113 protein-coding genes and 1 tRNA gene (2 of these 114 only partly in view) are annotated in these 111791 nt (G+C 70.1%); 47 read left to right on the top strand and 67 right to left on the bottom strand.

The window, feature by feature from the left end:
• The 3 genes in view from IE231_RS06955 to IE231_RS06945 are tightly spaced (each overlapping or abutting the next) and all read left to right on the top strand, a layout consistent with a single transcriptional unit that may run on beyond the window.
• Positions 1-317, top strand: the final stretch of a protein-coding gene (locus tag IE231_RS06955) for a magnesium transporter MgtE N-terminal domain-containing protein (RefSeq protein WP_189693209.1). Its footprint begins 958 nt before the window's first position; the window shows 317 of its 1275 coding nt (coding positions 959-1275); its start codon lies off the left edge, out of view; its stop codon occupies positions 315-317.
• Entirely contained in the window at positions 310-915 is a 606-nt protein-coding gene (locus IE231_RS06950) for a DUF1003 domain-containing protein (protein WP_189693208.1), read from the top strand. The genes IE231_RS06955 and IE231_RS06950 overlap by 8 nt, the downstream gene beginning before the upstream one ends.
• Positions 912-2036: an Mrp/NBP35 family ATP-binding protein gene (locus IE231_RS06945; RefSeq protein ID WP_189693207.1), complete on the top strand. Its 1125-nt coding sequence runs from the start codon at positions 912-914 to the stop codon at positions 2034-2036. The genes IE231_RS06950 and IE231_RS06945 overlap by 4 nt, the downstream gene beginning before the upstream one ends.
• A 21-nt stretch (positions 2037-2057) precedes the next feature.
• Here the strand turns inward: IE231_RS06945 and IE231_RS06940 are convergent, their stop codons facing one another.
• The 3 genes from IE231_RS06940 to sigE are packed head-to-tail and all read right to left on the bottom strand — an operon-like array spanning position 2058 to position 3668.
• Entirely contained in the window at positions 2058-2471 is a 414-nt protein-coding gene (locus IE231_RS06940) for a twin-arginine translocase TatA/TatE family subunit (RefSeq protein WP_189693206.1), read from the bottom strand.
• Between the two features lie 57 nt (positions 2472-2528).
• Positions 2529-3038 carry a hypothetical protein gene (locus IE231_RS06935; RefSeq protein WP_189693205.1) on the bottom strand — a complete coding sequence of 170 codons (510 nt, stop codon included), beginning with the start codon at positions 3036-3038 and terminating at the stop codon, positions 2529-2531.
• Positions 3039-3050: 12 nt separating this feature from the next.
• Positions 3051-3668, bottom strand: coding sequence for an RNA polymerase sigma factor SigE (gene sigE / locus IE231_RS06930; protein ID WP_189693204.1), 618 nt, complete (start codon positions 3666-3668; stop codon positions 3051-3053).
• Positions 3669-3891: 223 nt separating this feature from the next.
• On the opposite strand from sigE, the gene IE231_RS06925 reads away from it, so the two are divergent.
• The gene (locus tag IE231_RS06925; protein ID WP_189693203.1) at positions 3892-4524 is read left to right on the top strand and encodes an O-methyltransferase; all 633 of its coding nucleotides are present in this window, start codon (positions 3892-3894) and stop codon (positions 4522-4524) included.
• A 126-nt stretch (positions 4525-4650) separates the two neighbouring features.
• On the opposite strand, the gene IE231_RS06920 is transcribed toward IE231_RS06925, so the two are convergent.
• The 4 genes from IE231_RS06920 to IE231_RS06905 form a co-directional block, all read right to left on the bottom strand.
• Entirely contained in the window at positions 4651-4818 is a 168-nt protein-coding gene (locus IE231_RS06920; protein WP_189693202.1) for a DUF3117 domain-containing protein, read from the bottom strand.
• A gap of 137 nt (positions 4819-4955) precedes the next feature.
• Positions 4956-6221, bottom strand: coding sequence for a putative hexosyltransferase (locus IE231_RS06915; RefSeq protein WP_229866548.1), 1266 nt, complete (start codon positions 6219-6221; stop codon positions 4956-4958).
• Positions 6214-6675, bottom strand: a complete 462-nt coding sequence (locus IE231_RS06910; RefSeq protein WP_189693201.1) for a DivIVA domain-containing protein — start codon at positions 6673-6675, stop codon at positions 6214-6216. Before IE231_RS06910 ends, IE231_RS06915 begins: the two co-directional genes overlap by 8 nt.
• Complete coding sequence (locus IE231_RS06905) at positions 6672-7568, bottom strand: LOG family protein (RefSeq protein ID WP_189693200.1); 897 nt, start codon at positions 7566-7568, stop codon at positions 6672-6674. The genes IE231_RS06910 and IE231_RS06905 overlap by 4 nt, the downstream gene beginning before the upstream one ends.
• A gap of 91 nt (positions 7569-7659) precedes the next feature.
• Between IE231_RS06905 and IE231_RS06900 the strand changes: the two genes are divergently transcribed.
• From IE231_RS06900 to IE231_RS06885, 4 genes are all read left to right on the top strand, one after another.
• Complete coding sequence (locus IE231_RS06900) at positions 7660-8415, top strand: amino acid ABC transporter ATP-binding protein (protein ID WP_189693199.1); 756 nt, start codon at positions 7660-7662, stop codon at positions 8413-8415.
• Between the two features lie 62 nt (positions 8416-8477).
• The gene (locus IE231_RS06895) at positions 8478-9371 is read left to right on the top strand and encodes a glutamate ABC transporter substrate-binding protein (RefSeq protein WP_189693198.1); all 894 of its coding nucleotides are present in this window, start codon (positions 8478-8480) and stop codon (positions 9369-9371) included.
• A 68-nt stretch (positions 9372-9439) separates the two neighbouring features.
• A complete protein-coding gene (locus IE231_RS06890; protein WP_189693197.1) occupies positions 9440-10087 on the top strand; it encodes an amino acid ABC transporter permease in 648 nt (215 codons plus the stop codon).
• Entirely contained in the window at positions 10084-10956 is an 873-nt protein-coding gene (locus IE231_RS06885; protein WP_189693196.1) for an amino acid ABC transporter permease, read from the top strand. The genes IE231_RS06890 and IE231_RS06885 overlap by 4 nt, the downstream gene beginning before the upstream one ends.
• Positions 10957-11011: 55 nt before the next feature.
• Here IE231_RS06885 and dapE read toward each other — a convergent pair whose 3' ends face one another.
• On the bottom strand, positions 11012-12187 hold the full coding sequence (gene dapE, locus IE231_RS06880; RefSeq protein ID WP_229866547.1) for a succinyl-diaminopimelate desuccinylase: 1176 nt from the start codon (positions 12185-12187) through the stop codon (positions 11012-11014).
• 58 nt (positions 12188-12245) lie between these two features.
• On the opposite strand from dapE, the gene dapD reads away from it, so the two are divergent.
• Positions 12246-13268, top strand: coding sequence for a 2,3,4,5-tetrahydropyridine-2,6-dicarboxylate N-succinyltransferase (gene dapD / locus IE231_RS06875; RefSeq protein ID WP_189693194.1), 1023 nt, complete (start codon positions 12246-12248; stop codon positions 13266-13268).
• Positions 13269-13397: 129 nt separating this feature from the next.
• Complete coding sequence (locus IE231_RS06870; protein WP_189693193.1) at positions 13398-14237, top strand: hypothetical protein; 840 nt, start codon at positions 13398-13400, stop codon at positions 14235-14237.
• 40 nt (positions 14238-14277) lie between these two features.
• Here IE231_RS06870 and IE231_RS06865 read toward each other — a convergent pair whose 3' ends face one another.
• From IE231_RS06865 to IE231_RS06855, 3 genes are read right to left on the bottom strand one after another with little or no spacing between them, the layout of a single operon-like run.
• Positions 14278-15561, bottom strand: coding sequence for a glycosyltransferase (locus IE231_RS06865; protein WP_189693192.1), 1284 nt, complete (start codon positions 15559-15561; stop codon positions 14278-14280).
• Positions 15562-15564: 3 nt separating this feature from the next.
• Positions 15565-16176 carry a hypothetical protein gene (locus tag IE231_RS06860; protein WP_189693191.1) on the bottom strand — a complete coding sequence of 204 codons (612 nt, stop codon included), beginning with the start codon at positions 16174-16176 and terminating at the stop codon, positions 15565-15567.
• 54 nt (positions 16177-16230) lie between these two features.
• A complete protein-coding gene (locus IE231_RS06855) occupies positions 16231-16818 on the bottom strand; it encodes a TetR/AcrR family transcriptional regulator (RefSeq protein WP_236662700.1) in 588 nt (195 codons plus the stop codon).
• A gap of 83 nt (positions 16819-16901) precedes the next feature.
• Here IE231_RS06855 and galE point away from each other — a divergent pair, with 83 nt between their 5' ends.
• On the top strand, positions 16902-17918 hold the full coding sequence (galE, locus tag IE231_RS06850) for a UDP-glucose 4-epimerase GalE (protein WP_189693189.1): 1017 nt from the start codon (positions 16902-16904) through the stop codon (positions 17916-17918).
• Between the two features lie 93 nt (positions 17919-18011).
• Here the strand turns inward: galE and IE231_RS06845 are convergent, their stop codons facing one another.
• The 3 genes from IE231_RS06845 to fdxA all read right to left on the bottom strand — a co-directional run bounded on the left by IE231_RS06845 (position 18012) and on the right by fdxA (position 20909).
• Positions 18012-19295, bottom strand: coding sequence for a citrate synthase (locus IE231_RS06845; RefSeq protein WP_189693188.1), 1284 nt, complete (start codon positions 19293-19295; stop codon positions 18012-18014).
• A 127-nt stretch (positions 19296-19422) separates the two neighbouring features.
• Positions 19423-20580: a succinyldiaminopimelate transaminase gene (gene dapC / locus IE231_RS06840; protein ID WP_255429971.1), complete on the bottom strand. Its 1158-nt coding sequence runs from the start codon at positions 20578-20580 to the stop codon at positions 19423-19425.
• A 2-nt stretch (positions 20581-20582) separates the two neighbouring features.
• The gene (gene fdxA, locus IE231_RS06835; protein ID WP_189693187.1) at positions 20583-20909 is read right to left on the bottom strand and encodes a ferredoxin; all 327 of its coding nucleotides are present in this window, start codon (positions 20907-20909) and stop codon (positions 20583-20585) included.
• A gap of 115 nt (positions 20910-21024) precedes the next feature.
• On the opposite strand from fdxA, the gene IE231_RS06830 reads away from it, so the two are divergent.
• Positions 21025-21273, top strand: coding sequence for a putative acetyltransferase (locus IE231_RS06830; RefSeq protein WP_189693186.1), 249 nt, complete (start codon positions 21025-21027; stop codon positions 21271-21273).
• Here IE231_RS06830 and IE231_RS06825 read toward each other — a convergent pair.
• Genes IE231_RS06825 through IE231_RS06815 form a run of 3 tightly spaced genes read right to left on the bottom strand, consistent with a single transcriptional unit; the run spans position 21270 to position 23103 of the window.
• Positions 21270-22055 (bottom strand): hypothetical protein, encoded by a 786-nt coding sequence (locus IE231_RS06825; protein WP_189693185.1) that lies wholly within the window; start codon positions 22053-22055, stop codon positions 21270-21272. The two genes, IE231_RS06830 and IE231_RS06825, sit on opposite strands and share 4 nt — an antisense overlap.
• A complete protein-coding gene (locus IE231_RS06820; RefSeq protein WP_229866546.1) occupies positions 22052-22477 on the bottom strand; it encodes a DUF6114 domain-containing protein in 426 nt (141 codons plus the stop codon). Before IE231_RS06820 ends, IE231_RS06825 begins: the two co-directional genes overlap by 4 nt.
• Positions 22478-22491: 14 nt before the next feature.
• Positions 22492-23103, bottom strand: a complete 612-nt coding sequence (locus tag IE231_RS06815; RefSeq protein ID WP_189693184.1) for a DUF6230 family protein — start codon at positions 23101-23103, stop codon at positions 22492-22494.
• Positions 23104-23221: 118 nt separating this feature from the next.
• Between IE231_RS06815 and IE231_RS06810 the strand changes: the two genes are divergently transcribed.
• Positions 23222-23821 (top strand): TetR/AcrR family transcriptional regulator, encoded by a 600-nt coding sequence (locus IE231_RS06810; RefSeq protein WP_189693183.1) that lies wholly within the window; start codon positions 23222-23224, stop codon positions 23819-23821.
• 97 nt (positions 23822-23918) lie between these two features.
• On the top strand, positions 23919-24425 hold the full coding sequence (locus IE231_RS06805; RefSeq protein ID WP_189693182.1) for a hypothetical protein: 507 nt from the start codon (positions 23919-23921) through the stop codon (positions 24423-24425).
• A gap of 3 nt (positions 24426-24428) precedes the next feature.
• Here the strand turns inward: IE231_RS06805 and IE231_RS06800 are convergent, their stop codons facing one another.
• Positions 24429-25703, bottom strand: a complete 1275-nt coding sequence (locus tag IE231_RS06800; protein ID WP_189693181.1) for an MFS transporter — start codon at positions 25701-25703, stop codon at positions 24429-24431.
• 59 nt (positions 25704-25762) lie between these two features.
• Here IE231_RS06800 and IE231_RS06795 point away from each other — a divergent pair, with 59 nt between their 5' ends.
• On the top strand, positions 25763-26254 hold the full coding sequence (locus IE231_RS06795; RefSeq protein ID WP_189693180.1) for an ArsR/SmtB family transcription factor: 492 nt from the start codon (positions 25763-25765) through the stop codon (positions 26252-26254).
• Between the two features lie 108 nt (positions 26255-26362).
• On the opposite strand, the gene typA is transcribed toward IE231_RS06795, so the two are convergent.
• Positions 26363-28288, bottom strand: coding sequence for a translational GTPase TypA (gene typA, locus IE231_RS06790; RefSeq protein ID WP_189693179.1), 1926 nt, complete (start codon positions 28286-28288; stop codon positions 26363-26365).
• Between the two features lie 263 nt (positions 28289-28551).
• Positions 28552-30432: an ABC transporter ATP-binding protein gene (locus IE231_RS06785; protein ID WP_189693178.1), complete on the bottom strand. Its 1881-nt coding sequence runs from the start codon at positions 30430-30432 to the stop codon at positions 28552-28554.
• Between the two features lie 94 nt (positions 30433-30526).
• Between IE231_RS06785 and IE231_RS06780 the strand changes: the two genes are divergently transcribed.
• Positions 30527-31153: a PH domain-containing protein gene (locus IE231_RS06780; RefSeq protein ID WP_189693177.1), complete on the top strand. Its 627-nt coding sequence runs from the start codon at positions 30527-30529 to the stop codon at positions 31151-31153.
• Between the two features lie 43 nt (positions 31154-31196).
• On the opposite strand, the gene IE231_RS06775 is transcribed toward IE231_RS06780, so the two are convergent.
• From IE231_RS06775 to IE231_RS06760, 4 genes are all read right to left on the bottom strand, one after another.
• Positions 31197-32408 (bottom strand): ABC transporter permease, encoded by a 1212-nt coding sequence (locus tag IE231_RS06775; RefSeq protein ID WP_189693176.1) that lies wholly within the window; start codon positions 32406-32408, stop codon positions 31197-31199.
• Position 32409: 1 nt separating this feature from the next.
• On the bottom strand, positions 32410-33939 hold the full coding sequence (locus IE231_RS06770) for an ABC transporter permease (protein ID WP_189693175.1): 1530 nt from the start codon (positions 33937-33939) through the stop codon (positions 32410-32412).
• Positions 33940-34128: 189 nt separating this feature from the next.
• Entirely contained in the window at positions 34129-35913 is a 1785-nt protein-coding gene (locus IE231_RS06765) for an ABC transporter family substrate-binding protein (RefSeq protein ID WP_189693174.1), read from the bottom strand.
• Between the two features lie 283 nt (positions 35914-36196).
• A complete protein-coding gene (locus IE231_RS06760) occupies positions 36197-38608 on the bottom strand; it encodes a phosphoketolase family protein (RefSeq protein WP_189693173.1) in 2412 nt (803 codons plus the stop codon).
• A gap of 248 nt (positions 38609-38856) precedes the next feature.
• On the opposite strand from IE231_RS06760, the gene IE231_RS06755 reads away from it, so the two are divergent.
• Entirely contained in the window at positions 38857-39678 is an 822-nt protein-coding gene (locus IE231_RS06755) for a class I SAM-dependent methyltransferase (protein WP_229866545.1), read from the top strand.
• Positions 39679-39731: 53 nt separating this feature from the next.
• On the opposite strand, the gene ychF is transcribed toward IE231_RS06755, so the two are convergent.
• A complete protein-coding gene (gene ychF / locus IE231_RS06750) occupies positions 39732-40817 on the bottom strand; it encodes a redox-regulated ATPase YchF (protein WP_189693172.1) in 1086 nt (361 codons plus the stop codon).
• A gap of 63 nt (positions 40818-40880) precedes the next feature.
• Between ychF and IE231_RS06745 the strand changes: the two genes are divergently transcribed.
• Complete coding sequence (locus IE231_RS06745) at positions 40881-42200, top strand: DNA recombination protein RmuC (protein WP_189693171.1); 1320 nt, start codon at positions 40881-40883, stop codon at positions 42198-42200.
• Positions 42201-42260: 60 nt separating this feature from the next.
• Here the strand turns inward: IE231_RS06745 and IE231_RS06740 are convergent, their stop codons facing one another.
• Together IE231_RS06740 and IE231_RS06735 are read right to left on the bottom strand one after the other, a co-directional pair.
• A complete protein-coding gene (locus IE231_RS06740) occupies positions 42261-43346 on the bottom strand; it encodes a 4-hydroxy-3-methylbut-2-enyl diphosphate reductase (RefSeq protein ID WP_189693170.1) in 1086 nt (361 codons plus the stop codon).
• Between the two features lie 25 nt (positions 43347-43371).
• The gene (locus IE231_RS06735) at positions 43372-44202 is read right to left on the bottom strand and encodes a hypothetical protein (protein ID WP_189693169.1); all 831 of its coding nucleotides are present in this window, start codon (positions 44200-44202) and stop codon (positions 43372-43374) included.
• Positions 44203-44324: 122 nt separating this feature from the next.
• On the opposite strand from IE231_RS06735, the gene xseA reads away from it, so the two are divergent.
• Both xseA and IE231_RS06725 read left to right on the top strand, forming a co-directional pair.
• Complete coding sequence (gene xseA, locus IE231_RS06730) at positions 44325-45635, top strand: exodeoxyribonuclease VII large subunit (RefSeq protein ID WP_189693168.1); 1311 nt, start codon at positions 44325-44327, stop codon at positions 45633-45635.
• Positions 45628-45870, top strand: a complete 243-nt coding sequence (locus IE231_RS06725) for an exodeoxyribonuclease VII small subunit (protein WP_189693167.1) — start codon at positions 45628-45630, stop codon at positions 45868-45870. The genes xseA and IE231_RS06725 overlap by 8 nt, the downstream gene beginning before the upstream one ends.
• Before the next feature lie 7 nt (positions 45871-45877).
• On the opposite strand, the gene IE231_RS06720 is transcribed toward IE231_RS06725, so the two are convergent.
• The 6 genes from IE231_RS06720 to IE231_RS06695 all read right to left on the bottom strand — a co-directional run bounded on the left by IE231_RS06720 (position 45878) and on the right by IE231_RS06695 (position 51540).
• Positions 45878-46741, bottom strand: coding sequence for a PPK2 family polyphosphate kinase (locus IE231_RS06720; RefSeq protein ID WP_189693166.1), 864 nt, complete (start codon positions 46739-46741; stop codon positions 45878-45880).
• Between the two features lie 38 nt (positions 46742-46779).
• Positions 46780-48000, bottom strand: a complete 1221-nt coding sequence (locus IE231_RS06715; RefSeq protein ID WP_189693165.1) for a pyridoxal phosphate-dependent aminotransferase — start codon at positions 47998-48000, stop codon at positions 46780-46782.
• A gap of 84 nt (positions 48001-48084) precedes the next feature.
• Positions 48085-49044, bottom strand: a complete 960-nt coding sequence (locus tag IE231_RS06710; RefSeq protein WP_189693164.1) for an ABC transporter substrate-binding protein — start codon at positions 49042-49044, stop codon at positions 48085-48087.
• Positions 49041-49748: an ABC transporter permease gene (locus tag IE231_RS06705; RefSeq protein WP_189693163.1), complete on the bottom strand. Its 708-nt coding sequence runs from the start codon at positions 49746-49748 to the stop codon at positions 49041-49043. Before IE231_RS06705 ends, IE231_RS06710 begins: the two co-directional genes overlap by 4 nt.
• Positions 49745-50413 carry an ABC transporter permease gene (locus IE231_RS06700; protein WP_189693162.1) on the bottom strand — a complete coding sequence of 223 codons (669 nt, stop codon included), beginning with the start codon at positions 50411-50413 and terminating at the stop codon, positions 49745-49747. Before IE231_RS06700 ends, IE231_RS06705 begins: the two co-directional genes overlap by 4 nt.
• A complete protein-coding gene (locus IE231_RS06695; protein ID WP_304944922.1) occupies positions 50413-51540 on the bottom strand; it encodes an ABC transporter ATP-binding protein in 1128 nt (375 codons plus the stop codon). Before IE231_RS06695 ends, IE231_RS06700 begins: the two co-directional genes overlap by 1 nt.
• A gap of 134 nt (positions 51541-51674) precedes the next feature.
• On the opposite strand from IE231_RS06695, the gene IE231_RS06690 reads away from it, so the two are divergent.
• Positions 51675-52583: a cation diffusion facilitator family transporter gene (locus tag IE231_RS06690; RefSeq protein WP_189693161.1), complete on the top strand. Its 909-nt coding sequence runs from the start codon at positions 51675-51677 to the stop codon at positions 52581-52583.
• Positions 52584-52595: 12 nt separating this feature from the next.
• On the opposite strand, the gene IE231_RS06685 is transcribed toward IE231_RS06690, so the two are convergent.
• Positions 52596-53489 (bottom strand): N-acetylglucosamine kinase, encoded by an 894-nt coding sequence (locus IE231_RS06685; RefSeq protein WP_229866564.1) that lies wholly within the window; start codon positions 53487-53489, stop codon positions 52596-52598.
• A gap of 36 nt (positions 53490-53525) precedes the next feature.
• Between IE231_RS06685 and IE231_RS06680 the strand changes: the two genes are divergently transcribed.
• Positions 53526-54554 (top strand): nitronate monooxygenase, encoded by a 1029-nt coding sequence (locus IE231_RS06680; RefSeq protein WP_189693160.1) that lies wholly within the window; start codon positions 53526-53528, stop codon positions 54552-54554.
• A 69-nt stretch (positions 54555-54623) separates the two neighbouring features.
• A complete protein-coding gene (locus tag IE231_RS06675; protein ID WP_189693159.1) occupies positions 54624-55454 on the top strand; it encodes an aldo/keto reductase in 831 nt (276 codons plus the stop codon).
• Positions 55455-55525: 71 nt separating this feature from the next.
• Here the strand turns inward: IE231_RS06675 and IE231_RS06670 are convergent, their stop codons facing one another.
• Positions 55526-56509, bottom strand: coding sequence for a LysR substrate-binding domain-containing protein (locus IE231_RS06670; RefSeq protein WP_189693158.1), 984 nt, complete (start codon positions 56507-56509; stop codon positions 55526-55528).
• Between the two features lie 80 nt (positions 56510-56589).
• On the opposite strand from IE231_RS06670, the gene IE231_RS06665 reads away from it, so the two are divergent.
• Entirely contained in the window at positions 56590-57846 is a 1257-nt protein-coding gene (locus IE231_RS06665; RefSeq protein ID WP_189693157.1) for an MFS transporter, read from the top strand.
• Positions 57847-57988: 142 nt separating this feature from the next.
• Positions 57989-58507 carry an Lrp/AsnC family transcriptional regulator gene (locus tag IE231_RS06660; RefSeq protein WP_229866544.1) on the top strand — a complete coding sequence of 173 codons (519 nt, stop codon included), beginning with the start codon at positions 57989-57991 and terminating at the stop codon, positions 58505-58507.
• A 67-nt stretch (positions 58508-58574) separates the two neighbouring features.
• Here IE231_RS06660 and IE231_RS06655 read toward each other — a convergent pair whose 3' ends face one another.
• Positions 58575-58775, bottom strand: a complete 201-nt coding sequence (locus tag IE231_RS06655; RefSeq protein ID WP_189693155.1) for a hypothetical protein — start codon at positions 58773-58775, stop codon at positions 58575-58577.
• Positions 58772-59404, bottom strand: a complete 633-nt coding sequence (locus tag IE231_RS18465) for an ArsR/SmtB family transcription factor (protein WP_189693154.1) — start codon at positions 59402-59404, stop codon at positions 58772-58774. Before IE231_RS18465 ends, IE231_RS06655 begins: the two co-directional genes overlap by 4 nt.
• Positions 59405-59566: 162 nt before the next feature.
• Between IE231_RS18465 and corA the strand changes: the two genes are divergently transcribed.
• The 3 genes from corA to IE231_RS06635 all read left to right on the top strand — a co-directional run bounded on the left by corA (position 59567) and on the right by IE231_RS06635 (position 62188).
• On the top strand, positions 59567-60562 hold the full coding sequence (corA, locus tag IE231_RS06645; RefSeq protein WP_229866542.1) for a magnesium/cobalt transporter CorA: 996 nt from the start codon (positions 59567-59569) through the stop codon (positions 60560-60562).
• A gap of 16 nt (positions 60563-60578) precedes the next feature.
• Entirely contained in the window at positions 60579-61568 is a 990-nt protein-coding gene (locus IE231_RS06640) for a malate dehydrogenase (protein ID WP_189693152.1), read from the top strand.
• Positions 61569-61645: 77 nt separating this feature from the next.
• Positions 61646-62188 (top strand): DUF805 domain-containing protein, encoded by a 543-nt coding sequence (locus tag IE231_RS06635; protein WP_189693151.1) that lies wholly within the window; start codon positions 61646-61648, stop codon positions 62186-62188.
• Positions 62189-62290: 102 nt separating this feature from the next.
• Here the strand turns inward: IE231_RS06635 and IE231_RS06630 are convergent.
• The 4 genes from IE231_RS06630 to galU all read right to left on the bottom strand — a co-directional run bounded on the left by IE231_RS06630 (position 62291) and on the right by galU (position 65090).
• Positions 62291-62363, bottom strand: a tRNA-Ala gene (locus IE231_RS06630).
• Between the two features lie 112 nt (positions 62364-62475).
• The gene (locus IE231_RS06625; RefSeq protein WP_189693150.1) at positions 62476-63402 is read right to left on the bottom strand and encodes a hypothetical protein; all 927 of its coding nucleotides are present in this window, start codon (positions 63400-63402) and stop codon (positions 62476-62478) included.
• Between the two features lie 142 nt (positions 63403-63544).
• Entirely contained in the window at positions 63545-64162 is a 618-nt protein-coding gene (locus IE231_RS06620) for a GNAT family N-acetyltransferase (protein ID WP_189693149.1), read from the bottom strand.
• A gap of 7 nt (positions 64163-64169) precedes the next feature.
• Complete coding sequence (gene galU / locus IE231_RS06615; RefSeq protein WP_189693148.1) at positions 64170-65090, bottom strand: UTP--glucose-1-phosphate uridylyltransferase GalU; 921 nt, start codon at positions 65088-65090, stop codon at positions 64170-64172.
• 48 nt (positions 65091-65138) lie between these two features.
• Between galU and IE231_RS06610 the strand changes: the two genes are divergently transcribed.
• The 3 genes from IE231_RS06610 (at position 65139) to IE231_RS06600 (ending at position 67004) form a co-directional block, all read left to right on the top strand.
• A complete protein-coding gene (locus IE231_RS06610; RefSeq protein ID WP_229866541.1) occupies positions 65139-65786 on the top strand; it encodes a 5-formyltetrahydrofolate cyclo-ligase in 648 nt (215 codons plus the stop codon).
• A gap of 95 nt (positions 65787-65881) precedes the next feature.
• Complete coding sequence (locus IE231_RS06605; protein WP_189693147.1) at positions 65882-66160, top strand: FmdB family zinc ribbon protein; 279 nt, start codon at positions 65882-65884, stop codon at positions 66158-66160.
• A 304-nt stretch (positions 66161-66464) separates the two neighbouring features.
• On the top strand, positions 66465-67004 hold the full coding sequence (locus IE231_RS06600; RefSeq protein WP_229866540.1) for an RcpC/CpaB family pilus assembly protein: 540 nt from the start codon (positions 66465-66467) through the stop codon (positions 67002-67004).
• 14 nt (positions 67005-67018) lie between these two features.
• Here the strand turns inward: IE231_RS06600 and IE231_RS06595 are convergent, their stop codons facing one another.
• From IE231_RS06595 to guaB, 8 genes are all read right to left on the bottom strand, one after another.
• A complete protein-coding gene (locus tag IE231_RS06595; RefSeq protein ID WP_189693145.1) occupies positions 67019-71320 on the bottom strand; it encodes a DUF4011 domain-containing protein in 4302 nt (1433 codons plus the stop codon).
• A gap of 123 nt (positions 71321-71443) precedes the next feature.
• The gene (gene guaA, locus IE231_RS06590) at positions 71444-72994 is read right to left on the bottom strand and encodes a glutamine-hydrolyzing GMP synthase (protein WP_189693306.1); all 1551 of its coding nucleotides are present in this window, start codon (positions 72992-72994) and stop codon (positions 71444-71446) included.
• A gap of 97 nt (positions 72995-73091) precedes the next feature.
• Complete coding sequence (locus IE231_RS06585; RefSeq protein WP_189693144.1) at positions 73092-73577, bottom strand: DUF3817 domain-containing protein; 486 nt, start codon at positions 73575-73577, stop codon at positions 73092-73094.
• The gene (locus IE231_RS06580) at positions 73574-74440 is read right to left on the bottom strand and encodes an SURF1 family protein (protein WP_189693143.1); all 867 of its coding nucleotides are present in this window, start codon (positions 74438-74440) and stop codon (positions 73574-73576) included. The genes IE231_RS06585 and IE231_RS06580 overlap by 4 nt, the downstream gene beginning before the upstream one ends.
• A gap of 84 nt (positions 74441-74524) precedes the next feature.
• The gene (locus tag IE231_RS06575; protein ID WP_189693142.1) at positions 74525-75016 is read right to left on the bottom strand and encodes a PTS sugar transporter subunit IIA; all 492 of its coding nucleotides are present in this window, start codon (positions 75014-75016) and stop codon (positions 74525-74527) included.
• A gap of 4 nt (positions 75017-75020) precedes the next feature.
• Positions 75021-76742: a glycerol-3-phosphate dehydrogenase/oxidase gene (locus IE231_RS06570; protein WP_189693141.1), complete on the bottom strand. Its 1722-nt coding sequence runs from the start codon at positions 76740-76742 to the stop codon at positions 75021-75023.
• An 83-nt stretch (positions 76743-76825) separates the two neighbouring features.
• Positions 76826-77959, bottom strand: coding sequence for a GuaB3 family IMP dehydrogenase-related protein (locus tag IE231_RS06565; RefSeq protein WP_189693140.1), 1134 nt, complete (start codon positions 77957-77959; stop codon positions 76826-76828).
• Between the two features lie 118 nt (positions 77960-78077).
• Positions 78078-79613, bottom strand: a complete 1536-nt coding sequence (guaB, locus tag IE231_RS06560; RefSeq protein ID WP_374189420.1) for an IMP dehydrogenase — start codon at positions 79611-79613, stop codon at positions 78078-78080.
• A 282-nt stretch (positions 79614-79895) separates the two neighbouring features.
• Here guaB and IE231_RS06555 point away from each other — a divergent pair, with 282 nt between their 5' ends.
• Positions 79896-80894 carry a DUF389 domain-containing protein gene (locus tag IE231_RS06555; RefSeq protein ID WP_189693139.1) on the top strand — a complete coding sequence of 333 codons (999 nt, stop codon included), beginning with the start codon at positions 79896-79898 and terminating at the stop codon, positions 80892-80894.
• Positions 80895-80941: 47 nt separating this feature from the next.
• Here IE231_RS06555 and groL read toward each other — a convergent pair whose 3' ends face one another.
• From groL to IE231_RS06540, 3 genes are all read right to left on the bottom strand, one after another.
• Positions 80942-82555, bottom strand: a complete 1614-nt coding sequence (groL, locus tag IE231_RS06550) for a chaperonin GroEL (protein WP_189693138.1) — start codon at positions 82553-82555, stop codon at positions 80942-80944.
• A 71-nt stretch (positions 82556-82626) separates the two neighbouring features.
• Positions 82627-82923 carry a co-chaperone GroES gene (gene groES / locus IE231_RS06545; protein ID WP_189693137.1) on the bottom strand — a complete coding sequence of 99 codons (297 nt, stop codon included), beginning with the start codon at positions 82921-82923 and terminating at the stop codon, positions 82627-82629.
• Between the two features lie 208 nt (positions 82924-83131).
• Complete coding sequence (locus tag IE231_RS06540; RefSeq protein WP_189693136.1) at positions 83132-83518, bottom strand: hypothetical protein; 387 nt, start codon at positions 83516-83518, stop codon at positions 83132-83134.
• Between the two features lie 64 nt (positions 83519-83582).
• On the opposite strand from IE231_RS06540, the gene IE231_RS06535 reads away from it, so the two are divergent.
• On the top strand, positions 83583-84806 hold the full coding sequence (locus tag IE231_RS06535; RefSeq protein WP_189693135.1) for a THUMP-like domain-containing protein: 1224 nt from the start codon (positions 83583-83585) through the stop codon (positions 84804-84806).
• Positions 84807-84845: 39 nt separating this feature from the next.
• Here the strand turns inward: IE231_RS06535 and IE231_RS06530 are convergent, their stop codons facing one another.
• Together IE231_RS06530 and ykgO are read right to left on the bottom strand one after the other, a co-directional pair.
• A complete protein-coding gene (locus tag IE231_RS06530; protein WP_255429966.1) occupies positions 84846-85673 on the bottom strand; it encodes a shikimate 5-dehydrogenase in 828 nt (275 codons plus the stop codon).
• A gap of 50 nt (positions 85674-85723) precedes the next feature.
• Positions 85724-85846: a type B 50S ribosomal protein L36 gene (ykgO, locus tag IE231_RS06525; RefSeq protein WP_189693134.1), complete on the bottom strand. Its 123-nt coding sequence runs from the start codon at positions 85844-85846 to the stop codon at positions 85724-85726.
• Positions 85847-85929: 83 nt separating this feature from the next.
• On the opposite strand from ykgO, the gene IE231_RS06520 reads away from it, so the two are divergent.
• The 3 genes from IE231_RS06520 (at position 85930) to IE231_RS06510 (ending at position 88963) form a co-directional block, all read left to right on the top strand.
• On the top strand, positions 85930-87564 hold the full coding sequence (locus IE231_RS06520) for an acyl-CoA dehydrogenase family protein (protein WP_189693133.1): 1635 nt from the start codon (positions 85930-85932) through the stop codon (positions 87562-87564).
• Between the two features lie 65 nt (positions 87565-87629).
• Positions 87630-88784, top strand: a complete 1155-nt coding sequence (locus IE231_RS06515; RefSeq protein WP_189693303.1) for a glutamate--cysteine ligase — start codon at positions 87630-87632, stop codon at positions 88782-88784.
• 38 nt (positions 88785-88822) lie between these two features.
• The gene (locus IE231_RS06510) at positions 88823-88963 is read left to right on the top strand and encodes a hypothetical protein (protein WP_189693132.1); all 141 of its coding nucleotides are present in this window, start codon (positions 88823-88825) and stop codon (positions 88961-88963) included.
• A gap of 27 nt (positions 88964-88990) precedes the next feature.
• Here the strand turns inward: IE231_RS06510 and tsaD are convergent, their stop codons facing one another.
• From tsaD to alr, 5 genes are all read right to left on the bottom strand, one after another.
• Complete coding sequence (tsaD, locus tag IE231_RS06505; RefSeq protein ID WP_189693131.1) at positions 88991-90070, bottom strand: tRNA (adenosine(37)-N6)-threonylcarbamoyltransferase complex transferase subunit TsaD; 1080 nt, start codon at positions 90068-90070, stop codon at positions 88991-88993.
• Positions 90067-90546 (bottom strand): ribosomal protein S18-alanine N-acetyltransferase, encoded by a 480-nt coding sequence (gene rimI, locus IE231_RS06500; RefSeq protein WP_189693302.1) that lies wholly within the window; start codon positions 90544-90546, stop codon positions 90067-90069. Before rimI ends, tsaD begins: the two co-directional genes overlap by 4 nt.
• A gap of 83 nt (positions 90547-90629) precedes the next feature.
• Complete coding sequence (tsaB, locus tag IE231_RS06495; RefSeq protein WP_189693130.1) at positions 90630-91403, bottom strand: tRNA (adenosine(37)-N6)-threonylcarbamoyltransferase complex dimerization subunit type 1 TsaB; 774 nt, start codon at positions 91401-91403, stop codon at positions 90630-90632.
• Positions 91400-92062: a tRNA (adenosine(37)-N6)-threonylcarbamoyltransferase complex ATPase subunit type 1 TsaE gene (gene tsaE / locus IE231_RS06490; RefSeq protein ID WP_189693129.1), complete on the bottom strand. Its 663-nt coding sequence runs from the start codon at positions 92060-92062 to the stop codon at positions 91400-91402. The genes tsaB and tsaE overlap by 4 nt, the downstream gene beginning before the upstream one ends.
• Entirely contained in the window at positions 92059-93237 is a 1179-nt protein-coding gene (alr, locus tag IE231_RS06485; protein ID WP_374189419.1) for an alanine racemase, read from the bottom strand. The genes tsaE and alr overlap by 4 nt, the downstream gene beginning before the upstream one ends.
• A gap of 183 nt (positions 93238-93420) precedes the next feature.
• Between alr and mshA the strand changes: the two genes are divergently transcribed.
• Together mshA and IE231_RS06475 are read left to right on the top strand one after the other, a co-directional pair.
• Positions 93421-94644, top strand: coding sequence for a D-inositol-3-phosphate glycosyltransferase (gene mshA, locus IE231_RS06480; RefSeq protein ID WP_189693300.1), 1224 nt, complete (start codon positions 93421-93423; stop codon positions 94642-94644).
• A 43-nt stretch (positions 94645-94687) separates the two neighbouring features.
• A complete protein-coding gene (locus IE231_RS06475) occupies positions 94688-96403 on the top strand; it encodes a formate--tetrahydrofolate ligase (RefSeq protein WP_189693128.1) in 1716 nt (571 codons plus the stop codon).
• A 78-nt stretch (positions 96404-96481) separates the two neighbouring features.
• Here IE231_RS06475 and IE231_RS06470 read toward each other — a convergent pair whose 3' ends face one another.
• Positions 96482-97567, bottom strand: coding sequence for an inositol-3-phosphate synthase (locus IE231_RS06470; protein WP_189693127.1), 1086 nt, complete (start codon positions 97565-97567; stop codon positions 96482-96484).
• A gap of 118 nt (positions 97568-97685) precedes the next feature.
• On the opposite strand from IE231_RS06470, the gene IE231_RS06465 reads away from it, so the two are divergent.
• On the top strand, positions 97686-98009 hold the full coding sequence (locus IE231_RS06465) for a PLD nuclease N-terminal domain-containing protein (RefSeq protein WP_189693126.1): 324 nt from the start codon (positions 97686-97688) through the stop codon (positions 98007-98009).
• A gap of 166 nt (positions 98010-98175) precedes the next feature.
• Positions 98176-98439 carry a GlsB/YeaQ/YmgE family stress response membrane protein gene (locus tag IE231_RS06460; RefSeq protein ID WP_189693125.1) on the top strand — a complete coding sequence of 88 codons (264 nt, stop codon included), beginning with the start codon at positions 98176-98178 and terminating at the stop codon, positions 98437-98439.
• 104 nt (positions 98440-98543) lie between these two features.
• On the opposite strand, the gene IE231_RS06455 is transcribed toward IE231_RS06460, so the two are convergent.
• The gene (locus tag IE231_RS06455) at positions 98544-98861 is read right to left on the bottom strand and encodes a MerR family transcriptional regulator (RefSeq protein WP_189693124.1); all 318 of its coding nucleotides are present in this window, start codon (positions 98859-98861) and stop codon (positions 98544-98546) included.
• 139 nt (positions 98862-99000) lie between these two features.
• On the opposite strand from IE231_RS06455, the gene IE231_RS06450 reads away from it, so the two are divergent.
• The 4 genes from IE231_RS06450 to IE231_RS06435 all read left to right on the top strand — a co-directional run bounded on the left by IE231_RS06450 (position 99001) and on the right by IE231_RS06435 (position 100488).
• On the top strand, positions 99001-99423 hold the full coding sequence (locus IE231_RS06450; protein WP_189693123.1) for an Hsp20/alpha crystallin family protein: 423 nt from the start codon (positions 99001-99003) through the stop codon (positions 99421-99423).
• Between the two features lie 70 nt (positions 99424-99493).
• Positions 99494-99835: a DnaJ domain-containing protein gene (locus IE231_RS06445; RefSeq protein WP_189693122.1), complete on the top strand. Its 342-nt coding sequence runs from the start codon at positions 99494-99496 to the stop codon at positions 99833-99835.
• A 39-nt stretch (positions 99836-99874) separates the two neighbouring features.
• Entirely contained in the window at positions 99875-100276 is a 402-nt protein-coding gene (locus IE231_RS06440; RefSeq protein WP_189693121.1) for a hypothetical protein, read from the top strand.
• Positions 100277-100293: 17 nt separating this feature from the next.
• Positions 100294-100488, top strand: coding sequence for a hypothetical protein (locus tag IE231_RS06435; RefSeq protein ID WP_189693120.1), 195 nt, complete (start codon positions 100294-100296; stop codon positions 100486-100488).
• 69 nt (positions 100489-100557) lie between these two features.
• On the opposite strand, the gene treZ is transcribed toward IE231_RS06435, so the two are convergent.
• The 4 genes from treZ to IE231_RS06415 form a co-directional block, all read right to left on the bottom strand.
• Entirely contained in the window at positions 100558-102456 is a 1899-nt protein-coding gene (treZ, locus tag IE231_RS06430) for a malto-oligosyltrehalose trehalohydrolase (protein WP_229866539.1), read from the bottom strand.
• Positions 102449-104950: a malto-oligosyltrehalose synthase gene (gene treY, locus IE231_RS06425; RefSeq protein WP_189693119.1), complete on the bottom strand. Its 2502-nt coding sequence runs from the start codon at positions 104948-104950 to the stop codon at positions 102449-102451. The genes treZ and treY overlap by 8 nt, the downstream gene beginning before the upstream one ends.
• Positions 104951-104972: 22 nt before the next feature.
• The gene (gene glgX, locus IE231_RS06420) at positions 104973-107183 is read right to left on the bottom strand and encodes a glycogen debranching protein GlgX (RefSeq protein WP_189693118.1); all 2211 of its coding nucleotides are present in this window, start codon (positions 107181-107183) and stop codon (positions 104973-104975) included.
• A gap of 157 nt (positions 107184-107340) precedes the next feature.
• Positions 107341-107646, bottom strand: coding sequence for a hypothetical protein (locus tag IE231_RS06415; protein WP_189693117.1), 306 nt, complete (start codon positions 107644-107646; stop codon positions 107341-107343).
• Between the two features lie 153 nt (positions 107647-107799).
• On the opposite strand from IE231_RS06415, the gene IE231_RS06410 reads away from it, so the two are divergent.
• Entirely contained in the window at positions 107800-108306 is a 507-nt protein-coding gene (locus tag IE231_RS06410; protein ID WP_189693116.1) for a MarR family winged helix-turn-helix transcriptional regulator, read from the top strand.
• Between the two features lie 58 nt (positions 108307-108364).
• Positions 108365-108766: a VOC family protein gene (locus IE231_RS06405; protein WP_189693115.1), complete on the top strand. Its 402-nt coding sequence runs from the start codon at positions 108365-108367 to the stop codon at positions 108764-108766.
• Positions 108767-108775: 9 nt separating this feature from the next.
• On the opposite strand, the gene IE231_RS06400 is transcribed toward IE231_RS06405, so the two are convergent.
• The gene (locus IE231_RS06400) at positions 108776-109438 is read right to left on the bottom strand and encodes an NADPH-dependent F420 reductase (protein WP_189693114.1); all 663 of its coding nucleotides are present in this window, start codon (positions 109436-109438) and stop codon (positions 108776-108778) included.
• A 240-nt stretch (positions 109439-109678) separates the two neighbouring features.
• On the opposite strand from IE231_RS06400, the gene IE231_RS06395 reads away from it, so the two are divergent.
• Positions 109679-111172, top strand: a complete 1494-nt coding sequence (locus IE231_RS06395; RefSeq protein ID WP_189693113.1) for a protein kinase domain-containing protein — start codon at positions 109679-109681, stop codon at positions 111170-111172.
• Between the two features lie 18 nt (positions 111173-111190).
• Here the strand turns inward: IE231_RS06395 and glgX (IE231_RS06390) are convergent, their stop codons facing one another.
• On the bottom strand, positions 111191-111791 hold the end of the coding sequence (gene glgX / locus IE231_RS06390) for a glycogen debranching protein GlgX (protein ID WP_189693112.1). The gene runs 1526 nt beyond the window's last position; only the last 601 of its 2127 coding nucleotides appear in the window; its start codon lies off the right edge, out of view; its stop codon occupies positions 111191-111193.

Below are 111791 nucleotides of genomic sequence, written 5' to 3'. Positions count from 1 at the left end.
GGCCCCCGCTCGAGACCCCCACGGGGCGCTACCTCGGCACGGTGCACATCCAGCAGCTCCTGCGGAGCGCGCCGCCGGAGCAGCTCGGGTCGATCGTGGACAAGAACCTCGAGCCTGTCCAGGACCTCGCGACGATCAGCGAAGTGGCCCACGCGATGGCGCAGTACAACCTCAATTCCCTGCCCGTGGTCAACGCGGACGGCCGCCTCGTGGGGGCGGTGACCGTTGATGACCTTCTCGACCACCTTCTGCCCGACGACTGGCGCGTGCACGAGGACGGCGAGCCCGTAAAGAAGTTCGGAGGACGCTTTGGCTGAGCCCCGCAAGCTGCTGCCCGGTCTGGATACGCCCCTCGAGCAGCGGAGCCGGCTCTTCCCCCGCCTCAGCCCAGACCCCGACGCCTTCGGGCGGTTCGCCGAGGGCTTCGCCCGGTACATGGGAACCCCCCGCTTCCTGCTCTACATGACGCTGTTCTGCGTCGTGTGGCTGGGATGGAACACGTTCGGGCCCGAGGAGTGGCAGTTCGACCCGAAGTCCCTGAACTACACGCTGCTGACGCTGCTGCTCTCCCTGCAGGCCTCGTACGCCGCACCCCTCATCCTCCTCGCCCAGAACCGTCAGGACGACAGGGACCGGGTACAGATCGAGCAGGACCGATCCCGCAACGAGCGCAGCCTCGCGGACACCGAATACCTCACCCGCGAGCTCGCCTCCCTGCGCCTGGCCCTGCGCGAGGTCGCCACCCGCGACTTCGTGCGGGCCGAGCTGCGCTCGCTCCTCGAGGACCTCGCGACGGAGCAGGAGGAGCCTGTCCCCGAAAGCCGTCCCGAGCCGAAGCCGCGCAAGGACCGCAAACAGCGCGCGGCGAAGACCCAGCAGATCCCGCGCGTGCGGGAAGCAGGAGGAACGGAATGAGCCGGACGCCGGTATCAGAGGACGCAGTCCGGGCCGCCCTCCACGGGGTCATCGACCCCGAACTCCGACGCCCGATCGACGAGCTGGGGATGCTGGATTCACTGACGGTCGACGGCGGTACGGTCACCGTACGCGTCCTGCTGACCATCGCGGGGTGTCCCCTCCGCAGCACCATCGAGTCGGACGTGCGTGAGGCGCTCGGCAGTGTGCCCGGGGTGGAGGAGACCGCCGTCGTGCTCGATGTGATGACTCCCGAGCAGCGCCAGGCGCTGCGTGAGCGGCTCCGCCCTGAGCGTGGCATCCCGTTCAGCCGGCCGGACTCGCTGACCAAGGTCTACGCGGTGGCCAGCGGCAAGGGTGGGGTGGGAAAGTCGTCGGTCACCGTGAACCTCGCGTGCGAGCTGGCGGCCCGCGGGCTGCGCATCGGCATCGTCGACGCGGACGTGCACGGCTTCTCCGTCCCCGGGCTGCTCGGGGCCACGGGCACGCCCACGCAGGTGGACGACATGATCCTTCCGCCGGTGGCGCACGGAGTGAAGGTCATCTCGATCGGCATGTTCGTCCAGGGCAACCAGCCCGTCGCATGGCGCGGCCCGATGCTGCACCGCGCCCTCGAGCAGTTCCTCAGCGACGTGTACTTCGGCGATCTCGACGTCCTCTTCCTCGACCTGCCCCCGGGCACGGGGGATGTGGCCATCTCGGTGTCGCAGCTGCTGCCGCGCGCCGAGCTCCTCGTCGTGACGACGCCGCAGGCCGCGGCAGCGGAGGTCGCGGAGCGCGCCGGCTCTGTCTCTGCCCAGACTGGACAGACGGTGGCCGGCGTCATCGAGAACATGTCCGGCCTGACGCTCCCCGACGGGACGGTCATGGAGGTCTTCGGCTCGGGCGGCGGCCAGCGGGTGGCCGAGCGGCTCACTGAAGGCCTCGGCGCCCGCGTCGAGCTGCTCGGGCAGGTGCCGCTTGACGTCGCCCTGCGCGAGGGCGGCGATGCGGGGGTGCCGATCGTGCTCGGGCACCCCGGCTCTCCGGCTGCCGTAGCCCTGCGGGCCGTTGCCGATCGGCTCGCCGCGCGGCCGCGGGGACTGGCAGGCCTGAAGCTGGGCGTGACGCCGCTGGGCTAGTCGGACGGCGAGCCTGCGGTCCTAGGTCGCCTCGGTGTCGAACGGAGCCCGCTCGCCTGCCTGGAGCCGCTCCACAGTGCGCACGGGGGCGGCGGCGCCAGAGGCCGCCGCGGCGACGGCGCCAGCCGCCAGCGCCGGCGAGGCACCGGCCCCGGAAGCACTCCCACCGGCCGGGGCCGTGTCATCGTCAAGGAGTGCGTCGCGGATGATCCTGCGGGGGTCGTACTGGCGCGGGTCGTACTTCCGCCAGTCCACCTCGTTGAGGTCGACCCCCGTCTCCTCCTTGAGCTGTTCTTTCGCGCCTGCAGCCATGCGCCGCAGTTCCTTGACGATGTTCGTCAGCTTCTGGGTGTATTCGGGCAGGCGCTGAGGACCGATCACGAGGATGCCGATGACCAGCAGGATCAGGAATTCCGGGCCGTTGATTCCGAACACGCGTGCAACACTACCTTCTGCCCGCGAGCGCGGACGACTCAGCCGGAAGGGGACGCATCAGGGCCGACCAGAGGCGCCGAAGACCATGCGGAGACCGCGCCCGAGGCGATCGAGGGGATCCTCGGCATGGGAGACGCTGTGCGCCGAGACGGCAGGATGCCCGCTCTGCGCGGAACCGTTGTTGTCCGTGCGGATGAGGGCGGCCGAGCCGTCACCGCTGGCGGGCTGCTGGCCCTGGGGCTCCCCCGCGACTGCGTAGGCTGTCACGGCGAGCGCCGCCAGACAGGCCGCCGCGCCGGCGAGCGCGGAGAGGCCGGCGCGCGCGAGGCCGCTCCCAGAGCGGCGGCTTCGCTCGGCGTGCTCCTCCTGAGCGGCCAGGTACTGGGTGTGCTCGAGGAGCCGCTCGTGGAGGGAATGGCTTGCGCGGGGAACCTCGGCGTGGCGAAGCGACGCGAGATAGCGCCGTTCGGTCTCGAGCCTGCCGCGGCATTCAGGGCAGGCCTGCACGTGGTCTGCGGAGGCAGGATGCTCGTCGGAGAGGAGGCCCGTCCATTTGGGCAGGTTCATCCCGTGCTCCTCTCAGCGGGTCCCACGGGCCACGCGCGGGAGCGCCAGACGCTTCTTCGCCCCGCGGCGGGGGTCGCGATGCGCGAGCTTCTCCCGCAGGAGGGTGCGGCCACGGTGGATGCGGCTGCGGACGGTGCCGAGCTTCACGCCGAGCGCGTCCGCCACCTCGTCATAGGAGAGCCCTTCGAGGTCGCAGAGGACCACAGCGGCGCGGAAGTCCGGCGGGAGCTCCTCGAGTGCGGCCTGGACGTCGAGGTCGAGGTGGTTCATCTCGAAGCTGCGTTCGGGTCCAGGGTCGCGTCCGGGCAGCCTGGACTCGGCGTCCTCGGCGAGGGCATCGAAGCGGATGCGGCCCTTGCGGCGCGCCTGGTCGAGGAAGAGGTTCGTGGTGATGCGGTGGAGCCAGCCGTCGAGCGTGCCGGGCTTGAAGTTCTCGAGCGAGCGGAACACCCGGACGAAGACCTCCTGCGTGAGGTCCTCGGCGTCGTGCTGGTTGCCCGTCAGTCGATAGGCGAGACGGTAGACCTTGGCGGAGTGCTGGGTGACCACCTCTTCCCACGTCGGTGGAACCCAGGGCTCGCCATCGGCGGTCTGGGCGTCTTGGGTGGCTGCAGCCGATCCAGCTGACACGTCCACGCACCTGCCTTTGCTTCTTCTTCGCTGCGGCCACCCCACTTTCCGTGCCGGATTCGGCACGGGTCGGGGCGCCCGCTCGGATAACCAGTGTGCCAGTTCTGGCTGGGAGTTCGCTCGGGGTTCCGCCCGGAGCGTACAGCCCCGGCACGGCTGCGCACTCTCGCGCGAACGATACGCTTGATCAGCTCCCCTTCCGCTCGCACGATGAAAGCGACCCATGGCCTCCGACAAGTCCACCAGCTGGTCCTACGCCGAGGCGTTCGCGTCCGAGGACGAGGTGCTCGAGCGGGCGCGCGAGCGCTCGTTCGACCTGGGCATCACGCCGGTGAGCCCCGGCGTCGGAGCAATGCTCACGGTGCTTGCGGCCTCCTCGAAGCCGCACGCAGCGGTCGAGATCGGGGCCGGAGCCGGCGTCTCGGGGGTGTGCATCCTGCGCGGTCTGCCCTCCGACGCCGTGTTCACCACCATTGACCGCGACGTCGAGCACCTCAAGGCGGCCCGCGAGGCCTTCGACGAAGCCGGCGTGCCGACGAGCCGGGTCCGGGCGATCCCTGGCCGTGCCGCTGAGGTCCTCCCGCGCCTGGCGGACGCGGCCTACGATCTGGTCTTCGTCGATGCCGACAAGGCGAGCGCTCTCCTCTATGCGGAGCAGGGCATCCGCCTGCTCCGCCCCGGCGGACTGCTCGTGGTCAACGACGCGCTCGACCGGGACCGTGTGTCCAATCCGGCGCACCGGGAACCGCATACCGTGCGGCTGCGCGAGCTCCACCGTGCCCTGCGCACGGACGAACGCTTGGCCGTCGCCCTCCTGCCCACCGGTGACGGCCTTCTTGTCGCCTCACGGCATTGAGGGCGACGCGGTGTTGATGGATGACGAACGGCTGCGGAGACGGCGCAGGCGGCACCGGGATGCGGAAGGGCCGGTCCCCGTGCGGGGATCGGCCCTTGACTGTGCTCGGCGCCGCCGGCGTGCAGCCTAGTCGGTGACGCCGACGAGGCACTCCTTGAGCTCGGCAGCTTCCTCTGCGTTGAGCTCGACGACGAGGCGGCCACCGCCCTCGAGAGGAACGCGCATGATGAGGCTGCGGCCTTCCTTGGTGACCTCCATCGGCCCGTCACCCGTACGCGGTTTCATGGCTGCCATCTGCTCTACCCCTCCAAGTCGGTCGTCCGCACGATGTGCTGTCCACAACATTACCAGCCGGGATACCTGGCCACGGCCACCGAACGGAACGGGCGTGCCGGTACCGGGACGGCCCACGGTGGCCCCCGGAGGGACCGTCACGGCGGCCAGTCGCCGCCCCCCGGCAGCTGCGCCCAGACCCACAGCCACACGACCCAGACGATCTGCAGCAGCACGAAGAGCACGACCGTCGCCCAGCGGTACGCCCGGGAACGGGAGAGTGTCGCGCTGGCGAGCGCAAGCGGGAACAGCGGCAGCATCATGCGGAATGTGCTCGTCTGAGGATGCAGGACGGCGAGGAGGTACGCCACGTAGGCCACGCACCAGAGCAGCATCTCGAGCCCGATCCGCCGCACGTGCCCACTCGTGAAGTACAGCGCCGCAAGTGCGACCAGAACCATGGGCGCGATGGCCCCCAGCACCGGACCGAACAGGTACTGGCCCGTATCGAACCACGGAAGGAACGGTACGAGAGGGCCTCCGCGCCAGACGGTCTCGGTGGCTGTGTAGGCGTCCGGAACGCCGGTGACCGCCCAGGCGATGAGCGGCCACGCGGCCGCGGAGGCGACTCCGACGGCGGTGAGGGCTGCGAGCCGGGCCAGCTCGGCCGCCGTCGCGCGTTCGCTGGGGCGCTGACGGACTGTCTGCATGAGGCGCACCACGAAGAGTCCGCCCAGCATGAGCGCGAGCGGCACTCCGACCGGACGTGTCAGGGCAGCGAGCGCGACCGCGGGCATCGCGGCAAGGTAGCGGCGCTCCACGATCCACAGCAGGGCCCACGCGAGGAACAGCAGCCCGAGGGACTCTGCATAAGGGATCTGCAGGATCGCGGAGACCGGGAACAACGCCACGAAGGCCACGCCCCACAGCGCATCACCGTGGTCTGCGCGGTGCCGGAAGAGCCGGTAGAGCACGACGGCGGCGGCGAACCCGGCGACGAGCGCGACGATTTGGGCCCACGCCTGCCACGGCAGCCCCGGAAGGGCGCCGAGTGCCCTGACGAGCAGCGGGTACACCGGGTAGAAGGCCCAGGCGTTCTGCTGCAGCTCGCCGGTGGCCGAGCGCGGAAGGACCGATGGATAGCCGCCCTCGACGATGCGGCCGTACCACTCGGAGTCCCAGATCTGGACGAAATGCCAGTAGTCGGGCTGTGCGCCGAGCCAAGGATTGCTGCCCTGCTGGAGCGCGGCAGCTGCAAGGATGGCGAAGCTCACGACCCGGCTCGCCGCGTAGACGAGCACAACCTGGACCCACCAGGCTAAGCCCGAGAATCGGGACACCATCGTGAGGACGGAGCCGGCCAGCGCGGCGTGCACGCGGGTGGGCCGCGGGTCAGTCGTGAGACCGGCCCGCGGTTCAGTCATCAGGCCGAGCGTCGGTGTGCCGCGCGTCAGCATGTGCCGCGTCAGCCTGCAGCGGGCGGCCCGGGCGCGCCGCAGCGGGACCGGGGCCGGTCTCGGTCCCGCCGGAGGACAGTGTGTCCGCTTTCGACGCAGCAGCCTTCAGCTGGGCCGTCAGGGCCTCGATGAGGGCGGCCTGGACGCTGATCCGGTCACGCAGCCGCGCCAGAACCTCGTCGACCTCGTCCATGCGGTAGCCGCGGAACGCGAGCGCGAACCGGAGCGCGTCGATGTCCTCGGGATTCGGGTGCTCCGGGAGGAGCACAGGCGGCAGGCCGGTCGGAGGCTCGTCGAGGCCCTCGCCACGCAGGCCCGCGGCACTGCCTGCCCCTCGGGACGCTCCCCGGGCGGCTCCGACCGCGAACCATGCGAGCCCTCCCGCCAGGAGGATTGCGAGGAAGACGAGGAAGAAGCTCACGCGCCCTCCGCAGTGCCGGCCTCGGGCTCCCCGTCGCCGTCCACCATGCCGAAGTCGTCGTCCTCGTCAACGTCCGCGTTGCCGAACATGCCGCCCCGGCGCTCAGTTCCGAGGCCCGCCAGGACCCTGTCCACGGCGTCCTCCGGACTGTCGACGACGCTGATGAGGTCCAGGTCCGAGGCGGAGATCATCCCCTCGCCGACAAGGGTGGCGCGGATCCAGTCGACGAGCGGATTCCAGAACTCCGTGCCGAGCAGCACGATCGGGAACTGGGTGACCTTGCCGGTCTGGACCAGCACCATGGCTTCGAAGAGCTCGTCAAGGGTGCCCAGGCCGCCGGGAAGCACGATGAAGCCGTGGGCGTACTTGACGAACATGGTCTTGCGGGCAAAGAAGTAGCGGAAGTTGACGCCGAGGTCGACCCACGAGTTGAGGCCGGTCTCGAAGGGCAGCTCGATGCCGAGTCCCACGGAAGTCCCTGCGCCCTCGACGGCACCGCGATTGGCCGCTTCCATCGACCCGGGCCCACCACCGGTGATGACGGCGACGCCGGCCTCCGCGAGGAGCCGGCCGATCGCGACGGCAGACTCGTAGTAGAGGGTGCCCGGACGGGTGCGCGCCGATCCGAAGACGCTGACCGCGGGACCGAGCTCCGCGAGCGCACCGAATCCCTCGACGAACTCGCTCTGGATGCGCATGACCCGCCATGGGTCGGTGTGGACAAACCGGCCCGGGCCCTTCGTGTCGAGGAGGTGCTGGTCTGCCGTGCCCTGCTTCGTCTGGCGCCGGCGCAGCTCGATGGGACCCTTGCGGCGCCACGGGACGCTCCCCCCTGCCGCGGGAGTGCGTGGGGTGGACTGCTCGCCGTCGCCCGGGGTGGATTCGGTGCTCATGCACCCAAGGCTAGTCTCGCTTCAATCACGATTCGCGCGCCCCGCGGCCGGAAGCCCAGCCGACGCGCGCGTTCTCCGATACATTTTCCCTATGACTACCGACACATCGGCGAGCCCGCTCGTCTCTGTCAAGGGCGTGAACAAGCATTACGGCCAGCTCCACGTGCTCCAGGACATCAACCTGGACGTCAACAAGGGCGAGGTCGTGGTGATCATCGGCCCGTCAGGGTCGGGCAAGTCCACCCTGTGCCGTGCCATCAACCGTCTCGAGACGATCGAGAGCGGCGAGATCACCATCGACGGCAAGAAGCTGCCCGAGGAGGGGAAGGAGCTCGCCAAGCTCCGGGCCGACGTCGGGATGGTCTTCCAGTCGTTCAACCTCTTCGCCCACAAGACGATCCTCGAGAACGTCACCCTCGGGCCGATCAAGGTCAAGGGCGTGGACAAGGGCACGGCGGAGAGGGAGGCGATGGCACTCCTCGAGCGGGTGGGTGTGGCCCACCAGGCGCCCAAGCTTCCCGCCCAGCTCTCCGGCGGCCAGCAGCAGCGCGTAGCCATCGCGCGCGCGTTGGCGATGAAGCCGAAGGTCATGCTGTTCGACGAGCCCACCTCCGCCCTCGACCCCGAGATGATCAACGAGGTCCTCGACGTCATGGTGCAGCTGGCCAAGGAAGGCATGACCATGATCGTCGTGACCCACGAGATGGGGTTCGCCCGCAAGGCCGCGGACCGGGTGGTGTTCATGGCCGACGGGCAGATCGTCGAGCAGGCGAAGCCCGAGGAGTTCTTCACCAACCCGCAGTCGAGCCGCGCCAAGGACTTCCTGTCCAAGCTGCTCACGCACTGACCCCACATCCTCTACTTCCGCGCACCCGGGCCGATCGGCCCTGAAGAAAGGAAAGCCCTCACATGGCACTCTTCCGCACCAAGAAGGCCGTGCTGGCTGCCGCGACGGCGGCCCTCGCACTGGCCCTGTCCGCCTGTGGCGGCTCCGGCGGCTCGGGCGGCGGGGGCGAGTCCTCCGCACCGTACCCCGTCGCGAGCAACGTCTCGCTCACTGGCAGCCCGACCTTCGACAAGATCAAGTCGGCGGGAAGGGTCACCATCGGGGTCAAGCAGGATCAGCCCGGCCTCGGCTTCATGGACGCCGCCACGGGCCAGTACAGCGGCTTCGACATCGAGATCGCCAAGTGGATGGCGGCCTCGCTCGGCTACGCGCCGGACAAGATCGACTTCAAGCCGATCCCCTCCGCGAACCGCGAGTCCGCGATCCAGAATGGGGACGTCAACTTCTACATCGGCACGTACTCGATCACTGACAAGCGCAAGCAGCAGGTCGACTTCGCCGGGCCGTACTTCATCACCGGCCAGGGACTGCTCGTGAAGAAGAGCAACACGACGATCAACAGCGAGAAGGACCTCGCCGGCAAGACGGTGTGCTCGGCGACCGGCTCCACGCCGATCCAGAACATCAAGGCGAACTTCCCCCAGACCCAGACCCGGGAATTCGACACGTACTCGCAGTGCGTCGAGGCGCTGAAGAACGGCCAGGTGGACGCCGTCACGACTGACCAGGCCATCCTCCTCGGCTACGCAGCGCAGGAGCCCGACACGCTCAAGGTCGTCGGCCAGCCGTTCACCACTGAGAAGTACGGCATCGGTCTTCCCAAGGGGGACACCGCCCTGCGCAAGTTCTTCAACGACACGCTGACCAACGGCAAGGACACGTGGCAGAAGATCTACGACTCGACGCTCGGCAAGTCGGGCACGAAGGTCCAGCAGCCCGCCGTCGACAACTACTGACAGGCACTGGTGGGCGGGGCGCGAGGCGTCCCGCCCACCGCTGTTTCCGCTAGAAAGCGAAGGCTGCCGTGAACACGCTCCTCGACAATCTCGACCTCTTCACCACCGGCTTCAAGAACACCATCATCCTGTTCGTCGTCTCCGGGATCCTCTCCCTCATCCTGGGCACGATCGTCGGTGCCATGCGGGTCTCCCCCGTCCCAGCCCTGCGCGCCTTCGGCACGCTGTACGTCAACGTCGTCCGCAACACCCCGCTGACGCTCGTCCTGTTCTTCTTCGCCCTCGGCTACCCGAAGCTCGGCCTCCCGGAGATCGACTTCATGACGGCGGCGATCATCGGACTCACGCTCTATACGGCCACTTATGTGGCCGAGGTCCTGCGCTCGGGCATCAACACGGTGCCGGTGGGCCAGGCCGAGGCCGCCCGTGCGATCGGACTGCCCTTCACGCAGACCCTCACGCTCGTGGTGCTCCCCCAGGCCTTCCGGTCCGTGCTCCCGCCGCTGTTCAGCGTGCTGATCGCGCTGCTGAAGAACACGACCGTGGCCGCGGGTTTCTCCGTGGCTGAGGCAGGTGCCATCCGCGCCAATCTCTCGGAGCGCGGCTACCCGGCTATGGAAGGCCTCCTCTGGGTGGCGCTGTTCTTCGTGATCCTCGTCCTGATCCTCGCCCAGATCCAGCGCTACTTCGAGCAGAAGTGGAAGGTGGCCCGATGAGTTCCGTCCTCTACGATGCCCCCGGCCGCAAGGCCCGCTCCCGGCACCTCCTGCTCGGGATCGTCGGCACCCTCGTGATCGTCGCGATCCTCGCGTTCATCGTGTGGCGCTTCGCCGAGTCCGGCCAGTTCAGCGCCGCGAAGTGGCAGATCTTCACCTTCCCCCGCGTCCAGCAGACGATCCTGCAGGCCGTCGGGGCGACACTCTCTGCCTTCGCAGTGGCTGCCGTCGGCAGCCTCGTCCTCGGGCTCGTCCTGGCCGTGGGCCGCCTCTCCGACCGGCCGTGGGTCTCGCGCCCGTTCCATTGGTTCACCGAGCTCTTCCGCGCGATCCCCGTGCTGATCCTCATGATGATGATCTACTACGGGCTCCCGCCGCTCTTCCAGGTCTCGTGGCCGCCCTTCGTGGCCGTTGTCGTGGCGCTCATCCTCTACAACGGCTCGGTCCTCGCCGAGGTCTTCCGCGCAGGCATCGAAGCGCTGCCGAAGGGCCAGCGGGAGGCAGGGTTCGCGATCGGACTGCGCAAGTCGCAGGTCATGCAGACCATCCTGCTGCCGCAGGCAGTCCGTTCGATGCTGCCGGTGATCATCTCCCAGCTCGTCGTGACGCTGAAGGACACCGCACTGGGCTTCATCGTCACGTACAACGAGATCCTGTTCCAGGCGAAGTACTTCGGCTCCCAGGCGCAGTATGGCTCGCCGATCGTGCCCGCCGCGATGGTCGCCGGCGTGCTGTATGTGGGCATGTGCCTCATCCTGTCCGGCATCGCGAAGTACGCCGAGAGCAGGCTCCGCAAGAGCCAGCGCGTGTCCGGGAGGAAGACCGGCGGAGCGATGGCGGCGGCAGCTGAGGCCGCCACCAAGGTCTAGCAGTATGGCCGTTCCCGGCACTGCCGGGAACGGCCGCAAAGGCCAGTCCGGCGCTTCACGGCTGGGCCCGGAGCCACGCCTCGAGCGAGGCCAGGCAGGCACGGATATCGGCCCCGGCTACGCGCTCATCGTCCTTGTGGGCGAGGAGCGCGTCGCCGGGGCCGTAGTTCACCGCCGGCACGCCGAGATCCGAGAACCGCGCGACGTCGGTCCACCCGTACTTCGGCTGCGCATCGCGGCCCACGACGGCGACGAAAGCGGCCGCCGCCGGGTGGGTGAGGCCGGGACGGGCCCCCGATGCGCCATCCGTACGGACCACGTCAAACCCGTCGAGCAGCGACCGGACGTGCTGCTCTGCCTCGTCGAGGGTCTTGTCCGGGGCGAAGCGGTAGTTGATGGTCACCGTGCAGCGGTCCGGGATGACATTGCCCGCGGTGCCGCCCGCGATCCCCACGGCGTTGAGGCTCTCCCGGTAGTCGAGCCCCTCCACGGTCACCGTGGCCGGCTCGTACGCCGCAAGCCGCTCGAGGATCGGCGCGGCCGCGTGGATGGCGTTCCGTCCCATCCAGGCCCGCGCGGAGTGCGCGGCCTCCCCCACCGTCGTGGCCTCGACCCGAAGCGTCCCATTGCAGCCGCCCTCAACCGCGCCGTTGGTTGGCTCGAGCAGAATGGCGAAGTCACCGGCCAGCAGTTCCGGGTGGTGCGCGGCCAGGCGCCCAAGCCCGCTCTTGGAGGCCTCCACCTCCTCGTGGTCATAGAAGACGAAGGTGACGTCCCGTCCAGGAGTCCCCGTAGCGGCAGGGGCGCTGGCAGCGGCACTCTCGGCACCGGCGTCATCCGCGGGGAAGAGCCGGGCCGCGAGCGCAAGCTGCACCGCAACACCGCCCTTCATGTCGGTTGCGCCGCGGCCCCAGAGGATGCCGTCGCCCGGCTCGCCGTCCCAGGACGACGGCACGGTGCCACGCGCCCCGTCCGCCGTCGGCAGGGGCACCGTGTCGAGATGGCCCGCGAGGATGACGCGCTCCGGTCGGCCCAGCGCCGAGCGAGCGACAATGGCATCGCCGTCGCGTGTCACCTCGAGGGACGTCTGGGCGCACAGCGCGCCCTCGAGCAGGTCCGCCAGCGCCGCCTCGCCCCCTGACACGCTCTCGACGTCGATGAGCGCCGCGGTGAGCAGCGCGACGTCCTGGGTGATGTCGAGGGGGGCGGCGGGGCTGGTGGCGGGAGTCACCCGCCCAGCATAGTTGGGCGCGGACCGGGGCAGCCGCGGCCGCCGATAGACTGGCGGCATGACTGAAACCCCTGCCGCATCCCGCGCTGCCCACGGCTTCGGGCTCGCCACGATCCACGTCGCGACCGGGTCCGACGGCTCCGCCGGCGAGGCCACGGTCCTCGACGTCTGGTTCCCCGAGCCCGCCCTCGGCGAGGCTGCCGAGCACCTCTCCGACGACGCCGTCGTCGACTCCGCTCCCGCAGAGCTCCAGGCCGCCGCCGAGCACGGCGACGACGCCGATCGCGGCACGCAGACCAAGGTCGTGTTCGTCCAGATCGACCTCGACCAGGCGCCGGCGGACACCGCGGACGCGTACCTGCGGCTCCACCTGCTCTCGCACCGGCTCGTGCAGCCCAACACCATCAACCTCGACGGCCTGTTCGGCAAGCTCCCCAACGTGGTCTGGACCAACTTCGGCCCGTGCCACCCCGCGGGCTTCGAGTCCACCCGCGCGAGGCTGCGCCGGCGTGGGGCCGTGACGGTGTACGGCGTCGACAAGTTCCCCCGAATGGTGGACTACGTGGTACCCACGGGCGTGCGCATCGCGGACGCCGACCGCGTGCGCTTGGGCGCCCACCTTGCCGAGGGCACCACCGTGATGCACGAGGGCTTCGTGAACTTCAATGCCGGCACCCTCGGGACCTCGATGGTCGAGGGCCGCATCTCTGCTGGCGTCGTCGTCGGGGACGGCAGCGACGTCGGCGGCGGAGCATCGATCATGGGCACCCTCTCGGGGGGCGGCAAGGAGCGCATCTCGCTCGGCGAGCGCGTTCTCCTCGGTGCGAACTCCGGCGTGGGCATCTCGATCGGCGACGACTCCGTGGTCGAGGCCGGGCTCTACGTCACGGCCGGGACGCGGGTGCGGATCAGCGGGTTCAAGGACGCCTTCGGGGAGAACGCGGAGAAGGTCGTCAAGGCGGCCGATCTCTCGGGCCAGCCCAACCTCCTCTTCCGCCGCAATTCCACCAACGGCCAGGTCGAGGCACTCCCCCGCGCCGGCCAGACGGTCGAGCTCAACGAGGCACTGCACGCCAACTGACGCCGTGCGCTGAAGCACCCGATGCCCGACGGCGGGCGCGCGCCCAGACGCGCGCCCGCCGTAGGGCGTCACGTCACCTCTGGTCCGAAGACCCCGCCCGCAAGCCCAGCCAAGCCAAGGAGCTCCCGGATGGCCCTCGCCCGCAGAGCGCGGCGCGCCCTCACCGTCCTCGTGGCGCTCGCCCTCGCCTCCGTGGGCGTCTACATCGCCGCGCTTGTGCTCAACCGCAGCGACAAGCCGATCGTGGAGGGCTGCACCGCACCGCTCGGCAGCGCGACGCAGCAGCTCGCCACCGACCAGGCCGCGAACGCCTCACTCATCACGGCGATTGCCGTGCGCCGCGGCCTGCCGCCGCGGGCGGCGACGATCGCGCTGGCCACCGCCATGCAGGAATCCAAGCTCCGCAACATCAGCTACGGCCACGCCGACTCCCTCGGCCTCTTCCAGCAGCGGCCTTCCCAGGGATGGGGCACTCAGGCGCAGATCATGGACCCCGTCTTTGCGACGAACGCGTTCTACGACGGGCTCGTCAAGATCCCGGGCTATGAATCGCTGCCGATCACGGATGCGGCCCAAGAGGTCCAGCGCTCGGGCTACCCGCAGGCCTACGCGCAGCACGAGGACATGGGCCGGGCCTTCGCCTCAGCGCTGACGGGGCAGTCGCAGGCCGCGTTGACCTGCACGCTGCGCCCTCCTGACGCCGCCGGGGACCCCGAGGAGGTCAGGTCCGAGCTGACGCGCGCGTACGGGGCGATGCAGGCCACCGCCGCAGGGAAGACGCTCGCGGTCCCTGCCAGCGGCGCCACCGGATGGTCCATTGCACAGTGGGCCGTCGCGAACGCCAAGCAGCTCGCGATCACGAAGGTCGACTTCTCCGGCCACACCTGGCTGCGCGACGGAAACAAGGGCTGGACCGACTCCGCCGCCCCCGACGGCACGGTGACCATCACCGTCGCCCCAACACCGTAGGACAGGAAGCTCCCGGGAGCCCTGGCCTCGAGATCGTCCGTCAGGCACCCAGGAGGCGAGTCTCGATGAGGTCCACAGAACGAGCCGTACCTCCAGCTGCCCGCATGGACACGCCGAGCTCGCGTGCACGACGCCGGTAGGCCGGGTCCCCGAGGACCCTGGCGACGGCATCGCGCACCTGGGAGGGCGTGGGCCGCCCAGTCCCGAGGTCTATCCCAGCGCCGGCCCAGGCCACACGACGGGCGATGTCCGGCTTGTCGATCGCGCTGCCGGCGATGACGAGGGGCACGCCGGCGCCGAGCGCGGCGAGCACCGTCCCGTATCCGCCATTGCTCACGACGGCGTCCAGGTCCTCGAGGATCCGCGCGTAGGGGAGGAAGTCGGTCGCGAACGCACCGGCGGGCATGTCCCCGAGTCCCACGCCGCCGCCCGTCGCGAGCACGACGACGGGCCGTCGCCCATGGCTGCCTCCGCGCCGCGAGTGAGCCCTGCCAGAGCGGGGAGCAGAAGCTCGGTGGGATCCACGTTGAGCGTTCCCTGGGTCACGTGGACCAGCGGCGCCCCCCGCGGGCCACCGGCCCCACCATGCCGGCAGCGGGCCAGCAGACGGAGGCACGAGCTGGCCGATGAGCTCGACGCCGGGGACCGGCTCCGGCCGCGGATACTCGAGCTCTGGGATCCCCTGGGCGATCGTCAGCCGCTCCGAGTACGCCGAGTCGAGACCGGGCCGGCGGGTCGGCCCCAGCCCGAGGGCGGAGCGCTGCCGGTTCACCAGGCCCCGCACCGCTTCCCCCGGACCAGCGGACATCGCCGCCGCCAGGACCCGGTTGCGCAAGGCCGCGGGTCGGCTGCGCGCCGGCAGGAACGGCGATCCCGCTGGCGGCCCCCACGGGTTGTGGGCGCTGAGGGGGACGAGGGAGACGCCGGCCCAGGGCACGCCCTCGCGCTCGGCCCAGAGGCCCGGGCCGAGGCACAGGCAGTCGGCCACCACCGCGTCGGGCCGGACATCGGAAGCCAGCCGCGCGACGTCGTGCGCTTGGGCCGCAGCGGTGCCGATGAACAGCTCGCGCATGTTGGCCACGATGGCCCGGAGGCCGCGCCCGCGGCCGATGGCGGGAAACGTCTCGCCGATCGCAAGGTCGTCGAAGTCCGGGGCTTCGCTCCACAGCCAGACGCGCGCGCCGGCCTCCTCGAACCGCTGCGCGTACTTCCTCCCGGTGTAGGCCACGACGTCGTGTCCGCGCCCCACGAGTGCGGCGGAGAGGGCGGCTAACGGGTTGACGTGGCCGGCGAACGGCATGGCGGCCACGAGGACGGTTGCCATGCGTCAGATGAGCAGCTCGACGACTGGCTTGAGGTAGCTCCGGAACGCTTCCTTGTCCGCCAGGAGGCTCTGGCTCATGATCACCTTGTCGGCGTTCACGAGCCAGGCGCGGTCCTCGCACAGCGGGAGCTCGATGATCGTGAGGGTGAAGTCCCGGGCCGATGAGCCGACCTCGAGCTGGCGCTCCTCGACGATCTCCCGCAGGAGGTCCGTGGCACCTGAGGCCTCCCGCTCCTTCTCGAGGCGCTCATACTCCGCGCGGCGTTCGCGCGCCCAGGTGAGGGCGGCGCCGAAGTGGGCCTGGAGCGAGCGCTGGAGCGCCGGGGCCTGGCCGAAGGCCGGGAAGGACGGCGGCTCCACGGCAGGGCTCATCTCGGGATGGTTCTCGATGAGGTGCTGCCACCACGCCTCCCACTCCCGCCGCAGTGCGGGAACACCGCCCACGTGCTGGGTGATCTGGTGGTGGTCCGCCTCACGGACCCTTGGGTTCGCGGGAGTGACCGGCGGCATGCCCGCACCGTTGAGCCCCGCGTGATCCTTCAGGTAGAGCGCCAGGAGCATGGGGCCGGACGTGTCCATGGTGACTCGCCAGCCGGGCCCGCCAATGTGGTGCATCAGTCGATTCGCTTCCTTGCCGGTCTTCTCCCAGTGTATTCCCCCAGCTGCATTTCAGATCCCGGCCTTCCCTGCGCCCCGGACCTGGGCGGCGAGCACCTCGCGGCAGAGCTGGGCGTCGAGCCAGCGCCCCTGCAGCATGGCATGGAGGCCGAGCCCCTCCACAGTGGCGAGGAGGCGCTCCGCCTCGATGACGAGGTCCGCCGCACCGAGCGCCGGCCTCAGCGCGGAGAGCATCTGCCCGACCGCGGCCGCGACGGCTCGGTGGCTGCGCTCCGCAGTGGGCTCGAGCTCGGGCCGGGTGCGGGCGGCGAGCTTGAACTCTGTCCACACGCAGAGGTCGACGGCGCGCTCCTCGTCGAGCGGCAGGAGCTGGCTCAGCTGTGCCACAACGCCGTCATGGGTGCCTGGTGCCGCCGTTCCTGCCGCCGCGCGGAGCCGCTCCAGCACGGCGTCGACCACCGACTCGAACGCGAACACGAGCAGCTCCGTGGAGGAGGCGAAGTAGTGCCGGACTGAGCCGACGACGAGCCCGGCCTCCGCAGCCACCTCCCGCAGCGAGACCCGCTCGAGGCCGTCCGCGACGACGATCCGCTTGACCGAGTCCACAACCTCCTGGCGGCGCTGGGCCGCGTCCACCATTCTGGGCACACCCCCTCTCTAGCACACCTGTGCTGGTAGTCCTAAAGCGCCGGGCGGCCGGAGCGGTCGATAGGATGAAGGCCATGCGAATCCTCGTCACCGGCGGCACCGGCTACATCGGTTCCCACACGGTCCTGACCCTCCTGAGCGCCGGCCATGACGTCGTCGCCGTCGACAACCTCTCCAATTCCAGCCCCGAGTCGCTGCGGCGCGTGGGCGAGCTCGCGGGACGCGAGGCGACCTTCGTCAAGGCAGACATCACGGACGAGGCCGCCCTCGACGCGGTCTTCTCCGATCACTCGCCGGAAGCCGTCATCCACTTCGCCGGGCTCAAAGCCGTCGGTGAGTCCGCACGCATCCCGCTGGACTACTACTTCAACAACGTCACCGGCACCATCGCGCTCCTGCGTGTCATGGAGCGCCACGCCGTCCGCACCATCGTCTTCTCCTCCTCCGCCACCGTGTACGGCGACCACAATCCCGCCCCCTACATCGAGAAGATGGAGATCGGGGCCATGAACCCGTATGGGCGCACCAAGGAGCAGATCGAGGACATCCTCAGCGACCTCGGCGCCTCTGACCCGTCCTGGCGCATAGCACTGCTGCGCTACTTCAACCCCGTCGGTGCCCACCCGTCCGGCCGCATCGGAGAGGACCCGCAGGGCATCCCCAACAACCTCGTCCCCTTCATCGCCCAGGTCGCGGTGGGCCGACGCGAGAAGCTCATGGTCTTCGGCGGGGACTACCCCACGCCCGACGGAACCTGCCAGCGGGACTTCATCCACGTCGTCGACCTGGCCGAGGGCCACGCCGCGGCGCTGGAGTACCTTCAGGGCCACGAGGGCGTCTACCGGTGGAACCTGGGCTCCGGCACAGGCACGAGCGTCCTCGAGATGCTTCACGCCTTCGAGAAGGCCGTGGGCTCGCCGATCCCCTACGAGATCGCCCCTCGCCGCCCCGGCGACCTCCCCGCCTTCTGGGCGGGCCCCTCCAAGGCCCTCGCAGACCTCGGCTGGTCCACCACCAGGAGCGTGGACCAGATGTGCGAGGACCACTGGCGCTGGCAGAAGAACAACCCGATGGGCTACCAGGACGCCTGAGCGGGAGTGCGCCCGGATCAGTCCGGGGACGACGACGGCCGGTGCCTTCCGCAGCGGAAGGCACCGGCCGTCGTCGTCCTCACAGGAGGAGGGTCAGCGCGCGGGGTAGTCCCGCTTCTCCTCGCCGACGTAGAGCTGGCGGGGCCGCCCGATCTTGGTCTGCGGGTCCTTGATCATCTCGCGCCACTGGGCGATCCAGCCCGGGAGCCGCCCGATCGCGAAGAGGACCGTGAACATCTTCTCGGGGAAGCCCATCGCCTTGTAGATGAGGCCCGTGTAGAAGTCGACGTTCGGGTACAGCTTGCGCTGGATGAAGTACTCGTCCGCGAGGGCCTTCTCCTCGAGGCGCATGGCGATCTCGAGCAGCTCGTCGTTGCCGCCGAGCTTGCCGAGGATCTCGTGCGCCGTGGCCTTGATGATCTTGGCCCGCGGGTCGTAGTTCTTGTAGACGCGGTGCCCGAACCCCATGAGCCGGACGCCGTCTTCCTTGTTCTTGACCTTCTCCATGAAGTCCTCAGGCTTGATGCCGTCGGCCTGGATGCGGCGGAGCATGTTCAGCACGGCCTCGTTGGCCCCGCCGTGCAGCGGACCGAAGAGGGCATTGATGCCCGCCGAGACGGACGCGAACATGTTCGCATTGGCCGAGCCGACGAGGCGCACCGTCGAGGTCGAGCAGTTCTGCTCGTGGTCGGCATGCAGGATCAGGAGCGTGTCGAGCGCCTTCACCACGAGCGGGTCGAGCTCGTAGGGCTCGGCCGGGAGGCCGAAGGAGAGGCGCAGGAAGTTCTCCACGAGGTTCATGGAGTTGTCCGGATAGAGGAGGGCCTGCCCAATCGACTTCTTGTGCGCGTAGGCGGCGATGACCGGGAGCTTGGCCATGAGGCGGATGGTGGAGAGCTCCACCTGCTCCTCGTTGAAGGGGTCGAGCGAGTCCTGGTAGAACGTGGACAGCGCCGACACTGCCGAGGACAGGACGGGCATCGGGTGTGCGTCCCGCGGGAACCCGGCGAAGAAGCTCTTGAGCTCCTCGTGCAGGAGGGTGTGGCGCCGGATCTTCTGATCGAACGCCTCGAGCTCGGCGCCCGTGGGCAGGTTCCCGTAGATGAGGAGGTAGGAGACCTCGAGGAAGCTCGAGTGCTGCGCCAGCTGCTCGATGGGGTAGCCGCGGTACCGCAGGATGCCCTCATCGCCGTCGATGAAGGTGATCGCCGACGTGGTGGCGGCGGTGTTCATGAAGCCGGGGTCGAAGGTGACGGCACCGGTCTCCTTCAGCAGCTTCGAAACGTCATAGCCGTCGTTCCCCTCGACAGCCGCGATGCGGGGAAGCTGGAGCTCTCCCCCTTCGTGACGCAGGACAGCGCCGTTCGTCTCAGACATGGTTCCCCTTCAATGGGTAGCTCGCAACGCTCATACGCTACTCCGAGTTCGCGTGCGTGACTAAATCGATACCGGACGTCCCGAGTCGCCTCGGGGGACCTCCGGAGAGCCGGCCGGGATGGCCCGGCTATCGGGCCGTGAGCCGCTCCACAGCGGCGTCGATCCGTTCGTCGGTGCCGGTGAGGGCCACACGCACGTATCCCTGGCCCGCCTCGCCGTAGAACACTCCGGGGCCGACGACGATGCCCAGCTCGGCGAGCCGGCCCACTGTGGTCCAGGTGTCCTCTCCCGCCGTGCACCACAGGTACAGCCCCGCCTCGGAGTGCGAGAGAGTGAGCCCGAAGGCCTCGAGGGCCGGCAGGAGCCGCTCCCTGCGGGCACGGTAGAGGTCCTTCTGGGCGAGCACATGTGCCTCGTCGCCGAGCGCAGCCCGCATGGCCTCCTGCACTGGGTAGGGCATGATCATGCCCGCGTGCTTGCGGCTGTTGACGAGGTTCGGCATGAGCTCGGGCGCACCGGCGACGAACGCCGCCCGGTATCCGGCGACGTTCGACTGCTTGCTCAGCGAGTAGACGCTCAGCAGGCCGGTGAAGTCGCGGCCGCTCACGCGGGGATCCAGCACCGAGGGCACCGTCTCGCCACCCCGCTGCGCATCCCACGCACCCCAGCCGAGTTCGGCATAGCACTCGTCGGAGGCAACAACCGCACCGAGGGAACGTGCGCGGTCGACGACGGCGCGCAGCTGCTCCGCGTCGCTCACCGCCCCCGTCGGGTTCCCGGGAGAGTTGACCCACACGAGGCGCACCCGGGCGAGGGTGTCGTCGTCGAGTTCGTCGAGGCTGTCGGCACCGACGGCCGTCGCACCGGCGAGGCGCGCGCCCATGTCGTAGGTGGGGTACGCGACGCTGGGACGGACCACGACGTCGCCCTGGCGCAGGCCAAGGAGGAACGGCAGCCACGCCACGAGCTCCTTGGAGCCGACCGTGGGCATGACCGACTGCTCGTCGAGGCCGGTCACGCCGCGCCGGCGCGCGTACCATTCGACGACGGCCTCGCGGAGCGCCGAAGTGCCGTGCACCGTGGGGTAGCCATGGGCATCCGCCGCGGCGCGCAGTGCCTCCTGGACCACCTCGGGGGTGGGATCCACCGGGGTGCCGATGGAGAGGTTGACAACCCCTCCGGGGTGTCGCGCGGCCGCGGCCGCGTACGGCGCCATGGCTTCCCACGGGTAGTCGGGAAGGTCGAGGCCGAACCCCCGGGCCGTGGCGTGCTGGGACCCTTCCACGCTCAGCTGGCCGGAACCTGCGGGGGCAGCGCGGCGACGAGTGGGTGGTCCTTGTGGGTGTTGCCCAGCTTGGCGGCACCTCCCGGGGAGCCGAGGTCGTCGAAGAACTCGACGTTGGCCTTGTAGTAGTCGCTCCACTCCTCAGGCACGTCGTCCTCGTAGTAGATCGCCTCGACCGGGCACACGGGCTCGCAGGCGCCGCAGTCGACGCACTCGTCCGGGTGGATGTACAGCGACCGCTCGCCCTCGTAGATGCAGTCGACGGGGCATTCCTCGACGCAGGCCTTGTCCTTCACATCCACGCACGGCTGTGCGATCACGTATGTCACGGTGCCACTCCCTCTTCCACGTTCCTGCGGGCCGATTGAGCCTATTATCCCCCCGGCTCCGCGCGCCACTCCAACGTCACACGCGGCCGCGGAGAGGGCAGGCCTACCATGGAGCGTGCCTTCCTCGCCGGCCCACCTCCTGAGCTCCCTGCCGCTCGGCACGCGCGTCGTCGTCCGGAGCCGGATCGACGGCGGCTTCACCGACGCCCTCGGCGATCTCGTGGCACGCGACGCCGGGACGGTCACCGTGCGCACGAGGCGCGGCGACGCCATCGTGCGCCTCGAGACGGTGGTGGCGGCGAAGCCGGTTCCTCCCCCGCCGGCGGCGCGGGCACCGCGGGGGCGGCGACAGCCGGAGGGCTAGGGCTGCACCATCCGCTGGTTGGTGTTGACGTAGGTGATGGAGTCCGCGGTGGAGCCCACGAGGCCCATCGTGACGTTCGCGAGGCCCGGTGCGACCGTGTCCAGTGGCGGGGGCGTGTCGGTTCCGATGCTGAGGCTCTGGCCCCCGATGGTCGTGGCGGTGATCGAGCCCACGTAGACGTTCACGTGTCCCCGGAGGGTCATCGTGTCCGCGGACGTCACCAGGCCCGGTCCGTTGGGCTGGCGCACCGTGAGCGAGAATCCCGTGACCGTGACAGAGTCCGCGGTCATCTTCAGCACCCGGATCCCGCTTCCGTCGACGGTCGGCAGGGTGACAACAGTGATCGTCACCAGCCCAGTGAATGACAGGGCCTTGGAGCCCATGGACGCCGGGGTCTTCGTGTAGTAGGTCGTGCCGCTGTCCCGAGGCGCGGGCACGGGTGTGCTCGACGTGGGATCCGGGGTCGCACTCGGCGACGGGATGGCCGTCGACGGATCCCCGGGCAGCGCCGGCACGCTGGGGGTGGCACCGAGCCCGGGCAGCAGTGAGCCTGGCAGCGTGGGAACGGGTGCCGGGTCGGCGGGGAGCCCCACGCCCGGGGTGCCCGCACCCGGGACGGAGGGCGTGGGCGTGGGGCTCGGCGCCGGGCAGGCCGTGATCAGCGGGACACAGAGGTCGGCGGGGACGCTCGCCGGTGCCCGCGCCGCCCCGAGGGTGAAGGGCACGGTGAGCAGCGCACCGGCCGCGACGGCCGCCATCCTGCGCGCGCGGCGTGGACTCACGCCGCCCTCTTTCGCCGTGCCGTGTCCCGCGGACCCATCCATGCCACCACGAGAACACCACCCGTGCAGGCGAGGAGCATGCCGATGAGGAATCCGCCCAGATTCACCCCCACGAGGGAGTAGACACCCACCGCGAGGGTCAGCACGCCATAGAACACGCGCTGGGCCGGCGACGCGATCGCCAGGACGCCCAAGAGCACCAGCAGGATGGGGATCAGGGTCGACTGCAGCCCTTCGATGCCCAGCTGGACGTGGATGTTGCCGATGTCGAGCTGCCCGGAGAAGAACATCTCCACTCCGCCCGCGGCACTCAGGATCCCGCCGACGAACGGCCTCTGCCGCCGCCAGTGCGTGAATCCTGCGGCTCGCCTGTTCTCCCGTGGGCCCGGCGACGGCGCCAGAACCGGGTTCTGGGCCGTCACCGCCGTTTCACTGCTCAGAAGCATTCCGTGCCGTTCGTCAGTTCCAGCTTCATGCCGGAGAGGTTGAATACCGAGGCCTGCGTGCTCCACGCCGTCTGCTTCAGACCGCCGATCGTCACTGTGTCGGCATCCTGGGCGAAGTCACCCGCCGCGCCCTTTGCCGCCGTGTTGACGGTCGAGGCATCGACGCCGATGCGGATATTGGAGAAGGACGCGTCACCCTGGAGCCCCGTCATGCCGATCTGCAGGTCCGACGCCGTGGCAGGGCTGTTGCCGCCGCCGGCGTGGATCAGCAGGCCTACCGTCCCCATGGGGGTCTGCGTAACCACGGACTGGCACAGGTTCGCAAGGCTCGCGCTCTTGATGTTCGCGATCGCGACCGGGTTGGCAGAACCCGAGGCATCCTTGGCCACTCCGGCGTACTGCGAGAATCCGGAGCCGTCGAGTTTGTCGGCGCTGATCTTGAACTGGCTGCCGGAGACGGCGAACGAGACCGGAACGGCTCCCTCGGCGACGCCGCCCATCAGGACCGCCGCCGCGACGGCGGTCGGCACAGCAGCGAGAGTGATGCGGCCTGCCCGGGACGTGCTCATGGCCCGGACGCGCTGTGAGACGGGGAACTTCATTGATCCTCCTGACTGGGGAGCCGCCTGGGGCGGCGGCAACACCGTCGAGACTATTGAACTGTTGACTGCCAGTCAATAGTCTGAGGGAGGACACCCTGCCGATCAGTAGACTTCTCATGTGTCCGGACTCCAGCGCGCCCGCCTCAGCCCTCAGGACCGGAGGGCGCAGCTCGTCGCGGCCGGGGTGAACTTCCTGACCGACCACAGACTGGACGATCTGACGATGGACGAGCTCGCCCGCCTGGCCGGTGTCTCGCGTGCCCTCGTGTTCCACTACTTCGACACTCGTCAGGGCATGCAGCAGGCAGTGGTCACACGAGCGCGCGACAGCCTCCTCGACGCGACCGCACCCCGGCAGGAGCTGGCTCCACGGGAGCGGATCCGGGACACGCTGCTCAGGACCACGCAGTTCGTGCAGCAGCATCAGGGCACCTTCTACTCCCTCGTGCGGGGCACGGCGAGCGGGGACCCGGCAGTGCGCACGATCATCGACGAGTCCCGCGAGCTGAACGCGCAGCGCCTGCGCGAGGCTCTCGTCGAACTGGGCATGGCGGACGCGCTGCTGCTCCGGGTGGCGCTGCGGGCCTGGGTCGCCTTTGCCGAGGAGACGCTCATCAGCCTCGCGATCGAGCGGGACGCTGAGGCGGAGGACGTCACACGCTTCCTCGAGGCGTCACTCCACGCGGTGGTCGGCTCCATTGGAGGCCAGAGGCTCTGAGTGCGCGCTCCTTGCGCCCTGAAGCTGTCGGTCCTACGATTATATAAATCGATTGGATTTAAGGCTGGGCTGGGGTGGCCGCCGAAGGAGGCTTGCCATGTCATTGAAGTCCCTGCTGGGCGCGTTGGCGCAGACGCCCCTGTCCCCGCTGGTCCTGGAGGAGCCGCGCTTCGAGAGCGTTGCGGTCCGTACCGCTCAGGACTGTCTGCAGGTCGAGGTCGTCCTGGCCTCGCTCGGATTCGTGGCGCTGGGGGCCGTGCGCGCCAGCGCGCGCTTCACCGCACTGCTCGAGCGGACCGACGCCGACGGCGTTCGCCACCGGCGCGAAGTGGCCACCATCGAGGCGGCCGTGGCGGATTTCCGCAGGGCAGGCGTAGGGCGTGCCCGCGCGGAGCTCGAGGTGCTCGGAGCGCCCCTCGAGCGGCTGTCCCCCCGCGCCGGGGCCGCACGCTCCGAAGAGGTCTCGGTGGTCCACGCCGCCTTCTCCGACCTCGTCATCACCGATCCCACCCACCGTCTCCTCTCACGCGTGCGCGGGCACTGGGCCCTCACCGGGGCACCCCTTGCAGCGGGAACCGCGGCTGCCGGTGCCGTCTCCCTCTGAGCCTCACTCAGCTTCCGCGTCGGGCAGCATGCGCATCCGGAAGAACGGACCAATCGCCACAGGCACCACGCCGAGCAGCGTCCCCACCACCGAGATCCACAGCGCGGGCGCAACGCCGAGCTGCTCGCCGAGCACTCCGCCCAGCAGCGACCCGATCGGCATGACGCCCCACACGACGCAGCGGATCGAGGCGTTCATGCGTCCGAGGAGCCGGGGCGGGCAGACCCGCTGCCGCATGCTCACCTGCATGACGTTGTAGACGAGCACTCCGAAGCTCACGCCGAACTCGCCGATGCTCAGCAGGACGAGCGCGAGCGGGCCCCCGCCGACGGCGAGCGCCGCGGGGAAGAGCAGCATTCCAGCTCCCGCGAGCAGGAGCCCGAGCGGCAGGAGGGGCCCCTCCCCCACGAACCGCGCCAGCCGCGGCCCGGCGGGGGCGCCGAGGAGTCCGCCGATCGCCCCAATCGACATCATCACTCCCAGCCCCACCGGGCCGAGCGCCAGTTCGCGGAGGATCACGAGCGGCATGAGCACCCACAGCACCGAGGAGAACAGGTTGCTGAGCGCGGTGCAGGCAACCACACGGCGGATGAGGGGATGGCGTGCCACGAAGACTGCGCCCTCCCGGATCTCGGCCCACAGGCTGCTCCCTGCAGTTCGCTCGGGCCTCTTCTCGGAGTCACGGACCCTGCCGAGACAGAGCGCAGAGGCCAAGTACCCTCCCGCCTCCGCCGCGAACAGTACGGGGGCGCTGACCAGGGTGAGCAGGAACCCGCCCAGCGCGGGACCGCCCATCCGGGCGACCTGCGCTGTGGCCTCGAGCTTGCCGTTGGCATCAGCCACTTGGGCGCGCTGCACGAGCAACGGGATATAGCTCTGGTACGCCACGTCGAAGAATACGGTTGCGACACCCACGACGGCGGCGACGACGTAGAGGTGCCACATCTGCAGGGCCCCGGCCCACCACAGCAGCGGCACGGCCGACATCGCTGTCATCCGGACGAGGTCGGCGCGGATCATGGTGCCGCGCTTGAGCCATCGGTCCACCCAGGCGCCCGCCGGCAGCCCCACGATGAGGAACGCCGCCATCGAGGCGGCGTTAAGCACGCCGAGGTCCATCTCCCCCGCCCCGAGCAGGCTCACGGCGAGCACCGGCAGGGCGAGCTGCCCCAGTTGGACGCCGAGCTGGCTGATGCCCTGCCCCGTCCAGAAGGCGACGAACGAGCGGGTCCGGACCAGCGGCCGGACCGAGACCTCGGAGGCACGCGGAGTGGTCATGCCGCCAGTGTGCGGCCAGTGATTGGGAAGTGTCAATCACTCGGCGGTAGAGTGAGGGCATGAGCGAGTCCGACGAGGCCGCGAAGGGCCGCGCACTCAGTTCCCCGCTGCGTCTGAGGATCCTGCGCATGTGCCTGCACCACTCGCGGACCAACAAGGAGATCGCCGACCTGCTCGGCATCAATCCCGCCACATGCCTGCACCACGTCCGCACCCTCGTGGCCACCGGATTCCTCGAGCCCCAGCCCGAACGCCGAGGAGCACGGGGAGCCAAGGAAGTGCCGTACCTGGCCACACGGAAGTCGTGGAGCCAGCACGTCGAGGACGTCTCCCCCATCCTCATCGAGACCTTCGTGCAGGAGACAGCGGCGCTGCCGCCCGAGGACATCACGGTGTGGCGGCTCGGCCTCAAGCTCAACGAGCAGCACCGGGACGAGCTCATGGACAAGCTCCGCGCGGTGGTCGACGAGTACGTGGCCATGCCTACGGACCCCGACGGCCAGGCGACCTCGCTCATGATCGCCCACCACCGGGATCCCACGGCGGACTAGCCCCGCGCACCCGTTCCAGGGCGTCGGCGCGCTTTCCCGCGGCGAGTACGACGGCGGCCGGCGCCTTCCGCGGGGAAGGCGCCGGCCGCCGTCGTACTCCAGCAGTGACTAGCTCCGGGAGCGGTTGCGCGCCGCCTTGAGGCGCTCGTTCGCGTCGAGGATCACCTTGCGGATGCGGATGTCCTCGGGCGTGATCTCCACGCACTCGTCCTCGCGGGCGAACTCGAGCGACTCCTCGAGGGTGAGCGTCCTCGGAGGGGTGAGGCCCTCGAAGTTGTCCGCCGTGGAGGAGCGCATGTTCGTGAGCTTCTTCTCCTTGGTGATGTTCACGTCCATGTCGTCGGCGCGGGAGTTCTCGCCCACGATCATGCCCTCGTACACCTCGGCCGTCGGCTGGATGAAGAAGGTGCCGCGCTCCTGCAGGTTGATCATGGCGAACGGCGTCGCTACCCCTGCGCGGTCCGCGATGAGCGAGCCGTTGGTGCGGTACTCGATCTCGCCGTGCCACGGCTCGTAGCCCTCGGAGATCGAGGCCGCGATGCCGGCGCCGCGGGTGTCCGTGAGGAACTTGGTGCGGAAGCCGATGAGGCCGCGGGAGGGAACCATGAACTCCATCCGGACCCAACCGGTGCCGTGGTTGGCCATGTTGGTCATGCGGCCCTTGCGGGCGGCAAGGAGCTGCGTGACGGCACCGAGGTACTCCTCGGGCACATCGATCGTCATGCGCTCCATCGGCTCGAGCACCTGGCCGTCGACCTTCTTGGTCACGACCTGCGGCTTGCCGACGGTGAGCTCGAAGCCTTCGCGGCGCATCTGCTCGACGAGGATCGCCAGGGCGAGCTCTCCACGGCCCTGTACCTCCCACGCATCCGGGCGTTCCGTGGGCAGGACCCGGATGGAGACGTTGCCGATGAGCTCCTTGTCGAGGCGGTCCTTGACCTGGCGCGCCGTGACCTTGGCGCCCTTGACCCGGCCCGCGAGCGGCGAGGTGTTGATGCCCACAGTCATGGAGATCGCGGGATCGTCCACGGTGATGAGGGGAAGCGGCTGGGGGTTGTCCACATCGGTGAGCGTCTCGCCGATCGTGATGTCCTCGATGCCGGCCACGGCGACGATCTCGCCCGGCCCCGCCGACTCCGCGGGGACCCGGTCGAGGGCCTTGGTGGCCAGGAGCTCGGTGATCTTGACCGTCTTGAGCGAGCCGTCGTGGCGGGCCCACGCGACCTGCTGGCCCTTGCGGAGGGTGCCGTTGTAGATGCGCAGGAGGGCGAGGCGGCCCAGGAACGGGGACGCGTCGAGGTTGGTCACGTGGGCCTGGAGAACGCCCTCGGGATCATAGGTCGGCGCCGGGATGTGCTTGAGGATGGTCTCGAAGAGGGGTTCGAGGTTCTCATTCGACGGCGCCGAGCCGTCAGCGGGCTGCTCGAGGGAGGCCGCGCCGACCCTGGCGGCCGCGTACACGACGGGGACGTCGAGGACCTTGTCCAGGTCGAGGTCTGGAACCTCGTCCGCCAGGTCCGAGGCAAGGCCGAGGAGGAGGTCCATGGACTCGGCCACGACCTCGTCGATGCGCGCATCGGGGCGATCGGTCTTGTTCACCACGAGGATGACCGGCTTGTGCGCGGCCAGCGCCTTGCGGAGCACGAATCGGGTCTGCGGGAGGGGTCCCTCCGAGGCGTCGACGAGCAGCACGACGCCGTCCACCATGGACAGGCCGCGCTCCACCTCGCCGCCGAAGTCGGCGTGGCCCGGGGTGTCGATCACGTTGATCGTGATGCCCTCGGGCTCCCCGACCTCCGCGGCCGCCGGGCCCGCGTAGCGCACCGTGGTGTTCTTCGCGAGGATGGTGATGCCCTTCTCGCGTTCGAGGTCGCCCGAGTCCATCACGCGGTCCTCGACCTCGCCGTGCGCGGCGAAGGAGTTCGTCTGGCGCAGCATGGCGTCGACCAGCGTGGTCTTGCCGTGGTCGACGTGGGCGACGATGGCGACGTTGCGGAGGTCGGTACGGGAAGCGGTGGACACAGTTTCAGTCATACGCGTGAGGCTCAATTCGGGTGGGTTCGCGACTTGTCCGCCCTACCCGCGCGGTCCCCTCGGGGGAGGGCAGTAGGCACAACGGAACAGACCCTGTCGAGGGCCAGCATCACGATTTTACTCTCTCCCGGGCGCGGCCGCTGCGTGGGGCCCATCACAGTCCCGGTTCTCGCGAGTCCCCAGCGGGGGCGGGGGGCTGGGGAGCACGACGACGAGGGGGAACCCGGGCGCCCGGGTTCCCCCTCGTCGTCGTGCTCCGCGGACTAGTCGATTCCGCTCGCGAGCAGCAGCTCGCGCAGCTCGCGGCGCTCGCGCTGCTTCTCGGGATCGGGCAGCGGCACTGCAGCGAGCAGCCGCTGCGTGTAGGCCTCCTGCGGGTTCCGGAGGATCGCGTCTCGGCTGCCCTGCTCGACGATCCTGCCGCGCTGCATCACGCAGATGTAGTCCGCGAGGACGTCGATCACGGCGAGGTCGTGGGTGACGAACAGGCACGCGAAGCCGAGCTCCTGCTGGAGAGCCTGGAACAGCTCGAGGACCTTGGCCTGGACGGACACGTCCAGCGCGGAGGTCGGCTCGTCCGCGACCATGAGCTTGGGCTTGAGCGAGAGCGCGCGCGCGATGCCGACGCGCTGCTTCTGGCCTCCCGAGAGCTCGTGCGGGTAGCGGTTGCGGTATGAGCGCGGCAGCTCGACCTGGTCCAGGAGCGTCTCGACCCGCTTCTGCAGCTCGGCTCCCTTCGCGACCCCGGCCAGGAGCATCGGCTCCCCGATCGACTCGCCGATCGGCAGGCGGGGATTCAGCGAGGAGGACGGATCCTGGAAGACCATGCCCACTGAGCGGCGGATCCCGTGGAGCTCCTTGGAGTTCTTCTTCAGCTTCGAGATCTCGCGGCCGGTGACCTTGAGCGAGCCCTCCGCGACGGGCAGGAGCCCGACGGCGGCGCGGCCGATCGTCGTCTTGCCCGAACCTGACTCCCCCACGAGGCCGACCACCTGGCCGGGGTACACCGTGAGGTTGGCGCCCTCCACGGCGCGGAAGGCGGCGACCCGGCCCTGCTTGGGATACTCGATCGCGACGTCCTTGAGGGTCAGGACGGGGTCGCCCCGGTGCGAGGCGGCGGCTTCGGCCTGGGCGAGCGCGAGCTCGTTCTCCCGCTCGCGCTCCCGCAGCTCCGAGGTGTCGACCGCTTCGAGCTCGGCACCTGTTGCCGCCGCCAGTGCGGCGGTGATGTCGACGTCGTTCTCGGTGCCCTCGCCGCCCTGGCCGAGGTGCGGGACCGCCGCGAGGAGCGCCTGCGTGTAGGGGTGCTGGGGGCGGTGGAAGATCTCCTCCGCGGTGCCCGTCTCCACGATCACGCCCCGGCGCATGACGGCGATGCGGTCGGCGAGGTCCGCCACGACGCCCATGTCGTGGGTGATGAGGATGACGGCCGAGTTGAGCTTGTCCTTGAGGTGTCGCATGAGGTCGAGGATCTCGGCCTGGACCGTCACGTCGAGCGCCGTGGTCGGCTCGTCCGCGATGAGCAGCTTCGGGTCGCACGAGAGGGACTGCGCGATCATGGCGCGCTGGCGCTGGCCGCCCGAGAGCTGGTGGGGGTAGGACTTGAAAGCCTTCTCCGGATCCGGCAGCTCGACGAGCTCGAGCATCGTGATGGCGCGGGCCTTCGCCTCGTCCGGGGAGATCGGGTTGTGGAGGCGGATGGTCTCCACGATCTGGTTTCCGATCGTGTAGACGGGGTTCAGCGCGGTCATCGGCTCCTGGAAGATGACGGCGACGTCGTCACCGCGCACACTGCGGGTCGCGGTCGCGCTGTCCTTGCCCATGAGCTCCCGGCCCATGAGCCTGACGCTGCCGGAGACGCGGCTGTTGGACGGGAGCAGGCCCAGCAGGGCCATCGAGCTGGCGGATTTGCCCGACCCCGACTCCCCCACGATCGCCAGCACTTCGCCGGCCTTCACCTCGTAGTTGAGGCCGATCGCCGCCGGGACCCATTCCTTCTCGACGCCGAAGTCGACGCTGAGGTCCTTCACCTCGAGGACCGTCTGGCCCTTGACCAGGTCCGCGCCGAGCCCGTTGGCCCTCTTGGCCTCCCGGCCTTTCGCCTGGCGGCGGGGCTGCCCCGCCGTGCCGAGGTTCTCAGCCATCCTTGTGCTTCCTTCCATGCGCCGCCCCGGCCGAGCGGGTCTGCTCGGGGGACGGAATCCTTGTTTGCATACGACGTCCTGCATCATGGGGGGCATGAGCGCTCTGCAGCATGCCGGCCCCACCGTTGTCTTCAAGGCCCGCAGCAACAGGCTGCTGGCGGTCGCACTCTGGGTGCTCGCCGGTCTGGGCCTCGTGGTGACTCTCGTCCAGGCCGGCGTGCCGGGCCTGCGGTTCGTGTCCCCGCTCGCCCTCATGGCGTGGGTCGCCTGGGCGTTGTTCTGGCGCCCCGCCGTGGTGGTGAGCGATGCCGGCGTCGAACTCGTGAACCCGGTGCGCCGCATCGGCGTGCCGTGGGAGGCGCTCGCGTTCGTCGACACGAAGTACGCGCTGACGCTGGGCACCGGCGCGGGCCGGTTCACCGCCTGGGCGGCGCCCGGACCGGGCGCCATGGGCGCGCGGCGTGCCCGGCCTGAGCACCTGACCGGGCTCCCGGAATCCAGCTACGGCCCCGAGCGGACTGTCCGTCCCGGAGACCTCGGCAGCACCGTCTCCGGCCAGGCAGCCATCCTCGTGCGACGCCGGTGGGCTGAGCAGGTTGACCACGGCACCTTGGAGACGGGCAGGGTGGAGGAGACCCCCGTGGCCCGCACCGTCTCGTGGGGCATCCTGGCGCTCGGCCTCGTGCTCGCGGCCGCCACGGTCGTCACCTTCGCGGCCTGAGCTGGCTCCGGCACCGGGCCGGAGACTCGGGTTCGGCTGCACGTCAGGGGTTCCTGCCGCTGGTGTCCTCGGCGCGGCCAGGCGCCCCGCCGAACGCCTCGCTGTCCGGGACGTAGCCGGACACGGGGCTCACCGAGCCGTCGACATCGAGGGACGGCTCGGCCTCCGCTCCGTCCGCCATCACGGCGGGGTTGGCCGCTGGGGCACGCCGCGACTTGGCCCGCTTCGCGTTGAACTTCTTCTGCCGCGGATCGAACGCGTCGCGGAGGCCGTCGCCGATGAAGTTGATGCAGAGGCAGATCAGCACGATGAACAGGCCGGGCCACCAGAAGAGCCACGGCCGCGTCGAGAAGGCCTCCTGATTCTGGGAGATGAGGAGGCCCAGCGACGTGTCGGGCGCCTTCACGCCGACTCCGAGGTAGGACAGGGCGGTCTCGAGCAGGATCGCGGAGGACATCAGCAGCGTGCCGTTGACGATCACGACGCCGACCGCGTTCGGGAGGATGTGCTTGAAGATGATCCGCGCGTTGGAGGCACCCGAGATCCGTGCCGCATCCACGAACTCGCGTTCGCGCAGGGACAGGAACTCGCCGCGCACGAGGCGTGCAAGGCCCACCCACGCGACGAGGCCGAGGAAGATGCCGAGCACGACCACGCCGTTGCTCGCGGCGAATTGCGCGAACCACGTGCCGGCGTCGCGGCGGCCGGCGGTCTGGGACATGACCGCGGCCAGGAGCAGCACGGGGATGATGATGATGATGTCGGTCAGGCGCATGAGGACCGCCTCGACCCAGCCGCGGAAGTAGCCGGCGAGCGCACCGACCACGACGCCGATGATCCCGGCGACGAGCCCGATGATGACCATGATGATGATCGACTGCTGCGCGCCGCGCATCGTCATCGCGAACAGGTCGCGGCCGATCCGGTCCTGCCCGAACGGGTGGTCGCCGAAGCTGAAGGGGAGCGTCCAGGTCGGGACGCCTTCGTTGACGAGGGGGGTCACCTGGTCGTGCTGGTACTTCCACCATCCCGGAATGGGCCCCCAGCCCTCGGACGAGAAGGCGAGGAGGAAGATGACGGCGAAGACGATGAGGCCCGCCATGGCGCCGGCGTGGCCGAAGAAGCGCTTGCGGACGATCTGCCCGAGGCTCAGGCCCTTGGCCTCGATGACCGGTTCGATGCCGGCGGCCGGCTCTGTCCCCGCCGCGGTTCCGGTGGCTGCCACGGCCTCTTGCTGCTGAGACTGCTGGCTCATGTCACTTCACCCTTACGCGAGGATCGAGCGCGGAGTAGATGAGGTCCGCGATGAGATTGAAGGCCAGTGCGGTGATGGCGACGCATACGAAGACGCCCATGACCGGGTTCGGGTCGACGTGGGAGATGCCGTCCAGGAACATGAAGCCCATGCCCCGAACGGAGAAGACGGTCTCCGTGATGACGGCGCCGCCGATGAGCTGCCCGATGTCCAGCGCGACCACCGTCGCGATGGGGATGAGCGCGTTGCGGAAGGCATGGCGCATGACGACGCTCCGCTCGCTCACGCCCTTGGCGCGGGCCGTGCGGATGTAGTCCATGTTCATGACCTCGAGCATCGAGGAGCGGGTATAGCGCGTGTAGCTCGCGAGGGAGATGAGGATGAGCGCCGCCGTCGGCAGGACGAGGTGCGTGAAGGAGTCGAGCCCGGACAGCCAGAAGTCACCCTGCAGGTTGGGGGTTGCGGCGCCGATCGTCGCGATCGGCCTTCCCCTGATGTGGCTGTCGTCGAAGTAGGCGGGCCACGCCTGCATGAAGCGGTCGAGCATGATCATGAAGGCCACGACGAACGCGGTGATCCCACCGACGCGCATGCCCTGGCCCCGATCGTAGCCGCCCCAGAAGTAGCCTGCGGCGACACCGACCGCCACGGCGATGAGCGCGAGGATCAGGATCATCAGCGGCGTCGCGAGGTCAAGCAGCGGCTGGATCGGGAAGTAGACGACGGCGCCGATCAGCACCGTGGTGAGGCCCGCATACAGCGCGCGCCGATTCTGCAGCCCAGCCGTGAGGACCGTGATCGCGAAGGCGATGCCGACTCCGGCGATGAGGATGACGCCCAGACCGAGGCCTGGATAGCGGAACCACTGGGTGAGGCCCGCGACGACGAGGACCAGCGTGACGAACGCGAACACGACGGCGCCCACGATGAGCCTTCGACGCAGCCCGCCTCCGGTCACGACACCCGCGATGATGCCGAAGACGAGCCCTACGCCGAGGGACACGCTCAGCGGGATGTCGGGATGAGCGAGGAAATTGTTGAAGCCAATGGCGCCGTATTCCTTGAGGAGGACGGCCACCCAGAAGATCGGGAGGGAGAAGAAGAGGAACGCCATGAAGGTGACGCCGTAGTCGAGCGCACTGTACTGCCGCAGCGCCGTGACAATGCCGAGGGCAACACCGATGAGGATCGCGAGGATCGTTGCCGTCGTCACGAGTGACAGTGTCTGGAGCAGTGCCTGGCCGAGCGCTTGAGTCACCGGCTGGCCCACGAGGGTCTTGCCCAGATCGCAGTTGCCGACAAGGCAGCCTGCGGCTCCACCGAGCCATTTGAAGTAGCGGATCGGCGCGGGGGTATCCAGATCCAGGAGCTGGGAGCGCGCTTGCATGAGCTGAGCGGCATTGGGGAGATTGCTGGCGCGGAACTCTTCGAGCGGATCCCCGGACAGCGCGGTGAGGTTGTACACCAGGAAGGACGCGCCGAGGAGGATCAGTGCTGCAGTGATGAGGCGCCGGACGACGTAAGTCACCATGGTTCGTTGTACCTCTAATGTGGACCGCCCCGAAAGGTTGTGGGGCGACGCGGACAGGGCCGGGGGTGTCCCACGCGGTCGGCGCGGGTCCCGACGGAGATGGGGCGGGGTATGCCGGGGCGCTACGAAGCGCCGGGACCCAGATGCTCGGTCCCGGCGCTTCGTCAGCGCGTCAGAACTCTGGATTGGCTACTTCGTGGCCCACTCCCAGTAGTTCCACCAGATGCCGCTGCTGTTGGGCATGTACTTCACACCCGTCACCTTGTCGCTGTAGGCGTCCACGCCCACCGACTGGAAGAGCGGAACACCGTACGAGGAAGCCCAGATCTTCTGGTCGATCTGCTTCTCGAGGTCGACCTGCTTGCTCGTGTCCGTGGTCTGGATCAGCTGGTCCATGAGCTTGTCTGCCTCGGGATCGGAGAACTTGTTGAAGTTCGAGCCGTTGCCGGTCTTGAAGATCTGCGGGACGCCCGAGACTCCGACACCCGGGTTGATCCAGCCGAAGATCGTGGCATCGTAGCCGCCCTTGCCGAGCGCCTTGCCCCAGTCCGACTTGCCCAGACCGCCGTCGACGATCTTGAATCCGGCCTTCGATGCGCTTGCTGCGATGAGGGTGTACGCGTCGACGCGGTTCGGGTTGTCCTTGTTGTACATGATCCGGACTTCCGGAGTCTTGCCTGCAAGGAGCTGCTTGGCCTTGTCGATGTTGACCTGGTCGAAGGCGGACGAGCCGTTGTTCTTCACCGAGTCGGCGTACGCCGCCTGCTGCGGGACGAAGATCTGCGAGTCGAGCGGCTTCGCATTCGGGTCCATCTGCTTGATGATCTTGTCGAGGATGTCCTGACGCGGCACCGTGAGCATGAACGCCGTGCGGACGTCCTTGTCGGCGAAGGGTCCGGAGTAGTTCAGGTCGATGTGGTCGTAGGAGAGCTGGTTGCCCTGATCGACCGTGACACCCGGGATCGCCTTGAGCTGCTGGATGGTGTCAGACGAGGCCTGCGGGGCGATGATGTCTGCCTCGCCGTTCTTGAGTGCCTGAATCTGCGCCGGAGCGGAGCCAATGTAGCGGATGACGATGGAGTCGACGTTGGGGGTCGGGCCCCAGTTGTAGTCCTTGTTCCGCACAAGGGTCATGGACTGGTCGGCCACCATGTCCTTCACGACGAAGGGGCCGTTCGAGAGGAAGAGGCCCGTGTCGCCCGGAAGGGTCTTCGTGTCGAAGCCCGTGTTGTAGAAGTCTGCTGCCTTCTTGAGCGTCTCATTGGCTGGCTGCGGGTTCTTCGGATCGCCCTTCTTCATGCCCTTCATGAGGTCGTAGAGGGCCTTGGCATCCGCCAGTCCAGCGTGCTTGGCAACAACATGAGCGGGGATGTCGATGGTCCCGTTGTTGCCGCCGATTGCAAGCTCCCAGTCAGCGAAAGGCTGCGTGTACTTCAGCGTCATCGACTTGCCGTCGGAGGAGACCTCCGGGAACTCGGTGTTGTTCAGGCCGGTGGTGTCACCCGCAGTCGAGAAGTAAGCGGTTCCGGTCTTGGCCTTCGGATTCTCGTCGTCGTACCAGCCGGAGCCGGCCGCCCAGTTGAGCGCGACGTCGTACGCGGTGACGGGGGTGCCGTCAGACCACTTGACGCCGTCATTGATGGTGTACTTGACCGTCAGCGGGTTGTCCGAGGTCTTCTCGTACTTGCCGAACTTGTCGTTGTGGACGACGTTCAGCTTGTTGTCCACGTAGTAGAAGCCCATGTGGGTCGCGTAGCTGATCTTCGAGTTGATGTCCGTGTTGCCGTCAGCGGTGTTGGAGTTGAACGTGTTGAACGCGTTCACCTCGACCGCCGTCACGGTGCCGCCCTGCTTGGCGCTGGCCGACGCGGCGTTCGAGCTCGAACCGCCGCCGCCTTGGGTCGCGCAGGCACTGAGCGCGATCGCCGCCGCCGCGGCAAAGCTCACCGCCTTTGAAATACGCCCGAAACGCATTCCGCCTCCTCTGATGCAAATGTAGACGTGTGCCGGTTTCTCCCGGAGCAGGCGCCCCGCCCTCACCAGCGGACGACGTGGCACGCCTCACATGTCCGACAGACTAGTCCCGGCGCGGGCCAGCTGGCTACGAAAGTTCCGTTTCAGATCAGCGTCGTTATGAAGATGCAACATATCTTTCAGGTTCTGGTGGCAGAGGTCTCGATTCAGCTCATGCGATTGGGTTATCCCAATCGGTCCGGACCACGCTTCTCTGGCGTTGCCCGCCGTTAGATGCGTTTCGTCAATCACTCGCAGGGGATCGGGTTTCCAGCTGCCAGTCCCGGATCTCGGCAGGATCCTCGCCGAACTCGCGGGTGTGGGCACGTGCACGGGCCAGGTCATCCACGTACCTCTGCCGCAGGTCAGCATGGCGCGGAGCGAGGCCGGGAACTCGGTCGAGGACATCGATGGCGAGGTGGAAGCGGTCGATCCTGTTCAGCATGGCCATGTCGAACGGCGTCGTCGTAGTGCCTTCCTCCACATAGCCTCGGACATGGAGATTGCCGTGGTTGGTGCGCCGGTAGGTAAGGCGATGGATCAGCCACGGGTAACCGTGGTAGGCGAAGATCACCGGCTTGTCCCTCGTGAAGAGCGCGTCGAACTCGCGGTCAGGCAGGCCGTGCGGGTGCTCCCTCTCGTCCTGGAGCCGCATCAGGTCAACCGCATTGACCACGCGGACCTTGAGGTCCGGCAGGTCGCGGCAGAGCATCTGTGCAGCCTCGATGGCCTCCGCCGTGGGGACGTCGCCCGCACACCCGAGGACCACGTCGGGCTCCTCCCCCGGCACTTCCCGGCCCGCGAAGTCCAGGATCCCGATGCCGCGCTCGCAGTGCAGCTGCGCTTCCGCCGGGCCGAACCACTGGAGCGCCGGCGCCTTCCCCGCAACCACCACGTTGACGTAGTCGCGGCTGCGCAGGCAGTGGTCCATGGTCGAGACCAGGGTGTTGGCGTCCACCGGCAGGTATACCCGTACAACCTCTGCCTTCTTGTTCACCACGTGGTCGATGAAGCCGGGATCCTGATGCGAGAACCCGTTGTGGTCCTGCTGCCACACGTGGCTCGAGAGCAGGTAGGTGAGGGATGCAACCGGCATGCGCCACGGCAGCTCACGGTGGACCTTGAGCCACTTCGCGTGCTGGTTGAACATCGAGTCGACGATGTGGATGAACGCCTCGTAGGACGTGAAGACCCCGTGCCGGCCCGTCAGCAGGTACCCCTCGAGCCAGCCCTCGCACAGATGCTCGCTCAGGACCTCCATCACCCTGCCGGCCCGGCCGAGATGCTCGTCGACCTCCTCGATCCGCTCCTGCCACACCTTGTCCGTAGCCTCGTACACGTCCATGAGCCGGTTGGACGCGGTCTCATCGGGTCCGAAGAGCCGGAAGTTCTCGGGATTGGCGCGGATCACCTCACGCAGCCACCCGCCCAGGTTGTTCATCGCCCCGGCGCGCACGACGCCGGGTGCCTCCACCGGGATCATGTGCGCGGCCGGGTCCGGCAGGCGGAGGTCGCGAAGGAGCCGGCCGCCGTTGGCGTACGGGGTCGCGCTCATGCGGAGATCACCGCGCGGGGCGAGGTGGGAGAGCTCCGGCGAGCGGGCGCCGTCGTGCGTGAAGAGCTCCTCCGGCCGGTAGGAGCGCAGCCACTCCTCGAGCTGCGCGAGGTGCTCCGGGTTCTCGTGGACCTCGTTGAGCGGGACCTGGTGCGCGCGCCACGTGCCCTCGACCGGCTTGCCGTCGACGACCTTCGGACCCGTCCAGCCCTTCGGGGAGCGGAAGACGATGAGCGGCCACGGATCGGGGACGGAGTCGGCAGGCCGATCATCCGCTCCCTCCCGAGCCCTCGACTGGATAGCGTCGATCGCGTCGAGGCACTCGTCCAGTGCTGCCGCGAAATCACGGTGCGCCTGGGCCTGCTCGTCGGGGTCGTCGACCGTCACGAAGCGCGGCGCCCACCCCATTCCTTCGAAGTACGCGCGGAGCTGATCCTCGGGACGCCGGGCGAGAATCGTGGGATTGGCGATCTTGTAGCCGTTGAGCTGCAGGATCGGCAGGACAGCACCGTCGCGTGCGGCATCGAGGAAGGCGGTCGACTGCCAGCTGGTGGCGAGCGGGCCGGTCTCCGCCTCGCCGTCCCCGACCACGCAGGCGACGAGCAGGTTGGGATTGTCGAAGGCCGCACCGAACGCGTGGGCCAGCGAGTAGCCGAGCTCGCCGCCCTCGCTGATCGAGCCAGGGGTCTCGGGAGCGGCGTGGCTCGGGATGCCGCCGGGGTAGGAGAACTGCTTGAAGAGCTCCCGGAGGGAGTCCTCGTCGTCCCCGAAACGGGTGTAGATCTCTGCGTAGGTGCCCTCGAGGTAGGCGTTCGCCACATTCGCGGGGCCGCCGTGGCCCGGCCCGGTGACGAACAGCATCTCTTGGCCGCGCTCGATGATGGCGCGGTTGAGGTGCGCGTAGATGAAGTTCAGTCCGGTGGTGGTCCCCCAGTGGCCGAGGAGGCGCTTCTTGACGTGCTCCGCCCGGAGCGGTTCCCGCAGCAGCGGGTTGTCGCGGAGGTAGATCTGGCCGACCGAGAGGTAGTTCGCCGCCCGCCACCACCGCTGGAGGTCCTCGGTCTGCTCGTCAATGAGCTTGGTAGTCGTCTCGATGGACATGGCACGCCCCTGCCTTCCCTCGGCTCGCCGCGGCCTGCCTGGCAGCCTCGGCCGGTCGCTGCCCAGCCTAGCCGGGAAGGCTGCGGGACGGTCAGGAGGCAGGTGAACGGCCCGTGAACGCTCCCGCGTCCGTCACCGAGTTGGTCACAAGCGCCGTTCACGCGGGGTGATGCACAACAACGCACGGCGGCGACAACGCACATCGGCAACCAGTGCGCTGCAGCGGCCTGACGCGTACCATCGCCAACGTGACCGACCCCGTGGTAGACCACTATGCCGGCTCCGATGACCTCACCTCGTCGATCGCGGCAGCACTGGACGCTGCCGGGATCGAGCGGGAGGGCATGACGACGGCGGTCCTCCCGCCCGTCGACGAGTTCCACATACGTGGCCGGGCAGCAACCGTCGAGATCATCGAAGCATTGAAGGTGGACGCCTCGTCGCGCGTGCTCGATATCGGCAGCGGCTTGGGCGGCCCCGCCCGGACCATTGCCGAAGTCGCGGATGCGCATGTGACGGGAGTCGACCTGACCCCAGCCTTCGCTGCCACCGCCTCTGATCTCTCGGTCTGGACCGGACTGAGCAGCAGGACCACGTTCCTCGTGGGGGACGCGACAGCCCTCGAGTTCCCCGACGGCCACTTCGATGCCGCGCTGACGGTGCATGTCGGCATGAACGTCGCCGACAAGGCCGCCATGTACCGTGAAGCTCACCGCGTCCTCAAGCCCCGCGGCAGATTCGTCGTCTACGACGTTCTGCAAGGCGAGGGAGGCGAAGTGAACTACCCCGTTCCCTGGGCCCGCAGCAGCAGCACGAGCTTCTTGGCCACGCGCGCCGAGATGACGGAGTTCCTCCGTGGGGCAGGATTCGCCGTCCTCGATGCGATCGACTCCTCCGCCGAGAGCCTCGCATGGTTCGAGGCGATGGCCGCGCGGCTCGCAGCGTCAGGCCCACCGCCAGTGACGTTCGCGGCCTTCCTGGGAGGCGACTTCCGAGAAATGGCTCGCAATCAGGTGACGAACCTCCGAGACCACCGGATCGAGACCGTCACCTTCGTCTGCGAAGCCTGAGAAGTGCGCCGTTCGAGGCGACGCGCAGTCGATGCGTCAACGGCGTCCCGCTCCTAGACGTTGAAGCGAAACTCCACCACGTCGCCGTCGGCCATGACGTAGTCCTTGCCTTCGATGCGGACCTTCCCGCGGGCCTTGGCCTCGGCCATGGAGCCGGCGTCCACGAGGTCCTCGAAGTGGACCACCTCAGCCTTGATGAAGCCGCGCTGGAAGTCCGTGTGGATCACGCCAGCCGCCTGCGGCGCGGTGTCCCCCTGCCGGATGGTCCAGGCGCGGGACTCCTTGGGGCCCGCCGTGAGGTAGGTCTGAAGGCCGAGGGTGTGGAAGCCGACCCGCGCGAGCTGGTCGAGGCCGGACTCGTCCTGCCCGTTCATCTCAAGCATTTCCCGGGCCTCCTCCGGCGAGAGCTCCACGAGGTCCGCCTCGAGCTTCGCGTCGAGGAAGATCGCGTCTGCGGGGGCCACGAGCGCGCGCAGCTCCTCCTGCTTCTCGGGGCTGCCGAGGATGCCCTCGTCCGCGTTAAAGACGTAGATGAACGGTTTCGCGGTGAGGAGGTTGAGCTCCTTGAGGTGCTCCATATCCAGCTTGTCCGAGGCGATGGACGAGAAGATGGTGTCGCCGCGTTCGAGGACCTTCTTGGCTGACTCGATGGCGGCGAGCTCGGCGGCGTCGCGCTTCTTGATCTTGACTTCCTTCTCGACGCGCGGAAGGGCCTTCTCGATGGTCTGGAGGTCGGCGAGGATCAGCTCGGTATTGATGGTCTCCATGTCGGAGCGGGGGTCGACCTTGCCGTCGACGTGCACCACGTCCGGGTCGTCGAAGACGCGGATCACCTGGGCGATCGCCTGGGCCTCACGGATGTTGGCGAGGAACTGGTTGCCGAGGCCCTCGCCCTCGGAGGCTCCCTTGACGATGCCGGCGATGTCCACGAAGGAGACGGTGGCGGGGAGGATCCGCTGCGAGCCGAAGATCTCGGCGAGCTTGTCGAGGCGGGGGTCGGGGAGGCTCACAACGCCCACATTCGGCTCGATGGTTGCGAACGGGTAGTTCGCCGCGAGGACCTGGTTGCGGGTCAGCGCGTTGAAGAGCGTCGACTTGCCGACGTTGGGGAGACCGACGATTCCGATAGTGAGAGCCACGGTCATCCATCATACCGGCGCCCCTTGGCGAGAAATGTCGGAGGCCTGTGGGAGCGTGGGCGCATGGACGGAACGCAGATCCTCGTGGCAGTTCTCGTGGCGCTACTCTCCTTCGTCGCGGGGTGGTTGGGTGGCGCCGCCGCGGCGCGTCGCCGTGCAGCGCACGACGGCGCGAGCCTCCCCGCGCTGCAGGCTCGGCTCGCGTCTGCAGAGGCCTCGCTCGCGGCCGCCTCCGCCGAGCGCGACCTGCTCGCACGGCAGAACGCGGCACTGACCTCCATGGACGAGCAGGAGAACACAGTGCTGCACGCGCTTGCGCCGGTGGCAGAGAAGCTCGGGGCCGTGCAGCGGGCGGTCGCCCTGCTCGAGCGGGACCGCGTCGAGCAGTACGGGCAGCTTGCCCAGCAGCTTCAGGAGGCTCGCGCGTCCGACGCCGCGCTGCTGGCCTCCGCGCATACCCTCACCGCCGCGTTGGCCAACAATGCGTCCCGTGGAACCTGGGGTGAGGTGCAGCTGCGGCGCGTGGTGGAGGCCGCCGGGATGCTGGACCGCGTCGACTTCGCCGAGCAGGTTGCCACGTCCGGGGACGGCGGCGCCGTGCGGCCGGACCTCGTCGTCATGCTGCCTGGCGGCAAGCAGATCGTCGTGGACTCCAAGGTCCCGCTCGGCGCGTATCTCCAGGCGCAGGAGCACGCCCAGGACCTCAGCCCTGCTGGCCTCGCGCGGCGGGACCACCATCTGGCGGAGCACGCCAAGGCGGTCAAGGCACACATCGATGCCCTCGGATCGAAGAAGTACTGGGAAGCGGTCGGGTCCAGTCCCGAGCTCGTGGTCTGCTTCCTGCCTGCAGAGTCGTTCTTGGCAGAGGCCCTCCGCGCCGACGCAGGCCTGCTCGACTATGCCTTCGCCAAGAACGTGGCACTCGCCTCCCCCGCCACCCTCATGGCCCTGCTCAAGGGCGTGGCGTTCGGATGGCGGCAGGAGCTGCTCACGGAGAACGCTCGGGAGCTGTTCGATCTCGCAACCCAGCTCTATGGGCGGCTCAGCACCATGGGCGGCCACGTGGCACGGCTCGGATCCTCCCTCAAGGGATCAGTGGAACGGTACAACGCGTTCATCGGCGCCCTCGAGTCACGGGTGCTGCCCACTGCCCGCCGCATCAGCGCGCTCGACCTAGGAGCCCCCGAGACGCTTCCCGACCTGCCGCCGGTCGAGACGACACCCAGAGTCCTCTCCGCCAGTGAGCTCCTCGACGAGCAGATGTGGCGGGACAACGGCATATCGCCACTTCCGGGAACCCTCGGCGGAGCCTCCGCGGAAGGTGCGGCCGCACCCGCGGCCGCGGACAAGCCCTCTGGCGGACCGCAGCGGCACTCCGCCTGACCTCGGCGGTGCAAGTCAGCTTGAAGCCCACGGGTCACCCTTGGGGCCCACGGGCCGGCGTCAGGCCTGGGGGCGCTGGCCGCGGCCGCCGAGGCCACGGCTGCTGTCGCCGTGCTCCTTCAGGGTGGCGCGGAGCTCCTTCGGCAGGGAGAACAGGATGTCCTCCTCGGCCGTGACGATCTCCTCGACCGTGCCGTAGCCGTACTCGGCCGCCAAGCGGAGTACATCCTGCACGAGGATCTCGGGCACTGACGCACCGGAGGTCACACCGATGGTTGCCACACCCTCGAACCATGACTCGTCCACCTCATTGGCGAAGTCGACCCGGTGGGCCGCCTTGGCCCCGTACTCGAGGGCGACCTCCATGAGCCGCACAGAGTTGGATGAGTTGGCGGACCCGACCACGATGACGAGATCGGCCTGCGGCGCGATCTTCTTGATCGCCGCCTGCCGGTTGGAGGTCGCGTAGCAGATGTCGTCGCTCGGCGGGTCCTGCAGGTTCGGGAACCGCTCGCGCAGCCGGCGGACAGTATCCATGGTCTCGTCGACGGACAGTGTGGTCTGCGAGAGCCAGATGAGCTTGTCGGGATCCTTGACCTGGATCGTGTCCGCTTCCTCGGGCGAGTTCACGACCTGGGTGTTCTCGGGCGCCTCGCCATACGTGCCCTCAACCTCCTCGTGTCCCTCGTGGCCGATGAGGAGGATCTCGTAGTCGTCCCGAGCGAAGCGGACGGCCTCACGGTGCACCTTGGTCACGAGCGGGCACGTCGCGTCGATCGTGCGGAGCCCGCGCTCCTCAGCTGAGCGCACGACCGCTGGGCTCACCCCGTGCGCAGAGAACACCACGAGCGCGCCCTCGGGCACCTCGTCGGTCTCTTCGACGAAGACCGCACCCCGCTGCTCGAGGGTCTCCACGACATGGCGGTTGTGGACGATCTGCTTGCGCACATACACGGGAGCGCCGTAATGCTCAAGCGCCTTCTCCACGGCAATGACAGCACGGTCCACGCCCGCGCAGTAGCCGCGCGGCGCGGCCAGCAGAACCTTCTTCTCGGCCGTGACGGGAGCCGCCGCGGCCACCTCCTCGGGACTGCGGCGCTGCCGCGGAACCATGGGCATGGATAGGAGGACGGGGGTGGAACTCATGCCATCCATGCTACCGGCGCGTATGCTACCCGCGCGCCACGGAGCGCCTCCGCCGCACTCCGAGCACGGTGGCCACGATGAGGCAGACCGCCCCGGCAATGGCCACACCACCGGCCCAGGGCATGAACGAATCGGCGAAGAGCGGGCCCACTCGGCTCGCAAAGACCGACGCCACGCTGCCGCTGCCGCCCTGGCCTGCAGCGAGCATCGAGCCGAGGAACGCGGTGGCGCTCAGGGCAGCGGCAACGAGCAGGAGACCGAGGCCGGCCCACCCGAGGGCAACCCCACGCCGTCGTGCGAAGAGGAGCCCGAGGACGAAGGCCAGGACCGCACCGGCAGACAGTGGCAGCGCCAGGTTGCCCGCGTCCTGGATGACCGTGAGCCAGGACCGCTGCTGTGACGTGCCGACGGGGACTTCAATGCTCGGCGCGTCGCCGAGGGGCAGGCCCAAGGTGGCCCCCAGCCGATGCACCAGCACCTGGGCAAGCGGCCGGAGCTGGAGCGTGAAGCCGGAGGCCGAGGCGCCCTGGGAGAAGTTGAGACGATGGCTTTCGCGGAGTGTCTCGTTCCACGCATCGGGGAAAGCCGGGTCAGACGTGAGCCCGCTCACGAGCCCTTGGACCGCCTGCGTGGTCGACTGCCGGAGCGGCTCGGGCACATTGGAGGAGGAGACCACGGTGGTGGCCAGTGACGTTCCGAGGGCTGTCTGGAACCCGTTGTCGGAGCGCAGCGGCTCGAGGAGACGGACGAACCCGCCCTCGTCCAGGATGTTGCGCTCGATCCACAGTGAGGGCACGGCAGCGGCGGTGAGGACGACGGCGAGCAGCATGGACAGGGCGGAGAGGACGGTACGCATGGACTTCCCGGGGTCGGCAACCCGATCATCCTAGCGGCGGTGCATCCACCCCCGCCGGAGGCTGGCCGGGCGCCGACCCGATTGTCGGAGGCGTGTGTTAGTCCTGAACTATGGTGGCTGAGATGGAAGAAACCACACCCTCGACGCTCCCCGAGCGCGCGGCGGACACAACACCGCAGAACCCGTGGCCTCTGCACGTGCTCTCCCGCAAGCTCAAGGAGCACATCGAGCGCTCTCCGCAGGTGTGGATCGAGGGCCAGGTCATCGAGATGAACCGTCGGGGAACGACGGCCTATCTGACGCTGCGTGACGTCGACGCCGAGATCTCCCTTCCAGCCTCGGCGTGGGGCACGGTGATGGCACGGCTCAAGGAGCCGATCCAGCGGGGATCGCGCGTGGTGGCCCTCGTGAAGCCCGAGATGTGGCTCAAGACCGGCCGTCTCAACATGGCCGTACGGGATATGCGGCCGGTGGGGCTGGGAGACCTGCTGGCCCGCATCGAGGCCCTCCGGCAGGCCCTCGGGGCAGAAGGCCTCTTCTCGGAGGAGCGCAAGAAGCGGCTCCCCCTCCTCCCCCACCGCATCGGGCTCATCACGGGCCGCGATTCTGACGCCAAGAAGGACGTGCTGCGCAACGCCGCGCTCAGGTGGCCCGCCGTTGCCTTCGAGATCCGCGAGGTGGCGGTCCAGGGCGTCAACGCCGTCTCCGAGGTGCTCGGGGCGCTCAGGGAACTCGATGCACATCACGAGGTGGACGTGATCGTGATCGCGCGCGGCGGCGGCTCGCTCGAAGACCTCCTGGCCTTCAGCAACGAAACGCTCGTGCGGGCCGTCGCCGAGGCGCAGACGCCGGTCGTGAGCGCCATCGGGCACGAGGCCGACCGGCCCATCCTCGACGACGTCGCCGACCTGCGCGCCTCGACCCCGACCGACGCTGCGAAGCGGATCGTTCCCGATGTTGCCGAGGAGCTCCTGCGCGTGCGCCAGTGCCGGGACAGGATCGACCGGCAGGTCCGGTTGTTCGTGGAGCGCGAATCTGACCGGCTGGCCTCGATCCGCAGCCGGCCGGTGCTCGCGGCGCCGCAGACGATGGTCGAGGGCCGCCACGAGGATCTCACGCGCCTCCGGGTGAGGTCGCACGCGGCGGTGAGTGGCGCCGTCATGCGCGCGTCCGACGCCGTCGCGCACCTGCGCGCCCAAGTCCGGGCCCTCTCCCCGCAGCAGACGCTCGACCGCGGCTACTCGGTAGTGCAGCTCCTCGACGGGCCCGCGGCAGCGGTAATCCGCTCACCCCGAGACGCCCCGGCTGGCACCGCACTGCGCGTGCGGCTCGCACGCGGCACCATCGCCGCCCACAGCGACGGACAGCTCCCCGACATCACGCACCGCGGCGAGAGGGCCGCCCCCGCCAAGGAAGGATCCGCCCATGAGTGAGAAGGCACCCGAGACGTTCGAGGGGCTCAGCTACGAGGAGGCGCGGGAGCAGCTCGTGGCCGTCGTCTCGCGGCTCGAGGCAGGCGGTGTGAGCCTCGAGGAATCGCTGGCCCTCTGGGAGCGGGGCGAGGCTCTCGCCGCCCGCTGCGAGGAGTGGCTCGAGGGCGCACGACGGCGGTTGGATGCCGCTCGCGGCAACGCGGCACCGGGCGAGGCACCGGCCGCCGAAGGCTAGGAGCGCCTCACGTGGCTGCGAGGAGCGCCTTCTGCTCCTCGATGTCGAACGCGGGAGCGGGCCACTGGGGATCCATGCGCTCGAGTGCCGCCACCAGCAGTTCCTGGACCACGAGCCGGGCGTACCATTTGCTGTCGGCAGGGATCACGTACCACGGCGCATACGGCGTGCTCGTGCGCTCGATGGCAATCTGGTATGCCTCCATGTAGGAGTCCCACAGCTTCCGCTCCGCGAGGTCACCGGGGTTGTACTTCCAGTACTTCGTCGGGTCATCGAGGCGCGCTGCCAGCCGGCGCCCCTGCTCGTCCTTGCTGATGTGGAGCATCACCTTGATGATCTCCGTCCCCGAGGCGTGCAGTCGGGCCTCGAAGTCCTGGATGGCCGAGTAGCGGCGTTCCAGTTCCGTCTCGTCCGCCCAGCCGTGCACCCGGTGGATGAGGACGTCCTCGTAGTGCGAGCGGTCAAAGCAGCCGAGCATGCCGGGCTTGGGGAGCTGCTTCTCGACCCGCCACAGGAAGTCGTGCTGCTTCTCCTCGTCGGTAGGGGATTTGAACGCCGCGAGCTGGACGCCCTGGACGTCCACGACCCCGACCACATGGCTGATGGTTCCGCCCTTCCCGGCCGTATCCATGGCCTGGAGGATGAGCAGGAGCGAGCGCGTGCCGCCGCCTTTGCCCTCCGCGAAGAGTCGCTCCTGGAGGCCGGCGAGGTGGGTGTCACGCTGGGTGAGGAGCGCCTCGCCGTCGGACTTGCTGCCGGAGAAGCCTGGAGTGGAGGACGTGTCGATATCGGCAAGCCTGAAGCCCGGGCCCACCACGAGGAGATCCTCGGGCACCTCGCTGAATCCGTGCCCGGCCTTGCGCTTGCCCATGCTGCCCCTTCGCTGTGCACGGCCGGGACGGAGCCCGGTCAGTTCCCCTTGTACCTGCTGAGGAAGTCTGCCATACGGCCGAGGGCCTCCTCGATGTCCGCCACGGCCGGAAGCGTCACCATCCGGAAGTGGTCGGGGGCGTGCCAGTTGAACGCCCTGCCGTGGGACAGGAGGATCTTCTGGTCCCGGAGCAGGTCGAGGACGAACTTCTCGTCGTCGCGGATCCCGTATACCTCCGGGTCCAGCCGCGGGAAGAGGTAGAGGGCGCCCTTGGCCTGCTTGGTGGAGACGCCTGGAATGGCGTTGAGCATCTCGTAGGCCTTGTTGCGCTGCTCGAGGAGCCGGCCGCCCGGGAGGATGAGGTCCTTGATGCTCTGGTATCCGCCGAGCGCCGTCTGGATCGCGTGCTGCGCGGGGACGTTCGCGCACAGCCGCATGTTGGCGAGGAGGTTGATCCCCTCGAGGTAGTCCGCGGCGTCCTTCTTCGGCCCGGAGATCGCCATCCAGCCGGCGCGGTACCCGCACACGCGGTACGCCTTGGACAGACCGGAGAAGGTCAGGCAGAGGACGTCCTCGCCGGTGAAGGCGGCCAGGTTGGTGTGAGTGGCGTCCTCGTAGAGGATCTTCTCGTAGATTTCATCGGCGAAGATGATGAGCCCGTGCTTCTCGGCCAGCTCCACGATGCGGCGCAGGGTCGAGTCGGAGTAGACCGCGCCGGTTGGGTTGTTGGGGTTGATCACCACGATTCCCTTGGTGCGGGGGGTGATCTTCGACTCGAGGTCCTCGAGGTCGGGCTCCCAGTCGAGTTCCTCGTCACACAGGTAGTGGACCGCGCGGCCGCCGGCGAGGGAGACTGACGCCGTCCAGAGGGGGTAGTCCGGCATCGGGACGAGGACCTCGTCACCCTGCTCGAGGAGCGCCATGAGGGACATGGTGATGAGCTCGGAGACGCCGTTGCCGAGGTAGATGTCGTCGACGTGGATGTTCTGGATCCCGCGGGTCTGGTAGTACTGCGAGACCGCGGTGCGGGCGGAGAAGATGCCCCGCGAATCGCTGTACCCCTGGGCATGGGGAAGGTGGCGGATCATGTCCACGAGGATCGCGTCCGGCGCCTCGAACCCGAACGGCGCCGGGTTGCCGATGTTCAGCTTCAGGATCCGGTGGCCCTCGGCCTCCATCTGCTGCGCAGCCTCCAGGATCGGGCCCCTGATGTCGTACAGGACGTTGTGGAGCTTGGAGGACTGCGTGAACTGGGCCATTGCACAAGAATGCCACAGGGTGCGAGGGCATCTGTGCGATGCCGCTCACACCCTGTGGCACACCCCCGCCCAGCGGGGGCCGCGTCAGGAGGCGATGCCCTTCTCCTTGAGCCACGCCTTTGCCGCATCCGCCGGCGACTGCTTCTGGCTCCCGGTCACGGCCCGGTTGAGGTTCACCAGGTCGTCCGTGGTGAGCTGCTTCGAGACGGCGTTGAGGGCGGACTTTGCCTTGTCCGAGACAGTATCGGTGCGGACGAGCGGCACCACCTGCTGTGCGATGAAGTTGTTCTTGGGATCGTCCAGCACCACAAGGCCGTTGTCCGCGATGGAGGGGGTCGTCGTGAAGATGTCCGCCACCTGGATGGTGTTGTCCAGGAGCGCCTTCAGCGTGACTGGGCCGCCGCCGTCGCTCATCGCCGAGAACTGCTTCGGCACGCAGTTGTACTTGTCCTTGAGCCCCGGCAGGCCGTAGGCCCGCTTCTCGAAGGTCGCCGGCGCACCGATGACGAGCTCATTGCAGACCTTCCCCATGTCGTCGAGGCTCTTGAGGCTGTACTTGGCGGCGGTGGCCTTCGTGACGACCATCGCGTCCTTGTCCTCCGCCTTGGCAGGATCGAGGATCCCCAGCCCCTTCGGCAGCTTGTCCGGCAGGGCTGCGGCGATGTCCGATGCCGAGACCTGGGTGGCCTTGGAGTCCACGTAGAGCAGCAGGTTTCCGGTGTAGTCGGGGACAACGTCGATCGACCCGTCCTGGAGCGCCTTGTAGTAGACCTCGCGCGCACCGATGTTCGGCTTCGTGGTGGCCTTGACCCCGGCACCGTTGAGCGCGCCTGCATAGAGCTCGGCGATGATCTGGCTCTCGGTGAAGTCAGCCGAGCCGATGACGAGCTCCTTGCCCGCGCCGCCCGAGCCTCCTGAGGCGGCGCTGCCAGTGCTCAGGGGGTTCGACGAGCCTCCGCACCCACTCAGGGCCAGGCTGAGGCCGAGCCCCGCTGCAGCGACGGCGATCGCCCTGCGGCGGGTGACGGGGATCTTGTGGATCATGGCATTCCTTCCTGTACGGCCACCGCGGGAGCATCCGGCTCCGCGGCGGAGGACGAGCGTGGGCCCAGAGCGCGCAGGAGCGCACCGAGGACAAGGTCCGTGACGACGGCGAGCAGGGCCACGAGGACCGAGCCGCCGAGCATCTGCGGGTAGTCGGAGAGGGCGAGGCCGTCGAAGATGTAACGGCCCAGACCGCCGAGATTCGTATACGCGACGACCGTCGCAGTGGCGATGACCTGCAGCACCGCGGCCCGGAGGCCCCCGAAGATGACGGGGAGCGCATTGGGGAGCTCGACACCGAGCAGCACCTGGTACTCGCGCATGCCCTGCGCGCGGGCCGCGTCCACCACCACGGGGTCGACGGCGGCGATGCCGGAGTAGGTGCCGGCGAGCAGCGGAGGAACGCTCAGGATCACGAGGGCCCAGATGGGCGGCATGAGCCCGATGCCTGCGAGCAGGACGAACAGCACGAGGAGTCCGAGGGTCGGTACCGCGCGCAGCGCGCCGGCGAGGCCTACCACGACGACGCGCCCGCGGCCGGTGTGCCCGACGTACGCGCCGATGGGCAGCGCGATCACTGCGGCGATGGCCACGGTGAGGAGGGTGTAGAAGGCGTGCTCCCCGAGCCTGGCGGGGATGCTGGAGTAACCGCTCCAATTCGTCGGATCGGTGAGCCACACCCAGGTCTGCTCGAACAGGCTCACGCGCGTGCCGCCTTCCGCCGCCCGGCACCGTCGACGTGCCGAGCCCACGGAGCGAGCGCACGGCCGGCCAGCACGAGGGCGAGGTCCATGAGGAGAGCGAGCACCAGGATCCCCACCAGCCCCACGAGGATCTCGGTGATGAAGCCGCGCTGGAGGCCCTCGGTGAACAGGATCCCGAGATTCGGCATCCCGACCAGGGCCGCGACGGAGACAAGGGAGATGTTGCTGACGGACACGGCACGGAGCCCGGCGATGAGCACGGGCAGCGAGAGCGGCAGGTCCACGAGGAAGTAGCGTGTCGCGGGAGTATGGCCCATCGCCGTGGCGGCGAGGCTCAGCTCCCCGTCCACCGAATCAAGCGCGTCCAGGGCCGACCGCACGAGCAGCGCCACGGCGTAGACCGTGAGCGCCACGACGACGTTGACCGGATCGAGGATGCGAGTGCCGAGGACCACCGGGAGGATGATGAACAGCGCGAGCGAGGGGACGGTGTAGAGGACCGAGCTGACGGTGAGCAGCGCTGCGCGCAACCCCTGCCGGCCTCGGACTGCCTGGGCGAGCGGGAGGCTGATCACGAGGCCGAGCACGAGCGGAAGGACTGCCAGCACGAGGTGCTGGCCCGCGAGCGCCAGAATGCGACCCGAGTTGGCCAGGGCCCACTCCATCAGCCCTCCTCGCTGGCCATGGTGCCGGCGGTGCTGACCGAGCTCCGCTCGCGCTGCGCCTGCGCGCGGCGCCGGTCCGCCTCGGCGATGACCTCGCCGGTTCCGACCGTGCCAAGGAGGCGCCCGCCGTCGTCCACCACGACGCCGCGGCCGGACGGCGAGGACAGCGCGGCATCGAGGGCGGAGCGCAGCGTGCTGCCCGCCCGGTGCAGTGATCCCCCGCTCACGAGGGTGCCGGCGAAGGCTGCGCCGGCCCACCCGATGGGGCGCCCCGCCTCGTCCACGACCACGGCCCAGTCCCCCACGCGGGCAGCAGGGAGGTCCGCCACAGCCAGCGTCTCGACGGGGCTGGGAATGAGCCCGGCGTCATCGTAGAACCCGAGGTGCCGGAATCCGCGGTCCCGGCCGACGAACCCCGAGACGAAGTCGTCGGCAGGAGCCCGCAGGAGCTCCTCAGGGCTGGCCACCTGGGCGAGCCGGCCGCCCACGGCGAACACGGCGATCGTGTCTCCCAGCAGCACCGCCTCGTCGATGTCGTGGGTGACGAAGATGATCGTCTTGCCCAGGTCCCGCTGGAGCCGGAGCAGCTCGCGCTGCAGCTCGTGGCGGACCACGGGGTCCACCGCGCTGAACGGCTCGTCCATGAGCAGCACAGGCGGGTCCGCTGCGAGCGCGCGCGCCACGCCGACCCGCTGCTGCTGGCCGCCAGAGAGCTGGGCGGGGTACCTGCCGCCGAGGTCGGCGGAGAGGCCGACGACGTCGAGCAGCTCGCGGGCGCGGGCGCGGGCCGAGGCGCGGGAGACGCCATTGAGGCGCGGGACAGTGGCGATGTTGTCCAGGACGGTGCGATGCGGCATGAGGCCAGCGGCCTGCATGACATACCCCATGGACCGGCGCAGGAGCGGCGCCGGCTGGGAAGTCGCGTCGCGCCCGTCCACCGTGATCGTCCCGGAGGTGGGCTCGACCATCCTGTTGACCATCCGCAGGGAGGTCGTCTTGCCGCACCCGGACGGCCCGACGAAGACGGTGATCCGGCCCCGCGGCACGCTCAGGCTCAGACGGTCCACGGCGGTCATGCCGCCGTACACCTTGCTCACCTCGCGGAACTCGATCATGGGATCGGACACGTACACCTCACGAGTAGCGGATCAGTCGGTCTGTCGGTCAGTCTCGGCGTGCTGCTGTGAGCCTACCAGCGAGCCCATTGGGCGGCGGGGCATACGCGAGACCGGCGTAGTGTGGCACGACGAAGGGGGTTGCCGTGACTGTCATCATCGCCTTCTGCGCCAACGTGCTCGTGGCCGTCGCGAAGTCGGTTGCCGCCGCCATCACGGGTTCCGCGTCGATGGTCGCCGAGGCAGCCCACTCCTGGGCGGACGCCGGGAACGAGATCTTCCTGATCATCGCCGAGCGGCGCTCGGTCAAGCCGAAGGACGCGCGCCACCCCCTGGGTTTCGGACGTGAGGCGTTCGTCTGGTCCCTCTTCGCGGCGGTCGGCATCTTCACGGCCGGCGCCGTCGTCTCCGTCATGCACGGCGTGCAGGAGCTCTCAGCGCCGCAGCCCGTCGAATCGCCTGCCGTCGCGTATCTCGTGCTGGCAGTGGCATTCATCCTCGAGGGCACCTCCTTCACTCAGGCCGTGGTCCAAGTCCGGCGCCGTGCGCGCAGGGCGCGCGTGTCGCCGCTGCGCCTCGTGCTGCTCAGCTCCGACTCGACCCTGCGGGCCGTGGTCGCGGAGGATTCGGCCGCGCTCGTCGGCATCCTGCTCGCCGGCGGCGGCATCCTCGCCCACCAGCTCACGGGCAACGCCATGTGGGACGCCGTCGGGTCGATCGCGATCGGCGTTCTCCTCGGCGTCGTGGCGCTCGTCCTCATCGATCGGAACCGGCATTTCCTGGTGGGAGCCGCCTCCACGCCCGAGCTGCGCGCCGAGGCTGGTCGCCACCTGCTCGCGCACCCCGAGATCGAACGGGTGACGTACCTCCATCTCGAGTACGTCGGCCCCGGGCGGCTGTTCCTCGTCGCCGAGGTCGACCTCGCCGGCAACGACAACGAGGAGACCGTGGCCATCCAGCTGCGCCGCCTCGAACGTGAGCTCGAGGCGCACGAGGGCATCGAGGCTGCGGTCCTCTCACTCTCGGTCAGCGATGAGGCCGCACTCGAGTTCTGAAGGACCCCCTGCTCATGCCGGCTCAGGGCCTGACGCCTCGGCAAGCTCGATCGTGCCGAAGATCGGGTCTCTGTCCAGGATCTGCACATCGGCGATGCCCTGCTCCGCAAGCCCCGCACGGAAGCCGTCCTGGATGCGCCGTACGTGCATCCCGAGGCCGCTGCCCAGGATCACGGGGCCCTCGAGGTCGAGCTGGCGTGCCACCTGGGCCGCCATGCGCGCGAGGTCGTGCGCTGCTTGGTCCACCATGAAGCGGGCCCCGACATGCCCGGCGTCGGCCGCCTCCGTGACGATCCGGGACTGCTGAGCCCAGTACCGCCGCCCAGTTCCCGGGTCGTGGAAGTGGGCGATGAGCGCGCCGGGCTCCGCGAGCCCCGTGCCGGCAAGGAGGGCCGCGGTCAGGCTGTCCGGTTCGAGGCCGAGGTTCATCCGGTGCAGGCTGTACCGGACGGCCTCGCGCCCGAGCCAGTACCCGCTGCCCTCGTCTCCGAGGAGGTAGCCCCAGCCGCCCGCGCGGGCCTCCTCGCCGTCGGCGTTGACGCCCCAGGCCGCCGAGCCCGTCCCGGCGATCACCGCGACTCCCGTGCGTGCCCCGCCCGCAGCCAGCAGCAGGCGCGAGTCGTGGACCACGTTCACCCGGGCCCTCGGCGCGTGGGGGCGGATCAGGTCGGCGAGCGCCTGGGCGTCCGCCTCGGTGTCGATACCGCCGGCTCCGGCGAAGACGCGTGTGACGCCGGCGGCGTCCAGCCGGCCGAACAGCTCGGCGAGGTTCGCGGCGGCCGTCTCGCGGGCCACGTTCTGCACGTTCGCGCTGCCCACCTCGACGTCAGCGACGACCTCTCCGTCCACGACCTTGATGCCCCGCGTCTTGGTGCCCCCGATGTCGAGGCCGATCATGGTGTTCATGCTCACCGCCCCAGCCTAGTGACTAGGGTGAGCTCCATGGATGCTCCCCGAGACCTGCCCGCGGACCTGTTCGGAAACGGTGTGCTGGCCGCGCCGATGGCTGGCGGCCCGAGCCGGCCCGAGCTAGCACTCGCCGTGGGCGGCGCAGGGGGCCTCGGCTTCCTCGGGGGCGGGCTCAAGACCCCTCAAGTCCTTGAAGACGAGCTCCGCATCATGGAATCCCGAGGCGGCGGGCGCCCCTTCGGCGTCAACCTCTTCGTGCCGGCGACCCAGGAGATCGATCGCGACGCGGTCCTCGCGTACCGCGAGCGGCTGCGCCCCGAGGCCAAGGCCGTGGGAGCGGACATGCCGGAGCCGCGGTGGGCGGACGACGACGCATACCCGGCGAAGCTCGATCTCCTCCTCACGCATGCACCCGCCGTGGTCTCCTTCACGTTCGGGACGCCCCGCTGGGACGCTGTCGAGGCGTTGAAGAAGGCCGGCTCCTTCGTCCTCCAGACGGTCACAGGGCCCGAGGAGGCGGCCGTCGCTGCGGAGCTCGGCGCGGACGCTCTCGTGGTGCAGCACCCCGACGCCGGCGGCCACTCGGGAGCGTTCCTCGGCCTGCCGCCCTTCCAGGGAACCCTTCCGGAGCTCGTGGCGGCAGTCCGCGCCGCTGTCCCGCTCCCCCTCATCGCGGCGGGCGGGATCGGAACGCCCGACGCCGCCGCTGCCGCCCGGGACGCGGGCGCTGCGGCTCTCCAGCTCGGGACCGCCTTCCTGCGCACGCCCGAGGCGGGGACCAACCCCGTCCACCGCGCAGCGCTGGCCTCCACCGCATTCGAGCGGACAGCCCCCACCCGGGCCTTCTCCGGCAAGTGGGCCCGCGGCCTGGAGAACGGGTTCATGCTCCGGTTCGCCGACGCGCCGTCGGCCTATCCGGTGGTGCACCATCTGACGGCGCCCCTGCGTGCGGCCTCTGTGCGCGCGGGCAGCCCCGAGCGCACGAGCCTGTGGGCGGGCACGGCCTGGCGCGAGGCACGCGACGAGCCGGCCGCCGCCGTCGTGCACCGGTTCGCCCGCTGACTCGGCCCGGGGTCACCCCCCTACGGCCCGGGGTCACCTCCCGGGCAGGCAGGGTCTTAGGCTGGGCCCATGGCATCGGCACCGACGATCACGCTCGCATCCGGACACTCCATTCCGCAGATCGGCCTCGGGACCTGGCCGCTCGACGACGCCCAGGCTGCGGACACTGTCCTGGCGGCCCTCGAGCTCGGCTACAGGCACGTTGACACGGCGGAGAACTACGGCAACGAGGCCGGCGTCGGCGAGGGGATCCGCCGGTCCGGCCTGCCGCGGGAAAAGGTGTTCATCACCAGCAAGTTCAACCGCAAATGGCACAGCGTGCACGGCGTCCGCACGGCATGGGAGAACGCCGTGCGGAGGATCGGCGTCGACTACCTCGACCTGTACCTCATCCACTGGCCGAATCCCGCCCAGGGCACCTACGTCGAGGCCTGGGAAGGCCTCATCGCACTGCGCGATGAGGGGAAGGTCCGGTCGATCGGCATGTCCAACTTCTTCCCGGCCCATGTGAGGCGGGTGGTCGAGGCCACCGGCGTGGCACCGGACGTGGACCAGCTCCAGATCAGCCCGTATTGGACCAAGCGGGACATGCGGGAGTTCAACTCCGCCCAGGGCACAGTGACAGAGGCCTACACCCCTATCGGGCGGGGGACGGAACTCCTGGCCGCGCCCGCCGTCGTGGCCGCGGCTGAGGCCCACGGCGTGACGCCGGCACAGGCCGTCCTGAGGTGGCACACACAGCAGGGCCTCGTGGCCATCCCGAAGTCCTCCCACCGTGACAGGCTCGCCGAGAACCTGGACGTCTTCGGCTTCGACCTGACCCAGGCCGAGCTTGAGGCTCTGGATGCCCTCGACGGGCAGGGCCCGGAGGCGGCGGACCCGGAGCGCTTCGGCCACTGACCCGCCAACGGCAGGGCACCGTGCTCAGCGGGCGCGTCACCGTCGGCGCCCCTGGCGCCAGCGGCTGAGTGCTAGCGGCCGAAAGCGTCGGCGAGGGTGTCTGCGTCGAGGGCGAGGACATGCTCCCGGAACATGCGCACCTGCGGTGGCTCCCCCACGATCCGCGGCCACACCAGCCCGATCTCGCGGTATGCCCCCGGGTCCTCGAGCGCGAGCTCGGCCCAGCCCAGGCTGCGTGCGTGGCGCGTCGACCCGTACACGGCACCATGCCCCGCGCTGGACGGCGGCACGAGCGCCACGCCGAGGCCGGCGGACACGAGCCCGAGCAGGGTGCGCGAGTCCTGGCCCGAGAAGGCGATGTCCGGAGTGAAGCCTGCGTCGCGGCCGAGGCGGTCGAGGATGCTGCGCATCCCGAAGCCGCGCTCGAGGGCGACGAACGGCTCACCTGCCACCTCGCGCAGCCGGACGGACGGGCGGCCGGCCAGCCGGTGGTCAGCGGGGACGGCAAGGCGGACCCGCTGGACGTGGAGGGTGGCGCTGTCGAGCTCCCGGGTGCTGCGCGGCCGGGGCGACACGATCGCGAGGTCCACACGCCCCTCGGCCAGCGTGTCGAGGCAGTGCTGCCGCGAGCCCTGCACGAGCTCGAACCGCACATCGGGATGGTGGGAACGGAACCCGCTGACGAAGACCGGGACGGCCGACTCCCCGAAGGTCATCTGGAAGCTCAGCCGGACCACGCCGTGCGCCTCGTGCTGGCGCTCGTGCAGCGCGTCGATGCCCCGCTGCAGCTCCCCCAGGGCGGTCCGGATGGAGGGAAGGAGCTGCTCGGCGGCGGCCGTGAGCCGGATGCCGCGGCCCTCCTTGCGCACCAGTTCGGCGCCGACGACGGCGGCCGCGCGGGCGAGCGCGCGGCTCACCGTGGGCTGCGGCACGCCGAGGAGCTCCGCGGCGGCGGTCACGTGGCGGGTCTGCCCCACGGCGTCGAGCACCGGCAGGAGCGGCAGGAGGCGGGCGAGCTCCCCGTGGAGCGGCGCAGGGGGCGGTATGGATGTCATGGCAACCTATGCGTCGGGGTTATACGTCCTCTCGATCAGTGTATTGGACGTATACATTCCCCGCTTCCTACGGTGGAGGCATGAGTGCAGCTCCCGACGCAGTCCACGCTCAGACCCGCTGGGAGGGCCACGCCAAGGGCAGCCGGGGCTATCGGAGGCTCATCGCGGCCCTCGCCTTCGCCGGCGTCGCGACGTTCGCCCAGCTGTACTCTCCCCAGGCGCTCCTCCCCGGGATCGCCTCAGAGCTCGGCATCGACCCGGCCCGCGCGGCGCTGACCGTCTCCCTGGCCACCATCGGCCTCGCGGTCGCGGTGCTCCCGTGGTCGTTCGTGGCGGACCGGATCGGACGTATCGGCGCGATGCGTGCCGGGATCATCGCGGCGACCGTCCTCGGCCTCCTCGGTCCTCTCGCCCCGACGTTCGAGCTCCTGCTCGTGCTGCGCTTCCTCGAGGGCGCGGCCCTCGGCTCCGTGCCCGCCATTGCGATCGCCTACCTCAGCGAAGAGGTCAGCCGCACGCACGCGGCCCTTGCAGCGGGGACGTACATCGCTGGTACCACCGTGGGCGGCCTCGCGGGACGTCTCGCGGCCGGTCCGCTCGCGGACCTCCTGGGGTGGCGGCCCGCCGTGATGGCCGTCTCGGTCCTGGGAGCTGCCGCGGCTGTCGCGTTCATTGTGCTCGCGCCGCAGGCCCGCGGGTTCTCTCCGGCTCCCCGCCCCGAGGGTGGCGTCCGTGCCGCGGCGGCCGCGGCGGTCCACAAGCTCGGGGCACAGCTGCGCAGCTTCCGCCTCCTGGCCCTGTACGGACAGGCCTTCCTCCTCATGGGCTCCTTCGTGGCGGTCTACAACTACCTCGGCTTCCGGCTCGAGGCCGCACCGTTCCGGCTGCCTGCAAGCCTCGCGAGCCTCCTGTTCCTTGCCTACCTCTCGGGTACCTTCAGCTCGGGCTTCGCAGCCCGCCTCAGCGTCCGGTATGGGCGGCGCGCCGTGATGGTCGCGGGCACGATCGCGATGGCGGCCGGCGCGGTCGGGCTCGTCTCGGACTCGCTCGCGGCGGTCCTCGTGGCCCTCGTCGTGTTCACGGCGGGCTTCTTCGCGGCCCACGGCATCGCCTCCGGCTGGACGGGCGCGCTCGCGGCGTCAGGCCGGGCGCAGGCGGCGTCGCTGTACAACCTCGGGTACTACGGAGGGTCCAGCCTCCTCGGGTGGGCCGGAGGCCTCGTCCTCTCCTGGTGGGGCTGGAACGCGCTCGTGCTCGGCGTGGCAGCGATCGCGCTCACGACGGCGGCCGCCTCCTGGCTCGCACACGGAGCCGAAGCCCGCGCCCGCCGCAGCTGAGCGCTGCCGCAGCAGAGCCGAGCGTCCGGCGCGCGGCGACAGCGCCGGCGTCGTGCGTCACATGCAAGCGCTCTGGCGGCGCAAGGAGCGCGCGTGAGGCCGCTCGCATATCATGGGCACGCCCCCTGACCGAGGAGAACCCGTGACCACGCCGACCGCTGGCCGACCGCAGCACGCCGCGGGCCACCATCCCCCGGGCGGTGAGCCCCTGGACGACGTCGACCGGAGGATCCTCGCTGCCCTCGTCGAGGACGCGCGCATCACGAACAAGCAGCTGGCGGAGCTCGTGGGCATTGCGCCCTCCACGGCGCTCATGCGCACGAGGGCCCTCTCGGACCGCGGCATCATCACAGGGTTCGAGGCGAAGGTGGACCTCGCCGCGGTGGGCCGAAGCGTCCAGGCGCTCATCTCCGTGCGGCTGAGGGCGCACGACCGCGACCAGATCGACGCGTTCACTGCCCGCGTGCCGCAGCTGCCCGGAGTGCTGGCGACGTTCCACACCTCGGGCGCCGTGGACTACCTGCTGCACATCGCGGTGGGAAGCACCGAAGAGCTGCGCGACTGGGTGCTGGACAACCTCGCCACCGATCCCGTGGTGGGCCACACCGAGACGACGCTCGTATTCGAGCGGATCCCGGGACCGGGGCCGCTGCCCGCCTGAGCGGAAAAGCCGCTGTCGGCCCGAGGCGGCGCGCCGGGAGCGGCAGCCAGGTGGAAGCCGGGTCGGCTCAGCGGATCCAGTGGTGCAGGCCGAGGGGTTCTGCGAACCGGGCATCGGCGCGCCGGCCCTCGGCCTCCGCGAGGCGCTCGACGTCGATTCCCGGCGCTTTCGGCCGCTCGGCCCACTCGAGGAGCGCCTGGCCCACGCGGTACGCGAGCAGATCGAGGAGGCTCGGAGCCTGGTGGCGGGCGACGACGGTGGTGCTCATGGCTTCTCCTGATGGCGCCGGGGGCCCTCCTGGCGCTGGGGGGCCAGGGGGAAGGCATTGATGTGGATCTGGACGGGGCGGGCGCCCTCCGGGGTGGGGCGCCCCTTGAACTGGGCGATGAGGGAGCTCGCGAAGTCTTCCAGCTTCGCGGAGACCATGGCGAGTTCCGACGCCGTGAGGCGGGCGTGACTGGTGCTCGCCATCGCCGCGTCGGACCACTCGGCGGGCTCGCTGAGCCAGCCGTGCTCCATGAAGTCGGCGAGGGCAGCAGCTCGGCGGTGCTCGAACTCCCGGCTCACGAGATGCGCGGCCTCAGCGGTTGCTGGATCGTCGGCGAGCTCGCGGGTCACCACCTGCAGGCTCCCCTTGGGCCGGTCCCACCACCGTTCGCGCCCTGAACCGCGTCCCTCGACCTCTCGCAGGAAGTCGTGACGGGCAAGCTGGCGCAGGTGGTAGCTGGTCGAGCCCGTGGATTCGCCGAGGATCTCAGCGAGCGTGCCCGAGGTCTGGGGACCGAGCCTCGAAATCGTATCGAGGATCTCGATCCGCAGCGGATGGGCGAGGGCCTTCAGCGAGGCGACGTCGACGGTCCGCTTCGGCTCTGTTGCACTCCGGGCTTCCTCATCCATGCTGCAACGATACGACGACAAAGACTTCTTTGCAACCATCTCTTTGCAACGGTTTTTCTGCAGCGTGGTCTTTGCAGTGATTGTCTTTGCAGACTCTCCTTTGCCGACCGCCGCGCGGCAGCGCCGCCTCCGATGTCATGGCTCACCGACCATAATGGGGCGGTGATCATCGACAACGCCGTGTACGTCGGCGGCCGGCGCGCTGCCCACCCCGAAACCCTGGAGCAGACCTTCGAGACGCTCGAGGCGGTCGGCGGGAGCATGGCGTGGATCGGCCTCTACCGCCCCACACCCGAGGAGATGGCCGAGGTCGCGCAGGAGTTCAAGCTCCACGACCTCGCAGTCGAGGACGCCATCAACGCGCACCAGCGGCCCAAGATGGAACGGTACGACGAGACGCTGTTCACGGTCCTGCGCCCGGCACGCTATGTGGACGAGACCGAGACAGTCGAATTCGGCGAGCTGCACATCTTCACCGGCCCCAACTTCGTCGTCACCATCCGGCATGCCGAGACGGCCGGCGTCGGGCTCGTACGGAAGCGGCTCGAGGCGGACAGCGACCTGCTCGGTCTCGGACCGGACGCCGTGCTGTACGCCCTGCTGGATCGCGTAGTGGATGACTACAAGCCCGTCGTCGCGGGCCTGGAGAACGACATCGACGAGATCGAGGACCAGCTCTTCGCCAATGACCAGGCCGTCTCGCGCCGCATCTACGAGCTCACCCGCGAGGTCCTGCAATTCCAACGGGCCGTCCACCCGCTCACGCGGCTGATCGAAACGCTCGAGGCAGGATTCGGCGAGCGCGAGAACGACATCGAGCTCCAGCGCCGGCTCCGCGACGTCCACGACCACATCGAGCACATCGTCTCCCGCGCCGATTCCTTCCGGGACATCCTCCAGAACGCGCTCGTCCTTGACGGCACGCTCACCTCGAACCGGCAGAACGAGACGAGCCTCGCCCAGAATGAGCAGGTCAAGCGGATCTCCTCTTGGGCGGCCATCTTCTTCGCCCCAAGCCTCGTCGCGGGCATCTACGGGATGAACTTCCGCGGGATGCCGGAGCTTGAATGGGCCTACGGCTACCCGTATGCCCTCGGCCTCATGGTGGTGGCGGGGTTCATCCTGTGGCTCATCTTCAAGCGGAAGCAGTGGCTGTAACGGCTAGGCTGGCGCCATGACCGAGACATCGCCGGTGACAGTGACCGTCACGGGGGCCGCGGGCCAGATCGGCTACGCCCTCCTGTTCCGCATAGCCAGCGGGGCCATGCTCGGCCCCCACACCCCGGTCCGCCTGAAGCTCCTGGAGATCCCCGCGGCCGTGCGGGCCGCGGAGGGTACCGCACTTGAGCTCAGCGACTGCGCGTTCGGCCTACTGCACTCGGTGGACGTCACCGACAGCCCTGCCTCGGCCTTCGACGGGACGGACGTCGCACTCCTGGTCGGCGCGAGGCCCCGAGGTGCCGGCATGGAACGATCCGACCTGCTTGAAGCCAATGCCGGCATCTTCGGGCCCCAAGGGCGCGCCATCAACGACCACGCCGCAGACGACGTGCGAGTCCTCGTCGTGGGCAACCCGGCGAACACGAACGCGCTCATCGCGGCAGCGAACGCCACCGACGTGCCGCGGGAGCGATTCACCGCGATGACCCGCCTCGACCACAACCGCGCGGTAGCCCAGCTCGCGATCAAGCTGGGATGCCCGGTCACGGACATCGACGGAGTGACCATCTGGGGCAATCACTCGGCAAGCCAGTACCCGGACCTCACCCACGCCACGGCCGGCGGGGAGCCGGTGCCCGCGCTGGTGGACGAGGCCTGGATCGAGTCGGAGTTCATCCCTCGCGTGGCTCGGCGCGGGGCCGAGATCATCGACGCCCGGGGCGCCTCCTCCGCCGCCTCCGCCGCAAGCGCAGCGATTGACCACATACGGGACTGGATAGACGGCACGCCCGAGGGGTGGACATCCGCCGCGGTCGTCTCGGACGGCTCCTACGGGGTCCCTGAGGGGCTCGTCAGCTCCTTCCCCGTACGGAGCGTGGACGGCGCCTGGGAGATCGTCCAGGGGCTGGCGCTGCCGGAGTTCTCCCGTGAGCGGATTGACGCATCCGTGGCAGAGCTCATCGCCGAACGGGACGCCGTGCGGGGCCTCGGCCTCCTCGGCTGAGCTACGCCGCGCAGCTGACGAGCAGCAGGGCCTTCCGGCCCTGTCGTGCGGCACGCCGGGGTTCCTAGCATGGTCGCATGACCAGCCAGCAGCCCCTGTATGCGGCAAAGGGCCCGGTCCCGCCGCTCGACCTGCCCTACTACGGCGCTCCGCCCGTCGAGGCCTTCGTTCGCGTCTTCAAGAAGTACGCGATCTTCACGGGCCGCGCGAGCCGGAGCGAGTTCTGGTGGTGGGCCCTTGCCTCGGCCATCATCTCCGCCATCCTCGACTCCATCGGCCAGAACGTCGTCAACGGCCAGCCCACCGGGACAAGCCCTCTTGGCGTGGCCTGGGGTCTGGCCACTCTGGTTCCCGGCCTTGCGGTGGCGGCACGCCGCCTGCACGACGTGAACCTGAGCGCCTGGCTCCTGCTGCTCGCCGTGATTCCCCTGCTCGGCTGGATCGCACTGATCGTGATGCTCGCCCAGCGCGAGAACCCCCTGGGCGCGCGGTTCGACCGCAGGCCGGCCCAGCAGTACGGGGCCCCCGGCTACTACCCGCCGCCATACCCTCCCGCGGCCCCGCCACCGTCACCAGGCCCACCGACGGCCCAGCCGCCCGCGTCCGGCCCCCCGGCGTGACACCCCCGGCCGCCCTCAGCCGATAACCCGTCCCGCTCACGAAAGAAGGGTCCCAGCCTCTCGGCTGGGACCCTTCTCTTGCCCGTCTCATGCGGGCATACGTGGAGCCTAGGGGATTTGAACCCCTGACCTCTTCGATGCGAACGAAGCGCTCTACCAACTGAGCTAAGACCCCGCGGTGCGGGTTCTACGTTACTGGGACGGGGCGTGAATTCCAAATCCCTCTGCCCTCTCCAGCATTGCCGGCAACGACCCCCGCAGGAGGGAGAGCCAGAGTCGGCTTGGGCTCACGCGCGGCGGCGGTTGAGGACCTCGTCGAGGTTGCCGAGCGCCCCCCGGCGGGCCCCGGGCCGAGGCCCGATGGAGGAAACGTCCGGGACGCTGCCAGGCTCGGGGACTTCCGGCTGGGGCTTGAGGAGGGGCCGCCCCTCAGGCTTGGGCGCCTCGGGCATATCGAGCGGGGCAGGTCCGGGTCGCTCCGCCCTGGGAGCAGCCACGTAGCCGGGGCGGGGAACGTCCACCGGTTCCCATTCCTCCTCCGCGCCCGTGGCCTTGGCCTCGGCAGTGGCATTAGCCTGCGACGCCTTCGCCACCTCGAGCGCAAGGGCCCGGAGCTCGCTGTGGCTCACGGGCCGCGGCGCTGGCTCGGGATCACGCCCGGCATCGAAGACTTCGGTGGGTCCCTGCGGCGCCGCCGGCCTGGTGGACTGCGCCGAAGCGCTGCGCATTGCTGCCTTGAAGGCCTCGTCGACGCGCCGTTTCCGGTCGCGCACGGCGAGCGCACGGAGACTGGCGACGGCGGCTGCAACCCCGGCCGCACAGAGAGCCGGAACCCAAGCCGGCAGGCCAACCACCAGGAGCACGAGGGTGACCGGGACGGCCAGTGCGGCTGCAAGGCCCGCGAGCGCCAGCACCATGCGGCCCCAGCGGATCCGCAGCCGGACCTGAGGTTCCGCGGCGCCCGGCGGTCGCTCGCTGCCCGAGGACGACGGCGCCGAGCCGACATCCTCGGTGGCGGCCGCTCGAGGCGGTGTCTGGGACAGCGGCGCGGAGACCATCAAGGACTCGGGCGGAACAGCCGCTTCCGTCAGGAGGACGGCCTCCCCGGAGGGGAGAACGGCCCTGCGGCGCCGCGTCGCGTAGGGGGCGACCCACAGCAGCCACACGAGCACGGCTGCGCCGAGCACCATCGAGCTGCTGAGGGCGAGATCCATGTCTAAAACCGTAGGAGTATCGCCGGGACGCGACACGGATTAGCGACGGTGTGTCGCGAGAACCCCAGCGGCGGGTGAGCAACACCACACCGGTGCGGCGCGCCGTCGTACGGAACCCTGTGCTGTTCGGGGTGGACCGGGCTCAGCGCGAGGCGAGCCACCGCCCGAGAAGGCCCTCCGCCGGGACCTCTTCCGCGGTCAGCGCGAACGACTCGTGGTCTGCCCAGGCGCCATTGATGTGCAGGAAGCGCGGGCGCAGCCCCTCGCGCCTGAAACGGAGCTTCTCGACCACTCGCAGGCTCGGCGCGTTCTCCGGGCGGATGTTGATCTCCATTCGGTGCAGGCCGAGTTCACGGAAGCAGTGATCCGTGGCCATGGCCACCGCAGTAGGGGCGATCCCCCGCCCCGCGTGCTCACGGTCCACCCAGTAGCCCAGCGTGGCCATGAGCGCGGATCCCCACACGATCGAGGAGACCGTGAGCTGCCCGACGATAGGCGCCCGGCGCGTGCGGGGGTCATCCAAGGTGATGACGAACGGCAGTGCCGAGCCCTCCCGCGCCTGGTGCGTGAGGGACCTGACCATGTCGCGGAACGTCGGCAGGCTCCCTCCCGGCTGGGGGTTCGAGGCCTCCCAGGGGGCGAGCCATTCGCGGTTCCTGCCGCGGACGGCCATCCACTCGGCCCGATCGGACATACGCAGCGGCCGCAGGGCCAGATCTCCAGAGCGCAGGGTCACAGGCCACAGGGCCGAGGACGCCATGCGCTTCTCAGGCGCGTGCCGACGGGCTGTCTGCGCCGTCGGCGACAAAGTCGGCGAGCCACGTGCGGAGGTCAGCGCCGAAGTCGTCACGGGCACAGGCGAGCGTCACGACCGCCTTGAGGTAGGAGAGCTTGTCCCCCGTGTCGTAGCGGCGCCCGCGGAAGACCACCCCGTACACGCCGCCGCCCTCGCCCTCCCTGCGGGCCAGCTCCTGGAGGGCGTCCGTGAGCTGGATCTCACCGCCGCGGCCGGGCTCGGTGCGGTGGAGGACCTCGAACACGGCGGGGTGCAGCACGTAGCGCCCGATGATGGCGAGGTTGCTGGGGGCGTCCTCCGGCGCCGGCTTCTCGACGAGGCCGTTGACCTGCACGTAATCCTCGCCCTCGACCGGCGTGACGTCCGCGCACCCGTACGCGGAGATCGACTCGCGCGGCACTTCCATGAGCGCCACGACCGATCCACCGGTGGCCTGCTGGACGCGGATCATCTCGGCGAGCAGCTCGTCCCGCTCGTCGATGAGGTCGTCGCCGAGGAGCACGGCGAACGGCTCGTTGCCGACGTGCCGCTCCGCGCAGAGGACGGCGTGGCCGAGGCCCTTCGGGTCGCCCTGACGGACATAGTGGATGTCGCCGAGGTTGTTGGACTGCTGGATCGCCGCCAGCTTCTTGCTGTCGCCCTTGGCCTCGAGCGCCGCCTCGAGTGACGGCACCCGATCGAAGTGGTCCTCGAGCGCACGCTTGTTGCGGCCCGTGATCATCAGGATGTCATTGATGCCCACCGAGACGGCTTCTTCGACGACGTACTGGATGGCCGGCTTGTCGACGACCGGCAGCATCTCCTTCGGCATCGCCTTTGTCACCGGAAGGAACCGGGTGCCGAGGCCGGCGACGGGAATGACTGCTTTCTTCACAGTTGCGGTGGTAGACACGAGCCACACTCTATACGAGTGCGCGACCGCCGCGGATAGAGTCGGGGGATGGACATGGCCGAGCGGAAGTCAGCGCTGCGCGCACGGATCTGGGCTGCCCGCCGCGCCCTCGCGGCCCCGCACATCGCGGAGGCCGCCGCGGGGATCACCGAGCACGGTCTCGCCTGGGCGCGCGCCGACGTCTCGCCCGGGGGTGTGCTGACGGCGTATGTGGGCGTCGGGGTGGAGCCGCCGACACTCCCCCTCGTGGAAGCACTGCACCGTGAGGGCCACCGTGTCCTGCTGCCGATCTGCCTCCCGGCGCGTCAGCTGGGATGGGTCGAATGGCACCCCGGGATCGAGTTCGCCCGCAGCCGGTACGCTCCCGTCCAGGAGCCCGTGGGACCGCTCATCTCCGGGGACGAGGCCATCGCCGGCGACGGCGGCCGCCCGGGTCTCGCGGGCATCCTCCTGCCTGCCACCGCCCTGGACAGCGAGGGGCGCCGCATCGGCCAGGGCGGCGGCTACTACGACCGGTTCCTTGCCCGCGTGGACGCGGCGGGGGCGAGGCCCGCCACCGCTGCGGTGGTGTACGACGGCGAGGTCCTCCCCCCTGGCGCCGTGCCCGCCGATGCACTCGATCGCCTCGTCGCCGCAGCAGTGACGCCGGCGGGGCTGCGCCGTCTGGGCGGAGCGCTGACGGCGGCGGCCGAATAGGCCCTGCGGAATAGCGTGCTCGCCCGGACTGTTAGAATTAGCACTCGGGGCGGCCGACTGCCAACCGCGCCCCGACTGTCCATCAAGGAGTTCCAGTGCCCACCTACGCCTACGCCTGCAAAGACTGCCACCACGCCTTCGACATCGTTCAGTCGTTCAGCGACCCGTCGCTGACGGTCTGCCCCGAGTGCGGCGGAACGCTGCGGAAGAAGTTCAACAGCGTGGGCGTGGTTTTCAAGGGCGGCGGCTTCTACCGCACCGACTCGCGAAGCGGCGGAAGCAGCGTCCCTGCCGCGGCGGCGTCCAAGGACACCGGTGCGAAGGAGTCGAAGGGCAAGGACTCCGCCCCGGCTGCGGCAGCCGCGTCGAACTGACACCCTCCGAGTAGCGCGATCCTCCTTCGCAAAGGAGTCATTGCGAGCATTGTCCACATAGCGCTGCCCGGGGCGGCGGACGTAGAGCCTGCTCACTAGCGTTGCAGGCATGAACCGACCTCGGCACCCGTCAGCACTGCGGCGACGGCCTACGGCTGGCCGAGACAGAGTACGGCCGTGGGAGCCAGCCCGCCGGGGTCTCTTCAGCCGGTTTCTCGACAGGCGGCGTCGCACCCTCGCTGCGGCATGCCTGTGCCTGGGCGTCGGCATCCTCGCCTACCAGCTCACTCCCCCTTCGGCGGCAATGGTTTCCGTCGCCGTCGCCGCACGGGATCTTCCGAGCGGCGCAACCCTCTCCCCTGCCGATCTCCGCACGGCCCGGCTGCCGGCTGAGGCCGTGCCCGAGCGCGCCGAATCCGATCCGGCGCGCAGTGCGGGCCAGCGGCTCGCCGGGCCGTTGCGCCGCGGGGAGGTGGTGACCGATGCCGCCCTCGTCGGGCCCGGTCTCCTGACCGGCACCCTGCCCGGGACCACAGCCGTGCCAGTCCGGATGGCCGATCCCGCCTCACTCCAGCTTCTCGCCCCAGGGCAGCTCGTGGACCTCGTCCTCAGCGCTGATGCGGGCGGAGGCGGCGCGTCCGCAAGCGCACTTGCCTCCCAGGTTCCTGTCCTGTGGACCAGCGCATCCCAGGGGGCAGCGGCCGGAGGGTCTTGGCTGGGCTCGGCGCAGGACGCAGACGGCCTGCTGGTGGTCGGTGCCACTCCCGAGCAGTCGCTCCGGATCGCAGGCGCGTCGACCCGCGGCAAGGTCTTCTTCGTGCTCGTCGAGGCCGGGGCCCGATGACCGTCCTGCCGCGGTCAGCCCCAGTGCGGCGGCTTCTGCTCCTTGAGCCACCGGTCACGGTCCCTGACGCCCTCGCCGTTCCGTGGAGATTCGGGCGTGCGCTCCGGGCTGCCGGGCTCGGGCTCATCAGCGCTGGCCGGCCCCGTCCCCGGGACGGTCACACGCCGTCCGCCACGTGGGCGCCGGAGTTCCTCCGTCTGTGGCTCGGACCCCAGCGCCTCCTCATCGGGCGATGCTCCCGCCTCCGCGCCGTCAGCGCCGTCTGCGCTGGCGGAATCCGGGCGCGCCGCCTCAGCACTCTCCGCGTCGGTTCGCCGCGAGTCCCGGGGCTTCGAACTCCCCGGCCCCCCGTCGCCGGTGTCCTCACTTCTCGATGCGGCGATCACGGCACCGTCCTCCTTCACGGTTTCGGGAGTTGGGCCCGCACCCGGCGCCCCATGCTCCTGGACCCCGGAGCGGGAACGGCCGGGCACCGCATCAACGGTGCGGGCGGCGGGCCGAGCCCCGGCTGGAGCGGACGCCAGGAAGCCGGCGGTGCCGCCCTCGTCGGCGCGGGTCTCGAGGCCCAGCTGGTCGGCGATCATCTCGGCGCAGCCGCTCGGATCAGTGAAGACCTCGATGGTCCACAGAGTGAAGTGCTTCCAGCCGAGCCGCTGGAGCCGTTCCGGATGCTGACGCGTGCGCTCGCGGACGCTGAGTCGGCGGTAGCGTTCCGTTCCGTCCGATTCGACAGCCACGGGTGCGCTCGGCTCACGGTCCTCGCGGCCAATGGTCAACAACGGGTCTATCGCAGCGGCCATGTCCACGGCACCGTCGTAGTGGTGCCAGACGCGGGCCCCACGCGATGCGAGCCGGTCCCCGAGGTCGGTGACGAGGGGGTCCGCTCCCAGCGCCTCGGCGCTCGCCGCGGCACGCGTTGCCGGAGTGCCCAGATGGGTGTTTCCGTCCAGCTCCCGGTCGAGCAGCTCATAGAAGTCCGAAGCTCCTTCGCTCAACCGTGTGACGTCCAGTTCCGCCGGCCTGAAGCAGCTCAGGACGTGCATGCTCTGGCGCGCCCGGCTCATGGCCAATGCGAAGCGACGCCGCCCCCCTGGTTCGCTCAGGGGACCGAAGTGGTGCATCGCCCTCCCATGTGGGGTGCGGCCGAACCCGAGGGAGAAGATCACGTGGTCGCGGACCAGGCCGCCGGCCCGGTCGATGTGGACCACGCGGAAGGGCTCGGTGCCCCCGCTGGCGAAGAAACCCGCGACGTCGGGGTGGTTGGCCATCTGGAGGCGGATGGCCTCTCCGACCCGCGCGGCATGGTGGGCGCTCGCGGTCACTACTGCCAGGGAGATGGCCGGACGGTGCCTCGCGTGGTCGAACACGAGGTCCACCACGCGGTTGACCTCGGCGGCCACCGACTCGACACCGCCGTCCTCACCACTCGGCAGGCCCATCCCATCGGGAAGGTATTCAAGGAGGAAGGGACGGTCCAGGCCGGTGACGCTCGGACCATCGGGCAGCCGCCGGAGGCTTCCGGAGTAGAAGCGTCGGCTCAGCTGGAGGTCGAGGTCCTCGTCCACGGACCGGTACACGGTGCGCAGCCGCACCGACGGGAGCACCCGGGCGAGAGCCGTGAGTGCGCTCTCGACGGTGGGACTCACTGGTTCATCGCTCCGCTGTTCGACGCTGACCGAGAAGGGCCGCGGATTGGCCACCTGCGGGTCCCCGAACGCGACGACCTTCTCGGCACGGGCAATCGCAGGCAGGGCGGCGCGCAGCGGCATCGAGTCGGCGTCGAGCAGGACCACGGCATCGAACCGGTGATCCCAGGTGAGGGCCGCGCTCAGCGCGTAGGGGCTGCACGTCCACACGGGAACGAGCGGCCTGATGAGCCGCGGCGACTGCCGCTCGAGTGCGGCGAGGCTGATCCGGCCGTCCTTGAGCAGCGTGCGCAAGGCCTCTGCCTCACGGGAATGGCGCACGATCGCCTCGGACCATTCCCGGGCAAGGCGCCACCTCAGTCGCGCGGCACCGCTGGCGATATGCGTGCGGTCCGCCTGGGCGAACTCGTACTCGGCCTGCCGCAGCTGCTCGCCGTCGGACATCGCGAGGTAGTCGTCCCCGCTGATCATCGCCTCGAGGACCGACTGCCACCATGCGAGCTCAAGCTCAGCGGCCACGACCTCTGCAGGGGCCTCCCGCTCAGCCAGATCCTTCAGGAGGTCCTCGAGGCCGTGCTCGCGCAGCTCATCCTCGAGAAGGGTGCGCTCGGGAAGCGAGCGCAGGTGGGGGGAATCCTCGGCCAGAGCCGTGAGCCTCGAGGCGAGGCCTTCCGCGTCCGCCTCGAGGAGCTTCCCGCCGGCCGCCGTGGGCGTCAGGATCGACCCGAGGCGCACCAGGCCCCGCTCGACGGCGAGGAATGCCTCGCGAAGGTCGGCGAGGCCCGAGGGGACGGCGGGGTGGCGTTGCGACGTCGCGCAGGCAGCCCAGGCCTCGCGCTGGGACTGGACGAGCGCAAGAGAGCTGTGCAGGTCCGAGAGGTGCACGCCGGGTCGCACGTACTCCTTGGCCACCCTGCGCAGCCGCGAGCGCTGAAGTGCGGTGATCTCGATGCCGCGCTCGCGGCGCCACGCAGACGGCGCAGTGGCCGCAATGAGGTCCGTCACCGGCCTGTCGAAGATGTCGGGGGTGAACTTGTCGAGGCTTTCGCGGACTGCGAGAAGGAGCTCGAGCTGGCCTCCCCACCCGAGAACGGTGGGTTCGAGCCTGATCGACGCGTGGTCAGCCACTGCCGCCATGCGTTCCCTCAGGGCGGGGACCTCGGTGGCCAGCCGCGCGGCGAGCCCGCGTGCCTCGTCGGTCTCGCGGCGCGTCACGAGCCGCGCACCGTGCCAAGGACTCTCCGACACGGCGCGGCTGAAGCTGCCCAGCTCGGCGGCCCGGCGGAGGCGCTCACTGAGGCCCGAGCGGTCCTTGATGCTGTCCAGCACGCTCCGCTTGAGGCGCACGGTGGTGGAGGGCGCCGGATGAAGCGACGTGAGGGCTGCGAGGGACTGCATCGCCTCGTAGGGCGAACAGCCCCAGCGGTCGCGGACATTGTGCAGCGACGCCACATGGTCCATGAGCTGGTGCCGACGGTCCTTCAAGACGCGGTAGATGCCCTCGAGGCGGGGCTCGTGGGACTTCTCGTTGCGAACGATGGCCCGCACCATCTGGGTGCGCAGCTGGCCGGCTGTCACGGTGGCGCCAAGCTGGAGGACGAGCGACCCGAGGCCGAGCGCCTCGAACTCGCGATGGAGCTCGGCAAGGCTGGCCCTCCGCTCCGCGACGACGAGCACCGACCTGCCGGCATCCACGAGGGTGGCGATGGTGTTCAGAGCCGTCTGGGTCTGCCCGGTCCCGGGAGGAGCCTCCACCACAAGGGAGTCGCCCGCCCTCACCGCGTCGAGCACGAGCTGCTGGTCTGCATCTGCGTCGAGGACGAGGAATTCGTCCTCGGGGTCGCGCTCGTCCAAGGGCGTGAAGCGGGACTCGTCGAGCGGCTCCGGGGCCGGGTGTACAGCCCCGGACGTGGAGGCCATCGCAGCCAGAATCGGGTGCGCAGCGGTGATCGCCGGATCCTCGAGCGATTCCTCGAGGTCCGCGAAGGTGGACACGGTGAGACGGGACTCCACCTGAGCGCCGGCAATCGGAGCGATGAGCGCACGCACGCGGTCGAGGACGGGGTGCGGATCGAGCCTGGCCGTGCTGTACGCGAGCCGGGCAGTTGCCGCAGGATCGATGTCGATGCGGTGCACCGTGTGCAGGTGCCGCACGAGTGCCGGATTGATCTTGGCCTGCTCGGTGAGCTTGAGCTCGAAGTCGTCCTGCTCCGGGCGCACCGTCACTTCCACGGCAGCCAGCAGGACCGGGGCACTCACACGGCGCGGCTTGCCGCCGACGGCGGATGTCCACGTGGCCAGTCCCGCGGCGAGATACCCCGCGTCGACCCCCCGCTCGTTGGCGAGTTCGTGCGACTTGGCGCGCAGGTTCCTGGCAGCGCGGGCAGCCCGGGTGTAGTCATGGCGGTCGCGCAGCAGCGTCGAGAGCCGGGTTCGGCGCCCTGCGAGCAGCTGGGCGAGGCCAGAGGCGTGGGCATGGGTGAGGTCGATGCTGCCGTCCGGGCCGGGGAAGTACCCGAGCATCGTGTCCGGGCCGGTGACTCCGGGCAGGGCGGAGAGCCACACCTCGAGCCGCGCTTCCTCTTCAGGGGATGTCGTCTCGGGCACGTCGTCGCTCTCTGTTGCAGCTGCAAGTGCGCTGGGCTGCTTGCCTATCGACCATCTCGGCATAGCTCCGAGGTTAGCCTGTTCTGCCGCCCTCGCCGGGCGTGCAACGCTGCCGGGGGCCAAATCGGCAACGGCCGGCGTCCCACTGGGGACACCGGCCGCATTGCGGAGGGAGAGCCGAGGGGGCTACTCCCACTCGATCGTTCCCGGCGGCTTGCTCGTCACGTCGAGGACCACGCGGTTCACGCCGTCGACCTCGTTGGTGATCCGGTTGGAGATCTTCGCGAGCAGCTCGAAGGGAAGGCGGGACCAGTCCGCGGTCATGGCGTCCTCGCTGGAGACGGGACGAAGCACAATCGGATGGCCGTAGGTACGGCCGTCGCCCTGGACGCCCACGCTCCGCACGTCCGCGAGCAGGACGACCGGCATCTGCCAGACCTCGTTGTCGAGGCCAGCCGCCGTCAGCTCCGCGCGGCCGATGGCGTCGGCCTTGCGGAGCAGTTCGAGCCGCTCTGCCGTGACTTCGCCGATGATCCGAATGCCGAGGCCCGGGCCGGGAAACGGCTGGCGCGCGACGATCGCCTCGGGAAGGCCGAGCTGGCGGCCCACGGCGCGGACCTCGTCCTTGAAGAGGGCCCGGAGCGGCTCCACGAGCTCGAACCTCAGGTCCTCGGGCAGGCCGCCGACGTTGTGGTGGCTCTTGATGTTCGCGGCGCCCTCGCCCCCGCCGGACTCGACGACATCCGGGTACAGGGTGCCCTGGACGAGGAATTTGATCTGCTCGCCGGCTGCATTGGCCGCGTCGACGATGGCCCGCTCGGCCTCCTCGAACGCCCGGATGAACTCCCGGCCGATGATCTTGCGCTTCTGCTCAGGGTCCGTGACCCCGGCGAGGGCCCCGAGGAAGCGCTCCTGCTCGTTGGCCACGTACAGCTTCACGCCGGTTGCGGCGACGAAGTCGCGCTCGACCTGCTCCGCCTCGCCCTCGCGCAGGAGGCCGTGGTCCACGAAGACGCAGGTGAGCTGGTCCCCCACCGCCCGCTGGACGAGGGCCGCGGCCACGGCGGAGTCCACTCCGCCCGAGAGGCCGCAGATCACCCGTGCGTCCCCGACCTGGGTGCGGATCCGCTCGACCTGCTCCTCGACGATGTTGCCGGTGGTCCAGTTGGGCTCGAGGCCGGCCACCTCGAAGAGGAAGTTCTCGAGGACCTTCTGGCCGAAGTCGGAGTGCTTGACCTCGGGGTGCCACTGGACGCCGCCGAGGCCCTTGGCCTTGTTGACGAACGCGGCGACGGGGGCGCCTGCGGTCGTCGCGAGGACTTCGAAGCCCTCCGGCGCCGTCTGGACCGAGTCGCCGTGGCTCATCCACGTGCTCTGGCTCGAGGGGATCCCCGCGAGCAGCGAGTGAGGCTCGCCCACTGCCGTGGCTACCGTTGCCCCGTACTCGCGCAGGCCCGTCCGGGCAACCGTGCCGCCGAGCGCATTGGCCATCGCCTGGAAGCCGTAGCAGATGCCGAAGACGGGGACGCCGGCCTCGAACAGGTCGGCGCCGACGCGGGGGGCGCCCTCGGCGTACACGCTCGAGGGGCCTCCGGAGAGGATGATGGCGGCGGGGTCCTTCGCGAGGATCTGCTCGGTGGTCAGGGTGTGCGGGACGATCTCCGAGTACACGTTGGCCTCGCGCACGCGACGCGCGATGAGCTGGGCGTACTGGGCGCCGTAGTCCACCACCAGCACCGGCCTCTGGGCAGTCTGCACGGTGGGCGACGGGGCCGAGTCTGACTTAGCCGAGTCTTGGGAAGCTGTAGTCACTCTCTCAAGGGTACCGGACCGGTCAGTACCGCTGTCCGGCTTCGGGGTGGGACTCGAGCTCGCGCTCCGCCTCGGCGTGCATGCGCCGCTCGACGATGAAGCTCAGGAACGGCACCACACCGCCCAGCGCCATGAGGATGAGGCGCGGGAACCGCCACCGCATGAGCGACCACAGGCGGAAGTTCGAGATGAGGTACACCACGTACATCCAGCCGTGGACGATGAGGATCGTGATCGAGAGGTTCGCCCCGCCTACCACGCCTGCCGGCTCCGCATCCGCGAAGCCGAAGCCGAAGGGCTTGCCGGTGAACGCATCGCTGCCCCCGGCATAGAGGAACTGTCCGAACGCGTAGCGGGCGATCATCTCGGCGCACAGGAGCAGGAGCATCGTGCCGGTCACCCATGCCGCGACGCGGTAGAACTTCAGGGCCGAGCGGATCTGGGCGACGGTGCCGCCGAAGCGGCGCTGCCCGGTGCTGCGGCCCACGGCGGGCTTGGGGTCGATCACGGTGTTCCTCCGGTTTCGCTGGGCGCATGGGCGCCCATGGTGGTGGTCTGGTCCGATCCGTCGTGGGGAGGCGCTGTCCCGGCGGCCTCCGCCTCGGCGTCAGCGATCGCGTCCTGGGTGCGCTCGTAGTCGTCGCGCACGAGGCGCCACCACAGGAAGATCGCGAAGCCCGCGAACACGACCCATTCGACGGCGTAGAAGATGTTCAGCCAGTTGACCGGCTGCTCGACCGGCTGCGGGGCGATGCTGAGAGGCTCGAGTCCTGCCGGGGCCGCGATGGCCGCACCCCCAGGCGTGGCGACCGCTGTCACGGCCACGAAGCCCGGGTAGCTGGGCCTGTCCCAGATGTTGATGAGCTGTGCGACCGAGAGCGTGGCGACCTGTCCCGCCGCGATGTCCTGCTTCGCCTGGGGCGCCTCGGACGGCAGGAGCCTCCCGGTGAGGGCCACCGGGCCGGAGGGCGGCGGGCTCGCCTTCTCAGGCGAGGAGATCCAGCCCCGGGCTACGGGGACCACTGTGCCGTGCTCCCCGCCTACGGCCGGGGCGCCGTCGACCGTGAAGGCCGTGACCACCCACCACCCGCTGCGCCCGTCCTGGAGCCGGTCCGCAACCAACGTCTGGCGCGCGGCGTCGAACGTGCCGGTGAGGGTGACCATCTGGTCGGCCGCGGGACCCGGGAAAGCCTCGCCGGGGCGCAGGACGTCGGTGAGCGGCTTGACCTGCTCGGTGGCGCGCGCGGGGGGCGTCGCCTCGGAGACGGAGCGCGAGAACTGCCACTGGCTGAGCAGCACGAACACCCAGGACACCACGAGCGCCGCCACGAGCGCCGCGATCCACTGGGGTTTGAGGGCAGTTCGGAGCACCCATTAACGGTACTCCGACAAGCTGTAGAAAACGTAAACGCCTGCTGGGGGCGGGTGACCTCCCACCGGCCGTGCCGAAGGGCGTCAGTCGGAGTAGAGGAGCGCCGAGTTGACGAGCTCCGAGATGATGTCCGGGTCGTTGGCGCGCCGCAGGGAGTTGCGGAAGCCCTCCTTGGAGAGGGAACGCGCCATGGTGGCAAGCACCTCGAGGTGCTCCGAGAAGGATGCGGCCGGCGTTGCGATGAGCAGGACTACGTGGGCCGGCCCATCGGCGGCACCGAAGTCGATCGCGTAGCCGTACTTCGCCACGCCGACGGCGATGGAGGCCTGGACCACGTGGTCGCTGCGGGCGTGGGGCAGCCCGATCCCGCCGGGCAGGCCGGTGGCCATCTGGTGCTCGCGCGAGGCGACGTCCGCGAGGAAGCCCTCGAGGTCGTCTATCCGGCCCTCGGCGCTGAGCCGTGCGGCCAGCTGCCGGGTGGCGTCGGCGCGGTCCTCCGCCGCCATCTCTAGGATCACGAGCCCGGGGGTCGTCAGCTGGGCGTCGTAGCGGTCGAAGGAGCCGGTCTGGGCCATGCGGCTACTTTACTGGGACGATGTCCGCGGCGCCCATCCGCGCCGCCTCGGCCGACTCGTCATCCGGCTGCTGCTGGCTCAGCCGCTCGGCCTCGACCCGTGCGAGATAGTGCGCCACCTCGTTGTCGCGCTGCGTCTGGCTCCAGCCGAGCAGGGGCGCCATGAGATCGGCCACGACCGGCGCCGCGCTGACCCCGCGGTCCCAGGCCTCGATGGAGATGCGGGTGCGGCGAGTCAGCACATCCTCGATGTGCCGGGCGCCCTCGTGCGTGGTCGCGTACACCACCTCGGCGCGGAGGTAGTCGTCGGCTCCCGGGAGCGGTTCCGCGAGCTGAGGATCGGACTCGAGGAGATCGAGCACCTCGCCGGTGAGCGAGCCGAAGCGGTTCAGGAGGTGCTCGACGCGGGCCACGTGGACGCCGGCTCGGTCCGCGAGCCGATGGCGGCGGTTCCAGACGGCGCGGAATCCGTCCGCCCCGACGAGCGGCACGCGGTCCGTGCACGAGTCGGGCACCTTCTCGTCCATCGCCCGTGTGGCCTCGTCGACGGCGTCCTTGGCCATGACCCTGTAGGTGGTGAACTTCCCGCCCGCTACCATCACGAGGCCCGGCACGGGATGGGCGACGACGTGTTCCCGGCTCAGCTTGGCCGTCGAGTCGTTCTCGCCGGCGAGCAGCGGGCGCAGCCCGGCGTAGACGCCCTCGACATCCTCTCGCGTGAGCGGGCGCTTCAGGACCCTGTTCACGTGCTCGAGGAGGTAGTCGATGTCTGTGCTCGAGGCCGCGGGGTGCGCCTTGTCCAGCTTCCAGTCCGTGTCGGTGGTGCCGATGATCCAGTGCCGCCCCCAGGGGATGACGAACAGGACCGACTTCTCCGTACGCAGGATCAGGCCCACGGTCGACTGGAAGCGGTCCCGCGGGACCACGAGGTGGATGCCCTTGGACGCCCGCACGTGGAGCTGGCCGCGCTCGGTGACCATGTCCTGGGTCTCGTCCGTCCATACGCCGGTCGCGTTGATGACCTGCTTGGCGCGGACCTCGAACTCCTCGCCCGTCTCCTGGTCCTTGACGCGCGCTCCGACGACGCGCTCCCCCTCGCGCAGGAAGTCCACGACGGCGACCCGGTTGGCCGCGTGGGCGCCGTACTCGGCCGCAGTGCGCACCACCGTCGCGACCATGCGCGCGTCGTCGATCTGGCCGTCGTAGTAGCGGATCGAGCCGATCATGGCGTCCTCGCGCAGGCTGGGGGCGGCCCGGAGCGTTCCCCTGCGGAAGAGGTGCTTGTGGATCGGGACGCCGTTGCTGTGCCCGCTCGTGAGCCCCAGCGTGTCGTAGAGGATCAGCCCCAGGCCCACGTAGACCCGCTCCCAGAAGCGGTGCTGGAGCGGGTACAGGAACGGAACCGGACGCGCCAGATGGGGTGCGATGCGCTGGAGCAGCAGGCCGCGCTCCTGCAGTGCCTCCTGCACGAGCCGGAAGTCAAGCATCTCGAGGTAGCGGAGCCCTCCGTGGAGGAGCTTGGACGAGCGGGACGACGTGCCGGACGCCCAGTCGCGGGCCTCGACGATGCCCACGTCCAGCCCGCGGGTGACCGCGTCGAGCGCCGACCCTGCGCCCACGATGCCGCCGCCCACGATGAGCACGTCGAGCGCGCGGTTCGGCTCGGTGGTCTCCTTGAACCGCGCCAGGGACGCCTTGCGGTACTCAGGGCTCAGCCGTGCAGTCATGGTCCGAGTCTAGGCTCGGCGTCCGGAGCCCGTCAGGGGCGGGATCAGTGAATCTGGCCGCCCTCGGCAACCGCGGGAGGGCCTCAGCGCTGGTAGGGGGAGACGACGACGTCCACCCGCTGGAACTCCTTGAGGTCCGAATAGCCGGACGTTGCCATGGACCGGCGCAGCATGCCGACGAGGTTGCTCGTGCCGTCCGCGTGGTGGCCCGGGCCGAACAGGACTTCCTCCATCGGACCCACGGTGCCGACGTTGACCCGCTCGCCGCGCGGCGTGTCCGCGTGGTGCGCCTCGGCGCCCCAGTGCCACCCGCGGCCGGGCGCCTCCTCGGCGCGGGCCAGGGCAGAGCCGAGCATGACGGCGTCGGCGCCCATGGCTATGGCCTTCACGATGTCCCCCGAGGTGCCCATCCCGCCGTCGGCGATGACGTGCACGTACCGGCCACCGGACTCGTCCATGTAGTCCCGGCGGGCCGCGGCCACGTCGCTGATGGCCGATGCGAGCGGCGAGTGGATGCCGAGCGCCCGGCGGGTGGTCGTCGTCGCGCCTCCCCCGAAACCGACGAGGACGCCCGCCGCTCCGGTGCGCATGAGGTGCAGTGCGGGGGTGTAGCCGGCCGCGCCGCCCACGATGACGGGCACGTCGAGCTCGTAGATGAACTTCTTGAGGTTCAGGGGCTCCTGGTTCTTGGAGACGTGCTCGGCCGAGACTGTGGTGCCGCGGATCACGAAGAGGTCGACGCCGGCGGCGAGCACCGCCTTGTAGTGGTCGAGGGTGCCCGACGGGGTCAGGGCGCCGGCCACCGTCACGCCCGAGGCCCGGATCTCGGCGAGGCGCGCAGAGATGAGTTCGGTCTGGACCGGGGCCGCATAGATCTCCTGCAGCCGCCGCGTGACCGAGGTGCTGGACGGCTCCCCCGCGAGCCCTGCGATCTCCTCCAGGAGCGGCTCCGGATTGTCGTAGCGGGTCCAGAGCCCCTCGAGGTCGAGCACGCCGAGGCCGCCGAGCCTTCCGAGCGTGATCGCCGAGGCCGGGGACATGACGGAGTCCATCGGCGCCGCGATGACTGGCATCTCGAAGCGGTAGGCGTCGATCTGCCACGAGACCGAGACGTCCTCCGGGTCGCGGGTCCTGCGGTTCGCCACGATCGCGATGTCGTCGAGGGAGTAGGCACGGCGCCCGCGCTTGCCGCGGCCGATTTCGATCTCGTAAGTCACGGCTCCTACCTTACCCGGCACGCCTCTGGGGGCACGGCGAAGCCCCCCGCCCGCAGAGGGGGCGAGGGGCTTTCGGCGGCCGCGTGGACAGCGGGAGGGCGGCCTCAGCCGCGCCCGGCTACCGACGGTAGTTGGGGGCCTCGACCGTCATCATGATGTCGTGCGGATGGCTCTCCTTGAGACCCGCCGCCGTGATGCGGACGAACTTGCCCTTGGCCTTGAGCTCCTCGATCGTGTGCGCGCCGACGTAGAACATGGTCTGGCGCAGGCCGCCGATGAGCTGGTGGGCCACCGCGGAGAGCGGGCCGCGGTACGGGACCTGGCCCTCGATGCCCTCCGGGATGAGCTTCTCGTCGGAGGGGACGTCGGCCTGGAAGTACCGGTCCTTCGAGTAGGAGGTGTTCTTGCCGCGGGTCTGCATCGCCCCGAGCGATCCCATGCCGCGGTAGGCCTTGAACTGCTTGCCGTTCATGAACACGAGGTCGCCGGGCGCCTCTGCGGTTCCGGCGAGGAGCGAGCCGAGCATGACCGAGTCGGCGCCGGCGACGATGGCCTTGCCGATGTCGCCCGAGTGCTGCAGGCCTCCGTCGGCGATGAGCGGGACCCCGGCCGGGAGGGCCGCCTTGGAGGACTCGTAGATGGCCGTGATCTGGGGGACGCCCACGCCGGCCACGACGCGGGTGGTGCAGATCGAGCCCGGCCCGACGCCGACCTTGATGGCGTCGGCGCCGGCGTCGATGAGCGCCTGGGCGCCTTCGCGGGTCGCCGCCTGGCCGCCGATGACGTCGACGTGCGCCGCCGCGGGATCCTTCTTGAGGCGGGCAATCATGTCCAGCACGCCCTGGGAGTGGCCGTTCGCGGTGTCGACGACGAGGACGTCGACGCCGGCCTCGACCAGGCTCATGGCTCGCTCGTAGCCGTCGCCGAAGAAGCCGACCGCTGCGCCGACGCGGAGGCGGCCGCCGTCGTCCTTCGTCGCGTTCGGGTACTGGTCCGCCTTCTCGAAGTCCTTGACCGTGATGAGGCCCTGGAGGATGCCCATCTCGTCCACGAGGGGCAGCTTCTCGATGCGGTGCTTGCTCAGGAGGCCGATCACCTCGTCGCGGCCCACGCCCACCTTGGCGGTGACGAGCGGCATGGGGGTCATGACCTCGTGGACCTTGCGCGTGGGGAACTGGTGCTCGGGGACGAAGCGGGTGTCCCGGTTCGTGATGATGCCCAGGAGCTTGCGGTTCTCGTCCACGACGGGCAGTCCGGAGACGCGGTAGTGGGCGCAGAGGTCGTCGAGCTCCTTGAGCGTCGCGTCGGGCCCGACGGTCACCGGCTTGGTGATCATCCCGGACTCGCTGCGCTTGACCTGGTCGACCTGGTCCGCCTGGTCCTGGATGGAGAGGTTGCGGTGGAGGATGCCGATGCCACCCTGACGCGCGAGGCTGATCGCCATGCGTGCCTCGGTCACGGTGTCCATCGCCGCCGAGAGGATCGGCATGCCGAGCCGGATCCGGCGCGACAGCCGCGTGGAAGTGTCGGCCTCGGAGGGGATGACGTCGGTGGGTCCGGGCAGGAGGAGGACGTCGTCGTACGTGAGCCCGAGGAGGGCGAAGGGATCGCGAGCGGACGGGTCGGATCCGGGAGCTGGGGTGGGCATGGTCATGAGTGCTCCTTGGCCGTGTGCCGGGTGGGCATGGAAAGGGAATGCGCTGATGACCAGCCAGTAGTTACGGGACTGGTCCGCTGCGGTGGCTTCTATCCTAAACTTCGGCGGCGCCCGCTGGTATTCCGCCGGAGCGCCCTGGTGATGAAGCCCACACGTGTGCCCCCGTTTCCCGGGCACCCGCTTCTCGGGACGACGTCCCTGCTCACGCCAGAACCGGTGTGTACCTTGTGAGGGACGCAAGCGGGCTGGTGCAGACGAGGAAGGGAGCGGTGGAAGCCCATGATGCTGATCCGCATCCGGGTCCCGGCGGACCTGACGGAGGGAGTGCTGGCGACAGCCCAGGAGGTGCCGGGGGTCGCCGAACTGGCCGTGCAGCGGGGCGGATCGCTCGAACCCCCCGGGGACGTCGTCGAGATCCAGGCCGCCCGCGAGGCCGTCGAGCGTCTGCTCGAGGGCCTCAACCACCTCGACGTGCAGAAGGCCGGCTCCATCACGCTGTTCTCACCCGACACCGTTCTGGGCACGCATGCCGAGCAGGCGGAGAAGGAGGCGCCGGGGGACGGCTCCGACGCCGTGATCTGGGACGAGCTCGAGCAGCGCACGGGTTCCGACTCGAAGCTCACATGGCAGTTCCTCGTGTTCCTCGTCGCGGCGACCAACCTCGCCGGAATCGGCATCGTCACCGACTCCACCATCGCCATTGTGGGCGCGATGGTGGTCGGCCCTGAATTCGGCCCGCTCGCCGCCTTGGCCGTGGCGCTCGTGGAGCGGCGGTGGGCTCTCGCGCGGCGCGCTGCCGTGGCCCTTGCCGTGGGCTTCCCGGCGGCGATGGTCACCGTGGCGGTCGCGGCCGCCGTCTCCATCCCGCTCGGGCTGTATGACCCGCACGCCCTCACGTCCCAGGGCTCCGCCGTGGAGTTCATCTCCCACCCGGGCCCGTACTCGTTCATCGTGGCGGTGATCGCCGGCGCCGTGGGAATGGTCTCGCTCGTGGGCAACAAGTCGTCGGTCCTTGTGGGCGTCTTCATCTCGGTCACCACGGTGCCGGCCGCCGGATACGTCGCCGTGGCACTCGTGCTCGGCCAGGAGGACCGCGCCCTCGGCTCGGCCCTCCAGCTCGCCTTGAACCTCGGCGGGATCGTCGTGGCGGCCATCCTCGTGCTGCTCGTGTACCGGGCGCTCACACCGAATCTGCCCCACGGCGCCGCAGCGCGGATCGTCCGCCGGGCAGCCCGCGGCTCGGGGATGCACGACGGCGGCCGCCCACCTCGCGCGTGAGGTGGACGGCCGCCGTGGAGCCTCTGGGCAGGCCCTGCCGCGGGTGACTAGTGGCTGTGGCCCGCGTGGGCGTCGGCCTCCTCGGCCGGCTTGTCCGCCACGAGCGTCTCCGTGGTGAGGACAAGGGCCGCGATCGAGGCCGCGTTGCGCAGCGCCGAGCGGGTCACCTTGACCGGGTCGATGACGCCGGCCGCGATGAGGTCCTCGTACTCGCCGGTCTTGGCGTTGAAGCCGTGGTTGACCTCGGCGTCTGCCACGCGGGCGGCGACCACGTAGCCGTCGTGGCCCGCGTTCTGCGCGATCCAGCGCAGGGGCTGGACGAGCGCACGGCGCACGATGCCGACGCCGGCCGCCGCGTCGCCGTCGAGCGCCGTGACTGCGGCGTCGTCGTCGAGTGCGCGCACGGCGTGGACGAGGGCGGAGCCGCCGCCGGCCACGATGCCCTCTTCGAGGGCGGCGCGGGTCGAGGACACTGCGTCCTCGATGCGGTGCTTCTTCTCCTTGAGCTCCACCTCGGTGGCGGCGCCGACCTTGATGACGCCGATGCCGCCCGCGAGCTTGGCCAGGCGCTCCTGGAGCTTCTCGCGGTCCCAGTCGGAGTCGGTGCGTGCGAGCTCGGCGCGCAGCTGCGCGACCCGGCCCTGCACGTCCTCGGCCGAGCCGGCGCCGTCGACGATCGTGGTGTTGTCCTTGGTGACCGTGATGCGGCGGGCGGTGCCGAGCTGCTCGAGGCCCACCTGGTCCAGGCTCAGCCCGACCTCCGGGGAGACGACCTGCGCGCCCGTGAGGGTGGCGATGTCCTGGAGCATGGCCTTGCGGCGGTCGCCGAAGCCGGGGGCCTTGACGGCGACGACGCTCAGGGTGCCGCGGATGCGGTTCACGATCAGCGTCGAGAGCGCCTCTCCGTCGACGTCCTCCGCAATGACGAAGAGCGGCTTCGAGGCGGCTAGGACCTTCTCGAGCAGCGGCAGGAAGTCCGTCAGGGACGAGATCTTGCCCTGGTGGATGAGGATGAGCGCATCCTCGAGGACGGCCTCCTGTCGCTCGGCGTCCGTGACGAAGTAGGGGCTGAGGTAGCCCTTGTCGAACTGCATGCCCTCGGTGAGGACGAGCTCCGTCAGGGTGGTCGAGGACTCCTCGATGGTGATGACGCCGTCCTGGCCGACCTTGTCGAAGGCCTCGGCGAGCAGGTCGCCGATCTCCTCGGACTGGGCCGAGATCGCGGCGACGTTGGCCACGTGGCGGCCGGACACTTCGCGGGCGTTGTCCTTCAGGCGGTTCGCGACGGCCTCGACGGCCACCTCGATGCCGCGCTTGACCTCGCCCGGGGCCGCGCCGGCGGCCACGTTGCGGAGGCCTTCCTTGACGAGGGCCTGGGCGAGGACGGTCGCCGTGGTCGTGCCGTCGCCGGCGACGTCGTTGGTCTTGGTCGCGACCTCCTTGGCGAGCTGGGCGCCGAGGTTCTCGTACGGGTCCTCGAGTTCGACCTCGCGGGCGATCGTGACGCCGTCGTTCGTGATGGTGGGCGCGCCCCACTTCTTGTCGAGGACCACGTTGCGGCCGCGGGGGCCGAGGGTGACCTTGACAGTGTCGGCGAGCTTGTCGACGCCGGCCTCGAGGGCCTTGCGTGCGGCGTCGTTGAATGCGAGCTGCTTAGCCATTCGCTACTCCTGGGGTGTTCTGCGCAGAGCACCCCGGCCGCGGGATGGCGGCCGGGGTGCTGGGCATGCTGCTACTTGACGACGATCGCGAGGACGTCGCGGGCGGAGAGCACGAGGTACTCGGTGCCGCCGGTCTTGACCTCGGTGCCGCCGTACTTGGAGTAGAGGACGACATCGCCGACGGTGACGTCGACCGGCACGCGGTTGCCGTTGTCGTCGACGCGGCCGGGGCCCACTGCCACGACCTCGCCCTCCTGCGGCTTCTCCTTCGCGGTGTCCGGGATCACGAGGCCGGACGCGGTGGTCTGCTCGGCCTCGAGCGGCTTGACGACAATGCGATCCTCGAGGGGCTTGATGGAGACCGACACGGATCTCTCCTTTTCATGAAACGAATCACGGGTGGGGAGCCGGGCAAGCAACCGTCGTCGCGGGTGCCGGGAGCGTGCCTGACAGTTAGCACTCAACGTCGTCGAGTGCTACTGGTGACTCTAGTGAGCCGGTTGGCACTCGGTCAAGGCGAGTGCCAACGCGCCGTCGACGGCCGGCCCGAAAGCGGCGCTCTGAAGCGGTCTGCGGCTACTCGCCGGCCAGCTCGTCGTAGCCGAGGTCGTCGCCGTCGTCCTCCGCGACGAGGCTGCGTGTCGCATAGAGGGCGATGGCGGAACCCACGATGGCGACGGCGCCGACAATGAGGACGGCGAGCCCGATGGCCCTCGCCCCCTGGAACTGGTCGCGCAGCGACTGCGCCTCCGCCGTCGCATCGCTGATGCTCTTGCCGCCCACCGAGTACACCGTGGCGTTGAACGCGTCCAGGCCCGTCACCACCAGCAGCAGCACGGCACCGACCACGGCGAGGACGATTCCTCCAATGAGGACGGGGCGAGCGTACAGCCGGAGACGCCGGGCGCCCCCGGCCGGTTCCTTGCGTGCGGGGACAGGTTCTGCGCCGGGGGTGGTCTCCATGACGCCCAGCCTAACGAATGCGCCCCGCCGCGAGCGGCACGCGCGGGACACTACGCTGGATTGCATGCCCCACGACAATCCCGCCCCCGAGCAGCTGGCGCCCCTGCTGACGCCGGAGGGCTGGGCCCTCGTCAACTCGCTCGGCCCCTACCGCGAGGAGGACGCGCTCGCTCTCACCACGCGCATGCGCAAGGCGGGCCACTCCCCCGAGCTCGTGGCCGCCGTCCTCTCCCAGGCGCGCCTGCGCGTCCGGGCGGAGGCGAAGTTCGGCGAGTTCGCCTCGCGGATGCTGTTCACCCGTGCGGGCCTCGAGCAGGCCACGCGCCTCTCCGTGGCGGCCCGCCACGCCCGCCGGTTCGTCGATGCCGGGGTCCGCCACGTGGCGGATCTCGGGTGCGGGCTGGGGGCGGACGCCATGGCCATGGCATCGCTCGACCTCGAGGTGACCGCCGTGGAGGTCGACGAGACGACCGCTGCGTGCGCGACCATGAACCTCATGCCGTTCCCCCAGGCCCGGGTGGTCCATGCGGACGCGCAGTCCGTGGCGCTCGAGGGGGTGGACGGGGTCTGGCTCGACCCGGCGCGCCGCGAGACCTCTTCATCGGGCACCACGCGGCTGTGGGACCCGGAGGAGTTCTCCCCGCCGCTGAGCTTCGTCGAAGGGCTCGCCGCGCGCGGACTGCCCGTCGGCGTGAAGCTCGGCCCCGGCATGCCGCACGCGTCCATCCCGGCCGGGTGCGAGGCGCAGTGGGTGTCCGTCAACGGGGACGTCGCCGAGGTGGCCCTGTACTTCAACGGCCTGCGCCGGCCCACCGTGCGGCGTTCGGCCCTGCTCCTTGGGCACGACGGCGTGGCCGAGCTCGTCGCCGAGACCGACTTCGGCCAGGGTGCCCAGCCGCAGATCGGCCCGCTGGCCGGCTTCCTCTACGAGCCCGACGGCGCCGTGATCCGCGCTGGGCTCGTGGCCGAGCTCGCCGAGCGGCTCGGGGGGCATCTCGTGGACCCCCACATCGCCTACATCTGCGCGCCCGAGCCTGTGGACACGCCCTTCGCGAAGGGCTACCGGGTGCTGGAGGTCCGGCCCTACAACGTCAAGGCACTGCGTGCGTGGGTGCGCAGTGAGGGGATCGGCGTGCTGGACATCAAGAAGCGGGGCGCCGCAGTCACCCCCGAGGAACTCCGCCGGCTCCTGCTCTCGGGGCAGCGCAAGGGTGCGGCCAAGCGCGCCACGCTCGTGCTCACCCGCATCGGCGAGGACCGCGTGGCAGCCGTCGTGGAGCCCCTCTGAGGCTCCGGCTGGCCGGCCACCTGCCTGGGCAGGCCCGGCTCACTGGGCCCGCATGAACTCCTCCGCCGCCCGCACCTGCTCGTCGCTGGGCCGCATGCCCGTGTAGAGGACGAACTGCTCGAGCGCCTGGATCGTCATGACCTCGGCACCCGAGATGACCGGCTTGCCGGCCGCGCGCGCGGCGCGGACCAGTGGCGTCTCGGCGGGGAGCGCGACGACGTCGAACACCAGGCGCGCCGCCTCGATGGCGTCGTGGGAGAAGGAGAGTGACTCCGCGTCGGGCCCGCCGGCCATGCCGATCGGGGTGACGTTCACCAGGACGTCCGCGCTGTCCCCGGCCTCCGCGCGCCACGCGAAGCCGTACAGGTCCGCGAGCGCCCGGCCCGTGGACTCGTTGCGCGCCACGATGGTCACGTCGCGGAAACCCGCATCGCGGAACGCCGCCGCGGTCGCCTTCGCCATGCCGCCCGAGCCGCGGAGGAGGACCGACCACTCAGGCGAGAGCGCGCCGTCGTGCGCTGCGCGGGCGATCAGCTGGGCGATGGCCGTGTAGTCCGTGTTGTAGGCGGTGAGGACCCCGGAGTCGTTGACGATGGTGTTGACCGAGTCGATCGCCGCCGCCGAGGAGTCCATGCGGTCGACGAGGGCAATGACATCCTCCTTGTACGGCATCGACACGGCGCAGCCGCGGATGCCGAGCCCGCGGACCCCGGCGATCGCCTGGGCGAGGTCGGTGGGCGCGAACGCCTTGTAGATCCAGTTCAGGCCGAGGGCCTCGTAGAGGTAGTTGTGGAAGCGCGTCCCGTTGTTGCTCGGCCGCGCCGAGAGGGAGATGCACAGCGTCATGTCTTTGTTGAGGATCGGCACGGCACCAAGCGTAGTGCGCCGTGCCGATCCCACCGCTGCGCCGCGGGGCGTCAGCCCTGACGGGCCTTCATCCGCGGATTCTTCTTGTTGATCACGAACGTCCTGCCGCGCCGGCGGACGATCTGGGCGCCCGGGATGCTCTTGAGCGCGTGCAGGGAATTGCGGACCTTCATGGTGCTCCTTCCGATCGTTTCTGAGAACCATCCTCAACAACGTCCACTGGCCCGTCCGCATTCCCGCGGTGTCCAATGGGAGCATGCTGAACCAGGCTCCCCCGCGGGCGGACGTCGATGAGTTCTCGGCGAACGCCGCCCTCATCGACGGCATCCGCCGCTTCGGTGCCAGCTGGGCAGCCTCCGAGCTGGCCCCGGTGGGGCGGCTCGTGGGCTCGGCCGAGTTCGCGGCGAACGCCCGCCTGGCGAACGAGCATCCGCCCCTCCTCCACGCGCTCGACCGCTACGGCGACCGGCTAGACGAGGTCGAATACCACCCCGCCTACCACCACGTCATCGCCGACGCCGTTGCCCACGGCGCCCATACATCGGCGTGGGCGGACCCGCGGCCGGGAGCCCATGTGGCGCGCGCGGCGGCGTTCATGCTCTTCGCCCAAGTGGAGCCGGGCCATGCGTGCCCCATCTCGATGACGCACGCCGCCGTGCCCGCCGTGGCCCGGCAGCCCGACGTCGCCCGCGTCTGGCTCCCCCGCCTCTACGGCGACGGCTACGAGCCGCGCCTCGTGCCGGCCGGGCGCAAGCCGGGCGCGCTCGTGGGGATGGCGATGACCGAGAGGCAGGGCGGCTCCGATGTGCGGGCCAACACGACCGCGGCTCGCGACCTCGGCGACGGCACAGCCCTCATCACCGGCGCCAAGTGGTTCTGCTCCGCTCCCATGAGCGACGCATTCCTCGTCCTCGCGCAGGAGCCCGAGGGCCTCACGTGCTTCCTCGTCCCGCGGGTGCTCGAGGACGGCGCGCGGAATCCCTTCCACCTCATCCGCCTCAAGTCGAAGCTCGGGAACCGGGCCAACGCCTCGGCCGAAGTCGAGTTCGCCGATACCCTCGGGTGGCGCCTGGGCGAGCCCGGGCGGGGGGTGCGCACCATCATCGAGATGGTCCACGAGACCCGCCTCGACTGCATCCTCGGCACGGCCGCGGGGATGCGGCAGGCGGTGGCGGAGGCCGTCTGGCACGCGCGGCACCGGCGCGCGTTCGGGCGGCTGCTCGCGGACCAGCCGGCGATGGCGGCGGTCCTCGCGGACCTTGCGCTCGAGTACGAGGGTGCGGTGGCTCTCGGACTGAGGCTCGCAGCGGCGGACGACGCCGTGTGGCTGGCCGGGGTGCGCCGCTCCTCGGACGCCCGGCGCGAGCAGCCGTTCGCCCGGATCGCGACGGCCGTGGGCAAGTACTGGGTCTGCAAGAGGGGACCCGGGCACGCGGCCGAGGCGCTCGAGTGCCTCGGGGGCAACGGCTACACCGAGGACTTCCCGCTGGCCATGCGGTATCGGGAGCAGCCGGTCATGGCGATCTGGGAAGGCTCCGGGAACGTCGTGGCGCTCGACGTGCTGCGGGCGCTGACCCGCGAGCCCGAGGCCGCCGAGGCGCTGGGCGAGGAGCTCGAACGGCACCGCGGCGCCGACACTGCACTCGACGCGCACCTCGAGCAGGCCCTGGCCCTCATGGCCGACGCCGCGCGCGAGCCCGGCGAGGCCCAGGCGTGGGCGCGGCGGCTCGCCGAGACGCTCGCACTGGCGCTGCAGGCCACGCTGCTGCTGGAGGGTGAGCCCGCCGTCGCGGAGGCGTTCATCGCCGCCCGCCTCGGCCCCGGCCGCGGCCTGGGGTACGGGTGTCTGCCCGACTCGGCGCGCGTCCGCGCGATCCTCGCCCGCGCGTAGGGCCGTAAACTGTGAGGACTCGTGCACGCCGCCGGCCCGGCCGGCCTGACCTGGGGAGCCGCACCCTGAAGATCGACTTCGCCCAGTCCCGGCAGTCCACCATCGGCCTCGAGTGGGAGCTGGCGCTCGTCGACAAGCACGGCGGCGAGCTCGTCTCCCTCGCGCCGCAGGTCCTCGAGCGGCTCGCCGCCGAGCAGCCCGCCCTCTTCGGCGACACGCCCAGGATCCACCAGGAGCTCCTCCTGAACACTGTGGAGCTCGTGAGCGGCGTGCACGACACCGTGCGGGGTGCGACCGGTGACCTTGCGGAGTCGCTGGCCTCAGTGCGGACCGTGACGGACCGGATCGGGGTCGAGCTGTTCTGCGCGGGGAGCCACCCGTTCAGCCAGCCGCGGCTGCAGCCCGTCACCGACAAGGAGCGGTACGCGAAGCTCATCGACCGCACCCAGTGGTGGGGGCGGCAGATGGTGATCTACGGCGTCCACGTGCACGTGGGCCTCGACCGCCGGGACAAGGCCATGCCCGTCTTGGATGCACTCGTCAACTACTTCCCGCACTTCCAGGCGCTCTCCGCCTCAAGCCCGTTCTGGAGCGGCGAGGACACCGGATACGCCTCCCAGCGCGCCCTCATGTTCCAGCAGCTCCCCACGGCAGGGCTGCCGTTCCAGTTCGAGGACTGGGCGGGCTTCGAACACTACGTCGGGGACATGCTCAAGACCGGCGTGATCGACATGATCAACGAGATCCGCTGGGACATCCGCCCCGTGCCGAGGCTCGGAACCATCGAGATGCGCGTGTGCGACGGCCTCTCCACCCTCGAGGAGATCGGCGCCATCGCCGCGCTCACCCAGTGCCTCGTGGAGGAGGCGTCCCGCGCCCTCGACGCCGGGCATGCCATCCCGACCATGCCTCCGTGGCACGTGCAGGAGAACAAGTGGCGCTCCGCCCGCTACGGCCTGGACGCCATCATCATCCTCGACGCCGACGGCAACGAGAAGCTCGTCACGGAACATCTCGCGGAGACCCTGGACCGGCTCTCCCCCATCGCCGCAGACCTCGGCTGCTCCGAGGAACTGCGGGACATCGAGGGCATCATGCGGCGTGGCGCCGGGTACCAGCGCCAACGGCGGGTGGCCGAGGCCAACGGCGGCGACCTGCGCGCCGTCGTGCTCGAGGAGGCACGCCTCATGCGCGAGGGCTACGCGGCGCTCGAGCGGTGATGGCGTCGCAGCGACCTGTACGCACGCGGCGATCCCCCGTGCGGATCATCCTCGTCCTCGCGATCGTCGCGGTGGTGCTCGCCGTGACCTCGCATCTGCAGGCCGCGCTCTGGGTGGGTGCTGCGGCAGCTGCCTATGGCGTGATCGAGTGGATCATCGCCCGGAGCACCGGCCGGTAACGTTCCACGCGGCTACAGCATGGCCGGCTACATGCTCACGGTGGTCACCGGCAGCGAGGACTCGGGGGCGAAGTCGAGCCCGCTCGGGTCGCGGCCGCCCATGATCACGCGGGCCGCGAGGGCGGCAACCATGGCGCCGTTGTCCGTGCAGAGGGAGAACTCCGGCACCGCCAGTGAGATCCCCGCCGCATCGCAGCGCTGCCTGGTCAGCGCGCGCAGCCGCGAGTTGGCGGCCACGCCGCCGCCGAGCAGGAGGTTGCGGATGCCCTGCTCCCGGCAGGCGAGGATCGCCTTGGAGGTAATCACGTCCACGACTGCCTCCTGGAACGAGGCGGCGATATCGGCCACGGGCACCGGCTCGCCGGCCGCCTCGAACTGCTCGACGCAGCGCGCGACGGCCGTCTTGAGCCCTGAGAACGACCAGTCGTACCGGTGCGGCCCGGGTTCCTGGGCGGTTCCCATGTACTTGGGCTGGGTGAGGCCTCTGGGGAAGCGGATCGCCTTCGGGTTCCCCTCCCGGGCGATCCTGTCGATCGCAGGGCCTCCGGGGTACCCGAGCCCGAGCAGCCGGGCCACCTTGTCGTAGGCCTCGCCGGCCGCGTCGTCGATCGTGGACCCCAGGAGCTCCACGTCCGCGGCAAGATTGCGCACGCGCAGCACTTCGGTGTGGCCGCCCGAGACCAGGAGGGCGCCGAGGTCGGGCGGGAGCTCGCCGTCGTACACGCCGCCGTCCAGCAGCCCGACGCCCACGTGGGCCACGAGGTGGTTCACGGCGTAGAGCGGCTTCCCCGTCGCGACGGCGAGGGCCTTCGCCCCGCACACGCCGACCATGAGGGCCCCGGCGAGCCCCGGCCCGCTGGTCACGGCGAGCGCGTCGACGTCCTCGAGCGCCACGCCTGCGGTGTCCAGCGCCTCGCGCAGGGTCGGCACGAGGGCGTCGAGATGGGCGCGGGAGGCAATCTCCGGGATCACGCCGCCGAACCGCACGTGCTCGTCCATGGAGGAGGAGACGGTGTTGGCGAGCAGCGTGGTCCCCCGCACGATCCCCACGCCAGTCTCGTCGCACGAGGACTCGATCCCGAGGACCAGGGGCTCCTGGCGGTTCACTCTGCCTCTCCTTCCGCTGCCCGGGCCGGTTCCACCCCGGCGTGCAGCGGCAGCTGCATGATGAGCGCGTCCACGCCGTCGCGGTAGTAGCGCCGGCGGGTGTGGATGTGGGTGAAGCCGAACCGGCGGTACAGCTCCTGGGCGCGCGGGTTGTCCGCTCGGACCTCGAGGAGCACGTCCGCGGCGCCCCGGCGCCCGGCTTCGGCGATGAGCTCGGTCAGCAGGGCGGAGCCGATGCCACGCCCCTCGCGCTCCGGAACGACCGCGATCGTCTGGACGTCCGCTATGGGCGCCACGGCCATGAGCCCCGCGTAGGCCACGATCCTCGGGCCGCCGGGGTCGGCCTCCTCCGCGACGCAGTAGCGGCGGGTCTCGGGCTGGGACAGCTCGTCGCGGAACGCCTGCTCGGGCCACGCGTCGACCGGGAAGAGCGCCTCCTCGAGCGCGTGCACGGCGGGCACGTCCGCCTCGGTCATGTCGCGGAGCACGACGCCGGGCGGCAGCGGCCGCCGTCCCCGCGGCGCAGCGGCACTCGTCCCCGGATCCCCCGCTCCGCCGCTCACAGCGCCTTCTTTCGTGGCCCCGGGACCTGCGCGTCCGACTCGCGCAGGTACAGCGGAGTGGTGTCCAGCAGCGTGCCGCCGGCCGCGAGGCGGGCGGCGGCGGCGAGGCCGAGGGACGCGGCGGTCGGCTGGGCGGTCTCGAAGCCCTCCGCCACGGTGGCGCCCGCGTCGGCGAGCTGCTCCGGGTACAGCCCGGCCCCGGCGCCGTAGACGGGCAGGCCCGGCAGGTCGACCGGCCTCGTGACATGGGGTCCGTCGAGCAGAGTCGCGTCCGAGGTGTACCGGGCCCAGTAGAGCTCCTTGCGACGGGCGTCGATGGCGGCGACGAACTCAGGTGCCGGGTGCGCCGAGGGCTGCGGGGTCTCGGCCGAGACAACGTCCCAGGCAAGCGCGTCGAGGCTCATGAGGCCATCGAGCGGCACGCCCCATGCGAACGCCAGTGCACGGGCCGTGACGATTCCGGAGCGCAGACCCGTGAACGGCCCGGGTCCCACGCCGACGACGATCCGGTCGATTCCGCCCGGCCCGATCCCCTGCTCTGCGAGGAGCGCCTGGATGCCGGGGGCGAGGACCTCGGCGTGCGAGCGGGTGTCCTCGGTGGCGAAGGCGGCCAAGACGGCCGCGCCGGACGCGTCGGGCGCCCCGGGAGCGCCGGCCGACCCGGACGCACCGGACGCACCGGACGCGCCGGCCGCCCCGGGCTCGGCGGCGTGGCTGCGGATCAGCGCGGCGGAGGCGATCGCGGAGGTGTCGATGGCCAGGAGGATCACCGGGCCTCCCCCATCCCGGCGGGATCGACCCGCTCGACGGCCGGCCAGGCGATCCGCGGGCCACGGGCCCAGCGCGGGCCGAAGGCGCGGATGAGCACGAGCCGTGGCTCGTCGTCGTCCTCGGTGTCGAAGTCCAGCGTCAGGCCCGCCTCGGGGGAGCCCGCCTCGGAGGCTGACTCTGCGGCTGACGGCGCGGGAGGCGCTGCCGGGCGCCGCAGCTCGATGTCCAGCCGGCTGTCGGAGAGGTCCTCGATCAGCCCGCGCCCCCACTCGACCACGGTCACGGCCGTGTCGGCCCAGTTCTCGAGGTCGAGGTCGGCGACTTCGCCCTGGCCGCTGAGCCGGTAGGCGTCGACGTGGACCAGGTCCGGGCCGCCGGGGCGCGGCCCGTGGACGAGGTTGGGGTGGATGCGCACGAGCACGAAGGTGGGCGAGATGATGCCCGGCCGCACGCCGAGGCCCTCGCCGAGGCCCTGGGTGAAGGTGGTCTTGCCGGCGCCGAGCTCGCCGGTCAGTACCACGAGGTCACCGGCTTCGAGCTCGCGGCCGAGGGCCTCGCCGATCGCCTGCGTCTCCTCGGCGGAGGCGGGCGCGAAGGCGGCCTCCCACTCGGGGGCGTCCGCAGCGGGGCCGGGTGAACCCGTCGCAGCCGGACTCACGCGCCGTCCCCCACATAGACGCGGGGCACGCGCCCGCTGATCCTGGTGACGATCTCGTAGTTGATGGTCTGGGTGGCGCGGGCCCAGTCGTCCGCGGTGGGACCGCCGTCCTCGCCGTTGCCGAAGAGCACGGCCTCTGCCCCGAGGAGGGCCTCGGGATCGGCGTCGGCCCCGAGGTCCACGACGATCTGGTCCATCGCCACACGCCCCACCACGGGGTAGGTGCGTCCGGCAATCCGCACCGGCCCACGCTCGGAGGTGCGGGGAACGCCATCGGCGTACCCGAGCGGCACGAGCCCGAGCGTCCCCGCGGACGGCGTGCGGTAGAGCAGCCCGTAGCTCACGCCCTGGTCGGCAGGCACGCGCTTGGCCTGAGACAGCGTGGCCCGCAGGGTCATCGCGGGCCGGAGGCCGAGGTCCGCGGCGGTCTGGTCGGCGAACGGCGAGAGTCCGTAGATGGAGATCCCGGCTCGCACCAGCTCGAAATGGGCGTCGGGGCGGGAGAAGATCGCCGGCGAGTTGGCGATGTGGCGCACCTCGAGGTCGCAGCCGGCGTCCTCCGCGAGCGCGATGGCATCGCGGAACGCCTCAAGCTGGTCGTCCGTCTCGGGGCGCGTCGGCTCGTCCGCGACCGCGAGGTGGCTGAAGACCCCGACGACGCGCAGGAGCCCCTCGTCCTGGTACTCGACGGCCTCGCCCACCACCGACTCCCAGCGGTCGGCCGTGACGCCGTTGCGGCCGAGACCGGTGTCGATCTTCAGGTGGATCCTGGCCGGGCGCTCCTGCTCGCGGGCGGCCGCGACGATGGCGTCGAGCTCCCATCCCGAGCAGCCGAGGTCGATGCCGGCGGCGACCGCCGCGGAGAAGTTGGAGTCCGGGGTGTGGAGCCACGCGAGGATCGGTGCGTCGATGCCCGCTGCGCGCAGCGCGAGGGCCTCGCTGATGTGCGCGACGCCGAGCCAGGACGCTCCTGCCTCGAGCGCTGCCCGCGCCACCCGCGTGGCGCCGTGCCCGTACCCGTCGGCCTTCACCACGGCCATCACCCTGGCCGGCTCCGCAACCCTGCGGACGGTTGCCACGTTGTGGCGGATCGCGTCCAGATCCACCACCGCGGCGCGCTCGGGAAGACGGACGGCGGGCATGCTGGAAGTGTCGGGGGAAGCCTCGGAAGTCACGCCCAGAGTCTACTCGCGGCGCGCCGGGCGCTTCTGACGCGCCCGCCGCCGCCCACTCGCCGAGAGCACGACGGCGGGCACCCGGCGTCGTGCGTCTCAGCGCCCGCGCCCTCCCGCTCGGCAGGCGGCGCAGCCCGGGGGGCACGTAGCCTAGGGTTCGTGCAGCACCGTGACCGCGTGGCGATGATCTCCCTCCACACGTCCCCGCTCGAGCAGCCCGGGGCCGGGGACGCGGGCGGGATGAACGTCTACGTGTCCCAGCTCGCGCGGGCGCTCGCGGCCGGCGGTCTGGGCGTGGACATCTACACGCGTGCCACGTCAGCGGAGCAGCCGGAGACTGTGCCCCTCGCGGACGGGGTGCTTGTCCACCATGTCGAGGCGGGGCCTCTGCGGCGGCTGGCGAAGGAGCAGATGCCCCCGCTCGTGGCGGAGTTCGCCGCGGGCATGCTCGCACGGATCGAGGGTGGGGAGTCCGCGGTCCCGAGGGTGGTCCACAGCCACTACTGGGTCTCGGGGATGGCGGGGCTGGAAGTGTCTCGCGAGCTGGGCGTTCCGCTCGTGCACACGATGCACACGATGGCCCGGGTCAAGAACCTGCACCTTGCCGCCGGCGACGTGCCGGAGCCCTCCAACCGCGAGCGCGGGGAGCAGCGCCTCGCGGACGAGGCTGCGCGGTTCACCGCCAACACCGCGATGGAGCGGGACGAGCTCGTGCGCCACTACGGGGTGGATGACGACCGCATCGACGTGGTCTCCCCGGGCGTGGACCTCGACGTGTTCCGGCCGGCGTTCCGGGGACGGTCACGGATGGGGCGCGGTGTTCGGGCCGCGGACTTCCATGTGCTGTTCGCGGGGCGGATCCAGCGGCTCAAGGGCCCCCAGGTGCTCGTCGCCGCGGCGGCCGAGCTGCGGCGGCGCCGGCCCGACATCCCGCTGCGCGTCACGGTCGTGGGGGCGCCGAGCGGATCCGCCGGGCTGGACCTGGACCTGCTGGCGGAGGCGGAGGGACTGGGCGACCGCGTGCGGAGGCTGCCGCCCGTGCCCGCCGCGGAGCTCGCCGAGTGGTACCGGTCTGCGGACGTGGTGGCCATGCCGAGCTTCTCGGAGTCGTTCGGGCTCGTGGCGCTCGAGGCGCAGGCGTGCGGAACGCCGGTCGTCGCCGCCCGCGTGGGTGGGCTCACGCGCGCAGTGTGCGACGGGCGCACGGGCTTCCTCGTGGATGGGCACGAGCCGTCGCGGTGGGCGGCGGTCCTCGAGCAGCTGCACGACGATCCCGAGACCCGGTGGGATCTGGGCCGCGCCGCGTCCATCTACGCCGAGCGCTTCGGCTGGGAGGAGACGGCCGAGGGCACGCGGGCCGCGTACCGCACGGCCCTGCGCGAACAGGCGCCTGCAACTCTCGGCTGACCCACTCCGCTCCCCCGCGTCCCCTGCGGGGTAGGGTGGCGCCATGACCGCCACGGCATCGACGCCCAGCGCACCGCATCCGGGCTCACCCCTGCCCAATGACCTCGAGATCGCCCGCGCGGCAACGCTGCGCCCGATCGCGCAGATCGCCGAGGAGGTGGGCATCCCCGAAGACGCGCTCGAGCTGTACGGCCGGTACAAGGCGAAGATCGACGTCGGCCGCCTCCCCGACGCGGACCGGCACGGACAGGTGGTGCTCGTCACGGCGATCTCGCCCACCCCGGCCGGGGAGGGCAAGTCGACGCTCACCGTGGGCCTGGCGGACTCCTTGGCCCGCGCGGGCAAGCGCACCATGATCGCGATCCGCGAGCCCAGCCTGGGCCCGATCCTAGGCATGAAGGGCGGTGCGACCGGCGGCGGCAAGTCCCAGGTCCTGCCGATGGAGGACATCAACCTCCACTTCACCGGCGACTTCCACGCCATCACGGCGGCGAACAACGCCCTCTGCGCGCTGATCGACAACCACATCTTCCAGGGCAACGCGCTCGGCATCGACCCGCGGCGGGTGACGTTCAAGCGGGTCATGGACATGAACGACCGTTCACTCCGCCAGATCGTCATCGGCCTCGGCGGCGCGGCCCAAGGCGTCCCGCGGGAGGCGGGGTTCGACATCACGGTCGCCTCCGAGGTCATGGCCGTGTTCTGCCTCGCCTCCTCGGTGACGGACCTCAAGGAGCGGCTGGGCCGCATCACCTTCGGCTACACCTACGACCGCAGGCCGCTCACCGTCGCCGAACTCGGTGCGGGAGGCGTCATGGCCATGCTCCTCAAGGACGCGATCAAGCCGAACCTCGTCCAGACCATCGCGGGAACGCCCGCGCTCGTCCACGGCGGGCCCTTCGCGAACATCGCCCACGGCTGCAATTCGGCCCTCGCGACCACGACGGCGCGCCGGCTTGCCGACATCGTGGTCACCGAGGCCGGCTTCGGGGCGGACCTGGGGGCCGAGAAGTTCCTCGACATCAAGTCGCGCGCGGCGGACGTCGCCCCCTCGGCCGTCGTGGTCGTGGCCACCGTGCGGGCGCTGAAGATGCACGGCGGCGTGGCCGTGGACGCGCTCAAGACGCCCGATGTCGGCGCGCTCGAGCGCGGCTTCGCCAATCTCGCCAGGCACGTCGAGAACGTGCGCAAGTTCGGGCTCGAGCCCGTGGTGGCGGTCAACGCGTTCGTGAGCGACGCGCCCGAGGAACTCGACGCCGTCGTGCGCCTGTGCCGGGAAGCGGGCGTGCGCGTCGCGGTGGCGGACGTCTGGGGTCGGGGAGGCGGGGGCGACGGCGGCGACGACCTCGCGCGGGAAGTGCTCGCCGCGCTCGAGCACCCGGGCACCGCCCACCCGCTGTACCCGCTCGAGCTGAGCGTCGAGGAGAAGATCCTGACGGTGGTCCGCGAGGTCTACCGCGGGGCAGCGGTCGAGTTCTCGGAGGCGGCGACGAAGACCCTGAAGCAGGTCCACGACAACGGCTGGGACGGCTTCCCGGTCTGCATGGCGAAGACGCAGTACTCGTTCTCCGACGATCCGAGCCTGCTCGGCGCACCAGAGGGCTTCATCGTCCACGTGCGGGAGCTCTGGCCGCGCACAGGCGCGGGATTCATCGTGGCCGTCACGGGCTCTCTCATGACGATGCCGGGGCTGCCGAAGGTCCCGGCTGCGATGCGGATGGACCTCGACGAGGACGGCCAGGTCGTCGGACTGTTCTGAGACGCCCTCGGGCTGCAGACCCACGACGGCGCGTGCCCGCCGCAGTGGGCGGGCAACGCGCCGTCGTGCGTGCGGGCGTCAGCGCTCGAGCTCGCCCCGGATGTAGGCCTCGACGTCGGCGCGCGCGGCGTCGTCGTTCTTCTGCACGGGCGGGGACTTCATGAAGTACGCGCTCGGGGAGATCAGCGGGCCGCCGATGCCCCGGTCGAGGGCGATCTTCGCGGCGCGCACGGCGTCGATGATGACACCGGCCGAGTTCGGCGAGTCCCAGACCTCGAGCTTGTACTCGAGCGAGACGGGGGCGTCGCCGAAGTTGCGGCCCTCGAGGCGGACGAAGGCCCACTTGCGGTCGTCGAGCCAGGCCACGTAGTCGGACGGACCGATGTGGACGTCACGCTCGGCGAGCTCCGCCTCGACGTTGGAGGTCACCGCCTGGGTCTTGGAGATCTTCTTGGACTGCAGGCGCTCGCGCTCGAGCATGTTCTTGAAGTCCATGTTGCCGCCCACGTTGAGCTGGTACGTGCGGTCCACGGTGACCCCGCGGTCTTCGAACAGCTTCGCGAGCACGCGGTGCGTGATCGTGGCACCGATCTGGCTCTTGATGTCATCGCCCACGATCGGCACGCCGGCCTCGGTGAACTTCGCGGCCCACTCCGGGGTCCCGGCGATGAACACGGGAAGCGCATTGACGAACGCCACGCCGGCGTCGATCGCGCACTGGGCGTAGAACTTCGCGGCCTTGTCCGACCCCACGGGCAGGTAGCAGACCAGCACGTCCGCATGGGCCTTGCGGAGGGCCGCCACCACATCCACCGGCTCCTCCGGGGACTCCTCGATGGTCTCGAGGTAGTACTTGCCGAGCCCGTCGAGGGTGTGGCCACGCTGGACGGTCACGCCGGTCGGCGGCACCTCGGCGATCTTGATGGTGTTGTTCTCGCTCGCGCCGATCGCGTCGGCGAGGTCGAACCCGACCTTCTTCCCGTCCACGTCGAACGCGGCCACGAACTCGAGGGACCCGACGTGGTAGTCGCCGAACGTCACGTGCATGAGCCCGGGGACCGTATCGTTCGGGTCTGCATCGCGGTAGTACTGCACCCCCTGCACGAGGGAGGCGGCGCAGTTCCCCACGCCCACGATGGCTACACGGATCTTCTTCTCGGACACGGCACTCCTCATCACGTCGTCCCGCGGCGCCTCGCTGACGTGCTTCCCTGCGTGCCGCGGCACTCCATCCTATCCACGGTCCTCCTCCAACCCGACGCGGCTCCCTAGACTGGGCCCCATGGGACGAAACACAGCGAAGAAGAAGAAGTGGGCAGAGCTCAGCGGCGGGCAGCGATTCGGGGTGGTGGTGGGGGCAGCTGTCCAGCTCACGCTGCAGGCCCTGGCGCTGCGGGACATCGCCAAGCGCCCAGCCGACCAGGTCAATGGACCCAAGCTCGCCTGGGCCGGAGCAACGTTCATCAACACCATCGGACCGATCGCGTACTTCCTCGTGGGCCGCAAGCCGGTCCCGACGAAGGTCACCAAGGGCACCGGAAGCGACGCTTCCACGGCCGGCATGAAGACCTCCCTGGGCGTCTCCCTCGGCAAGAAGCTCGGCTAGCGCCGAGACGAGGACCGCCCCGTTACCGAACTGTGCCGTCATTAAGATCCGGTGACACCGCCGCGGCGAACGTGACCGGCCAGTAGGGCCCGTGCTAGGACTGAGGAGCTAGACCCAAACGCACCTATCAGTTCTAGTCATGATCGACCCCATACAAGGAGAAGACGTGGGCATTATCGGTTGGATCATTCTCGGTCTCATCGCCGGCGCGATCGCGAAGGCGATCCTGCCCGGCCGGCAAGGGGGCGGCTGGATCGCCACCCTTGTCCTCGGTGTCGTCGGGGCCCTCCTCGGCGGCTTCCTCTCAAGCCTCATCTTCGGAAGCAACTCGATCAACGGCTTCTTCAACATCGGCACCTGGATCACCGCGATCATCGGTGCCCTGATCGTCCTGGTCATCTGGGGACTCATCACGAAGCGACGCGCCTAGGCGCCGAGGAACGCAAAGGAACACGGGAGAGGCCGGCACCGCAGCAGCGGTGCCGGCCCCTTTCGCGCACCCAGCGCCGCCGCTGCGCCTCGGGTGAGCCGCGGTCACTGCTGCGGCGCCGGGCTGCGCCGCTGCGCTGCCCGCAGGCCGGCGATCTCCCTCTTGAGCCGGGCGTTCTCGTCTTCGAGCTCGAGCACGATGCGGATCCCGTCGACCGTCAGACCAGCCTCCACCAGCCCGGCGATCCGCCCGAGCCGCTCGACGTCGTCCTCGCTGTAGCGCCGCGTGCCGCCATCGGTGCGCGACGGCGTCAGCAGGCCCTTGCGCTCGTACAGGCGAAGGCTCGACAGGGCCATGCCGGAGAGCTCGGCGGCGACCGAAATGGCATAGACGCCGTCCGAGGAGCGCCGCTCGCGGGCCATTCGACCTTCCTTTCGAAAAGCACTTGATCTGTGCTGATGGACCTATTATATCTATTCCTGTAGAGACAGATTCGGCCAGTAACGGATTGCTCTACGGACCACGCGACGACCCTCAACAGAACATCTGGAGGTGGCAGAGATGCTGATGCGAACAGATCCATTCCGTGAACTCGACCGCCTGACGGAGCAGGTCTTCGGGAATGGGTCGCGACCCACGACCATGCCGCTCGAGGCCTGGCGCGAGGACGGCGAGTTCGTCGTCGAGTTCGACCTTCCCGGTGTGGACCCGGAGACCATCGACGTCGACGTCGAACGGAACGTCCTCACCGTGCGGGCGGAACGGAAGTCTCACCGGCCGGAAGGCGCCGAGGCCATCGCGGCGGAGCGTCCGTCCGGCACGTTCGGGCGCGAGCTCATCCTTGGGGACGCCCTCGACACCGGCAAGGTGACGGCGGAGTATGCGGACGGCGTCCTGACATTGCGGATCCCCGTGGCCGAGCAGGCGAAGCCGCGCAAGATCGCGGTCTCGACGACGAATTCGAAGAAGGAGATCGCGGCCTGAGGGACCTCAGCCCCGGCAGGACCCCGCGTGGGTCCCGCCGGGGCCCGGCCTCCACAGCGAGGAGGCTGACATGCGCGGGAGAGACTTCTACGACGTGCTCGGGGTGGAGAGGTCCGCGAGCCCGCAAGAGGTCCGGGCCGCGTATCGGCGGCTCCTGCGCGAGCTTCACCCTGACCGTGGCGGCCACGGGACGGCCGCGGAGCGCGAACGGCTCGGCGAGATCATGGAGGCCTACGCGGTCCTCGGACGCGAGGACCGCCGGGCAGCCTACGACGCCGCGCTCGAGCGGGCCGAGTCCGTCCTGTGGGCCCGCGAACTGCGGCGCAGCAGTGAATGGCTCGCGCCGAGACCCGCTGCCCGGACCGATCGCGAGGATGACCTGCTGTGGTTCCTCCTCCGCTGGTTCCCATGAGATCCATCCGCTTGCCCGTGTACCGGTGAAGGAGGGGGCATGACCCCGCAGCAGAGCGGCTGGCGCCGCTACGACACGACCCTGTTCCCCGTGTTCCACGAGAGGTTCGAGGAGAAGTGGGGAGAAGGGACCGCGCCGTTCCTGGACCCCAGCGTCTACGACAGTGAGCAGCCGCGGCCCCGTGCCCAGTGGATCAATGTCGACACAGGGGCCGCCGTGGCGGTGGTTCCCGTGTGGGAGGACGATCCGGCGGCCCGCTCATTCGCGGTGTTCTACCTTCCGCCGGCGGGCGGGATCTGGGTGCTGCGGCCGCCCGGGCTCTCGACCTACATTGAGGCCGTGGGCAACGGGTCAGCGGCGAGCGCCGGAGCGGCGGCGCTGCGCAACGACTCCTTCCAGAAGGCCGTGGCGCACGCCGAGCAGTTCATCTTCGGCATCTAGAAAGGAGAAAGGAGACCATGGCGCGCATCACCATCGACGGGATCCTCTACGACGTCGAGGGCATGGACGGCTCCGCCCTCGCCCAGCGCGTGGCCGATGCCCTGGATGGCGGGGCCGCCTGCACCCTCGACGCGAGCCGCTTCGGCGGCCCCAAGCCGGTGCAGGGTCACCTTGTCATCGCGGCCGGCCAGTCGTTCTTCATCACCGGATAGGCCCGGAAGCCGGCGCCAGGCCGGTTCCGGTCCTCAGGCCGGTTCCGGTCCTCAGGCCGGTTCCGGCCCTCAGGCGGAGAGCACGACGCCGGCCACGCCCGGCACGCGCACGGCCTCGCCGGAGCCTGCGCTCACCACGGCGCAGTCGTCCCTCGTGGCCACGACGATCCGGCCCGAGAAGCCGGCGGGCAGGGGAATCTCGGCCGGCCCGGGGCCGAGGTTCACGCCGACGATGGCCCCCGGCCGCCGCCACGAGACCCACCGGGCTCCCGGCTCCCCGGAGCCGCTCCCCTCATGGGTGCGGCTATCCCCCGACAGCACCTCGGTCTCGTCGAGGCCACCGGACCACAGGCCCGGCAGCTCGGCCCGTGCGGCGATCAGGTGCCGGTACAGCGCGAGGAGCCGGGCGCCGTCGGGCGTCTGGGCCTGGGACCAGTCCAGAACGGACCGGGCGAAGGTGGCCGGGTCCTGCGGGTCCGGCACGAGCGCCGGGTCCCAGCCCATGCGGGCGAACTCGGCCACGCGCCCTTGGGCGGTGGCGGCAGCGAGCTCGGGCTCCGGGTGAGACGAGAAGAACTGCCAGGGGGTCGTGGCGCCGTACTCCTCGCCCATGAAGAGCATCGGTGTGAAGGGGCCGGACAGCGTCAGCACGGCCGCGACCGCCAGGCCGTCCCATCCGAGCACGGCGCTCGGGCGGTCGCCTGCGGCCCGGTTGCCCACCTGATCGTGGTTCTGGCTCGAGACGACCAGCTGCGAGGGCCGCACGGTTGCGGGATCCAGCGGTCGGCCGTGGACGCGGCCCCGGAAGCTCGAGTACGTGCCGTCGTGGTAGAAGCCGCCGCGGAGCACCTTGGCGAGCGCCTCGGGGTCGGCGAAGTCGGCGTAGTAGCCCGCCGTCTCACCGGTGAGGGCCACGTGGACCGCGTGGTGGACGTCGTCCGCCCACTGGCCCGCGAGGCCGTATCCTCCCCTGGCGCGGCGCGTGATGAGGCGCGGGTCGTTGAGGTCGGATTCGGCGACGAGGACCTTGCGGCGCCCCGTTGCCGCCTCGACGTCCTCGGCCACGAGCTGGAGCTCCTCGAGGAGCGTGAGCGCGCGGCGGTCCACGAACGCATGGACCGCGTCGAGGCGCAGCCCGTCCACCCGGTAGTCCTCGAGCCACATGCGCGCGTTCGCGAGGATGTGGGCGCGGACCTCGTCGGAGCCCGGTGCGTCCAGGTTCACGGCCGCGCCCCAGCCCGTCGCGGCACCTTCGACGAGGTAGGGGCCGAACAGCGGCGCATAGTTCCCGCTCGGCCCGAAGTGGTTGTAGACCACGTCCTGGATGACCCCGATCCCCGCGGCGTGGGCCGCATCGACGAACCGCTGGTAGGCAGCGGGACCGCCGTAGCCCTCGTGGACCGCGTACCAGAGGACGCCGTCATAGCCCCAGTTGCGCGGCCCGTTGAAGGCGTTGACCGGCAGGAGCTCGACGAAGCCCACGCCAAGGTCCGCGAGGTACGGGAGTCGCTCCGCCGCGACGTCGAGCGTGCCCTCCTGAGTGAACGTGCCCACGTGGAGCTCGTAGATGACGGAGCCGGGGAGCTCGCGGCCCGCCCACGTGTCGTCGGCCCACGCATGCGCGGCCGGATCGAAACCCGCGGAGAGGGCGTGGACGCCGTCGGGCTGGCGCCGCGAGCGGGGATCAGGGTACGGGCCCTCGCCGTCGAGGAGGAAGCCGTACCGCTCGCCCCTCGCGAGGGCCTCCGCCACTCGGCCCGCTGCGGACGACGGCGGCCGCCACCACCCGTTCCCGGCCTCCTCGAGCGGGAGGTGCTCCTCGGCAGCATCCCCTCCGCCGAGGACGAGCTCGACCCGCGACGGCACGGGCGCCCACACGCTTCCGGCGGGCCTCGGCTCCGCTTCCCCCTGCAGGCGCGTCTCCTCCGCGCTCGGTGACCCCTGCACCATCGAAGCCTCCTCACTCATGGCCGATCGCCTCCTCGGGAACGAGCAGGGCCACCGGGAGGGTGGCCAGCACCTCCGACACGAGCACCTCGCCCTCGCTGAAGGCCGCCCCCGTGAAGGCGTCGCGGGCGGGGCGGGCAAGCCGGACCGTCGTCGCGCCCCACCCCCCGGCCCGGTCCAGGCCCGCGGGCAGGCGGGTGGCGAGGACGGCAGCACCCCGCTCTCCCCGTCGGAACCCGATGAGGTGCGAGGCCGCTGGCCCGGAGGCCTCGATGGGCGCATAGCCGGTGAAGAGCTCTGGCCTGTCGCGGCGCAGCCGCAGCGTGCGGGAGACCACGAGCAGTTTGGCATCCTGGTCGAGCGGCCCGAGCACGGGGGCGCCGGCGTCGAGCGCGGCCAGCGCCTTGGTGCGGGCCGCGAAGTCCACGTCGCGGCGGTTGTCGGGATCGCACAGGGAGCGGTCCCACAGCTCCGTGCCCTGGTAGACGTCCGGGACGCCGGGCATGGCCAGCTGCAGGAGCTTGGCGGTGAGGCCGTTGGAGGCTCCGAAGGGGGCGATCCGGTCGGCGAAGGCCGAGATGATGGGGTAGGCCGCGCTGTCCGGGTCCGTGGCGGCGTCCACGAGCCGGTGCACCGCGGCCTCGAACTGCTCGTCCGGCGCGGTCCAGAGGGTGTGGACCCCGGCCTCCCGTGCCGCCTTCTCTGCGTACTGGCCCAGGCGGTCACGGTCCGCCGGCCACGAGCCGAGGACTGCCTGCCACAGGAGGTTGGCCAGCGGCCCGTCGACTCTGGCCCCCTCCTCGTCCGGCGCGTTACCGGCGGGCACGGCCTCCATCAGCGCGGGGAGGGCCGCCGCCCACTCCTCAGCGAGCTCGGACAGCACCGTGATGCGTGCACGCGTGTCCTCGCTGCGCTTCGTGTCGTGCGTGGTGAGGGCAGTCATCGAGTGCGGCATCCGGCGCTCCCGCTCAGCATTGGATGCGTGGAACTCGCCCGGGGACACCGAGAACATGGTGGGGTCCCCGCCCACCTCCGTCAAAGTGCCCAGGCGCGAGTAGCGATAGAACGCGGTGTCCTCGACGGCCTTGGCCATGATCATGCCGGTGGTCTGCTGGAAGCGGCGGCACAGCTCCTCGCGCGGGTCGGCGAGCCGGGGCTCGAGCGCCTCGATCACCTCTGCGAGGTCAGGGCGCTCGGCGGCGGCGTCCCGACACGCGCCGGCCAGGACCGCGAGATCGTGTTCCTGGCCCTGATGGGCCGACTCGCCATGTGCGAGGCTCGCCTCGTCAGGGTCTCGGGTCGCCTCGGTGCCATCCTCGGACTCCTCGGCCCGGTCCGGGGTCAGGTACGTGCGGTACACCGGGAAGTGGGCAGCGATCTCGGCGAGAGCATCGGCGAGGACGTCAAGGGAGGGGCGCTGCGAGTCCCCGGCTCTGCCCTCCTCCGCGGCGGCGCCCTCCTGCTCGGGCGGCGGAGCAGCGGCAAGCCGTGCCAAGCGCAGGATCTCCGCGCGGAGCAGCCCGTCGGCCATCCAGCGCTTCGTCCCGTGCACCATCTCGGCGTAGTCCGCCGGCTCGCCGCGCAGTCGCGTGTCGAGCCCCGTGAGGGGTGCCTCCCCCGCAGGGTCGACGAGGACGCGGTCCACGAGGCCGAGCGCGTCGTATCCGGTGGTGCCCTCGCAGGCGAAGTCGTCCGGCAGTGACTCCCCGGGCTCGAGGATCTTCTCCACGAGCGTGTACGCGCCGCCCGAGAGCTCGCGGAGCCGCTCGAGGTACTCCTCGGGATCGAAGAGCCCGTCCGGGTGGTCGATCCGGAGCCCGTCCACAAGCCCCTCCTCGATCCAGCGGCGCACCTCGGCGTGGCTCTGGGCGAACACCCAGGGGACCTCCACCCGCACACCGGCGAGCGTGTTGACGGCGAAGAAGCGACGGTAGTTCAGGCGGGTGTCCGCCTCCCGCCACGGGATGAGCCGGTAGTGCTGGCGGTCGTGCACCGTCCGGGCAGAGTCCCCGTGCTGCCAGGAGCCCGGGGCCAGCGGGTAGGAGTTGTCGTAGTACCAGAGCCGGTTGCCCTCGATCCTGAGCAGTTCGAGGTCCTCCGCGGAGCCGAGGACGGGCAGGAGCACCTTGCCGTCCCCGGCATCCCAGTCGACGTCGAACGCGTCCGCGTACCGCGAGCCGCGGCCCTCGCGCAGGAGGTGCCACCACCATGGGTTCTCCTCGGGGACGGCCACGCCGAGGTGGTTCGGCACGATGTCCACGAGGACGCCCATCCCCGCCCCGCGCGCGGCACCCGCGAGCGCGGAGAGGCCTTCCCGGCCCCCGCGCTCCCGGTCCACCCGGGACGGCCCCGAGACGTCGTACCCATGCTCGGACGAGCCCACCGACTCCAGCAGGGGTGAGAGGTAGAGCCAGTCCACGCCGAGGGAGGACAGGTACGGCACGAGCGCCGCGGCGTCGTCCAGGGTGAACTCGGGGCGGATCTGGAGTCGGTAGGTCGAGGCGGGGGTCTTCACAGGGCTCCTTCTCGCGCCGGGACTACTTTCCGGCGAGGCTCGAGGACGGCTGGTTCGTGGAGGCGGAGCCTGCCTGGGCGGCCAAGGACGCGGCCACGGAGTGGTCCACCTCCTCGACCACGGGCTCGTGGGCGCGCAGCACGGCCAGGCTCTTGGCGGGCACGGTCAGCACCTCCTCGGCCTTGATCTCGGTGGCTCCGGCGGCCTGCCCGGAGGTGTCCAGCAGCACATCCCAGCCTGGCGCGTACTCCTGGCTGGGGAGGTGGAACTCCACGTCCGAATCATTGGCGTTGAAGTACATGAGGAAGTGGGCGTCCGTGATGGGCCGGCCATAGAAGTCCTGCCCGCGGATGCCATGGCCGTTGAGGAACACGCCCACGCTGCGCTCCAGCGGCACGTCCCAGTCCTCGGGGACCATCGGCCGGCCGTCAGCCCCAAGCCACTCGATGTCCGGCAGCGGCTGGCCCTCGTCGCGGCGCACGGGCCGCCCGTCGAAGAAGCGGCTGCGGCGGAACGTGGGGTGCTCGGCGCGCAGACGGGTCACGGCGGCGGTGAACTCGATGAGCGGGTTGTCTGCGCTCTCCCAGTCGATCCAGGACAGCTCGTTGTCCTGGCAGTAGACGTTGTTGTTGCCCTGCTGGGTGCGGCCGAGTTCGTCGCCGTGGGCGATCATGGGCACGCCCTGGGAGAGCAGGAGGGTGGCGATGAAGTTGCGCTGCTGGCGGGCGCGCAGCTCGAGCACCGCCGGCTCGTCCGTGGGACCCTCCGCGCCGCAGTTCCAGGAGCGGTTGTGGCTCTCGCCGTCGTTGTTGTCTTCGCCGTTGGCCTCGTTGTGCTTCTCGTTGTACGAGACGAGGTCCCGCAGGGTGAAGCCGTCGTGCGCGGTGACGAAGTTGATGGACGCCACGGGGCGGCGGCCGTTGTGCTCGTAGAGGTCTGCGGAGCCGGTGAAGCGCGAGGCGAACTCGCCCAGGGTCGAGGGCTCGCCGCGCCAGAAGTCGCGCACCGTGTCCCGGTACATTCCGTTCCACTCGGTCCACTGCGGCGGGAAGTTGCCCACCTGATAGCCGCCGGGGCCAACGTCCCACGGCTCGGCGATGAGCTTGACCTGGGAGACCACCGGGTCCTGCTGGATGAGTTCGAAGAAGCTCGAGAGCTTGTCCACGTCGTAGAACTCGCGGGCAAGGGTAGCGGCCAGGTCGAACCGGAACCCGTCCACGTGCATCTCGGTGACCCAGTACCGCAGCGAGTCCATGATGAGCTGCAGCGCGTGCGGGTGGCGGACGTTGAGGGAGTTGCCGGTGCCCGTGTAGTCCATGTAGTACTGCTGGTCGTCCTCGACGAGGCGGTAGTACGCGCCGTTGTCGATCCCGCGGAAGGACAGGGTGGGGCCCAGGTGGTTGCCCTCGGCGGTGTGGTTGTAGACCACGTCGAGGATCACCTCGATTCCCGCCCGGTGCAGGGTGCGGACCATGGCCTTGAACTCCTGGACCTGCTGGCCCGTTGACCCGCTCGAGGAGTAGCCGGCGTGCGGGGCGAAGAAGCCGATGGTGTTGTAGCCCCAGTAGTTGTGCAGGCCCTTGTCCTGGAGCGTGCTGTCATCGACGAACTGGTGCACGGGCATCAGTTCCAGGGCGGTCACCCCGAGCTTCGTGAGGTGATTGACGACGGCGGGGTGGGCCACGCCCGCGTAGGTTCCCCGCAGTTCCTCGGGAACCTCAGGATGCTGCTCGGTGAGCCCCTTGACGTGCGCCTCGTAGACCACCGTACGGTGGTACGGCACGCGCAGCTGCGAGTCGCCCTGCCAGTCGAAGAAGGGGCTCGTGACCACGCCGAGCATCATGTGCGGCGCGGAGTCCTCGTCGTTGCGGCTCGCTGGGTCCCCGAACGTGTAGGAGAACAGCGGCTGGGCCCAGTCCGGCTGGCCCATGACGGCCTTGGCGTAGGGGTCCAGGAGCAGCTTGTTCGGGTTGCACCGCTGGCCGGTGGACGGGTCGTACGTGCCGTGGACGCGGTAGCCGTAGAGCTGGCCCGGCTGGACGTTGGGGAGGTAGCAGTGCCACACGAACCCGTCCACCTCGGTCATCGTGATGCGTTCCTCGTGCCGGTCCTGGTCGAAGAGGCACAGCTCAACGGACTCGGCGGCCTCGCTGAAGATCGCGAAGTTGGTCCCCTTGCCGTCGAACGTGGCGCCGAGGGGGTAGGCCGTGCCGGGCCAGATGTCCTTCTCCATGTGTTCAGCTCCTTGCTGTTCGGCCCACCGTGGGGCCGTTTGGGGCATCCTAGCGAGTCTATGTGACGGTTCTGCGCCGGGTGCCGTGCGACGCAGCGTCAGGTGGCGACGGCGTCGGCGAGCGCGAGATGGTCGAGCGCGATGCCGCCCGGGTGGATCAGGCCGCCGCCCGCAGTGCATCCGCGGGCAGCTCCGAGTAGGGGAGCCCAAGCTGCAGCTCCCCCGGGAACGGCAGCGGCACGAGCCCGGCGTCGAGGCGGAAGCCGCACCGGCAGCGCCACTCGAGCGCGCCGGCTCCGGGCGCCTCCCCCACTCCGTCCGGGCCCACGCCGAGCACCATAGACTCCCGGCAGTGGGCGGGGCCCCCATTCGGGGCGGCTCCGAGGAGGCGCTGCGTCTCGGGGGGCGCCACCGGGCGCCGGGTCTCCAGAGGCTGGGGAAGGGCAATCGGATCCTGCAGCACGCTCGTCTCCTCAAAGCTAGATTCTTTAGTTAGTAGCTAGACTAGCTAGTTATATAGGAGACAGGAGATGAAGTCGAGCAGAGCAGCGTGGGAAAGCAGAGAACCAAGCTATGATCGATTGCTAGATAATCTAGCTATCTCGGGAGGTTTGAGATGCAGATACGGCGCCAGACCGGCTACTGGTACAAGCAGGACACCGAGCACAAGGCGCAGGCTGTCCGCATCCTGAACGCGCTGCGGGACTACCGCGCCGCTGAATCGGCCATGCGCCGGCGCACCCGCGACGCCATGTCCATGGGCGAGACGGACCTGCTCGCGCTGCGGTACCTGCTGGAGGCGGAATCACGGGGCCAGCAGCTCTCCCCGAAGGACCTCGCGGTCCGGCTGGGGATCACCTCTGCGTCCATGACGAGCCTGATCGACCGGCTGGTCCGCAGCGGGCATGTGCGCCGTGAGCCGCACCCTACGGACCGCCGCGCGCTCGTCCTGCGCCCCACCCCGGGCTCCGACGACGAAGTCCGCAAGACCCTCGGCGCCATGCACGAGCGCATGATCTCGGCCGCCGGCAACCTGAGCAAGGACGAGGCGGACACCGTGATCCGCTTCCTCGAGAACATCCGCGCGGCCGTGGACCAGATCGAGCCGTCCAAGCACTCCTGACGCATCCTGCTCGGCCGCGCAGCGCGCCGGCGCCAGGGGCCGGGCTAGCCTGAGGGCTATGACAGCCGCTCCTGTGCCCTACGTCCTGTTCCCCGGGAACGCGCGCGAAGCCCTCGGCTTCTACCACGGGGTCTTCGGCGGCAGCCTGTCCCTGTTCACCCGCGAGCAGTTCGGCCGCACCGACGCACCCGGCGACGCGATCGCGCACGGCGAGCTGACCGGCGTCGTGCACCTCAGCGGCGCCGATGCCGACGCCGGCGGACCGGCTGTGCGGACAGAGGGCCTCATGCTCTCCCTCCTCGGGACTGCGGACGAGGCGACGCTGCGGGCCTGGTTCGCCGGCCTCGCCGACGGCGGGCGCGTGGTGGACGATCTGCAGGAGCGCCCGTGGGGCGCCTCGGACGGGCAGGTTGTGGACCGGTTCGGCCTCCACTGGCTCATAGGCTTCGAGCCCTCCTAGGGAGGCCGCTCAGCGGACCACCTTGAAGTTGAACGCGGGTCCGCCCAGGGCGCCCCAGAGCCGGACCCAGACGGGGATCATCATCTCGGTGCCCCGGGCACCGGTGATGTCCCCGAGGTCGATGATGTCGCGGTGGCCCAGCTCGGCCAGGAGCGTGGTGACGGTGGCCTTGGCGTCCTGGTTGTTCCCGCAGATGAACACGGTGCCGGGCTCGGGCAGCACCTCGGGATGTGCCATGACCATGGCGTTGACAGTGTTCAGCGCCTTCACCACCCGCGCGGCAGGGTAGGCGCGCTGGATCCGCTCCCCGAGGGAGTCGGTGTCCTTGACGAACAGCGTGGGCGGCAGCCCGTGGGTGACGTCCAGGGGGTTGGCCACGTCCATGAGTACCTTGCCCGCGAGGCCGTGCGGTCCGGTCAGGGCGAGCACGTCAAGGGAGGCGCCGCCGTTCGTGGCGTTGACCACGAGCTCAGCGGCCCCGACGGCGTCGGCGAAGGTGGCAATGCCCACGGCCCTGTGCTGCGCCGCCCAGTCGCCGAACTCCCCCTCCCCCGTGCGCGCCAGGGTAGCCTGCGGGTCCCGGGTCCCCACCGTGACGGTATGGCCGAGTTCGGCGAAGCGTCCGGCGAGCGTGCGGCCCACGAGTCCGGTTCCGAGGATGGCGATGTCCATGGCTGGGTCCTTCTCACGGGGCAGGCGCGGTGGAGCGGGCGTTGGAATTCTAGACCGGCCGCCCGCGCCCGTCGACGGCGCGGACGGCGGGCTGTGGTCAGCGGCCCCGCGCCCCGGGGCCCGACTGCTTACCGAGGGTCCGGTTTCGTTTCCTCGATGGCTGGGTAAAGCTGACGCAATCGGGCCCGTGGGCGCCATTCCGGCTGCCTCCTGCCGTCCGTTTGTGGAAAGCGGGTTGGCATGGCCGAGCAGAACCGTGGGCCCAGCGTGGCTCAGGATCTCGTGGGAGGCAGGTACCGGCTGCTCGAGGTGATCGGGCGAGGCTCGACGGCGGCCGTGCACCGTGCGCTCGACGAGTCCCTGGGCCGGGAGGTCGCCGTCAAAGTCATGCGTCCCGCAGACATGGACGAGGCTGAGCTGCGGCGCAGCGACACCGAAGTGAAGCTGCTCGCGCAGCTGAGCCACCCCGGCCTTGTCACGCTCCTCGACGCCGGGACTGAACGCACCGCCTGCGGCGACCCGCGCGTCTTCCTCGTCATGGAGCTGGTGGCGGGCGCCGACCTGCGCGACGGCCTCCGGCACGGTCCGTTGGACCCCTCCGACGTCGCAGGGATCGGCCGCGACCTGTGCGAGGCCCTCAGTTACGTGCACGGCCGCGGAGTGGTCCACCGGGACATCAAGCCCGCCAATATCCTCCTGCTGGACCGTCCGGACGCCGCGGCAAGGTTCCGCGCGAAGCTCACCGACTTCGGCATCGCCTGGGTTCCGGACTCTGAGCTCACTCTGGAGGACGCCGTCTCCGGGACCCCCGCGTTCCTCAGCCCGGAGCAGGTCCGCGGTGACCATGCCGGCCCGCCCAGCGACGTCTATTCGCTGGGTTTGGTGCTGCTCCAGTGCCTCACCGGGACGATGGCGTTCCCTGGTCCACCACTCGAGAGCGCCGTCCGGCGGCTCACCCTCCCGCCGCCCATCCCCGACGACGTCGATCCCCTCTGGGGTGAGCTCCTTGCGGGGATGACGGCGATGGATCCGACCGCACGCCCCTCCCCCGCGGAGGCGGCCGCCGCCCTCCAGAGGATCGCCGCACTGGACGTCCTGGCGTGGCCCCTGCCGGAACTGGAGGAGGCAGAGGAGTCGCTGCGTCTTGGCGAGGTGCGCGGCTACACCGCCCCGGGCATGGCACAGACGGGCTCCCTCGACCGGATCACACGCCTGGCTGCCCGCGCCCTGGACGTGCCGATGGCGGCGATCAGCATCGTGGACGCGGACCGGATCTGGTTCCTCGCCGCACGCGGCCTCGAGGCGAATGGCGTGGGTCGGGACCCGGGACTGTGCGCGTCCGCGGTCCTCCAGGACGATCTATGGGTCCTCCCGGACGCCGCGGCGGCCCCCTGCGCCGCCGCGAACCCGCTGGTCTGCGGGGAGCTCGGCGTGCGGTTCTACGCCGCCATGCCGCTGAAGACTCCGGCCGGGGCGAACATCGGCACCCTGTGCGTGCTGGACCGCGTGCCACGCACCCTCACGCGGGCGCAGGCGGCGATGCTGCGCGATCTGGCTGGCCTTGCCATGGATCAGCTCGTCCTGCGCCGCGCCGCGCTCGAGGCAAGCTCCCCCGCCGTCGGGCGTGCCGCCGTCGTGAGTGCCGCCGCCGTGCGGCCAGCCGCCCTGCCCGAGCCGGAGCCAATGCCGCCGGCGGGCCGGGCGCCCCTCGTGGGCCTGCCGAGCGCAAGCTGACCCAGCTGCCGGGGGCGGCTACTCTTCCCGTGCCGCCTCGAGCACCACGGCGCTGCGGGCCGGGACGGTGAACACCTCGTTGGCTGCGGTGGTCTCCCCCACGAGGTGTTCGGCGCACGTGGTGAGCACGGTGGACCACTTCTGCGGGAAGGGCCCGTCGGGGATGTGGTAGTCCACGTCGTTCTCCGCGGCGTTGAGGATCACGAGGAAGTCGGAGTCGCCGGGCGCCCGACCGTGCGAGGGCACGGCGTTGCCGTTGAGGAAGAACGCGAGGGACTTGGCCCAGTCCTCGTCCCAGTCGGCGTCGCCCATCGAGGACCCGTCCGCGTCGATCCAGGCGATGTCCGGCAGGGGGTCGCCCTCGGCGGGATCCACGGGGCAGCCGTCGAAGAAGTGCCGGCGCCGGAATACGGGGTGGTCGGCCCGAAGGCGCAGCAGCCGCCGGGTGAAGTCGAGCAGGCTGGAATCGACGTGTTCCCAGTCGATCCACGTGGTGGCGTTGTCCTGGCAGTACGCGTTGTTGTTCCCGCTCTGGGTGCGGCCCAGCTCGTCGCCGTGGGAGAGCATGGGCACGCCCTGGGAGAGCATGAGGGTCAGCAGGAGGTTGCGCTGCTGCCGG

It is taken from the genome of Sinomonas cellulolyticus, assembly GCF_014656475.1.
GTDB lineage: Bacteria > Actinomycetota > Actinomycetes > Actinomycetales > Micrococcaceae > Sinomonas > Sinomonas cellulolyticus.
Note: the sequence above shows the minus strand (reverse complement) of the source record. Positions and strands in the feature narration are given on the sequence as shown.

Excerpts from the sequence above, each read along its gene's own strand:
- IE231_RS06785 (WP_189693178.1), bottom strand. The coding sequence starts at position 30,432 with ATGGCTGAGAACCTCGGCACGGCGGGGCAGCCCCGCCGCCAGGCGAAA.
- IE231_RS06860 (WP_189693191.1), bottom strand. The coding sequence starts at position 16,176 with ATGCACCACATTGGCGGGCCCGGCTGGCGAGTCACCATGGACACGTCC.
- IE231_RS06745 (WP_189693171.1), top strand. The coding sequence starts at position 40,881 with ATGGACGGAACGCAGATCCTCGTGGCAGTTCTCGTGGCGCTACTCTCC.
- IE231_RS06735 (WP_189693169.1), bottom strand. The coding sequence starts at position 44,202 with ATGCGTACCGTCCTCTCCGCCCTGTCCATGCTGCTCGCCGTCGTCCTC.
- IE231_RS06855 (WP_236662700.1), bottom strand. The coding sequence starts at position 16,818 with ATGGTGGACGCGGCCCAGCGCCGCCAGGAGGTTGTGGACTCGGTCAAG.
- IE231_RS06685 (WP_229866564.1), bottom strand. The coding sequence starts at position 53,489 with ATGAACACCATGATCGGCCTCGACATCGGGGGCACCAAGACGCGGGGC.
- IE231_RS06795 (WP_189693180.1), top strand. The coding sequence starts at position 25,763 with ATGAGCGAGTCCGACGAGGCCGCGAAGGGCCGCGCACTCAGTTCCCCG.
- IE231_RS06475 (WP_189693128.1), top strand. The coding sequence starts at position 94,688 with ATGACCGCCACGGCATCGACGCCCAGCGCACCGCATCCGGGCTCACCC.
- galE (WP_189693189.1), top strand. The coding sequence starts at position 16,902 with ATGCGAATCCTCGTCACCGGCGGCACCGGCTACATCGGTTCCCACACG.
- IE231_RS06665 (WP_189693157.1), top strand. The coding sequence starts at position 56,590 with ATGAGTGCAGCTCCCGACGCAGTCCACGCTCAGACCCGCTGGGAGGGC.
- IE231_RS06905 (WP_189693200.1), bottom strand. The coding sequence starts at position 7,568 with ATGAGCACCGAATCCACCCCGGGCGACGGCGAGCAGTCCACCCCACGC.
- IE231_RS06925 (WP_189693203.1), top strand. The coding sequence starts at position 3,892 with ATGGCCTCCGACAAGTCCACCAGCTGGTCCTACGCCGAGGCGTTCGCG.
- IE231_RS06535 (WP_189693135.1), top strand. The coding sequence starts at position 83,583 with ATGCCCCACGACAATCCCGCCCCCGAGCAGCTGGCGCCCCTGCTGACG.
- IE231_RS06540 (WP_189693136.1), bottom strand. The coding sequence starts at position 83,518 with ATGGAGACCACCCCCGGCGCAGAACCTGTCCCCGCACGCAAGGAACCG.
- IE231_RS06635 (WP_189693151.1), top strand. The coding sequence starts at position 61,646 with ATGACCAGCCAGCAGCCCCTGTATGCGGCAAAGGGCCCGGTCCCGCCG.
- IE231_RS06680 (WP_189693160.1), top strand. The coding sequence starts at position 53,526 with ATGGATGCTCCCCGAGACCTGCCCGCGGACCTGTTCGGAAACGGTGTG.
- typA (WP_189693179.1), bottom strand. The coding sequence starts at position 28,288 with ATGACTGAAACTGTGTCCACCGCTTCCCGTACCGACCTCCGCAACGTC.
- IE231_RS06800 (WP_189693181.1), bottom strand. The coding sequence starts at position 25,703 with ATGACCACTCCGCGTGCCTCCGAGGTCTCGGTCCGGCCGCTGGTCCGG.
- treZ (WP_229866539.1), bottom strand. The coding sequence starts at position 102,456 with ATGAGTGAGGAGGCTTCGATGGTGCAGGGGTCACCGAGCGCGGAGGAG.
- IE231_RS06770 (WP_189693175.1), bottom strand. The coding sequence starts at position 33,939 with ATGGTGACTTACGTCGTCCGGCGCCTCATCACTGCAGCACTGATCCTC.
- guaB (WP_374189420.1), bottom strand. The coding sequence starts at position 79,613 with ATGACCATGCCCACCCCAGCTCCCGGATCCGACCCGTCCGCTCGCGAT.
- IE231_RS06715 (WP_189693165.1), bottom strand. The coding sequence starts at position 48,000 with ATGGCCCAGTTCACGCAGTCCTCCAAGCTCCACAACGTCCTGTACGAC.
- IE231_RS06395 (WP_189693113.1), top strand. The coding sequence starts at position 109,679 with ATGGCCGAGCAGAACCGTGGGCCCAGCGTGGCTCAGGATCTCGTGGGA.
- IE231_RS18465 (WP_189693154.1), bottom strand. The coding sequence starts at position 59,404 with ATGGATGAGGAAGCCCGGAGTGCAACAGAGCCGAAGCGGACCGTCGAC.
- IE231_RS06410 (WP_189693116.1), top strand. The coding sequence starts at position 107,800 with ATGCAGATACGGCGCCAGACCGGCTACTGGTACAAGCAGGACACCGAG.
- IE231_RS06720 (WP_189693166.1), bottom strand. The coding sequence starts at position 46,741 with ATGGGCAAGCGCAAGGCCGGGCACGGATTCAGCGAGGTGCCCGAGGAT.
- mshA (WP_189693300.1), top strand. The coding sequence starts at position 93,421 with ATGATCTCCCTCCACACGTCCCCGCTCGAGCAGCCCGGGGCCGGGGAC.
- xseA (WP_189693168.1), top strand. The coding sequence starts at position 44,325 with ATGGAAGAAACCACACCCTCGACGCTCCCCGAGCGCGCGGCGGACACA.
- IE231_RS06670 (WP_189693158.1), bottom strand. The coding sequence starts at position 56,509 with ATGACATCCATACCGCCCCCTGCGCCGCTCCACGGGGAGCTCGCCCGC.
- IE231_RS06450 (WP_189693123.1), top strand. The coding sequence starts at position 99,001 with ATGCTGATGCGAACAGATCCATTCCGTGAACTCGACCGCCTGACGGAG.
- IE231_RS06440 (WP_189693121.1), top strand. The coding sequence starts at position 99,875 with ATGACCCCGCAGCAGAGCGGCTGGCGCCGCTACGACACGACCCTGTTC.
- IE231_RS06625 (WP_189693150.1), bottom strand. The coding sequence starts at position 63,402 with ATGGATCTCGCCCTCAGCAGCTCGATGGTGCTCGGCGCAGCCGTGCTC.
- IE231_RS06675 (WP_189693159.1), top strand. The coding sequence starts at position 54,624 with ATGGCATCGGCACCGACGATCACGCTCGCATCCGGACACTCCATTCCG.
- dapD (WP_189693194.1), top strand. The coding sequence starts at position 12,246 with ATGACTGAAACCCCTGCCGCATCCCGCGCTGCCCACGGCTTCGGGCTC.
- IE231_RS06870 (WP_189693193.1), top strand. The coding sequence starts at position 13,398 with ATGGCCCTCGCCCGCAGAGCGCGGCGCGCCCTCACCGTCCTCGTGGCG.
- IE231_RS06885 (WP_189693196.1), top strand. The coding sequence starts at position 10,084 with ATGAGTTCCGTCCTCTACGATGCCCCCGGCCGCAAGGCCCGCTCCCGG.
- IE231_RS06780 (WP_189693177.1), top strand. The coding sequence starts at position 30,527 with ATGAGCGCTCTGCAGCATGCCGGCCCCACCGTTGTCTTCAAGGCCCGC.
- IE231_RS06700 (WP_189693162.1), bottom strand. The coding sequence starts at position 50,413 with ATGGAGTGGGCCCTGGCCAACTCGGGTCGCATTCTGGCGCTCGCGGGC.
- IE231_RS06805 (WP_189693182.1), top strand. The coding sequence starts at position 23,919 with ATGTCATTGAAGTCCCTGCTGGGCGCGTTGGCGCAGACGCCCCTGTCC.
- IE231_RS06945 (WP_189693207.1), top strand. The coding sequence starts at position 912 with ATGAGCCGGACGCCGGTATCAGAGGACGCAGTCCGGGCCGCCCTCCAC.
- IE231_RS06555 (WP_189693139.1), top strand. The coding sequence starts at position 79,896 with ATGATGCTGATCCGCATCCGGGTCCCGGCGGACCTGACGGAGGGAGTG.
- IE231_RS06575 (WP_189693142.1), bottom strand. The coding sequence starts at position 75,016 with ATGGCCCAGACCGGCTCCTTCGACCGCTACGACGCCCAGCTGACGACC.
- IE231_RS06845 (WP_189693188.1), bottom strand. The coding sequence starts at position 19,295 with ATGTCTGAGACGAACGGCGCTGTCCTGCGTCACGAAGGGGGAGAGCTC.
- IE231_RS06725 (WP_189693167.1), top strand. The coding sequence starts at position 45,628 with ATGAGTGAGAAGGCACCCGAGACGTTCGAGGGGCTCAGCTACGAGGAG.
- IE231_RS06455 (WP_189693124.1), bottom strand. The coding sequence starts at position 98,861 with ATGGCCCGCGAGCGGCGCTCCTCGGACGGCGTCTATGCCATTTCGGTC.
- IE231_RS06520 (WP_189693133.1), top strand. The coding sequence starts at position 85,930 with ATGCTGAACCAGGCTCCCCCGCGGGCGGACGTCGATGAGTTCTCGGCG.
- IE231_RS06600 (WP_229866540.1), top strand. The coding sequence starts at position 66,465 with ATGGTTTCCGTCGCCGTCGCCGCACGGGATCTTCCGAGCGGCGCAACC.
- IE231_RS06915 (WP_229866548.1), bottom strand. The coding sequence starts at position 6,221 with ATGACTGAACCGCGGGCCGGTCTCACGACTGACCCGCGGCCCACCCGC.
- IE231_RS06760 (WP_189693173.1), bottom strand. The coding sequence starts at position 38,608 with ATGTCCATCGAGACGACTACCAAGCTCATTGACGAGCAGACCGAGGAC.
- IE231_RS06595 (WP_189693145.1), bottom strand. The coding sequence starts at position 71,320 with ATGCCGAGATGGTCGATAGGCAAGCAGCCCAGCGCACTTGCAGCTGCA.
- IE231_RS06865 (WP_189693192.1), bottom strand. The coding sequence starts at position 15,561 with ATGGCAACCGTCCTCGTGGCCGCCATGCCGTTCGCCGGCCACGTCAAC.
- IE231_RS06465 (WP_189693126.1), top strand. The coding sequence starts at position 97,686 with ATGGGACGAAACACAGCGAAGAAGAAGAAGTGGGCAGAGCTCAGCGGC.
- IE231_RS06740 (WP_189693170.1), bottom strand. The coding sequence starts at position 43,346 with ATGAGTTCCACCCCCGTCCTCCTATCCATGCCCATGGTTCCGCGGCAG.
- IE231_RS06620 (WP_189693149.1), bottom strand. The coding sequence starts at position 64,162 with ATGGCGTCCTCGGCCCTGTGGCCTGTGACCCTGCGCTCTGGAGATCTG.
- IE231_RS06655 (WP_189693155.1), bottom strand. The coding sequence starts at position 58,775 with ATGAGCACCACCGTCGTCGCCCGCCACCAGGCTCCGAGCCTCCTCGAT.
- IE231_RS06935 (WP_189693205.1), bottom strand. The coding sequence starts at position 3,038 with ATGAACCTGCCCAAATGGACGGGCCTCCTCTCCGACGAGCATCCTGCC.
- IE231_RS06775 (WP_189693176.1), bottom strand. The coding sequence starts at position 32,408 with ATGAGCCAGCAGTCTCAGCAGCAAGAGGCCGTGGCAGCCACCGGAACC.
- glgX (WP_189693118.1), bottom strand. The coding sequence starts at position 107,183 with ATGGAGAAGGACATCTGGCCCGGCACGGCCTACCCCCTCGGCGCCACG.
- IE231_RS06445 (WP_189693122.1), top strand. The coding sequence starts at position 99,494 with ATGCGCGGGAGAGACTTCTACGACGTGCTCGGGGTGGAGAGGTCCGCG.
- IE231_RS06405 (WP_189693115.1), top strand. The coding sequence starts at position 108,365 with ATGACAGCCGCTCCTGTGCCCTACGTCCTGTTCCCCGGGAACGCGCGC.
- IE231_RS06920 (WP_189693202.1), bottom strand. The coding sequence starts at position 4,818 with ATGGCAGCCATGAAACCGCGTACGGGTGACGGGCCGATGGAGGTCACC.
- IE231_RS06710 (WP_189693164.1), bottom strand. The coding sequence starts at position 49,044 with ATGATCCACAAGATCCCCGTCACCCGCCGCAGGGCGATCGCCGTCGCT.
- IE231_RS06570 (WP_189693141.1), bottom strand. The coding sequence starts at position 76,742 with ATGACTGCACGGCTGAGCCCTGAGTACCGCAAGGCGTCCCTGGCGCGG.
- IE231_RS06435 (WP_189693120.1), top strand. The coding sequence starts at position 100,294 with ATGGCGCGCATCACCATCGACGGGATCCTCTACGACGTCGAGGGCATG.
- IE231_RS06895 (WP_189693198.1), top strand. The coding sequence starts at position 8,478 with ATGGCACTCTTCCGCACCAAGAAGGCCGTGCTGGCTGCCGCGACGGCG.
- groL (WP_189693138.1), bottom strand. The coding sequence starts at position 82,555 with ATGGCTAAGCAGCTCGCATTCAACGACGCCGCACGCAAGGCCCTCGAG.
- IE231_RS06765 (WP_189693174.1), bottom strand. The coding sequence starts at position 35,913 with ATGCGTTTCGGGCGTATTTCAAAGGCGGTGAGCTTTGCCGCGGCGGCG.
- ykgO (WP_189693134.1), bottom strand. The coding sequence starts at position 85,846 with ATGAAGGTCCGCAATTCCCTGCACGCGCTCAAGAGCATCCCGGGCGCC.
- IE231_RS06610 (WP_229866541.1), top strand. The coding sequence starts at position 65,139 with ATGGACATGGCCGAGCGGAAGTCAGCGCTGCGCGCACGGATCTGGGCT.
- IE231_RS06815 (WP_189693184.1), bottom strand. The coding sequence starts at position 23,103 with ATGAAGTTCCCCGTCTCACAGCGCGTCCGGGCCATGAGCACGTCCCGG.
- IE231_RS06640 (WP_189693152.1), top strand. The coding sequence starts at position 60,579 with ATGACCGAGACATCGCCGGTGACAGTGACCGTCACGGGGGCCGCGGGC.
- rimI (WP_189693302.1), bottom strand. The coding sequence starts at position 90,546 with ATGACCGAGGCGGACGTGCCCGCCGTGCACGCGCTCGAGGAGGCGCTC.
- IE231_RS06400 (WP_189693114.1), bottom strand. The coding sequence starts at position 109,438 with ATGGACATCGCCATCCTCGGAACCGGACTCGTGGGCCGCACGCTCGCC.
- IE231_RS06900 (WP_189693199.1), top strand. The coding sequence starts at position 7,660 with ATGACTACCGACACATCGGCGAGCCCGCTCGTCTCTGTCAAGGGCGTG.